The sequence below is a fragment of the Pseudoramibacter porci genome (assembly GCF_009696145.1).
In the GTDB taxonomy this organism is placed as follows: Bacteria; Bacillota; Clostridia; order Eubacteriales; family Eubacteriaceae; genus Pseudoramibacter; species Pseudoramibacter porci.
On sequence record NZ_VUMO01000006.1, the window covers coordinates 1 to 115,343 of the forward strand.

Genomic DNA, 115,343 nt, shown 5'->3' on the forward strand with positions numbered 1-115,343 from the left:
GCTTACTGAATGCATGGCCTGTTTCTATTATTGCTATTTTACCACGGTTGTATGGCAACAGGTGAAAAATGATTGCGATAATAAACAAAGCCTAGAGCGTTTGCCCTAGACTTTGTCTACAGTCTGAAAGGACCATGTTGTAAAACATGGTCCTTTAATATTTTGTAAATTTCCTGCCTTGGCAACTGGTTATTGTTGTGATAGAATAATACGGATAAAAATATTGGAGGTTATGGATTTGGATACTTTTTTGGTTGCATTAATGATTATATCAAGTTTTGTTGTGATCATCAGTGTATTAATGTCACCAGTTAAGACCCAAGGTCTTGGGGCAATTGAGGGCGGCGCCGAAACGTTATTTGGAAAACATAAAGCACGTGGATTTGATGCCTTTCTTGAAAAAGTGACGATCGTTTCCGCAATTGTATTCATGCTATCAGCTTTTATTTACGCTGTTATTGTTGCATAATTATATTTTAAAGATTCCGGGATCTCATTCCGGATTTTTTTGTTTATATGAACGGAGGTTTGCAATTTCATTATGCAGGCAAGTATTTTCGATATGACTTACGATCGTAATACAGAGCAGAACGAACCATTAGCGGCCCGGATGCGTCCAAAAACTCTTGAAGAATTCTGCGGCCAGGAACAAGTGATCGGGCAAGGCAAAATGCTTAATCGATTAATCCGGACGGACCGTTTAACGTCTGCAATTTTTTACGGACCACCCGGGACAGGCAAAACAACGCTAGCTAATATCATTGCAAACCAAACAAAAGCAGATTTTAAAATATTAAATGCTGTAACTTCTGGAAAGAAGGATATTGAAACTGCTATACAACAGGCAAAAAACAATATTGCGTTATATAACCGAAAAACGATATTATTTATTGACGAAATTCACAGATTTAACAAATCTCAGCAGGATGCCTTACTGCCCAGCGTTGAGAAGGGCGAAATTATTTTAATTGGCGCAACTACCGAGAATCCGTATTTTGAAATTAATTCGGCACTGCTTTCAAGATCGACTGTATTCGAATTTTCTCCGTTAACGGAGAAAGACATCCGCCAGATTATTTTGCGGACAATACAAGATAAGGAAAAGGGATTGGGTGCTTTACATGTTCAAATTACGGATGAGGCCCTTAATCATCTCACACTTATGGCGAACGGTGATGTCCGCAAAGCATTAAACGCATTGGAATTGGCAGTTTTAAGTACGAATAAAAATGCAGATGGAACAATAGAGATTAATTTAGATGTTGCTCAGGAATGCATACAGAAAAAAGCGCTGGACTATGATAAAACAGGGGACAATCATTATGATACTATTTCTGCTTTTATCAAAAGTATTCGGGGATCTGATCCTGATGCAGCATTGTTTTGGATGGCCAAAATGCTTAACGCCGGAGAAGATCCTAAATTTATAGCCAGACGAATGATCATTTCGGCTTCAGAAGATATTGGAAATGCAGAGCCTATGGCTTTGGTGGTCGCAGTTTCTGCTGCACAAGCTTTGGAAATGGTCGGCTTGCCTGAAGCAAAAATTAATTTATCTCAGGCCGTTACTTTTTTAGCATCTGCGCCAAAATCCAATGCTTCAAATATCGGGATTCAGCGTGCAAACCATGCCGTTCGGTATGACTCGAACGGACAAGTCCCGGCGCATCTAAAGGATGCGCATTATCAAGGATCTGCTAAATTAAATAGAGGAACGACTTATAAATTTCCACACGATTATCCGAATCATTATGTTCAGCAACAGTATTTGCCGTCAGATCTTTTAGATGCTGAATTTTACTCGCCAACCTCTATTGGTTATGAAAAGAAAATAAAAGAGAGACTTCAAAAATTGAAGGAGTCCAAATAAAGAACAGGAGAAATCATGGAATATCAAATTGACCAAGTGATCCACGGTTTTAAATTATGCCATAAAGAATATTTAAAAGATATTCAAGGGACAGCTTATTATTTTGAATATCAGAAAACGCATACGCCTTTGTTGTACCTATCTAATCAGGACAATAATAAAGTTTTTCATATTGCATTTCGCACACCCTCAAATAATAGCACAGGCGTCGCGCACATTATCGAGCATTCGGTTTTGGATGGTTCACGAAAATATCCGGTTAAAGAACCTTTTGTTGAGCTTGTTAAAGGCTCCGTTAACACATTTTTGAATGCGATGACTTATCCGGATAAAACCGTGTACCCAGTTGCCAGCACGAATGACAAGGATTTTATGAACCTGATAGACGTCTATTTGGATGCAGTTTTTTATCCGAATATCTACAAAAATAAAAAGATATTTGAACAGGAAGGCTGGCACTATCATCTTGAAAATCCAAACGGTACGATGAACTACAATGGCGTTGTTTATAACGAGATGAAAGGCGTTTATTCTAGTCCAGAAGAAATTTTACAAAATGAATTGTTTAAGCAATTGTATCCGGATTCCATTTATGGAAAAGAATCAGGCGGTTTTCCAGATGATATTCCGGATTTATCCTACGATGAATTTTTGAATTTTCATCGCAAATTTTATCATCCTTCCAATGCTTATATTTATTTATACGGCGATGGCGATATTGAAGCACATTTAAAATACCTTGATGAAGCGTATTTATCTGACTTTGATTTTCAGAAAGTTGATTCGCAAATTAAACTACAGCCGTATTTTTCAAAACCCGTTGAATCTTCGTCATATTATCCACTGTCAGGTGAAACACAGTTGAATAACAAGAACTACTTAACGATTGGATGGGTGCTAAAAGATTTGAAGGATGATTGGTTAGCCTTTGATATTTTGACCAATATTTTGTTGGGCGAAAATTCTTATCCGCTTAAAAAGGCTTTACTTGATTTAAATATTTGTGAAGATATCAGCTATTCCTATACGACTTCAGTGCGGCAGCCCTATTTTGCAATCACCCTTAAAAACATGATGGATGAAACGGAAAATATCGATCGTGTACAAGCGACAATTAGTAATGTTTTGTCTCGTCTTGTGGAAAAGGGCATTGATCAAAAAATGCTGGAAGCAGGTATCAATTCAGCAATTTTTGAAATTAAAGAAAAAGATTTCGGTTCATACCCGCCAGGATTAATGTTTGGTTTAGAGTTAATGGATACTTGGCTGTACGATCAAGATCCACTGAGTCACATGCGAATGGACGATGCTATTAAGCACGTTAAGGCAATGGCTGAAAATGGTGGCTTTGAAAGATTAATCGATAAACAGCTGATTCAGAATCATCATTGTGCCGTTGTGACCTTAAAACCCGATCCGGGCTTGGCATCAAAAAACGCGAAGGCATTATCAGAACGGCTGGAAAAATATCAGTCATCGTTATCAGATGATGAAATTGATGGCATCGTTAAAGATACGAAAGAACTATTAGCCTATCAGAATCGTGAAGATACCCCGGAAAATTTAGCGACCATTCCGAAACTCGAATTATCAGACTTAAACGCCAAGGCGCGGGTACCGCAAATTGCGCGTGGGATGATGGATGATTGTTTTGTTTTATGGCACCCGGCACCAACAGATGGCATCGTTCATCTTAAATTTTATTTTGATATTCGTACAGTAGCACAAGAAGATCTGGCGGTTTTGGGCATACTCAACAAGTTGTTGTTTAATGTCCGGACAGATCGGTATGCTGTTGATGAAATGGATCAAATGATTCAAATCCACACAGGCGGGATATCGACAAATCTTGAAGTGTTAGATGACGTTCAGAGCGAAGGCCAATATCAGGCCTATTTATCCATTGGCGGGAAGGCATTGATTGATCAGATAGATCACTTGCTTGAACTGTTGGTTCAAGGGATGACGGCGTCTCACTTTGACGAAAAAGAAATTATCGAAGCGATTTTACAGGAACATCGTACAAAATTTGAAAATCGTTTTTTGACGTCTGGAAACGTGCTGGCTTCACAGCGGCTGCAATCCTATTATTCACAATCGGCGGCGCTGTATCAGCAATTAGGAGGCATTGATTTTGGACGTAATCTGACTGCAATCTGTCAGGATTACGATATAAATTTTGACGATTTATCAAGAAAACTTTTACGTGTATATCGGCAGGTCATTAATCGGAATCATGTTAAATTATCGATAACTTGTGAGCCAGTTAACCAAAATAAAATCTATCATAAAGTTAAAAGATGCCTTCAGTCCATTGATAATAACGAACAGACGCTTTATTCTTATCATTTTGAAACAGAAAAAAAGAATGAAGGGTTTATGACGTCATCAAAGATCAATTATGTTACCAAAGGGTTTAACATCAAGCGATTAGGTTACGATTATAAAGGTAGTCTTTTTGTCCTTAAAACCATTATGGATATGGGATATTTATGGAATCGCGTTCGCGTCAAAGGCGGCGCATATGGAACGGGCTTTTCAGTTTCAAAAGCTGGAGATTTGATTTTTACATCATATCGCGATCCTCATGTCGCAAATACACTTCAGGTTTACGACGAAGCTGGAAAATATGTGAGTGAAATGCAAATCAGTCAGCGGGAATTAGAAAAAGCCATTATCGGTTCAATTTCAACGAAAGATCATCCACTTTCGCTTGCTATGCAGTCATACGTAGCAGATCGACAGTTTTTAACGCGTCAAACGCCAGAGTGGACTCAAATTGAGCGCGATCAAATTCTCAGCACGACGGTGGATGATCTAAGAAAATGTGGTGAAATTATTGATGCTGCGATGCGTCAAAATGCACTTTGCGTCATTGGAAATGAAGAAAAAATTCGTGAAAATCAGGAACGCTTCAATGAACTTACATTTATTCAAAAATAATCGAAATAAAATATTGGTCTCTATTTGCTGTGTGTTTTTGTCAGTCCTATTTTTAGGCAATTCTGTTTTTGCGGCAATGCCTGCATTTAGCAGCGATGAAGCAGTATGCGCTGCTGATGTGAATACAGGTGATGTCATTGTTGAGCAAAATGCGCACCAGAAAATGTACCCTGCAAGTACGACAAAGACCATGACAGCACTTGTGGCCATGCATTACGTACAGAATAAACTTAATCAAAAAGTTACTGTAGGCGATGAAGTGAATGAAATTAGCGGGGATTCTTCGAAAGCCGACATTCGCAAAGGGGACGTTTTGACGTGGCGGCAGTTGCTTTACGCATTGATGTTACCTTCTGGAAATGATGCGGCTATGACAATTGCTGCGAATGTGGGCCGTCTGGATGCGAAAAATTCAAAATTAAGCGCAGATGCAGCGATTAAACGCTTTGTTTCTTTGATGAATAAAGAAGCAAAAACATTAAAACTAGAAAATTCTCATTTTGTGAATCCTCATGGTTATCACGATGATAACCATTATACAACGGCGGCCGATCTCGTCAAAATTGGCACGCAGCTGATGAAGTACAAAGCAATTGATGAAATTGTAAAGCAGCCTGCATACACTTGTCACCTTAAAAGTGGCGATAAAAAATGGATTAATACCAATGCTTTGATAATCAGCACGAAAGATTTACCCTTAGTTACAGGCTCATCACATGATGGAAAAAAATTCAACCCATACGCTACTGGTGTAAAAACAGGACATACAGATAAAGCAGGACATTGCCTGGTATTTTCTTCTAAGTACAAAAATAAATCGTTGGTCGCTGTTATTCTACATTCAGATAACAATATTTGGTCTCAGGCGAACGGCATTATCAATACATTTGATATTGAGTATTCAAAAGTAAACTGGACAAATAAAGATGGCATTTACAAGACGATTCAACTAAAAAATGTCAGATTCGCTAATTCGAAACATTTAACACTATCCTCAAAAAAACAAGCCTCATCCTATATTGATAAAAATCAAAAGGATCAGTATACAACAACCCTTAAACTCAATCAATCGCTGTTTAAAAAGCATGGCAATACCTACAAGTTGCTTCAAACTGTAAAGGTCAATCAAAAGGTGGGGACTTTACTTGTTCAAAATAACAATAAAACGGTAAAACGTATTTCGTTGTACACGACGAAAACAATTCATCGCCGTGGATTTATCGATTATCTGCTTATGATTTTGATTGTATTGATCGTTGGATTTTTTGTTTTTCGGTATTTTCAGGTTAAACAAATTAAGAAGAGAAGAAGAGCAAGGGCAAAAAAGCGAGCGGACAGTATAAAAAACAACAAGAGACAGGTTAAGAGATGAATAACAAAAGGAACCGACCAGAAATCTTAGCACCGGCTGGCAATGAGGCTGAAGTGATTGCCGCTATTCATGCCGGTGCGGATGCCGTCTATTTTGGCGGCCCTTTTTTTAATGCGCGCTTAAGAGCGGAAAATATTGAAATTGATCATTTCAAACACATTGTGAGGCTGTGCCACCAGTATGATGTGAAAGTGTACATTACAGTCAATACCCTCATAAAAGATGGGGAATGGGCCGATCTTGTCCGCTATATTGAATTATTATATCACGCTGGTGTCGATGGTATGATTGTCCAGGATCCTGGTTTGATTTATTGGATCAGAACGAATTATGCGGAGATAAAGCTTCAAACGAGTACGCAGGCTTCTATTGGCGGTTTAGAAGGCGTAAAATTTTTTGAAAATTTGGGATTTTTACGTGTTGTTTTGCCAAGGGAAATGCCTCTAAAAGAGATCAAGCAAATCCGAGAAGCAACTGACATCGAGTTAAAAGTTTTTATTCATGGTGCGCTATGTTATGCACGTTCAGGTCAGTGTTTAATGAGCAGTTTGATCGGCGGACGAAGTGGCAATCGCGGAATGTGTGCGCAGCCATGCAGAAAGAAATATCGTTTGATCAACGACAAAGGCAAGACCATTCATCAAGGCTATTTGCTTTCGATGAAAGATTTAAATACATCACATCACATCAACGCACTTATTGGTGCTGGTATCGATGCATTTAAGATTGAAGGACGGTTAAAGAGCCCTCAGTACGTTTATCAAGTTACACGAATGTACCGTCAGATCGTGGATAATAACGAGCAGTTCATCTCAACCCAAGAGTTAGACACCGTGTTTGGACGAGATTTTACATCTGGCTGGATGTTTAGCGATAAGAATCATTTGAATACAAATGTTCAGAAAAAACGCGGAGCATATCTTGGAAAAATCGAAAGCATTGAGAAGGGATTGATGAAAATTAAGCTGGATGATTCGATTCAACTCAATCGAGGTGATGGGCTTGCTTTTGGGAAAAATGCATACGTTGGGTGCAACTTGACCTCTTTTTCCCAAAAGGAGCGCAATGTGATAATGGAGCGAATCCCTGGCGTAAAAAAAGGTATGCCGGTTTACCGCAATAAGAACATTGAATTGACAGAAAGCTTAACTTTACAAGCAGAAAAGCCGCTTTTGTTTAATAAAATACCCATCAATATCGACTTGTCCTTTTCAGAAAAAACACCAGTTACCGGTCAGGTGAAAAATATGCAAACAGGACAAATCCAGCGTTTTGTCATAAAAGAGGTGCAACCTGCATTAGCACAAAAACATGTTTTGACCGAGGCAATGGTCAAAGAACAGCTTCAAAAATTAGGTGACACGGATTTTTCGCTTTCAAATTTTTCCGTCAGCTTAAATGGTAATTTGTTTTTATCGCGTTCCGATTTAAATCGTATTAGGCGGAAAATTGTTTCAATTATTGATCCACTGATCAATGAAAAAACCGTTAAGAAAAATATGCAACGCCTTTGTTTAGAACTTAAAACGAAACACCATCAAGTCAGCGTTCATCAGATCCCTAAAATATCACTTAGATTGTGGCGCTGTGACCAATACGAAAAATATGCAGATATACCAGTGGATGAATGGGCGATACCTTTGGAAAATTTGTCAGAATTGGCGTATATTCAGGAAATTAGTCTTGAGATTCACAAAAAAGGTCAGAAATTGAGATTGATTTTACCAGAAATTATCAATACACAAAAAGGTATCGCGTTAGATAAAAACTTCGAAATCATTGATCATGGAGAGATTGATGGATATTTAGTACGCAACTACGAGGGGGTAGAGCTCTGCCGTCGTCATGGGACAAAACATTCGATTGAGGCAGATACAAATCTGCAAATTTTTAATGCGATTTCTACTACGGCGTTTAAATCTTGGGGCTGTGACCGCTGCGCAGCATCTTGCGAATTAGACGGCAAATCTCTCCAACAATTGAATGATAAGACCGCTTTGCCATTGACACTTAACGTTTATGGTTTTCAAGAAGTTATGGTATCGGATAATTGCATAATCAATTGTTCAAAAAAGGATTGTACGTCATGCGCTAATAACGGATATTATCAATTAGTCGATGAAAAAGGTGCTTCCTTTCCACTTGTCCTTCAAAATAAAGAAGTTCATATTTTTAATGCAGACAAATTATGCTTGACGCTCAAGGAATTAAAAGACTTGGATTGTGTTGATGTCTATAGGATCAACGTCTTAAATGAAGAGCCAAATGAAATTGCGGCGGCGGTAGCCTTTTACCGACATCCAAGTACAACAACGGATTATTTACAAAATAGTCAATATCGTTTGACGACGGGAAATTTTCACAGGGGAATACAATAGTCGATGAATGAAAAATGTATCAATGTTTTAGAATATCCTAAAATTTTAAATCAGCTGGCGGATTGCTGTGTCACGGAAGCGGGTAAGGCATTTGCTTTACAATTAGAACCGCTGACTCAGTTTGACGACATTACTAAAGCACTTGATGAAACAGAAGAAGCAGTTAATATGTCGCTTAGAAATGGTCGGCCTCCGCTTACCCGAACCAACAACATTTTGCATATACTGCAGTTGGCAGAAATCGGATCTGTATTGGATATGAGCTCACTGCTCGAGATCGCTTCAACACTTCGTCTTACAAAAGATTTGATCGATTATTACGATAAAGATATTGAAAAGCAGAGCCTGCACCAATTAGTGCCATTCTTCGAAGCTCTTGATGATTGCTTAGATTTAGAAAGAGAAATCTCAAAAAAAATTATCGGTCCTAATGAAATGGCCGATAATGCAACACCAAAATTGGCCAGCATTCGTCGCGAAATCATTGCCAAAAACAATCAGATATCTGATAAATTAAACCGCATTGTGACGTCTTCTAGTTATGAAAGCATCTTGCAGGATCGGTTAGTTACGGTTCGGGATAATCGTTATGTTATTCCAGTCAAGCAGGAGTATCGCAATCGCATCCCAGGAATTGTTTTGGACAAATCGTCAACGGGCTCTACCGTTTTCATCGAGCCGCTGTCCGTTATTAATTTAAACAATGATCTTAAATTATTAAGAGCAGAAGAAGAAAAAGAGATCTTTGCGATTTTGGAAAATTTAACGGGAAAAGTTGGTGCCTACCACGCTGTTATTGAACGTGATTTTAATATGATCTCAAGATTAGATTTCACTTTTGCGAAGGCGGGATATGCCTTATCAAGTGGCAGTGTGCGTGTAAAAATTAATCCTGGCGGCGCGATTTCCTTATTCAATGCGAAACATCCTCTTTTAGATCCGAAGAAGGCTGTAGCGAGTGATATTGTATTTCGACCGGATATTAAGGTCGTTGTCATTACTGGCCCCAACACAGGCGGCAAAACGGTTACACTCAAAACGATTGGGTTATTGACACTTATGATCCAATCCGGTCTGTTTGTACCCGTTAAAGAAGGCAGTTCTACTGGTATTTTTCAAAACGTTTTTGCAGATATCGGGGATGAGCAGAGCATTGAACAATCTCTTTCGACTTTTTCAGCACATATGCAAAACATTGTTTATTTTATGGCACAGGCTAAAAAAGGTGATCTTGTTCTTTTTGATGAACTTGGCGCAGGAACGGATCCAACAGAAGGTGCGGCCCTAGCCATTGCTCTGTTGAATGAACTATTTAGGCGAGATATTGTTACAGTCGCAACGACGCATTATTCTGAACTCAAAGAATATGCGTTAACGACGCCGGGAATCATCAATGCATCTGTAGAATTTGATGTTAAAACTTTAAAACCAACATACCGCCTGATTATTGGCATTCCAGGAAAATCTAACGCTTTTGAAATAGCGAAGCGATTGGGATTGAATGATCAGATCATTTCTGAAGCGAGACATTTCATTAATTCGGGTTCCGTTAGATTTGAAAAGACATTAGATCTAATCGATGAAAAGAGAAAAGAAATGGAAGCAGCGCTGCAAAAAGCTGAACAAAAAGAACGGACAGCCGAAGAAAAAATAAGAAGTGCTGAAGAAAAAGCAAGTGATGTATATCAAAAGAGGGACGCAATTATAAGACAGGCCCATCAAGAAGCGGAGTCTATCGTTGAAAGAACAAAAGCTCAGTCTGAATCGATTTATCAGGAAATTCGAGCGATTCAGGAAAACACGATGGCATCGATTGATAATAAGAAATTAGAGTCGCTTCGAAAAGAAATTAATCGTCAGGCTCAGTTATCAAAGAAGCAAATTCAAAAAGATCAGCAGAAAAATTACAAAAAGAAAAAAGCAAATCTTCGAACATTAAGTAAAGGCGATGTTGTTTTTGTTGATAGCTTAAAAAAAGAAGGAGAAATCCTCGAAATAAAACCGGATGAAAAGAAAGCAATGGTTCAAATTGGCCCAATGAAACTCCAGGTTAAAACAAGCCAGCTTTCACAAATTCAACATTATGAGAAGAAAAATGAAAGAAAGCATAAAAAAATTAATTCAGCTGATTGTCATAAGATGAGCAACAGACTAGACCTAAGAGGGATGACGGGAGACGAAGCAAGATATGCTGTTGAGAAATTTCTTTCAGATGCAGTCGTATCGAACACAAATCATTTAACGATTATTCACGGCAAGGGAACTGGTGTCTTACAAAAAGTAGTACAGAATTATCTCAAACACACGTCTATTGTCAAGTCTTTTCGCTTTGGCAATCCTTCGGAAGGGGGAACAGGTGCAACTATTGTTGAGCTAAAATAATAAATATTTAAGCAATCTTTATTAAAATAAAATGCATTAAAGAAAAAAGAGGAGTGTATATGGAAAAACGGGATTTCAATCAAGAAGATGTTGCCAGACGAATTCGCAAATCGGGATTACGTGCGACGTTCCAGCGCACGATATTGCTTAAAATTATTCTTGATTCAAACCGTCATCCCACGGCAGAAATGCTCATGAGAAAAGTTAACGAACAAGGTTTGCATTTATCGATGGGAACCATATACAATACGTTAGACCGTTTTGAAGAGCATGGCTTAATTACACGCGTACATGATGAAAATGATGTAATGAGATACGATGGCAATACGGATTTTCACATTCATTTGGTTGATCACGATCACATTGATGATCTGTTTGATGCGGAATTGGAAAATGTGATTCGGAAAAGATTGTCAAATAAGTTGCCAGATAATATGCAAAATGCGAAAATAGAAGTAACTTTGTATAAATAATTAGAGGAGAAAATATGAGCGAATTAATTCATATTAAAATTGAAATGGAAAATGGTGGTACAATCCGAGCAGAGTTGTATCCGGAAATTGCGCCAGTTACGGTTGAAAATTTCGTAAAATTGGTTAAAGATCAATTTTATGATGGCCTGATTTTCCATCGCGTTATTCCAGGATTTATGATCCAGGGTGGTGACCCAGAGGGAAATGGAATGGGCGGACCGGGATATGGCATTAAAGGCGAGTTTTTATCTAATGGATTTAAAAACGATTTAAAACACACACGCGGCGTGTTATCCATGGCGAGAGCAATGGATCCGAATTCTGCTGGATCGCAATTTTTTATCATGGTTGCCGATGCGCCGCATTTAGATGGCGACTATGCTGGTTTTGGAAAAGTTACTGAGGGAATGGATGTTGTCGATCAGATTGTCTCTGCTGAAAGAGACATGTGGGATAAACCTTTGGAAGATCAAAAAATCGCAACCATTCGAATCGAAGAAGCTGAGTAATTTTAGACCGAAGGATGAAAATCCTTCGGTTTTTTAGTTGAATCGACAGTATATTTTAGATAAAATGAAAATAGTCTAAAAACTATAGAATGTGAGGCAATATCATTGAATCTCTATCATAGAAATTTTTTAACTTTGCGTGATTTTTCACCAGATGAAATTACATTTTTAATTGATTATGCGGCGGCGCTAAAAGAAAAAAAACGGAAGGGCATTCGAGGACATTTATTGGAAGGCAAAAATATTGTCAGTATTTTTGAAAAAACCTCAACTAGAACGCGGTGCTCCTTTGAAGTAGGCGCGTTCGATGAAGGCGCCAATGTGACTTATTTGACCAATAGCCAAATGGGGAAAAAGGAGTCGATTGAAGATACGGCGAAAGTATTAGGACGTTTTTATGACGGCATTGCATTTAGAGGATTCTCACAAGATACAGTTGAAGCATTGGCTGAATTTTCTGGTGTTCCGGTGTGGAACGGTCTGACAGATACATACCATCCAACACAAATTTTAGCGGATATGTTGACAATTAGGGAAAACTTTGGCGAATTATCAGGGAAGAAACTTGTTTTTGTTGGTGATGCTCGAAATAATATGGGAAATTCGCTGATGATTGGCTGTGCAAAATTAGGCATGCACTTTGTAGCTTTAGCCCCTAAAACGCTGTTTCCTGACGAAGAATTAGTTGCTTCCATGGAAAAGGTAGCTGAGGAAACAAAAGGCTCGATCACGCTAACGGATAATATTGATGAGGCTGTTCAAAATGCGGATGTGATTTATACGGACGTATGGGTATCAATGGGTGAAGAAGCGAAAACGGCAGAACGCATTGCTTTATTAAAAGATTACCAAGTTAATGAAGAAATGATCAATAAAACCAATAATCCGAATACGATCTTTCTGCATTGTTTGCCGGCCTTTCACGATTTAAATACGAAGGTTGCTAAAGAAGTTCATGAAAAATATGGCTTGACGGAAATGGAAGTAAGTGATCAGGTTTTCAGAGCACCGTACTCAAAAGTATTTAATGAAGCTGAAAATCGTATGCACGCCATTAAGGCTGTTATGTGTGCGACTTTGGCAGAAAACAAAGTAGACGACAAGGGAAAGCCGATCGTTGAATAGAGAGGAATTGAGATGATATTAAGAGGAATCGTTGAGCTCCAGAATGGAACAGATGTACGTGGTGTTGCGGCTAAAGGTGTTCCGGGAGAAGAAATTAATTTAGACGACAATAAGACGATGAAAATCGTCTATACCTTTGCGGAACGAATTAAAAAACAAACCGGTAAGCAACATATTAAATTAGCAATTGGGAGAGACAGCCGCGTCTCCGGCGAATTTTTGGCACAGGCAGCTTGTGTGGGTGCAGTTTGTTCAGGTGCGGTTGTGTACGACTGTGGATTGGCGACAACGCCCGCAATGTTTATGACGACGGTAGATCCGTATTTAAAATGCGACGGCGCTGTAATGATTACGGCCAGCCATCTGCCAGCAAATCGCAATGGTATTAAATTCTTTACACGGCGCGGCGGAATTGAAAAGAACGAATTGACAAGTTTATTAAAAGAAGCAGAAGAAATAGAAACTTCTTTTTTGGGCGGCAAACGCATTCCATCTGATTTTTTAAAGGCTTATGCGGCAAATATTGTTGGCATTATTCGCTCTGAAACGAAAGAAATCAAACCGCTTGAAGGACTTCACATCGTTGTAGATGCTGGTAATGGCGCTGGTGGTTTTTTCGTTGACGATGTTTTAAAACCATTGGGCGCAGAAACAAAGGGATCTCAATTTTTAAATCCAGACGGTCATTTCCCGAATCATATTCCAAATCCGGAAAATGCAGAAGCAATGGCTTCGGCGGTTAAAATGGTTCATAACAGTCACGCAGATATGGGCATTATCTTTGATACAGATGTGGATCGCAGTGCTATCATCGACGAAAAGGGAGACCCCATTAATCGCAATGCGTTTATTGCTTTTATTTCTAAGATTGTTCTCAAAAAATATCCTAATTCAACGATCGTGACAGACTCAGTTACCTCTACAGGATTGACCAAATTCATTGAGCAACATGGCGGTCACCATCTTCGCTTTAAAAGAGGATATCGAAATGTCATTAACGAAGCCATTCGATTGAATAAGTCCGGTGAACCCGCATATTTGGCTATGGAAACGAGCGGACACGGGGCACTGAAAGACAATTATTTTTTAGATGACGGTGCTTATCTGGCGACACTGGCATTGATCGAACTGTACCACCTGAAAAAAGAAGGCAAAACGCTATCAACTTTTGTCGATGATTTAGAAGAACCAGCGGAATCATTAGAGGTGCGTTATCATATTAACAGTGATCACTTTAGAAAACTTGGAGAGAAGATATTAGAGGACTTTAAGGCTTTCGCTGAAGATCAGGAAGGCTGGACACTGGTTCAGCCCAATTATGAAGGGGTTCGAATCGCATGTGATGCAGACCACGGAAACGGATGGGTTCTGATGCGACTAAGTCTTCATGAGCCTAAGATGCCGACAAATATTGAATCAGATACGATTGGAGGGTGTCAGATTATTTTGGAAAAGGTTGATGCGTTTTTGAAGAAATACAACGAAATAGAAAAATAAAATTTGCTTTCACAAAAAATAATAACGTCAGTAAGTCATTGACCTGCTGACGTTATTTTTATAATAAATAACGATTGATTTAAAAGGCTACAACAATGCCACCTTGGTCAGCATATACTGTTCCAAGGCCGCCTGATTCCAAAATAAGTATATTTTTAAAACGAATTCCCGTTTTCTCCACGGCATCTCTAAGTTTTAACGCTGTTTCTGGCGCGTTAACATGCGTGATAGCGAGATTTTTTGTCTGGGGGCTTTCCGCTTCACTTGCAATAATTTTAGCTAAGGAAAACAAGGCCTTTTTATGCCCACGGCATTTTTCTTTTAATTCAATTTCACCATCAACCCCTTTCATAATAGGGTTGATTTTTAATAATTTACCGACAAGCGCAACAGTATGCTTGATACGTCCATTTTTTACTAAATTATCAAAGGAATTTAAAATAAAGTAAGTTGACATGTGTGTGATATAATCACGGACCATATGAAACAAATCATCGGGCTCAAAGCCACGTTTAAGCATTTCGATAATATAAAGTACTGTTAGATCTTCACCGCTGACGGCAGAGCGCGAGTCAAAAACATATACATTTTCTCCGAATCCTTTTTCTTCTGCCATGGATTTTGCCAGGCAAGCGGAATTATAGGAACCGCTCAGTTTACTAGAAATGGTAACAACAAAATTCACAGCACTTGGATCCATTTCGTCAAAAAAAGATTGGGGCGAAGGACAAGCTGTTTGTACCTTATTTTTTGCCAGATGCATGCGGTCAATTAATTCAGATCGATTGAGACGCTCGTCAACGAGTTCATCGTCGTCGATGTAAATTTTAAAAGGGACGCGTGTCATTGTGATGTGGGGATGATCAGACTGAAGGGCAACTTCGGAACAACTATCCATAATAATCCGAACTGGATAATCAGGCAATGAGTGAGTGACTGTCATAAAAATCTCCTATAGATAATGATGCAATTGTTAAAGGGGACAGTCTTGTTTTAATGGCTGATGTGTGTAGTGGGCGGAGCCATTTACGTAGTCAGAAACAATTTGTCCGTGGCCAATTAATTTATACTTATAAGTGACTAAGCCTTCCAGTCCGACGGGGCCACGAGCGTGTAATTTTCCTGTGGCAATGCCGACTTCTGCTCCAAAACCATATCTAAATCCATCAGCAAAACGCGTTGACGCATTTTGATAGACGCCGGATGAGTCGACTTCTAATAAAAATTTTCGGGCGGTTTCCTCATTTTCAGTAACGATTGCATCCGTGTGTTTGCTGCTATAGTGGTTAATGTGTCGGATAGCTTCGTCGACACTATCAACCATTTTTATTGATACGATGCGATCGAGATATTCAGTATGCCAGTCTGCTTCAGTCGCGGGTTCGCAAGATATAATTTGTTGGATTCGTTCATCTCCGCGAATTGAAATATTCTCTTTCTCAAGAGATTGTTTCAAAGATTGAATGAACGATTTTGGAAGATCGCGGTGCAGCAAAAAAGTTTCGGCGGCATTACAAACGGATACAGACTGTGCTTTAGAATCTACAGCGATGCGAATCGCTTTTTTGAGATCAGCATCTCTATCTATATAAACATGACAAATGCCTTCAGAGTGCCCCATGACAGGAATAGAGGTATGATCCATGATGTATTGAACGAAATGATTAGATCCTCGCGGTATGATTAAATCAATTGTTTCCCGCTGCTTCAGCATTTCATTGACATCGTCGCGAGATTCTAAATTTTGGATCCATCCGGATGGGATACCTGCTTCTTCTGTAGCTTTACGGATCAGCTGATATAAAAATTGATTGGTTTTTAAAGCTTCATGGCCACCTTTAAGCAGGACTGCATTGCCTGATTTTAAACATAAAGAAGAAATTTGGATAAAAGCATCTGGACGAGATTCAAAGATGACGCCAATCACTCCGATGGGACAGGTAACACGGTATAGATCTAACCCGTTGTCTAATTCGGTTGCCATTTGCGTGACACCGACAGGATCAGGCAATGCAATTAAATCTTCAATGCCTTTTATCGCATCCGTAAGCTTTTGAGGACTTAATTTTAAACGTTTGTGCAACGGTGCAGCGAGATGTTCGGCCTCTGCGCGGTCCAAATCTTCTTGATTGACGGCTTGAAGCTGATCAACATTTTCTTTTATATATTTGATGATGTTTTGTAAAGCGCGGTTTCGTGTTTCGACATCGACGGCAGCAAGCGTAAAAGCAGCTTGACTGGCTTTTTTACTTTTTTCCATTATTGAAATTTCATTCATGATAGCTCCCCTTTAATGATGATTAAATATAACTAAACCCGTACATAACAACCATACCGATAACGAGAGCGATAATCAAAATAATTGCTCCGACGCGATGCCAAGGTTTAATGGTTTGATGAACTGGCAGACTACGATCTGTATCGTTTCTTTTTTTCTTTTTTCTATTTTTTGTTTTTGACATTTTTACCTCGAGAACTATTGATTATTTTCTTTTTTCTGTTTCTTTGCCTGTGGCTTCATGTGATCTTTTAAAATAGATTCTCCATTATTATTAAAGTACTCCGGATGTTGCTCACGATATTCGCGGCGCATTTCTTCGATCATTCTCTTTTCTTCTTCGGCAGCTTTACGTTCTTCTTCTATGACTTTTGTATTATAATCTTTTAATAGTTGAGAACCGATGGCTTTTTCGCCAGGCGAAAGGATTGAACCGACGTGTGAGATAAAAATCATGCGATCTTTTTTAGGCCCGCCAAAGTCAGCGGCAAAAATACCTTGGTGAAGTCCAAGAACAAGTGTTCCTTCGTGAACTGTCAAACGCATCGATTGTCCGACCATCGCAGCTTTAATCCCAGGTGTTGACGGTCCAGTGTATTGCATACCGTTGAATCGAGGAAACGCGTGGTCCAAGGCCTTCAAATAATCCTTAATCATATCTTTATTCTTTGGATCCGCGAGAGTGATACCAACGCTGCTTTCTGGTGTTTGCAGTAATACTTCACCGTCACGAATGCGTTCGGATTCGACGTAATCGACAACTTGTGATGTTATATTTGCCATGTCTTCAAATTGTTCTGAAGAAAATTTTATAATTTTCATAAAAACCTCACTAAAAGTACTTGATTTTCTTGTGACCTTATTCTATAATAAACATCGTTGATTTGCAAATCACACATCGGGGTGTGGCTCAGCTTGGTAGAGCGCATGGTTCGGGACCATGAGGCCGGAGGTTCAAATCCTCTCACTCCGACCATTTGATAATTAGCTGCTGAGCATATTAGAAAGCTCAGCAGTTTTTTTGATTTAAAAAGAACAGGAGCAGAGAAATGAAAAGAAGGGCAGTCGTTGGAATTATTGTTATTTTAATTGCAGCGGGCGTTGCAGGCTACGGTTATTGGCGAACGCATCCATCCAGTTTTTCATTCAATTTTTCCGGGACAAAGGGAACCCATTCACCCAGTGTGAAAGTGCCAAGTAATCAATCTGCAAAGAAGGCAACAACTACATCTGACACATCGTCCAGTTCTTTAAACCAAATGAAGGATGACGCAAAAGCATTTTATCAGCTTATCTACAATAAAAACTATGATCAGGCAGAAGCATATATGACATCTGATTTTGCAGAAAGTTTAAAACAGGCGACAGATCAAAATCAAAGTAATGAAGCTTCTGTAGCAAAAGACATTTCATCTTACACAACGGTTGACACCCCTGTTTCGGTGTCAGAACCGATTGTGATTGCTGAGGATTTAGAATATCAGGTGACCCTAAAGTTGTCTGATGATTATGAAGCAAAAGTTGGATTTAGGAAATCTGGAAAGACGTACAAAGTTTTTTCATTTTCTGCCCAAGATCCTAATATGAACAATGGCGGTTATGCAGGGAGCTCGCAGAAAGGGCAATGAACAAAAATAAATTATTACTTGACATCTAATTTAATATTCAGTAGAATCTATATGTAAATTAAAGCAGAGGCAATAAAGCTTCTCACCTTGTGTCACTAAAGGTGAACGGGTTATAATGCAGTAAAGATGCTTTATGTGCAGGTGCTTTAGTTTACCTGCACATTTTTTATTTTATAATATGGGGGTGTATTACAATAGCAAGAGATGTTCAACATGAAATCAATGAAATGATTCGCGATCGTGAAATTAGAGTCATTGATGCTAATGGTGAAATGATTGGAATCATGAAACCGGCCGATGCGCGGAAACTGGCAGAAGAAGCCGGTCTTGACTTAGTTAAAGTATCTCCGCACGCTAAGCCGCCTGTTTGTAAAATTCTGGATTACGGTAAATTCCGATATGAAGAAATCCGTAAACAGAAAGAAGCGAAGAAAAAACAAAAATCGATGACGGTTAAAGAAATTCGAATGTCAGTTCGTGTTGAAGAACATGATATTCAAGTCAAAGCGAGAAATGCTGAAAAATTTCTTCAACAAGGTCACCGTGTTAAATTGACTATTCGATTTAGAGGACGTGAAATGATTTACACCAATCAAGGGCGACAAGTTCTTTTGGATTTTGCAAATCGATTGAAAGATTACGGAACTGTCGCAAAAAGTCCAAAATTAGAAGGTCGAAATATGTCTATCTTTTTGTCCCCAAAAGGCAGTAAAGATAACAAATGAAATTATATATTAAAAAATTAGGAGGACAATCATGCCAAAGATGAAATCACATCGCGGATCTGCGAAACGTTTTAAAGTTAAAAAATCAGGAATTATCAAGAGATCAAAGGCGTATAAAAGCCATATTTTAAATAAAAAATCACCTAAACGTAAAAGAAATCTTAGAAAAGCAGGCTATTTAGTACCAAGCAATGCTAAAAACGTTAAGAAAATGCTGTTAAAGTAAGAATTCATTTTTGATAAACAATTAGGAGGAAAAAATGGCCAGAGTAAAAAAAGGCGTTAATGCTCATAAAAAACATAAAAAAATCTTAAAACTTGCAAAAGGTTATTATGGTGCGAAAAGCAAATTGTACCGTCCGGCGAATGAAGCTGTTATGCGTGCGCTCCGTTCCGCGTACAGCGGACGTAAACAAAAAAAGCGTGATTATCGCAAATTGTGGATTACAAGAATTAATGCAGCTGCACATATGAATGGTTTGAGCTACAGCCGTATGATTCATGGTTTAAAAGTAGCGAACGTCGAAATTGACCGCAAGATTCTTGCAGATCTTGCTATGAACGACGCAGAATCATTTGCGAAATTAGCTGATTTGGCAAAAGAAAACTTATAATTAATTATACTGATTTTCCGAAGGAGTCCAGTGGTTATTCAATCTAAACAAAACCGTAAAATAAAGCAGATTCGAAAACTCTTCACGCATAAGAGAAGAGAGTTAGAAAAATGTTTTGTTTTTGAAGGGAAAAAGCTTTTTGAAGAAGCGCTAAAAAGCGCAGTGCCACTTGAAGGCATACTAGTTGCGCGCCGATTTATGGATGTAAATCGTCACCAACTAGATGCCATTTCATCGGAAGTCTCAATAGAGGTGGTTGAAAACCACATTTATGATCAATTATCACGTCAAAAGAATCCTGAAGGTATTCTTTGTGTTGCGAAATATTTTGATTTCCAAATAGATTTACAACATGCACGTCACCTTTTATTATTAGACGAAATAGCGGATCCGGGAAATTTAGGTACGATTATTCGCACAGCAGATGGCGTTGGCTATGATGGCATCGTTTGTTCAGAAAAAACAGTTGATTTTTATAATGACAAAGTGATACGAGCGACGATGGGATCTTTTTTTCATATTCCAATTTATAAGGCGGATCATTTTGAAGCGTTTCTTCAAGGCTTGAAGCATCAAAATTTCTTTGTTTGCGGAACATCATTAAACGGAAATTCATCTCCGAAATCGCCGATACCACGTCATTCTAAAAGCGCATTAATTTTGGGCAACGAATCCCATGGGATGCGGCCACAGATTGAAACACTCTGTGATTTTTCATGGAAATTACCAATATACGGGAAGGCGGAGTCTCTGAATGTTGCTGTGGCGGCAGGCATTATGATGTACTTGACGGTGATAGGCGATAAGAAGTAAAATAATAATTAATAGCGATGACGAAGCAAATAGCATGAACCACTGTTCTAGAGAGAAGCAATTCACGGCTGGAAAATTGCGGACAAGTTTATGTGAAATTTCACTTTTGAGCTTTTTAGATGAAATTAGTATTCTAAAACGTTTTCTGTTGCGTTAAACAGTTGAGAGATCTTATTGATTTAAGATAAAAAAGGTGGTACCGCGGAAAATTTCGTCCTTGATTTCAAGGACTTTTTTTTATGGTAAAAATTAAGGAGAAAAAAATGAATAGGGATCAGCTTGATCAAATCAAAAACGAATTTAAAGAAAAAATTAGCCATATTGAAAACATAAAAGATTTAGAAGAGCTGCGCGTTCAATTTCTTGGGAAAAAAGGCGTAATTACCCAATTTATGAAAGGAATGGGAAAGCTTTCGAAGGAAGAACGCCCGATTGTTGGTAAAAAAGCTAACGAAGTCAGAAAAGAAATCCAAGATAGTCTGGACCATATTAAGGGTGATATCGAAGCAAAAATATTAGAATCGCGATTGGAACGTGAAAAGATTGATGTAACCTTACCGGGAAAGCCTTGTCAATGTGGGGCGCATCATCCTTTAAATATTGTAACTGAAGAATTGGAAGATATATTTTTGGGAATGGGTTTTTCGATTGTGAGCGGTCCAGAAATAGAATGGGTTAAATATAATTTCGACGATTTAAACATGCCGAAGGATCATTCCTCGAGAGACAAGCAAGAATCTTTCTATTATCAAGATGATATTGTGTTAAGAACGCAAACTTCACCTGTTCAAGTTCGAACAATGCTGTCCCAAAAGCCACCGCTGCGCATTATTTCTCCAGGCCGTGTTTACCGTTCAGATGAAATTGACGCAACGCATTCACCGGTGTTTCATCAGATGGAAGGTTTGGTGATTGACAAGGGAATTGCGATGTCGGATTTAAAAGGTACTATGGATCTTTTTGCTAAGAAACTTTTCGGCAATAAAACGAAAACAAAATTCAGACCACATCAGTTTTATTTTACTGAACCAAGTGCGGAAATGGATGTCACATGTTTTAAATGCGGTGGAGAAGGATGCCCCGTTTGTGATTATTCAGGTTGGGTCGAATTATTAGGCTGTGGTATGGTACATCCGAATGTATTACGTGCTTGTGGTATCGATCCGGAAGAATACAGCGGATTTGCTTTTGGACTTGGGTTAGATCGTATTGCACTAACGAAATATGGCATTTCAGATCTTCGTCTGCTGTTTGAAAATGACGTGCGTTTTCTTTCGCAGTTCAAGTAAAGGAGGAAAAAGATGTTAGCTTCTTTCAATTGGTTAAAAGAGTTTGTGAAAATAGATCAGGATGCGAAAACATTTGGTGATACATTAACAATGGCAGGGACAAAAGTCGAAACGATTACCCCCGTCAATGAGAAAGTCAAGGGCATTGTGACAGGAAAAATCACAAAAATAGAAAATCATCCCAATGCTGATCGATTGCGCGTGTGCACTGTAAAATTTGGCCCAAATAAGGCGCTTCCGATTATTACAAATGCCCAAAACGTATATGAAGGAGCAGTTGTTCCGGTTGCTCTTGACGGTGCAATTATTGATACTGGCACGCAGATCAATGCTTCAGAAATGAGAGGCGTTCGATCTGAAGGGATGATGTGCTCCGTTAAGGAAATGGGATTAGATACTTCTTTATTTAATAAAGACGCAACACAAAATGTCTACATATTCCCAGAAGGAACGGAAAGTGGCCTCGATGTTCGAGAGCTATTTTGGGTTGACGATCAGATCATAGATATTGAATTGACGGCGAATCGGGGAGATTGTCAGTCGATTTACGGAATAGCAAAAGAAGCTTCAGCCGCCTTAGATCAGCCAATCCGGTCTATTGATTTGTACGAATCCGCGGCAAAAGATTCGGAAATAGAAAAATATCTTAAGGTATCAGTTAAAGATCCCAACTGCAAAAGATATACGGCAAAAGTTTTTAAAGTTAATAAAATCGAGCCATCACCAGTATGGATGCAGCGGAAATTATTAAACTCGGGGGTTCGCCCGATCAACAATATTGTCGATGTGACGAACTACGTTATGATCGAATTGGGGCAACCGCTGCACGCATTTGACTACGATCATATCGGGACGAAAGAAATTGTGGTAGATCGCGTCGATGATCCGGCCTTTACAACCCTTGATGGGGAAGAACGGAAAATCGATAATCAAATGATGATGATTACCAATGGTGAAAAACCCATTTCGATTGCTGGCATTATGGGCGGTTTGAATTCTGAGATCACAAATCAGACCCATTACATGGTTTTGGAGTCAGCTTTTTTTGACAAAACAAGCATTCGAACAACATCGAGAAAATTAGGGTTGCGTACAGAAGCATCAGCGCGATATGAAAAAGGTTCGTACGCCGAATTATGTGAAACAGCTTCCTTGCGTGCGGCGTATTTATTGGAAAAAATTGGCGCGTGCACAGCAGTTTCAGGCATGATTGATATTTATCCAAATCCTGAGGAAAACTATCAAATTAAAGTGGATTGTAATTGGATTAACCGATATTTAGGCATTCAGATCAGTGAAGACGAAATTGTTTCGATTCTTAAACGCCTTTTCCTTGGCATTGAGATTTTAGATGATGCGACGCTTTTAATTACCGTTCCGGATGAAAGACAGGATTTGCGAATCCGAGAAGATATTGCTGAAGAAGTCGCGAGAATTTACGGATATGACAAAATACCGAATACGTTAATGAAAGGCAGCACATTAATCGGCCAGAAGACGGCATCTCAGAAATATCAGGAACAGATTGAAAGTTTCTTAATTGGCGCTGGATTTTATCAAACGATGACGACGTCTTTCACTTCACCTAAAATGATTGAAGCTATGCAGCTTGACGGCAGTGAAACTCCGATTAAGATTGTTAATCCATTGGGCGAAGATACGTCCATTATGCGTTTTACTTTGGCTGGCCAGCAATTGGATTTGATTGCGATGAACCACAGTCGCAAGAATCCATCAGGACGCTTCTTTGAAATCGCAGCAACCTATCATGAAAATGCGAATGAAGAAGATTTGCCGATTCAAAAGAACCATTTAGTACTTTCAATGTATAATGATGGAGATTTTTACACCATGAAAGGTGTTTTGGAGGCTTTGCTCCGTAATCAAGATGCGCGTTTTGAAATGGGCGGGCGTGATTTATTCCATCCAGGACGAAAGGCGGTCATCACTATTGATGGCAAACAGATCGGTGATTTTGGGGAAATTCACCCAGTTGTGGCCAAACAATTATCACTTCCTAAACGAGTGTATTTAGCTGAACTGGATTTTGATCAGTTGACAGAATTGAATGCCGATTATACTGTTAAATATAAAAATCTTCCCAAATATCCAGCTTCACAGCGCGATTTGGCTGTTGTTATTGACAAAGACATTCCGGCGATTAAAGTCAGAGATATTATTCACGCACATCGTGGTGATATTATTGAAAGCATTAAACTTTTTGATGTTTATCGGGGAGAACAGATCCCAAAAGATAAGAAGAGCTTAGCTTATTCAATTACCTTCCGTCATTCAGATCGAACCCTAAAAGATAAAGAAATTAACAAAGTAATGGACACGATTGTTTCTGAGCTGCAAACGAAATTAAATGCGCAGTTGAGAGATGAATAATATCGATATTGGATTGTTGGCCATTTCCTGCTTGAAGGGATTTGGCCAACATCGTTTAAGTCGGTTGGTCAAAACAGTAGATAAATATCATCCTCAGCGTTTGTGTTCAACTCAGGATCTAAATTTTTTTGATCTGATTCAAATAGGTATCGAATTCAATCAGTTTTCAGAAATGCTGCCGATTTCTTTTTTTATGGATGGATATCGGAAGGCAGAAGCAATCATTGAGCAGTGTGACAAGGAGAATATCCTCATTGCAACACAATTCTCAAAATCATTTCCAAAACGGCTCAAAATGTCCAATCATTTGAAAGATAACAGTGACGAATGTCCAATCATTTTATATTATTTCGGGGATTTGTCGACTTTGGATCAAAAACAATGCGCTGCTATTATCGGAACACGCCATCCAACGGAATTAGGGTATCAATCAAATGTTATGATTGCAGAAAGGCTTGCAGAAAAAAATGTGACGGTTGTCAGCGGGCTGGCGACGGGGTGCGATCAAGCGGCTCATCTAGGATGTTTGAATGCTGGTGGTAAGACGGCGGCTTTTTTGCCAAGTCCGGTCAGTCAGGTGCTTCCGGTCTCTAACCGAAAACTAGGTGAAAAAATTATAGAAAGTGGGGGATGCCTTCTTTCTGAATACCCGCCTAGTCCGAAGAACTTTTCTGTGCAGAATTATTATTACGTTCAAAGAGATCGACTTCAGGCGATGGCATCGGATGTGGTTATCACTTCGGAATTTAATGAGAATAGCGGAACGGTTCACACATTGCGCTACGCGAAGAAATATCATAGACCCATTTTTGCATTAAAGGATATTGCGAAGTCTGAGCAATTTGCATTGGATTTTCTAAATCAAGAAAAAATTAACATTCGATTATTTGCTGAGACAGATCAGTTAGTGAAAAAATTTGAGAACAAATAAAAAAGCCTTCAAATTTAATGATTTGGAGGCTTTTTATTGTATGGAGAAAACCACGCGTTTGACGCGTGGTTCCGGAAACCTTAAAGGTTTGAACAGAAAAAACCTCCTTAACGTGTTACACTTTGAATGCGGTCTGTCAGCTGCAATCAAAGTAACGAAAAGGAGGGATCATTCATAATGGGAATGAATGATATTAATAGTCTATCGCATTCAAAGTGGAACTGCAAATACCATATCGTGTTTGCACCGAAATATAGACGGCTGGTTTTCTACAAGGAGAAAAAGCGGAGTATTGGCAAGATATTAAGAAAATTATGTGAATGAAAAGGCGTAAAAATAATCAACGCGGAAGTTTGTCCGGATCATATTCATATGCTTGTAGAAATACCACCAAAATATACTGTGTCAAAATTTATGGGATATTTAGAAGGAAAAAGCAGCACAATGTTGTATGAAGCATTTGGAGAATTGAAGTATAAATATCGAAATAGAGAATTCTGGTGTAAAGGGTATTATGTGGATACTGTTGGGAAAAATGAGAAAAGAATCAGTGAATATATATCCAATCAGTTGGAAGAAGATCGATTGGGAGAACAACTGAGAATATCAGGAACAAGTCCATTCAGAAGTAAAAAGTAACAAAAAGGGCAAAGCGACTGACAGATCGTGTTTACACGTTTTACGTGTCCGCTAGGAGCAGAGGGCTTTGCCCGTCGAATGACAACCACGCGTTTGACGCGTGGTTGGTTTTTTAAGTGTAGATCTTACAATCTATTATGCTAATGCTGCAGTAACCATCGCCATCTTGTAAACTTCGTCTTCGGTACAACCTCTGGACAAGTCGTTAATTGGGGCATTTAGGCCTTGAAGCACAGGACCGATGGCTTCAAATCCACCTAAACGTGATGCGATTTTGTATCCCATATTACCTGCTTCGATCAATGGGAAAATAAAGACATTCGCTTGTCCAGCAACTTTTGAGTCCGGACATTTTGTCTTGGCAACTTCAGGAGAAACCGCAGCATCGAATTGAAGTTCTCCGTCGATTGCAACATCTGGTGCCATCTTCTGAGCTTCGATAGTCGCATCGTGTGATAACTGAACGGTGCCGCCCTTTCCAGAACCGTATGTTGAGAATGAGAGGAAGGCAACTTTAGGATCGATACCAAAGATTTTTGCAGTTTTTGCAGATTCAACACCGACTTCGGCTAATTGTTTTGCCGCACTAAGTGTCACGTTTCCTTCTTTATCAACGCGGTCTTTGTAGTCAATATTGATTGCGCAGTCAGAGAAAACAAGGCGTTCTTTTTCATCGTTTCTCATCAGAATAAATGAAGAGCTGACGAGATGAGCGCCAGGTTTAGTTTTGATGAGCTGAAGTGCTGGACGGACAGTATCCGCGGTGGAGTAGGTTGCGCCGCCGAGTAAGCAGTCGGCTTTTCCCATTTTAACGAGCATCGTTCCAAAATAGTTAGTGTGGGACAGTGCTTCTCTAACCTGTTCTTCGGTCATTTTACCTTTACGCAGTTCGAGCATGGCATTGACCATTTCATCCATATCTTCTTTTGGATATGTTGCAGGATCGATGAATTCTGCATCGTTAATGTGATCGTATTCTTCACTGCGAGTTGCTTTGAATACGGACATGGTGTCGCCAAGTAAAATGACTTTTAATGTTTTATCTTTTAATAATTGGTTGGCCGCATGAAGAATTCTCGGATCATCGCCTTCTGGGAAAACAATGGTTTTTGGATTTGCCTTAAGCTGTTCTTTAAAGCCTTCAAAAATTGATGCCATAGGTATAGAACCTCCCTTTAATTTGCAAAATTTTCTTTTTATATTATACCGCACTTTTTATAGATGCGACATTATATTCTTGTCTTATAAGTAAAAAAATAAGAGAAATAGTGTGTACTTATCTGAGCACAGCGAGAGAAATCTTAGCTTTTTTTTAATTAATTTGTAATTTTGGACATAATCCGTTAAACTAAATTCAAATGAATTTTATATTAGAATTAAAGGAGTGTGAAAGGTTGAAACGTTTGATAACGTTCATCCTCTCTGCGGCGATTATCTGTACACCTATTTCTGCCTTGGCAGCGCCGACTCAGCAGGATGTCGAACAATCCAAACAGGAATTGGCTCAAACAACTCAGAAGTTAAAAGATATTCAATCTCAAATCGACAAGGCGAACGAAGAATTAACCATTAACCAGTCGCTTTTGCCTCAGCGTGAAGCCGAATACAAAGCTGCGAAAAAGTTGATGGGTAAGCGAGTTCGCGCGATGTATATGATGGGACAGACATCTGCGCTGGAATATATTTTTTCAGCAAAAAGTTTTTCTCAGATGTTAAGCAATCTGGCCAGTATCCGCTACGTATATGCAAGCGATAATCAAATTGTAGAAAAAGCAGACACTGCAAAAAAAGAACTCGAAGAATCGACTCAATCCATTCAAGAAAATCAGAAAAAGTTGCAGCAGCAGAAAGAAGAAATTACAAAGCTCCAGCAAACGCAGCAGGGAAAACTTGCTGAACAGTTAGCCAAGCTTTCTTCTCAGGCTGGCAGTGCGGGAAGTTTCTCAGTACCGGCAGATGTCAGCTCAATTGCAGCATCCAATTCACCAAAAGTTGAAAAGTTTATCCAGATTATGGTAGCTTTGTGTAATGACAACAGTCATGGCTATTCTCAGGCAAATCGTTGGGGACCGGATTTTGATTGTTCATCATCGATAATTTATTCACTTCGAATGGCTGGTTTTCCGATCAACGCGAATTCAACGCATGATTTAGGTGCCGCGCTAAGAGCGAATGGATGGGTTCTTGTTTCGTCACCGTCGCGGGGAGATATTGAATTGGATCCTTCAAGCCATGTTGAATTGTCTTTGGGAGGTAATAGCTCAGCAGGATTTCATTCAAATCGCGGTCATCCAGAAACAGGAGACCAAACAGGTACAGAAGCAAGTGTCGGGACAAATTGGCGTTCATATCCACAATATTGGCATTACGCTGGCCAATAATGGGCAAGGATGTTAGGTGCAGTATCCAGAGAATTTTATACTCTGAGTACTGCACTTTTTTATTTGGTTCGAAGGGACAGTTTGATATAATATTTTTAATCAGTAAAGCGAGGGATTGTATGAAAGAATACAAAGGAATTATTTTTGATATGGATGGCGTGCTCCTGGATTCAGAACGCCTCTATAAGCAAATTGAAGCAGACATGTATCAGGCAGTTGGCATTCAGCCAACACAAAAAGAGATTGCAAAAAGTATGGGACGCGGCTGTGAAAATTGGTGGCAATACCTGAAGAATGTATATCATTTAGATATTGATCCGGCAGCCCAAGCAGAATATGAAAGCCGACGTTATTTTGAGTTATTAGATGTACCGGAGAAAAGACCAGCTATTTTTCCAGGTGTCCGTGAATGCTTTGCAGCCTGCCATCATGCAGGATTTCATTTATCGATTGCTTCAGGATCAAAACGCTACCTTGTTGATAAAGTGATTGATCTATTAGGGATTAGGCCGTATATTGATGGATTCGTTACATCGGAAGACGTAGAAGTGGGAAAGCCTGAACCGGATATCATGGAAGCGGCCGCATCGGTTATGGGTGTTTCACCTGAGGAGTGTTTGGTAATTGACGATGCAACTAACGGCATCATTGCTGGAAAAAAAGCTGGCGCCGATTCATGGTTGTTCGCCAGTGCAGATGCAGCTTTAGTTGATGCTTCTATAGCGGATGCTGTTGTTCAATCTCATTGGGAAATTATGGATCGCTTATATCTTTCTAAATGAAAAATCCTGAAAAAAATTATCAAATATGCTACACAAAGATAAGTGCGCCTTTTAGAAAACATCCTCATTCAGTTGATGCGCTAAAAATAATCAACAAAGTGTTGACCATTATTCCGTTTGTAATGTATCCGCTTTTGCTTATATTTTTGTGGTCTGAGAAAGACGCAATATTTTGGAAAATTTTACTTTATCCGGCTGTTGGTTTCGTTCTTTTAAGCTTATTTCGGAGGGGTATTAACCGAGCAAGGCCCTATCAGACGTGGGCAATTGATCCTTTAATTGTAAAAAGAAAAAGGGGATGTTCGATGCCGAGTCGACATGTGTTCTCCTCGGTTGTCATTGCGATGGCATTTGTCAAAGTTGTTCCGATTTTAGGAATAATCTTTTTTATTATTAGTTTTTTTACAGGGTTTATTCGAATTGTCGGCGGAGTCCATTACCCGTCGGATGTACTTGTTGGCATTGCGTGTGGTGTTATTGTTGGATTATTCATATAAGAATAGAGAGGAAATTAGGATATGACAGAACAGAAATGGATTAAAATAAAGGACAAACTGCCAGAACAACAGCGGGTTTGTCTAGTAAGCATTATGCATCAATCATCACAGGAAAATTATAAGCATGTTTTAGATCGTGAAGTAGCTTTGGCGGTTTACATTCCACCTTATCAAACCAATGGTGCATTTATTTTTTTGACCCATTCCAATAGTAAAGACATGGATAATGTTATTTTTAACAATGGACAAGTCGTTGAGTCTGATGGTAGCATTTCATCTAAGATTACAGCATGGATGCCTTTACCCGAGCCTGATACAGACGAATGAAAGCAGAACAAGATCGACGAAACAAAAAAATCATTACGCTTTCTGTTCGTGAATTTGTCGAATTTGTTTATCAGCATGGTAGTATTGATACGCGTTTTGGAAGGGCGCGTCGTGCTCAGGAAGGCGCCATCATCCATCGCAAGCTTCAGAAAAGTATGGGCGCCTCTTATCATCCAGAAGTGACGCTTAAATATCAAACCTGCTTTCAAAATCATATTTTTAATTTGTGGGGACGCGCTGATGGAATTGTCTTTCAGAACGGCAAGCCATGTTTGATTGACGAGATTAAAACGACGACTCGTAATGTTATGACAATTTCGGAAGACGATTATCCAGAGTATTTCGCTCAAGTGAGGACTTACGCGTGGATGGTGTGCAGCGAGAATCAATTGGATGAGATTGAAGTACAGCTGACTTTTTACCAAGTTCCAAGCGGCACAATCCGCCAAATAAAAGAAAAAATTTCATTTGAAGGTTTGTGCGAATATGTTAATAAGATGTTTCGTGAATGGAACAAGTGGATTGATTTACAAAGCCAATTGATGCTTTGGCGTAACGACAGTATCCGACGTATGCCCTTTCCGTTTGAAAATTGGCGAAAAGGACAGCATCAAATTGCAAGTGCAGTTTATCGAACGATTGAAGACAAGGGTCTGCTCATTTGTCAGGCACCGACAGGAATCGGAAAAACGATGGGAGTTTTGATTGGAGCGCTGCATGCTTTGGCCCATGAAAATGGCGATCGTATTTTTTATGCGACAGCCAGAACGACCGGAACCGAAGCAATAGAAAATGCATTGATGTGCCTACGAGAAAAAAGTGGTTTATCTATTCGATACGTTACACTCATTGCTAAAGATAAAATTTGCTTAAAAGAGGATAGAAAATGCAATCCCGATGATTGCGAGTACGCTGATCATTTTTTCGATCGTATCAAACCGGCAGTCTATGAATTGTTACAAGCTGAGGAACAATTTAATAGCCGAAATCTTATTGCCGCATCAAAAAAATATTGTTTATGTCCTTTTGAACTTTCGCTGTATTTGGCAAGATGGTGCGACGTCATTATTGGCGATTATAATTATATTTATGATCCGGTCATTAGCTTGCAAAGTCTGTGTGAAAACGAAAATAGAGGCAAGAGCATTTTGCTCGTGGATGAAGCGCATCATCTTGTGGAGCGCGTGCGGGATATGTACAGTAATCGTTTGATCAGTAAACAAAATTTTTTGGAAATCAGAAGAAAAGTCCGCAAAATTAATGGTTTTTTCAAAGCGTTGACAGAGGTTATTGATTACCTCGAACAAGAGCGGGTGATGTTAACCGTTCAAAAGACATCGTGGCATGTTGAAAAACAATTTCCCATTGACTTATATCACCGTTTAAGAAGCGTTGCACAAACAGGTGAGGTGATGATTTCGCAATACGCGCAGCAGGGAAAAGTGATTGATGAAAAGGTATTGGAGTTTTACTTTGAAATTCGTCGAATTCTAGTTCTTCACGATACTTACGGGGAAGAGAGCCGAACGTCATTTGCCCTTTCTGATGATCGCAGCGATATTCACGTTGGGATTCATTGTTTAGATCCGGCATCTGCTATATTTGACAAAGCGCAGATATGTCAATCGGTCATTTATTTTTCAGCTACTTTATCGCCGCTTGTCTATTTCAAACGCTTTTTAGGCGGATCTCAAATGTCGTTGGTCAATTTGGACTCACCTTACGATGCTAACCATTTATTAGTTTTGACAGCAGATCAAATTTCAACGCAATATAAAGATCGGCAGCAGACATTTGAACAGGTTTCTGAAACATTGATCGCTTTTGTTCAAAGCCATGACGGAAATTATTTGTTTTACTTTCCATCTTATGCTTATATGAATTTGATTTATCAAGATTTTATTAAAAAAGTCCAGACAGCTCAGTTTGATATTATCTGCCAAAAACAGGATATGTCTTCAAAAGAAAAAGAAGCATATCTCAATCAATTTCGTAAAGATCAAAATAGGAGTTTGGTAGGATTTGCGATTCTAGGTAGTGCTTTCGGTGAGGGCATAGACTTAGCAGGAGAATCTTTGATTGGTGTTGCCATTATTGGTGTTGGCCTTCCAATGATCAATAGAGAAAATGACATGCTGCGGAATTATTTTCAGAAACTCAATCATCAAGGTTATTGTTATGCTTATATGTATCCCGGGTTTTCTAAAGTTCTTCAAGCGATGGGACGCGTCATCCGCACAGAAACAGATCGCGGCGTTGCACTTTTAATTGACGATCGCTACAAAGAGGAACGATATCAAAAACTTTTTCCTAAATACATCAATGGACCAGAGCGCGTTCAAAATCGTTCACAGCTTGAGCAAAAGCTTCGTACCTTTTGGGAAATGTCTTGAATTATATCGTTGTGTGAAGTTTTGCGCTTTAATGTATTTTATTTATTATATTTGCAAGCAATATCAATGACAGAGATTTTCTTTTATGCTAAAATCAAAAATAGTTTGACGTTGAAAGAAGGGGTATTATTGAATTTTGACGAGATCATTTCGACAATTAATAATTTTGTTTGGGGCCCTGTAATGCTAACTTTGTTAGTTGGGACAGGTGTTTTTTTAACGATTCGATTAAAATTTTTACCGTGGCGTAATTTGGGATTTGCGATCAAATCTGTTTTTTCAAAGCCAGATTATTTAGATGAAACGAAGGGGGATATCACACCTTTTCAATCTTTAATGACAGCATTAGCTGCGACAATTGGGACTGGCAATATTGTCGGTGTTGCAACAGCAATGGTTTTGGGCGGTCCTGGCGCATTGGTTTGGATGTGGATTGCTGCCATTTTTGGATTGTCTACAAAATACAGCGAATCGGTTCTAGCGGTGAAATATCGAATTAAAAAGGCTAATGGACAAATGGCAGGCGGTCCAATGTACGCCTTAGAACAAGGATTTCCACAAAAGCAGATTGGCAAGGTTCTAGCGGTCTTATTTGCATTCTTCGCTTCTTTAGCGTCTTTTGGTATTGGCAACATGACACAATCCAATTCTATTTCTGACGCTTTATTGAGTACATTCCATATTCCAACTTGGATTACTGGCCTTATTATTTTAGTCATGGTTTTTATTGTTCTGGTAGGCGGTATTCAAAGTATTGGACGTGTTTGCGGAACGATCGTGCCGCTTATGGGTGTTTTTTATTTTTTATCAGGTATTATCGTTATTATCATCAACCATGGGAATTTATTGCCGGGCATCGAAAAAATATTCCAAATGGCTTTTTCAACGAAAGCAGCTGCCGGTGGCGCGGGAGGCATGATTATTGCTCAAGCACTCCGATACGGTGTTGCACGAGGCGTTTTTTCAAATGAAGCAGGTTTAGGTTCAGCGCCAATAGCGGCGGCTGCTGCAAAAACAGATCACCCATCACGTCAAGGATATATCAATATGACGGGAACCTTTTTTGATACAATTATTATTTGTTCAGTTACAGGACTTGTTATTGCATCATCCGGGACATTAGGGCAATTGGATGCACAGGGAAATCCACTTACAGGCGTGAGACTCACAATAGCGGCCTTTTCAAGCGCATTAGGGCAATTCGGCGCATTAATTGTTACTATTGGTATTGCACTATTTGCTTTTTCAACCATACTTGGATGGGAATATTATGGAGAAAAATCTTTTGAATATTTAATCGACCATCCAATCGCTACGAAAATTTATCGTATTATTTATTCCCTCATTACTTATGTAGGGGCGACAACGGCGTTGCAGACGATCTGGAATGTCTCTGATACGATGAACGGTTTGATGGCAATTCCAAATTTGATTTGTTTACTGGTATTGTCAGGTGAAGTTGCAGACCAGTGTTTTGATTTTCAGAAAAAATATCGTGCTAAAAAATAAAGTAAAAAACTTGACGATAACCAGTATGTGTGATATCTTTATCACGTTATGAAGCCGCTCACTTATGGTTTAAACAAAAACGTACCTATAGTGGCGAGACTGGTATGAGGAGGAATTTTTCATGTACGCAATTATTAAAACAGGTGGCAAACAATATCGCGTTGCCAAGGATGATGTGATCGAAATCGAAAAGTTGAAGGATGTTTCAGTCAACGATGAAATTTCGTTCGATGATGTATTAGCTGTTGGTGAAGGCGCCGACCTTACTATTGGAACTCCTGTTGTGGAAGGTGCAACTGTAAAAGGCGAAGTGCTTGATCTTTGCAAGAGTCAGAAGGTTATTGTTTATAAGTACAAAGCCAAAAAAGATTATCGCCGCAAACAAGGCCATCGTCAGCCGTTTATGAAAGTTAAAATCACGACGATCGAAAAATAATGATTCAAGTCCGCATCACCTATCGCGATGAAACCATTACACACATTGATGTAACGGGCCATAGTGGATATGAAGATAGTGGAAAGGATATTGTTTGTGCTGGCGTTTCTGTTTTGACGATCGCATTAATCAATGGAATGATCGAAGTTTTGAATTTTCCTGAGAATGAGGTCGTGGAAAAATATGAACCCGGGGAAACGCGTATTTGTGTTCCACAGTTAACAGCTGTAGATGAGATGGAACGGAAAGGCAAATTATTGGTTTTGCTTCAAACTTATCTCATTAATATTCGGCTTATTACAGAAACGTACAGTGATTTTGTTAATATCATCGAAGTTGATGAAACGTGTTAACTCAAGAATTGGAGGTAATGATCATGTTAGAAATGAATTTACAGCTTTTTGCTCATAAAAAAGGAGTTGGGAGTTCAAAGAACGGCCGTGACTCTGAATCAAAACGTTTAGGTGTTAAAAAGGGTGACGGTGCTCATGTTTTAGCTGGCAATATTTTGGTTCGTCAGCGTGGAACAAAAATTCATCCAGGCAAAAATGTTGGAAAAGGCGGAGATGATACGCTTTTTGCCACGATTGACGGCGTTGTCGCATTTGAACGTTTAGGGCGTGATAAGAAACAGTGCTCTGTTTATCCGCGTAATTTAGCTGAATAATTAAATCAAGTGAGAGCTGTCGCAGCGTCCTGCGGCAGCTTTTATTCATATAAAAGAGAAATAGAGATATATACTACTGGGAGTATTCATGATCGATCAAGTTCAAATTTATGTAAAAGGCGGACGAGGCGGTCACGGGGGAATGACCTTTCACCGTGCAAAATATATTCCAAAGGGCGGACCAGATGGCGGAAACGGCGGAAAGGGCGGATCTGTCATCATTCAGGCAAGCTACAGTATGCGCACGCTCGCGCCATTTAAATATAAGAAAAAATTTCAAGCAACTGATGGCGGTGACGGTGCGTCCAGCAAAAGCTCGGGGAAAAATGGCAGCGATGTTATTGTGACAGTACCTGTGGGCACGATTGTTAAAGACCGAACTACGGAAGAAATATTGGCTGATCTCTGTGAAGATGGACAGACTGTTATTGCAGCACAAGGCGGCCGAGGCGGTTTGGGTAATTATAACTTTGCAACTTCGACGCGTCAGTCGCCACGGTTTGCTCAAGGTGGTTCAAAGGGTGAAGAGCGAACATTAGTACTCGAGTTAAAGCTTATTGCGGATGTTGGGCTCCTCGGATTTCCTAATGTTGGAAAATCGACTTTTTTGTCTGTTGTGACGAAGGCCAACCCTAAAATTGGTAATTATCCATTCACGACTATTGATCCAAATCTCGGCGTTGTTGAATGGAAAAATTTTGATTCCTTTGTTGTTGCTGATGTCCCAGGCATTATCGAAGGGGCTAGTGAGGGCGTTGGATTGGGGTTACGCTTTCTGCGTCATATTGAAAGAACTAAATTATTTCTGCACTTTCTGGATGTTTCGGAGACAGCTTTGTTAAGCGGAGAAGATCCCCTTGATTGTTTCGAAAAAATTAATAATGAGTTGGAACAGTATAATCCTAAAATGCTGGATAAGCCACAAATCGTCGTATTGTCTAAATCTGATATGGCAGATCCAGACGTTGTTGAAGAGGTGGCGAAAAAGCTCAAAGAAAAAAAATATCCAGTTTTTCCTATTTCTTCTGCGACGAACAAAGGCATTGACGAATTATTGGGCTATACAATTAACAAGTTAAAAGAAATTCCAGATCAAAAATCTGTAGCATTGAGTCAAGAAGTGGCGTCTGAATCATCGAACCGAGTTTATTCTTTGAAGAGAACGAAACCTCATTTTTCAATTGAAGTGCAACATAGGGGGGCAGAAAAAGTCTATGTTGTGACCGGTGATTTCGATCAGCTTATTCATTCAGTAAATTTCGATGATTTAACGTCGACGCGTTATTTTCAAAAACGATTGAAAGACGCAGGGGTGTTTTCAGCTCTTGAACAGGAAGGCATCCAAGAAGAAGATATCGTTTCAATTGAAGGAATAGAGTTTGAATATTTTATATAGAAATTATGTTAACAAGTAAACAAAGAAATTATTTAAGAAAATTGGCCGTTTCAGAGAATCCTGTCATATACATAGGGAAAGGCGGCATTGACAGAGAAATTACAAATCAGTCTTACAAAGCCATTGTGGCCAGAGAATTGATTAAGGGGAAAGTTCAGCAGAACGCACCGATTGATGCGCGATCCGCTGCTGAAGAACTGGCTTTACATCTGAAAGCAGATGTTGTCACGGTGCTTGGAAATACTTTTGTCTTATTTAAGAGAAATCCTCAGCATATTCGTATCGATTTACCGACAAAGAAAAACGAATTAAAATAAAATGAATGGAAAAATTGGGATCTTTGGAGGGAGTTTTAATCCAATTCATATTGGACACCTTCATTTGGCCGAATCTGCAAGAATTCAATTCGGATTAGAACGGGTGATTTTTATCCCAACGGGAGCTAATCCGTTTAAATTTGAAACCGCGCCGACGAACGATGTATTAGAACGCAAAAATCGTTATAAAATGGTTACACTAGCGATTGCGTCAAATCCTTTTTTTGAAGTTTCACCGATTGAAATCAATCGCACGGGAAAAACTTATACAATTGACACGATCCAAAAAATCAGGGAACAATATCCGGATAAGGAATTGTTCTTTATAGCGGGTGCTGATATTGTTTTTAATATTACCAAATGGCGTAAAATTGATGCATTGTTCAAGCAAACGGCGTTCATTGTAGCGGAGCGTCCGGGATATCCCACTTTTAAATTGAGATGGGCGATATTGAGGCTGCGAAAGCGTTATCGGGCAATGATTTACCCTATGATGTTATCTGGAATGGATATCACTTCAACTGATATTCGAAAAAGAATTCGGGAGGGGAAATCCGTTCGTTATTTAATTCCAGACGATGTCAATGCTTATATTCAGTCAAAAAATTTATACCGTTGAATAGGAAATCATATTGAAAAAAGAAAAGAATCAATTTGAGCAAATCAAGATTGAACTTAAAAAAGTACTAAAACCACATCGATTCAATCACACACTTGGCGTTGTAAAATCGGCGTCAAAATTAGCAAGACAAAATGGTATTGATGTTTGCCAAGCTGAGATGGCCGCGTTATTGCACGATTGTGCAAAGAATTTTTCGAATCATGAAATGCTTCAAATAGCAAAGGATGAAAAAATCGCTTTGGACCCGATCATGATACTTGAACCTCAATTATTACACGGCCCTGTTGGCGCTGTAGTCGCTAAGAAAAAGTATCATGTAAAAGATCCTGAAGTTTTGTCGGCGATTGATTGTCACACAACGGGAAAAAGCAATATGAGTACGCTAGACAAAATTATTTATCTGGCTGATTTTATTGAGCCTGGCAGAGATTATCCTGGTGTAGAGCATTTGAGAAAAACTAGTTATGACAAAGATTTGGATATGGCATGTCGGGAAGCCTTTGATAATACTATTTCATATGTTATGCGTATTGGCGGCTTAATTCATCCTAGGACGATTGAAGCGCGAAATTACATGATCATTGAAGAGAAGTATCAGATAAATAAAGAGTAATGAGGATCAAAATGAGTACAAATAAAATTTTTGAAATAGAACCGATGGAATTTGTTGAATATGTACAAAAATGGATCGACGACCGTTTGGGGATCGATACAAAAGTGATTGATGTTCGGGGACGCTCATCCTTAGCCGACTTTATTGTGATTACCAGTGGCAGTAATGTTCGTCAAGTTAATGCTATTAGTCAGAATATTCAGGACAACGCCTCTAAGATGGGGATAGAGCCTAAAAATGTTGAGGGTGAACGAGAATCACGTTGGATTCTTTTGGATTATTACGATGTTATTATTCATGTTTTCTCTCAGGAAGAACGTGAATTTTACGATTTGGAACGATTATGGCAAGATGATATGCGGCCGTCAAATCAGAAATAAGTAGAAAGGATAGTTTAATGCAGATAGGGATTATAGGGTTACCTAATGTAGGAAAGAGTACAATTTTTAATGCCATTACAAAAGCTGGAGCAGAATCGGCCAATTATCCATTTTGTACCATTGATCCAAATGTTGGGATGGTAGCGGTTCCCGACCCGCGTTTGGATGTGTTGGGGAAAATGTATGACACAAAAAAGATTGTTCCAACCACCATTGAATTTGTTGATATAGCGGGCTTAGTAAAAGGCGCAAGCCGAGGTGAAGGTCTAGGCAATAAGTTTCTTGCGAATATTCGTGAAGTCGATGCGGTTGCTCATGTTGTCCGTTGCTTTGAAAATGAAAATATCGTTCATGTCGAGGGAAAGATTGATCCAGTCGACGATGTGGAAACCATCAATCTTGAATTGATTTTCGCTGATTTGGAAATGATTGAACGAAGAATTGATAAAACAACACGAGCAGCAAAAGGCTCTAAAGAAGCTAAAAAGCAGCTGGAAATTTTGCAACGCGTAAAAGCATCTTTAGAAGCACAAAAAAAACCAGATCCCGCAGATTATTCTGAAGATGAGTGGAAGTGGGTCTCTAGTCTTCAAATGATCTGTACGAAGCCGATTTTCTATGTTGCCAATGTTTCAGAAGATGATTTGTCGGAAGATAACGATTATGTCAAAGCACTTAGAGATTATGTGGCACCAGCGGAAGTTGTTAAAATTTCAGCCAAAATTGAAGAAGAGATCTCAACATTAGAAGATGATGAAAAACAAGAGTTTCTTGACGCTATGGGAATGGATTCGTCAGGTTTAGATCGTGTGATTTCAGTTGCTTATCGTTTATTGGGGTTGATATCATTTTTGACCGCTGGTCCTGATGAATGCCGCGCGTGGACCATTACAAAGGGGACGAAGGCCCCACAGGCAGCTGGAAAAGTTCATACTGATATGGAACGAGGTTTTATTAAAGCGGAAATTACGAGCTATGATGATCTCATCGAAGCGGGAAGCGAAGCAAAAGCAAGAGAATTAGGTTTAACGCGGACAGAAGGTAAAGATTACGTTATGAAAGATGGCGATGTCACTTTCTTTAAATTCAATGTTTGATAAAAAAAGGTTATTTCCGTAGCACACAAGACGGAAATAACCTTTTTTATCTAATTATCTTTTGACATTGCGATTGATTTTTTTATCGTATCTTTTACCGCTTGTGAAACAATTCCTCTAAACCCTTTATTTTCTAATGTTAAAACGCCTTCGATGGTCGTTCCGGAAGGGGAGGTGACCATATCTTTTAGTGCGCCAGGGTGTTGCCCGGAATCTAGAACCATTTTTGCAGAGCCTAAGACCGCTTGAGCAGCAAAGGTATAAGCCTGTTGCCGCGGCATCCCGGCCTGTACCCCGGCATCGGCCATCGCTTCGATAAACATAAATACAAAGGCAGGAGAGGAACCGGAAATGCCCGTTACAGCATCCATTAATTTTTCAGGAATCAATTCAGCTTTCCCGAGACATTTAAATAAAGTTAATACTTCATTTTGATTTTCATTAGAGATGAATTGATTCGGAGTCAAGGCAGACATGCCTTCTCCGACAAGAGCTGGTGTATTGGGCATGACTCGAACAAGAGAGATAGTCTTTCCAAAGAGATCTTCGATTGCAGAAATCTTTTGACCAGCAGCAATTGTGACGATAATTTTAGACGAATCGACGGTATCGCGGATTTCTTTTATGATATTGGGATAAATATTTGGCTTAACCGCTAAAATGATGATATTTGCGTTTTTCACCAAGGACACATTGTCAGTCTCTGGAATAATATTTAATTCATTTACCAGACCAGTTAGTTTTTCCGAGTCAGGATCGAACATACGAACGGATGAAGGGACTACAACTTTTTTATTAATAATGCCCCTTGCTATTGCTGATGCCATATTTCCAGCACCAATAATGCCGACAGGTTGATTAATCATGAAATAACCTCCTTAAGATTTATTAGACCATTATAATCATTTTATGGAAAAGAAAAAATAAAAAAATGATTAATATCTTTTAGATAAGACTTGACATAAAAAAGAACAATGGTAAAATATTTATCGTAGTCTTTTGGAGAAGTATCGAAGAGGTCATAACGAGCCGCACTCGAAATGCGGTTGTCCATTTTTGGGCACGTGGGTTCGAATCCCACCTTCTCCGCCAGTCAAAAACATAATAAATGGGGGTGTAGCTCAGTTGGGAGAGCGCGTGATTCGCATTTACGAGGTCAGGGGTTCGAATCCCCTCATCTCCACCATTTGGCTAAATACCGACGTTTCAAGGCGTCGGTTTTTTTGTTACAACGAGAATGCACGAAAAATGCACGAATTCTGCATATCGCCTTTGCCGACAATACTCAATCCATAATTGCGATAATATGCAATTTTCTGCATATTATGCATTTTTTCTATTCAGTGCGCGGGAATTCACAGAACTAACGGATAATATTTTACAAATTTTTGTACGCAATTTATACTACTTGGCAAGAATTGAATTTTCAATTGTTAATGCAAAAGAAAGCCTTTAGAATATTTATTGTATCGATTGGGAGGCTTTTGAGAGTAAGTAAAAAATAAGCAGAAATGCTATATTAGATTCCGAATGATAAGAAAGTGAGTATTATAAAACGAGAGGGAAAACAAAGCATCTTGATTTTCGAAATATCAAACCAGAAGAGACAGTTCAGGTCGTTGCCATTGAACTTATCTGTTTTTCTAACAGTGAAATTTGCATAGCTTAAGCTGTGCGTGAACAAAGAAATGATATTCATACACACTTTCTTTACCGCGTATAGTAAAGAAGTAACAGAGCAAGTATAGTGTATTTTCAGCTTGCTTTTTTAACAAGACAGATTCTCACAATTTAATCCTAATTTCAGACAAATGGATTATAAATATAACGTAGTTTTAATCAGGATTAGTGAGGTGGAATTTACATATATATGGAAAGTATACGGGAAAAGAAGTATTTTAAACCATTTTATTCTATTACAGCTGATATTATCAATGATCCTAAATTTCAAACATTAAAGCAGCAGCGTCATCATGGAAATGAATTAGGCAGATATGCCCACTGTGTACGGGTTGCTTATTATGCCTACGTCATTGCAAAAAAAATGCATCTCGATAGTTGGTCGACGGCGAGGGGGGCGTTGTTGCACGATTATTATTTTGAAGATTGGCGAACAGTAGAACACAATGAAAGAGGATTCGATCGTATTCGGAATATGCATGCGGTCGTGCACCCGAAACACGCATTAAAAAATGCGGAAAAAGATTATGATCTCAATAAAAAAGAAGCAAATATGATTTTGAGACATATGTTTCCGGTGACGGTTACACCTCCTAAATACGCTGAAAGTTGGATTGTTTCTATAGTTGACAAAGGCGTAGCAACATGTGAATTTGCACACGCTATTAAGATGTCATGGGTACAATTCCGTTCATCACAGATAGCAAATGTATAAATTAATCGAGAAAAGTTATTGCATTTCGAATTTTATTTTGATATACTAAAAAAGTTGAATTTTAGCTAAAGTTCGATCTTAAATATGCGAATGAGAAAGAGGTGAATACGATGAAAGAAGGCATCCACCCAAAATATGGTAAAGCCATTGTAAAATGTGCTTGTGGCAATACTTTTGAAACTGGTTCCACAAAACCGGAACTGCGTGTTGAAATTTGTTCTGCTTGTCATCCATTCTATACGGGTAAACAAAAATTAGTCGATTCTGGCGGGCGAGTGGAAAGATTTAAGAAAAAATACGCTAAGGTATTAAATAACGAAGAAAAATAAGTCGGTAAACCGGCTTATTTTTTTGCTTAATTGCTAAGATGAAAAACGAAACTTATGAACATGCGCTTCGCCGAGGCGCACAGATACTGAAACAGGCCAATATTCCTGAACCGCGCTTTGAAGCAGAATTATTTTTATCTCATGCGTTAAATACGAATCGGCTTCAATTGCTCGTAAATCAAAATACGAAGCTGACTTTGGAACAAAAACAACGTTACGATCAATGTCTCTTTAAGAGAACCCACCATCAGCCTTACGCTCAAATTGTAGGGCATAAGGAATTTATGGGTTTGGATTTTGTTGTCACGCCGGATGTGTTGATTCCACGACCAGACACCGAGAATATTGTTGAAAATGCTTTACAGATTTTAAAAAAGATGCCACAACAGAAACTTCGTGTTTTAGACTTGTGTTGCGGATCCGGAGATATAGGGATTGCCATAGCCTATTATGAAAAAAGAGCAGTTGTGACGGGATCAGATTTGTCGTTCAAAGCCTTAAAAATCGCAAAGGAAAATGCAAGGAAACACCAGATAGATATAAAGTTTGTGCAGAGTGATTTGTTTCAAGAGCTTTCAGATCAGTACAATATGATTGTAACTAATCCGCCATATATTCCAACTGAGGAAATCGATGATTTATCTCAAGATGTTAAAGATTTTGAACCTCAAATGGCTCTGGATGGCGGGAAAACAGGATTGGATTTTTATCGAAGCATTTTTTCGGAAGCGCGCAATTTTTTAATGCCTGGCGGGACAATCATTTGCGAATGCGGATGGAACCAAATACATGACATCACTTTTATTGCAAATACTAATTATTTTAGCGTTCAAAAAGTTATTCGCGATTTATCCGGGTTAGATCGAGGGTTAGTTTGCAAGAGCTTAAGTCATTGAACAAAAATATCAGGTGTGATAAAATATTAAATAATCATTATTAATTTAGAATAAAATAGAAAAAATATTTCTATGATGGAGGTATAACGGATATGATTTCAGCAGGTGAATTTAAAAAAGGCGTTACATTTGTAATGGATGGGCAGGTTTATGTTGTGGTTGAATTTCAACATGTTAAACCTGGTAAGGGTGCTGCCTTTGTCAGAACAAAGATTCGCAATGTTATTTCCGGAGCGGTAACTGAAACAACTTTCTCACCGAACGAAAAATTTGAACGTGCACATATCGATACAAAAGAAATGCAGTATCTTTACGCGGACGGCGACCTGTATTATTTTATGGATCTGGAATCTTACGAACAGATCCCAATTGAATATGACAAGGTCAAGGATGCTTTACAGTATTTAAAAGAAAACGACAACGCTACCATTCGATTCTTTAAAGGCGAACCCTTTGAAGTCAAAGCGCCAAATTTTGTTACATTAAAAGTTACTCAAACAGAACCAGGTTTTAAAGGAGATACTGCTACAGGGGCAAACAAACCGTGTACGGTTGAAACAGGCGCTCAAATTACGGTGCCGCTGTTTGTTAACGAAGGAGATACCATTCGTGTGGACACACGGGCCGGTGAATACATGGAACGTGTTTAATGGTTGACAATACAAAAACAGCGATTGAAAAACTGGCAAAGCGTATAGATGATTTAGAACGTCGGGTTGCTGAGTTGGAAAACGCAGTGGAAACGTGTCATCATGATGAACAAGATGATTATTATGAAGTCACCTGCGCAAATTGCGGACATACCTTCATTGCAAGTTTTGAAGATTTCGCAGAGGATCGCGTTGTATGTCCTCAGTGCGAAAGTAAGTTTTGTTTAGATGATGACACCCTAGAAAAACTCCAGGATCATGACGAACATCATCATTGAAAAGAGGTATGTAGATGGAAGAAAATATTCATACAACTTCAAACGACATATCAAATGAAATGATATGTTCGATTGCAAGCATGGCTGCATTGGGTATTGATGGAATCGAAAAAATGTTTATGCGTATTTCAGATGAAATACTGGATGCCATTTACCCTTCTGCAGTTTCTAAGGGCGTTAAAGTTGTTGAAAAAGAAGATGGCTATCAGATCGATCTTCATGTCATTACAAGCCTTGGTATAAAAATCCCAGAAGTTTGTGAAGAAGTACAGAAAAAGGTTAAAGAGTCAGTTGAGATTATGGCGGGTAAACCGGTTTCACAAGTGAACATTCTGGTTAAAGGCTGCGGAAAATATTAAATAAATAACTTAAGCCGCTGACAAGCGGCTTTTTTAACGGAGAAAAATGAATAAAGAAAAACGAAAATTTGAAAGAGAGCTTGCTTATCGGGCGGTTTTTCAGATTGGATTTGAAGATCGCGGACAATCTGATTTAAAAGCTAAAATAATGGCAACATTAGATAATGGCGCAGGCTTTGCAGATCCAAAAGAAGATTTCCAGGGTGATCAATATACATACGCACATTTACTCGTGGAAACGGTGGTTGCCCATTTAGAAACAATAGATTCTGAAATTAATAAATATCTCCGGGAAGACTGGCATTTTGATCGTATTCCAAGTGCAGAACTTGCAGCCATGCGAATCGGAGCTGCAGAAATGATGTATTTAGGCTTGCCAATCGAAATAGCTGTTAATGAGTCTGTTGAACTTGCTAAAAAATATTGTGACGAAAAATCATATCGATATATCAACGGTATATTAAATAATTTGGGTAAACATCTAATAAATTGAGGTGGAAATGTTTATTGGAATTGATACGAGCAATTATACGACGTCCATAGCGGGAGTGGATGCACGCAACACAATCATTGTTGACAATAGAAAGATTTTGACAGTGAAGAAGGGGCAGAGAGGATTGCGACAGTCCGAAGCTGTTTTTGAACATGTTCGCAATATCCCTGAGTTGACGGCATGTTTTGCGTCAATTCCAGAGATTAGAAAAAAGGTAAAGGCAATAGGTGTATCTGTTTCGCCAAGACCTCAGACGGGATCGTATATGCCAGTGTTCCGTGTCGGATACGCTATTGCTAAATCCTATGCCGATTTACTGCAAGTTCCACTGTATCGTTTTAGTCACCAGGAGGGTCATATTCGAGCGGCTCTAATTGGACATGAAGAGGTTCTTGACCGGATAAATCAGCCTTTTTTAGCAGTTCATTTATCAGGAGGGACTTCTGAAATTGTTATGGTCGATCCACAAGCTCATACCAATCAAATTGTTGGAAAGACATTAGATTTAAATGCTGGACAGTTAATTGATCGCATTGGCGTTGCTATGGGCTGTTCCTTTCCTGCGGGAAAGGCATTAGAAAAGTTGGCATTAATTTCTAAGCGGCATGACATAAAAGTTGCTTCGCGCCTTGAAGGATGTGATTTTCATTTTTCTGGCCAGGAAAATTATATTCACCAATTAATTGATGATGGAGCGGAATATTCAGAAATCGCATACGCTTTGTTTGAATGTATCGGTAGAACGATTGGTCGATCCATTAATTTATTGTGTGAGCAATATAAAGTTCAATTTGCCGTTTTTTCAGGGGGTGTGATGGCAAACAGTATTGTAAAAGAAACGATAAGAAAACGAATGAAACGTCAATACCATGCTGTATTTGCCAAGCCGCAGTATGCAACGGATAATAGTGTTGGCTGTGCCTTTTTGACAAAAGAAAGGTTTAATCAACAGGAGACATTAAATTGATTTGTAGACACTTAAGTGTTACACAGGCAAACCACTTTGTAAAAAGTGTTATTGCGTCAAATAGCCTGCTGAAAAATGTTGAGATAGAAGGCGAAATTTCTAATTTTAAGGCATATTACAGTGGCCATCTGTATTTTTCGTTAAAAGATGAAGAAAGTAAAATTTCTTGTGTTATGTTTTCGTTTCAAGCAGAACAGCTTTCTTTTCTTCCAAACGAGGGGATGCACGTTATCTGCCGCGGTTCTATAGATGTTTATGAAAAAAACGGTCAGTATCAGTTATATGTCAATGCGATGGAACCAGCAGGTGTCGGAGAATTATTTGTATCGCTGCAAAAGTTAAAAAATCAGTTAGATCAGCTGGGCTATTTTGATGCAGAAAGAAAAAAAAGACTGCCGTCAAATATTCATACTGTCGGCGTTGTGACTTCTGGGAAAGGTGCCGCGGTTCATGATATAATTTCAACTATTCAGAGAAGAAATGCCAGTATAAATATTATTTTTTTTCCTGCAAAAGTACAGGGAGAAAATGCAGCAGAGGAAATAGCAGAAGGGATCCGCACTCTTGATCAAAGAAATGATATTGATGTCATTATTGTGGGCAGAGGCGGTGGCTCAATTGAAGATCTTTGGGCATTTAATGAAAGAAAAGTTGCGGATGCAATTTATCACGCGGAAAAGCCCATTGTCTCGGCAGTTGGTCATGAAACGGATATAACCATCGCGGATCTTGTAGCCGATATGCGTGCAGCGACGCCAACAGCTGCTGCTGAATTAGTTGCGACAGATCAAAACTATCAAAGTCATCGGATATTAAAGATAAAAAATGATCTCGGTTATGCTTTTAATCGTAAAATTCAAAATTTACGCAAACAAATACAATATGATCGTCGAATTATTGAAATAAATAATCCGAGAAAAAAAATAAAAGCACAAAATATTCAACTGCATCATTTGTCTCACCAACTTCAATGGTCGATTCAAAAAAAAGTATTGTCAGCGCAGACTCAAATGCAGTTCATTCAGAAACAATTGTATTTACTTAATCCAAATCAAGTGTTAGAACGTGGATATGCGATTGTATTTGCACCAAATAGGGCGGTTGTTGAGACGGCGACTCAAGCGTCTCAATGGAATCAACTAATGATCAAATTTAATGATGGTGAAGTGAAAGTCCTACTCGAAAAAGAAAGCGAGAATAATAATGCCTCGAAAAAAAACATTTGATGAAAAAATATCAAGACTAGAAGAAATTGTGGCAGAAATGAGCAGTGACCAGCTCAGTCTTGAAAAATCCGTTAAACTTTATGAAGAGGGGATGACGCTGTTAAAAAAGTGCGAAGATGATTTGAAGTCAGCAGAGGGAAAAATAGCGTTATTAACAAATAATCAATCAGGTTATTCTGAATTAGAAGAAATAACAGAAAAAGATTTGGAGGAATAAATCCCATGGATCAGGATTTTAAAAATACTTTGGAAATAATGGCAAAGGATGTTGAAGACGACCTACTTTCTTGTTTTGAAAAACCTTTTGACGCGCCTGATATTATTGTTTCTGCTATGAAATATAGTTTATTTGCTGGTGGAAAAAGAATACGCCCCGTGATTATGCGAAAAACATGCGAGTTATTTGGCGGCGATATTGAAGATGTACGGGCTTTATCATGTGCCATTGAAATGATTCATACGTATTCTTTAATTCACGACGATTTACCAGCAATGGATGACGATGATTTGCGACGCGGCCAGCCTTCTAATCATAAAGTGTACGGTGAAGATATCGCAATATTGGCGGGAGATGCACTGCTCAATTATGCGATGGAAACGGCGTTAGTCGGATTGCAAAATCTATCCCCACAACAGAAAAATAATGGGATTCAGGCTTTGAAAATATTAATGCAGGCTGCTGGTGTCGATGGTATGATCGGCGGGCAGGTCGGCGATGTTTTAGCCGAAGAAGATAGTGAAATGAACGCTGAAAAATTAAAATATATTCACTCTCATAAAACTGGAGCGATATTGACAGCTTCATTGCTTTGCGGCGCGGTAATGGCAGATACCGATTCGAATTCATTAAAATGGATAAGACAATACGGTGAAGCGATCGGAACGGCTTTTCAAATTGTTGATGACATCCTAGATGTCACATCAAATACACAGGTGCTTGGAAAACCTGCGGGAAGTGATCTGGAAGAGCATAAAACAACAATGGTCTCGCTTTATGGTTTGAAAAGTGCTCAAGAAAAAGTTGAAGAGTATCATTCTGTCGCAATTCAAGCTTTATCAAATCTGTCAATTGATACTTCATTTTATGTTCAAATGGCAAATTTTGTGTGCAATCGTGTTTACTAAAATAATAGTGAAAGGATTTGACAAAAAAGTACCGAGAATTTTCAATGAGATTATGGTAAATTAATTATAAATAATGCAAAAGAGGTTGGTCAAATGTGTACAATCAATATTTATAATCCTATCAATGTCGATTTGAAATCTCAACAAGCTTTAGCTATTCAAGTAATTGTTAAAGATTTAAAAAGTCAAGGTATTGATATTCATTTGCGGAATTTTTCTGAAGATCAATCTCGATATACAAATGGGCCGGTAGAGCGTGTCCTTTTGACCGATGGGCCAGATGCCTTTCCGGTTACTGTTGTAGACGGCGAAATATTCCAGAAGGATTCCTATCCGGATTATTATGAGTTGTTAAAATGGAGCGGTGTTGACCATACACCTTGATGAACACTTAGACTGCGTTGGATAACGCAGTTTTTTTTATGTCGATTATAAGTTTCATCATGATAAAAAAGATGAAAAATTTTCAAAAAACTGGATGAAAGCCTTTAAAGCTATGCTATAATAGTAATGTAAAATCTTTTGAAAGGATCAAATGAAATACTGTGAAAATTATTCAGGCAAAAGATATTACAGAAAAAGTCGCTAAATTGTGTATTCAAATTAATACGAGATTAACAGACGATATCGATCGTTCTCTTACCGCAGCACAGCAAAAAGAAGCCTATCCTTTGGCAAAAAATATTTTATCAGTGATTAATGAGAATCGGGAGTTGGCAGCAAATAATCGACGTCCCATTTGTCAGGATACGGGTATGGTAATCGCGTTCGTTCAATGCGGTCAAGATGTGCACATTACAGGCGGCAGCCTTGAAAAGGCCATTCAAAACGGTGTAAAGCAAGCGTACTGTCAAGGCTATATGAGAAAGTCGATTGTTTCAGATCCGCTGATTCGAGATGAAAACACAGATGACAACACGCCAGCTGTTATTCATTATCAAATCATAGAAGGAGACAGCCTCAAGATATCAATTATGGCCAAAGGATTTGGCAGTGAAAATACAAGTGCACTAAAAATGCTTAAGCCATCTGATGGTATGGACGGTGCTAATGATTTTATAGTTGAAACGATCCAAAGGGGAGCGCCAAATGCTTGTGCGCCGATTATTGTTGGCGTTGGGATCGGCGGTGATTTTGAAAAAGCAGCAATGATGTCAAAACAAGCATTGTTTATCCCATTGGATCAAAATAGTGAAAAGCCGCATTTACGCTCCATGGAAAAGAACATTATGCGGACTATTAATGAGACAGGAATTGGCCCAATGGGAATGGGAGGATTGACAACGATGCTTGGTATTCATATTCTTGACTACCCAACGCATATTGCGGGATTGCCCGTTGCTGTTAATATTTGCTGCTATGTTGATCGAAGAGGGACGGTGATCTTATAGATGAAAAAAGTCACTACACCGATTACAAATGATAAAATTGAGCAATTAGTTTGCGGTGAACAAGTTTTATTGTCTGGGACAATTTATACAGCGAGAGATGCTGCACACAAACGGATGATAGAAGATCTTTCTCAGCAAAAATCACTTCCTTTTGATATTAAAGACCAAATTATTTTTTATATGGGACCTTGTCCGGCAGCACCCGGAGAAATTATTGGACCAGCAGGGCCGACAACCTCTCACAGAATGGATAAATACACACCTCGGTTGTTGGATTTAGGCTTAAAAGGCATGATTGGAAAGGGAAACCGTACCAAACCTGTGATCGAAAGTATCCAAAATAATAAAGCTATTTATTTTGCTTGTGTAGGAGGAACGGGTACACTTTGTGCAAACCATATTAAATATTCAGAAATTATTGCGTATCCAGAACTGGGAACAGAAGCAATCAGAAAATTGGAAGTTGAGAATTTTCCGATTTTTGTTGCAATAGATGCAAAAGGTAATAATATTTACGATAACGGTCCGAAGTTATTTCGAAAATACTTGATTGACAATTAAACAAATGGAGGAACTCATGAGTAATAGAATGGTAATTTCATCATCAGTTAGAGAAGCGGGCAATGACCCGATTTTTCACATCGCAGAATTGGCGAAGAACAGAATTGCAGAAATCGGGTCTGAACCTGTAATTAATTCGACGATTGGTTCGTTGATGGATGATGACGGTAATTTAGTAGCATTTGATAGTGTATATTCGACATTCCGCAGTTTGAATAATGCCGAAATTGCAGGTTATGCAAGTATTGCGGGTATTCCTGAATTTTTGGAAAATGTTGTTTACGCATGCTTTAAACATCATCAACCCAAAGGGTACATTGAAGCGGTTGCAACACCGGGTGGTACTGGTGCAGTTCGAAATGCGATTGCAAATTACAGTGAATTTGGTGATGAAATTTTAGTTCAGGATTGGCACTGGGCCCCGTATGGAACAATCGCTCAAGAAAATCGAAGAAAGATTACAACTTTTGAACTTTTTGACGAAAATGGAAATTTTAATTTTGAATCATATGAAAATAAAGTTTTAGAACTGCTAGAAAAACAGAAACGTGTTCTAAGTATTTTAAATACACCGGCACATAATCCGACAGGATATAACATTTCTGACGAAGAATGGAAGCAGTTAGTTGAATTTTATACAAAGACGGCAAATGAACATCCGGATTGGCGCATTATTGTTCTTTGTGATATTGCTTATATCGATTTTGCTGGAAAGGGTGAAAGTGCGCGTCAGTTTATGGAAATTCTCTCGGGGATGCCGGAAAATGTTCTAACGCTTTATGCATACTCGGCTTCAAAAGCAATGACGATGTATGGGCTTAGAAATGGCGCACTTTTATGTGTCGCCCCAACCCAGGAAATTGCAAGTGAATTTAAGGCATCTTGTTCTTTCTCAAATCGAGGCACCTGGTCAAACGGGACAAGATCAGCGCAGGCAACACTGGCAAAAATTATTTCGAATGATCAGTTAAGAGAAGCATTTGAAGCTGAACAAGCAGACTGGAGAAATAAGCTTCAGGCGCGTGCTAAAGCCTTTATGGATTCAGCTAGTCAAGTTGGATTAAAGACATGTACTTATCGTGATGGTTTCTTTATTTCAATTCCGTGCGAAAATCGAGAAGCAATTAGAGATTATTTAGCTGAACATGATAATTTCTTTATTGTTGCCTTAAAGAAGGGACTCCGTTTTGCACCGTGTGCGGTTAATGAAGAAAAATGCAGCAAGGCTCCAGCATTAATTAAAAAAGCGATTGATAAATTAGATTAATCTTTTAGCGAGTGGAGAAGTTTTATGAAAGTAAAAATTGTTGACGTTGCAAAAGAGGCGAATGTCTCTGTTGCAACAGTTTCGCGTGTTGTCAATAATATTCCTTTAGTCAATGAGGAAACTCGGGAAAGGGTTTTAAAAGCAATAAAAAAGACGGGATATAAACCAAACGCAATCGCAAGAAGTTTAAAAATTCAAAAAACCAATACTTTGGGGATTATGATCCCGGATATTTTGGATCCTTTTTATACCTGGATTGTCCGAGGCGCAGAAGATGTTTGCGGTATATACAACTACAATATTATTTTAAGTGATACAGATTTCAATCCAGAAAAAGAAAAAAAATCTCTTGATGTCTTAGTTGAAAAACAATGCGATGGTATTATCTATGTCGGGAAAAACCTTACGGACGAAATGAGAGATCGGTTAACTTCCGCTTCATGCGAAGTGGTTTTGGGCTGTGTACCTGATGTGACGGGAAAACTTTCCGGTGTGTTAATTGATAATACCTCTGCAGCTTATGATCTGGCTGTTAAAGTCATTGATGCCGGACACCGCAACAATATTATTTTTAGTGATGAAAATGACAATGGTTATATCGCTGAAAAACGTCTTGAAGGGATTCAGAAAGCTTACAAAGAAAAGGGATTAGAATTTAATCCGGACCAGATCTATCACTGCCTCTCATCTATTTCGGGAGGATACAATCAAATGAAAGATATTTTGGAAAAGGGTGAAGTATCTTTTTCAAATGTATTTTGTTTTAACGATCAAATGGCTCTGGGCGCCATTCGCGCAATTGAAGAAAAAGGTTATAGTGTACCTAGAGACTATTCTGTAGCTGGATTTAATGATTTTTGGATTTCTGAGTGGGTGACCCCCAAAATCACAACTATTTCTCAGCCAATGTATGATATCGGTGCTGTTGCGACACGAATGTTGATTAAAATGTGCGAAAAAGAAGAAACGGAAATGAAGACCTTATACGTTCCTTATGAAGTTAAAGTCCGTGATTCGGTAAAAGGTATCAGCGAATAAATATTCTTAGACAGCAGCAGTGCATTTATGTTGCGTCTGCTGCTGTCTACTGAATTTAATAAAAAAAAGGGAAAAAAGTATTGACATCGCCGAATATTTCACTTATAATAAGTCCTGTTCTGTTACGAAAGTATTCGCAACAAGAATTTGCGGGTGTAGCTCAGTGGTAGAGCCCTGGCCTTCCAAGCCAGTCGCGAGGGTCCGATTCCCTTCACCCGCTCCAGAAAGTCATTATGGTTGAGGCACGAGCGCCAATAGCTCAGTTGGATAGAGCAACGGCCTTCTAAGCCGTGTGCCCGGGGTTCGAATCCCTGTTGGCGCGCCATTTGCTTGTGGTGGATGTAGTTCAGTTGGTAGAGCGCCAGATTGTGGTTCTGGTTGTCGGGGGTTCGAGTCCCTTCATCCACCCCATTTTTTATTTAGGGGTATGGCCAAGTGGTTAAGGCACCAGACTTTGACTCTGGAATTCGCAGGTTCGACTCCTGCTACCCCTGCCATAACGAATATGATCCATTAGCTCAGTTGGTAGAGCATCTGACTTTTAATCAGGGTGTCCGGGGTTCAAATCCCCGATGGATCACCATCGTCAGAATTGCATCAAATCTTTTATTTGGATTTGGTGCTTTATTTTTTTCAAAAGTATTTCAAATCTTTTATAATGTTTAAATTTACGAAATTCAATCTCAAAGCGCTGCAAGGCGCTTTTTTCATGCCAAAACGAAAAAAGCCATTATGGCAAATGCTATTAAGTGGTCACTCAAAAAAGAGCGTAAAAGCGCGGTAGGTCGGTATATAAAGTCATTAATAGAAGGTTCCCGCCAGGTTTTCTTCAAGGAGAATGAGCCCATTCAGAATTTGATCAAAGCCACAACGGCGCAAACCCACGGCACTTTTCAGAACATTACCCAGTCCATGGGCTTTGCGATGAAAGACCCGGCCGGGAAGATGCGTTATCAATCCCTCCGGAACTTTTACACTCAAACGCTGGACAATGCCATGATGGACATTGAATCCGGCGCTTTTTTGTATAACACGGTATTGGAGCGGACGATCAACACCATGACCAATTCGGGACTTCGATACATCGACTACGCCAGCGGGGTGAGCAGCCGGATCGAGGTTGCCATCCGGCGGGCACTGATGACCGGCTACGGGCAGGTGCAGCGGTACATGAGCGACCAGATCGCAGATGAACTCGGCACCGAATACTTTGAAGTCTCCGCCCACAGCGGCGCCAGACCCGAGCACGAAGAATGGCAGGGCGGCGTCTACACCAAAGACGAGCTTTATTCCATCTGCGGCCTGGACGACGCATTGGGCCTTTGCGGGATCAACTGCTATCACTCTTACGATCCATTTTTCCCAGGCATTTCAAAAAGGCGATACACCGATGAACAGCTCGAAGCCCTCAAGGCCGAAGACGCGAAAGAGATTGAATTCAACGGGAAGAAATACAACAAGTATCAAGCCCTGCAAGAGCAACGCAAAATGGAGCGCCAGATGCGCAAGTACCGGCAGGACATTGACCTGCTCAAAAAGGGCGAAGCTGATAGTTATACGATTGAATGTCGCAAAATAAAATATCAGGTAAGATACAGTCAATATAAGGATTTTAGTGAAAGTATGGGATTACCTATGCAACGTGAGAGAATTTATCAAGACGGTTTATCTTTAAAAAGCGTTGCAAATAGGATTAAAGTTGATAAAATAGATACAAAGAAATTAATTCAAAGTGCCGCTGATTCTGGAATAATAAAACTTGAAATCAATGAGAGAAAACAGACAAGACACATAATTGAGAGCGACAATTACATTGAGGGAAGAAGCGGATTATACGGTGATATTAATAAAGCAAAAGAATTATTCAATAGATATTCAATGACAGGTGAAGCAGTAATTTCAAAAAGTGGTGTTTGGCAACATAAAGAAAAAATAAAAGCCGATGAGCCTATAGGTGTTTATATTTCATTAGATGGCAAAAAATCTGAAACTAATTGTGCAACAATCGTTTATTCAAAAACTGGTTCACATATTTTCCCGAGAAGAGGTGAAAAATAATGGATTTGAAAAAGTATGCGGGAAAGAGAGTAAAAATAACTACGAAAAATCCAACAGCAGTGTTTATAGGTCCTTTAGATGATTATATTTGGCCAGAAGATAATGAAAATGGGAAGGAAAGTGTTATTATTGTTTGCGAAGAAGGAAGCTACTTTGCAAAGGGCACATCTGTTGAATTTTACGAATCAGATATCGATAAAATTGAGATTCTTGAGAAGAAGTAAGCATCGCTTAGGCGGTGCTTTTTTAGTGCCTGAAAATAGGAGGAATGATGAACAAGAAAAAAATAATATCATTTGCTTTGGTGGCGGTTTTAGCCGTGTCTTTGTGCGCTTGCCGTCAGGCAAATCGGGCAGATCACAACATCACGCAGGAAGCTGAAAACTTTAATATTTATCGTCGATTAACGGTGATCGACTGCATCACTGGACAGACACTTTATACCGTTGAAGGTAAAATGAACATCAAAGCAGATACTGAGGACCATCAACTTGAAGTCATTGTCGAAACGGGCAAAGGCAAATATAAAAAGCATATATTCGGAATCAGCGACAACATGTCTTATATTGTCGAAGACATCTCAGGGAGTGAAGTCAGTAAGTATCACTACGAAATTAATTTTAATCCGAAGCTGTGGATTCCGTATAAGCCGACCGTGAGTGATTGAGAGGCGTCTATGAAACTATTTTGGACCATCGTCGCGGCGATCCTCGCCGTGAAAGTCATTGAATTTGCTGCGGCGTTCATTGTGGGAATCATCTCAGCTGTCATTGAAGAAATGAAAAGGAGGTAGAAATGAACAGAGGCGAGACGCCGACCTTGACAATTGAAATCGATCAGGATGGCCTGGATCTGACAAAGGCCAAGGCGATCCGCGTGACATTTTTACAAAACAGCACAGAGAAGACGACGAAAGAGCTGGATGCGATCAGCGTCAGAAATGCGAGCACCCTCGCCGTGAAGCTCAGCCAGGCGGAAACCCTCGCTCTTTCAGAAGGAACAGTCTTCATCCAGGCCAAGATTAAGATGGATTCAGACAATGTCTTGGTGACCGATATTGTCAAGCAGAGAATTGACACATATTGATTTTAAAGTTTTTTCGAAATTTTCTTAAAATATTAAAAGTTATGTTATAATTATTAGAAATAAATGTGAAAAAGACTGTAGCAAAGAGGCTGTTTTCTATTAAGAAGGCAGTCTCTTTTTATAGATTGAATAAAGATTATCAAAGCACGTTGTTGATCGAATTATTCCTGTAATGCAGTAGAAATTCTATATTAAAATTGTAAATACAAATACAGGGATGAAATTTTAAGTTGATTATAAAAATTGTGTATCGTATAATTATACCGTTCATTATTGTTTATTAATTAATAGGAAGTGAGGAGTTTCATTTGTTAACTTCAGCTCAAGGATGGGAAATTTTCCATGGCACAGTTTTGACCATTGAAATTGCCTTGGTTGCACTTTTCTTTGGCGTGGTTTTAGGTATCATAGTTGCGTTAGGACGCATTTCCCATAACAAAGTGGCAAGAGCGGTCACGTGGTTTTACGTTTGGTTTTTTCGTGGGACACCATTGCTATTGCAGCTTTTCATGATTTATTTTGCAGTTCCCATTATTTATTTAAATGCAACAGGTAGTACTTTAGTAGTTGATCCGATGCTATGTGCTTTTATTACATTTTCTTTGAATTCGACTGCATACATGGCAGAAATCATCCGGGCCGCGATTGAATCTATCCCAGAAGGCCAAATGGAAGCGGCAAAAGCACTGGGCATGAACTATCATCAAGCAATGCGGAAAATCATCATTCCGCAGACTTTTAAACGACTTGTAGCGCCGTTGGGAAATGAATTAATCATGTTGTTAAAAGATACGTCGTTGGTTTCAACGATTGCTTTGTTCGATGTGTTGAGGACTGTTAAAACAATGGCGACGTCAACAGGAAATTGGGTCTATTATTTATATGCGGCAGCAATCTATTTGTTTCTAACAACAATTTTACAGGTGCTTTTCGACCATCTGGAAAAACGTTTTGGCGCGTATGAAAAGAGGTAAAAGATGGATACAACGAATCAAAGCAATAATAAAACGATGGTCGAAGTTCGTAATATTACGAAATATTTCGGCGATTTAAAAGTTTTAAAAGGGGTCAATTTTAAAGTAAATCGTGGCGAAGTTGTTTGTATTCTCGGTCCGTCTGGATCTGGAAAAAGTACAATGCTGCGTTGTCTGAACCAGCTTGAACGCATTACTGATGGTGAAATATACATCGAGGGAGAATTGATGGACCAACGAAAAAATAATAGAACGGTCAATCACATCGATGCGGGCCGATTGCAGCAATTACGCTGCGATTTGGGGATGGTGTTTCAAAATTTTAATTTGTTTCCACATTTAAATGTTATCGAAAATGTAACGGTTGCGCCGATTACGGTTTTGAAAGCAAATAAACAAGAGATCACAAAACGTGGACTCGAATTATTGGATATGGTTGGTCTAAAAGATCGAGCTTACGAATATCCAATTCGTTTGTCAGGAGGGCAGCAGCAACGCGTTGCCATTGCAAGAGCACTGGCTATGAATCCTAAAATCATGCTGTTTGATGAACCGACTTCTGCCTTGGATCCAGAACTGGTTGGAGATGTTTTGGGAACAATGCGCCAGCTTGCTGACGATGGGATGACAATGATCATTGTGACGCATGAAATTGGTTTTGCGCGCGAAGTAGCAGACCGTGTTATTTTTATGGATAATGGCGTGATCTGTGAGGAAGGTACACCAGAACAGGTGATTGATCATCCGCAAGAAGAAAGAACACAGAGTTTTTTGAAAAAAATTTTGTAAGAATAGCATTAGAATAAATAGAGGCTGTCTTCTTTAAATATATTATTTGGGAGGACGGCCTTTTTAAGTAAGAAAATGAAGAAGACAAATTATCATATTCATACAAACTATTGTGATGGAGAAAATTCAATTGAAGAAATGGTTCAAATGGCCATTGCCAAGGGATTCGACAATATCGGCATCTCAAGTCATGCACCATTGATGTATCAAAATGATTGGACAATGCCCGAAAACGCATTGCCACAATATTTTAATGAATTAAGTCAAGTCTCCCAAAAGTATCAGACGAAAATGAAAGTCTTTAAAGGTTTAGAAATTGATTATTATTTACCAAATCATGATCTCTCACCATTGTGTAAGAGCTGTTTAGACAAGTTGGACTATTGGATAGGCAGCATACATTGCCTTGGCCTGATTGACAACGGAGATGTGTCGTATATTGATGATACAAAAGAAAGCTTACAAAAGGGAATTGATCAAATATATGGAGGAGACATTAAAAAAGCCGTTTGTCAGTATTACACAGGGATAGGAGAAATGGCAGAAAAATTCCACCCTGATATCATAGGGCATATTGATATAATAAAAAAGAACAACGAAGATCATTATTTCTTTGACGATTCTTCAGAATGGTATGAGAACGCCTGGCATAATGCGCTAGATCAAATAAAAAAAGCTGGATCCATATTAGAAATTAATACTGGTGGAGCGTTTCGCTACGGCTTGCGGTGTTTGTATCCGAGCGAAGCAATTTTAAAAGAAGCAATAAAAATGAAAATTCCGCTTACAATTAATACAGATGCACACAGTTTTGAAGCGATAGATTATCTAATTAAGGACGCTCTTTATTACTTATCTCAACATGGCCAAGATACTTTAATGGTATATAACGGAAAGGACTGGGTTTCTCAAAAAATATAAATAGATGTTTATTTTTTCCACATTATGGTTTTTTTTCAAAATAATTAATGGTATACTAATGTCTGAGAAATTTAAACCTTACTCACGATTAGGATTTAGGAGGTTAATTTTATGACTAAATGGGTGTATTTATTTACCGAAGGTAATGCGAACATGCGCGAACTTCTCGGTGGTAAAGGCGCAAACCTTGCTGAAATGACCAATTTAGGGTTACCAGTTCCGCAAGGATTTACGATTACCACAGAAGCATGTACACAGTATTATGAAGATGGTAAACAAATCAATGATGAAATTATCGGACAAATCAAAGATTATATGAAAAAGCTGGAAGAAATTACCGGCAAAAAATTCGGCGATAAAGAAAATCCATTGTTGGTTTCAGTTCGTTCTGGCGCACGAGCATCAATGCCGGGGATGATGGACACAATCTTAAACTTAGGTTTAAATGAAGATGTTGTCGAAGCTATTGCTAAAAAATCAGGAAATCCACGTTGGGCATGGGACTGCTATAGAAGATTTATTCAGATGTTCTCTGACGTGGTTATGGAAGTTGGAAAAAAATACTTCGAAACTCTGATTGATAAAATGAAAGCAGATCGTGGGGTCAAACAAGATATTGATTTGAACGCTGACGATTTGAAGGAACTCGCAAACCAGTTTAAAACTGAATATAAGAACCAGCTTGGACAAGATTTCCCAGAAGATCCTGAAACACAATTAATTGAAGCGGTTAAAGCTGTATTCCGTTCGTGGGATAACCCAAGAGCAAATGTCTACCGTCGCGATAACGACATTCCATATTCCTGGGGAACAGCTGTAAATGTTCAGGAAATGGTCTTTGGTAATATGGGTGAATCTTCTGGTTCAGGTGTCGCCTTTACACGAGATCCTGCAACCGGAGAAAACAAATTTTACGCGGAAGTTCTGATGAACGCACAAGGCGAAGACGTCGTTGCCGGTGTGCGCACACCGATGAAGATTGAAGCGATCAAGGAAAAATTACCAAAAATTTATGATCAGCTGCTTGACATTGCGAATACGCTGGAAAATCATTATCGCGATATGCAGGATATGGAATTTACCATTGAAGAAGGTAAATTATTCATGCTCCAGACGCGTAACGGGAAGAGAACAGCAAAGGCTGCTTTGAAGATTGCCAATGATTTAGTCAAAGAAGGCAAGATCGATAAGAAAAAAGCTGTCCTTGATGTGGAACCGAGAAATTTGGATACACTGCTTCACGGATCATTTGTCAAATCAGAATTAGATAAGGCAGAACAAATTGGAAAAGGCCTTCCGGCTGCACCTGGTGCTGCAAGTGGTAAAATTGTCTTTACAGCTGAAGATGCTAAAGAAGCAGCTGCCGATGGTGAAAAAGTTGTCCTGGTTCGTCTTGAAACTTCACCGGAAGACATTGAAGGAATGAAAGCAGCACAAGGGATTTTGACCGCCCGCGGTGGTATGACTTCACATGCTGCTGTTGTTGCTCGTGGTATGGGCAGCTGCTGTGTTGCTGGATGTTCTGATATCGAAATGGACGAAGCCAATCGTACGTTTAAATTAGGCGGACATACTTACACAGAAGGCGATATTATTTCTTTCGATGGCTCTACAGGAAATATTTACGATGGACCGTTGGATGTTCAAGAAGGCTCTATTGACGACGAAGATTTTGCCACAATTATGAAATGGGCAGATGAATTTAGAACCATGCAAGTCAGAACCAATGCAGATACACCTGAAGATGCAGCAAAAGCTGTTGAATTAGGTGCGGAAGGTATTGGCCTCTGCCGTACTGAACACATGTTCTTCCAAGGCGATCGCATCGATGCCTTTAGAGAAATGATTTGCTCCGATACTGTTGAAGAAAGAGAAGAAGCCTTAGAAAAGATTTTGCCGCTGCAGCAAGGCGACTTTGAAAAATTATTCGAAACCCTGGCCGGACGTCCGGTTACTATTCGTTTCTTAGATCCACCATTGCATGAATTTGTTCCGACAACTGAAGAAGAAATCCAGAAAGTTGCGGATGCAAAAGGTAAATCTGTTGAACAGATTAAAGCAATTATCAGCAGCTTACATGAGTTCAACCCAATGATGGGTCATCGTGGATGCCGTCTGACGGTAACGTATCCTGAAATTGGCGTTATGCAGACAAAAGCTGTCATTCGCGCGGCATTGAATGTTCAGAAGGCTCATCCTGAATGGACAATTGTTCCGGAAATTATGATTCCTTTGGTTGGTGAAATCAAAGAAATGAAATTTGTCAAGGATGTTGTCGTGAAAACAGCGGACGCAGAATTAGAAGCTGTTGGTTCTGACATGCAGTACAAAGTTGGGACAATGATCGAAATTCCGCGTGCCTGCTTAACAGCTGACGAAATTGCAAAAGAAGCGGAATTCTTCTGTTTCGGTACTAATGACTTAACCCAAATGACATTTGGGTTCTCACGTGATGACGCGGGTAAATTCCTTGGTTCATATTATGATAATAAAATATATGAAAATGATCCATTCTCAAGACTCGATCAGGATGGTGTTGGCCAACTTATGAAAATGGCAATTAAAAAAGGTAAAGCAACTCGTGCTGATCTCCATTGCGGCATTTGCGGCGAACATGGTGGCGATCCGACATCTGTTGAATTCTGCAATTCATTAGGTTTGGATTATGTTTCTTGTTCACCGTTTAGAGTTCCAATTGCAAGACTTGCCGCAGCACAAGCAGCAATTAAACAGAATGCGTAATTCTTAAATAGCTAAATTCACGCCAGCAGATTAATCTGCTGGCTTTTTATGTGTGTGAAATATTTTATTGTCGACAAAAGGGCAGGCATATAATAGGTTAGATCCATTCAAACAGAATTAAGACAGAATCGATATAATCGTTCGTAAAATTATTTGAGGTGAATATAATGCGAATATTATTTATAGAAGATGAAACAAAAATAACAGATGCATTAAAAGAATTGTGCCGAATCCAAAGTATAGATTGTGATGTTGCAAATGATGGCGAAGAAGGATTACTTTTTGCATTAAATCCGATATATGATGTTGTTGTTTTAGATATTATGTTGCCGGGGAAAAATGGTTTGGAAATTTTAAAAGAAGTGCGAGATCACGATATTACAACACCCATTTTACTCTTGACCGCGAAAGGAACTGTTGACGATAAGGTAAAAGGACTTGATTTGGGTGCAGACGATTATTTGGTTAAGCCTTTTTCAGCAAAAGAACTTTTTGCGAGAATTCGCGCATTAAGCCGAAGACCGGATAATGAAATTAAAGGGGAATGTATCGATTTTGAAGATGTCTCTTTTAATACAAAGAAGAATACATTGATAACGAAATCCGATGAATATAAATTGTCAGTAAAAGAATCAAAAATATTGGAAATGCTTATCAAACGTCCCAATCAGGTTTTTACGAGAGAACAAATATTAGATCGTGTCTGGGGATTTGATAAAGAGGTTAATGAAAACAATATTGAGATCTATGTCCATAATTTAAGAAAAAAATTAGCCGATACAGATGTAAAGATTGATACCATCCGAGGTGTTGGATATACAATGGGCAAACGTTAATAAAGACCGTGGGAGACGTCAATGTTTAGAGAAATTAAAAAGCAGATCACGCTTTTTAATATATTAATATTAATTGCCTTTTTGGTTTTTTTTATTGCACTTCTTATGTTTATGTGGCGATGGACATACGTGAATTTCAGTGAGCGTTTTTTAGTTCAGACAACTCAAAATATTATCGATAGTGAAAAATATGAGACGAGAAAAAACACGAATTATAATGGTCACGCCAGTAACTATGAATTTATTTTATGGGATGCCGATCACCATACCGAGCATATGAAGGTATTTAATGATTCGCTGATTCTCAGGGGACATGAATTGCTTCAAGATACGAAGTTTAATCAAACATTTCGTACCTTCGAAACGAATCATATCACTTATCGCGTTTATTCAAAACGTTTTAAAAAAGATAATGAGGTAAAAACGTTACAAGTTTTCCAGCAGATCAGTAATGAACAAAATTTTACAAAAACAGTATTTATTATTTTATTGTTTTTTGGGTCAGCAGGGATTCTAATATTGATTCCAATTAGTTATTTTTTAGCTGGGAAATCACTTCAACCTGTCAAAGAATCTTACGAAAATCAGAAAAAGTTTATTGCTGACGCTTCTCATGAATTGCGCACACCCTTAACAGTCATTCAAACGAATGTTGAAGTGTTACGGATGAAAGAGGATGAAATATTATCAGAAAATATCCATTGGCTTAACAATATTTCATCTGAAAGTGAGACCATGTCAAAACTGATTGCGAACTTGTTAACCATCGCACAAGCAGATAATAATCGACTTGTATTTAATAAAAAAGTGTTTGATTTGAGTGCTTTGTGCGCAGAAGTTTATGATTTAATGTTTGATTTTGCAAATCAGCAGGAAATTACTTTAAGGAGCGATATTCAACAAGATATTGAATACAAAGGCGATGAAGATAAACTTAAACAAGCTATCCGAATTTTAGTGGATAATGCCATCAAATATACGATTGCACCAGGGACTGTGACAATCAGATTGACAGCGTCTATGCGTTCCATTCAAATTGCAGTAATAGATACTGGCATTGGCTTGTCAAGCGAAGATAAGAAGAAAATTTTTGAACGTTTTTACCGCGTCGACGATGCCCGACATCGCGAGCAAGGCGGTTTTGGTTTGGGATTAAATATTTGCAATTTAATTGTCAAGCAGCACGGCGGGAAAATAACGATAGATTCTGAATTAGGGAAGGGAAGTACATTTACAATTACGCTTCCAAAATATTCATTATAACGAATGATAGAAAGGCTGTTTTATTCATTATGCTAAATGTTGTTCTTTACGAACCAGAAATTCCGCAGAATACAGGTAATATTGCGAGAACCTGCGCTCTGACAGAAACAAGACTACATCTGATCGAGCCACTGGGTTTTTCAATTAGTGATAAAGCCGTTAAAAGAGCGGGCTTAGATTATTGGAATTTGGTTGATATTTCAGTTTATATTGATTTTGAATCGTTTCTGGAAAAGAATAATTACCCGCAACCATATATTTTAACGACCCACGCGACAAAAAATTATGCAGAGATCAAATTTAAAGATAATGATTTTCTCATGTTCGGAAGGGAAACAGCTGGATTACCGGAAGTAATTCATAAGCGTTTTTCTGACAGAAGGTTTAGAATTCCAATGAGGGATCATCCTGAAGCAAGATCATTGAATCTGGCTAATTCTGTAAATATCGTTTTGTACGAAGCGCTACGGCAAAATCAATTTTTTAATTTGATTTAAGCAAAAAGCTGTTATTGTGATATTTTGCAATAACAGCTTTTTTCAATATGTATTTAATAACTAGTCTACATCAAAAGGAATTGCTTCAAAAACGTCTTCCATATCTTTTCGATCCGCGTAATATATTTTTTTAATTAATGGATTGATAATTAAGTTAATGTACTTAGCATCTGGAGTAGTGGGTTCTGGCTTGGCAGCATAAAGAATATAAATCATTTCATTTCTTGTGGTGTAGCGGACATCTTTAAATAATGTATTGAGTATTTTTTTCTCTTCTTTGGATAAATTTAACATATTGGAAAAATCTCCGAATTTTTATTTTTATAATAATATTTTTTTATCATGCAGGCAAGCTAATAATTTATTTAAATTCTATCTAATTTTATTGCTAAATCTTCCCATTGTTCAGTGAGTTCTGATATTTTTTCTTTTAATTGGGAATAGTCAGCAATTTTTTGATCGGCAGTTTCTTGATTATTATAGAATTGAGGCTGATTCATTTCTAATTCAATTTGTTTGATTTGTTCGGATAAAATATCAATTTGATTTTCAAGTTTTTGTAGTTCTTTTTTCTGATTTCTAATTTGCTTTTGAATGGCGTGCTGATTTTTGTTATCCTGCTGTTTTTCACTATGTATTCGACTAGATTTTTTTTCTTGCATGTGTTGATGTGTTGTACGATACATCAAATAATCGTCGTAATTTCCGGGAAGATCAAAAATATGGCTTGGCGAAATGGATAAAATACGTGTGGCAACTTTGTTGAGAAAATAACGGTCGTGAGAAACAGTAATAATCGTTCCTTCATAATTCATTAAAGCATTTTCGAGTATTTCCTTTGTGTCCATATCAATGTGATTTGTCGGTTCATCTAAGAGCAACAGATTAGCCTGTGAGATCATAAGCATGGCCAAGCGAAGACGCGATTTTTCGCCACCAGATAGTTCAGTTACTGTTTTAAAAACAGCATCGTTTCTAAACATAAATTGTGCTAGAATATTTCGGATTTCACCGTCAGATAGTTTGATATTTACGGTGCGCAGTGCATCAATAAGCGTTTCCGAATGATTAGATAATGTATCATCGGCTTCTTGAGAATAATAGCCGATATGCACATTTTCTCCGAATACAAGTCGGCCAGAGTCAGGTAGTAATTCCCGTTTGATTATTTTAAGAAGTGTTGATTTTCCAGTGCCATTTGGGCCAATAATACCAATGCGGTCGCCTCGAAAAACATCGATATTTAAATCAGAGTACAAAGATAATTGATCAAATGATTTTGATAAATGCTTGATTTTTAACACATCGTCAGATGATCGAACACTGGGAGACAATGAAAAATGAAAATCGAAATTTTCGGAAAAAGAACGCATGTTTGAATAATCATTTTTAATTTTGTCTAATTTTTTTTCGCGACTTTTTGCGCGTTTCGTGTTTTTAGTTGTAAAGTTGCCTCTTAATTTTGAAATGATTGCTTCTTCGCGGTCGATTTCTTTTTGAACTTGCTCGATTTTTTTTTGTTCTGCTTGATCGTGCTTTTTCTTTTTATCAAGGTAAGATGTGTAATTACCTTCAAAATGAATCAGTTTTTCATTTTGAATCTCTGAAATAGATGTGCACACAGAGTCTAAAAGGTATCGGTCATGTGAGATAACGATAAATGCATTGGGATAGTTCTTTAGATAATTTTCTAACCAGTTTAAAGATTGGATATCAAGATAGTTAGTTGGTTCATCTAGAAGCAGAAGGTCAGGTTCTTGTAAGAGTAATGAACCGAGAGCAATTCTTGTTCTTTGTCCGCTGCTGAAAGTATTGATTTTGCGATTTAAATCGTCATCATTAAAACCGAGTCCTGCAACAACACCTCTAATGCGGCTGGGATAGGCATATCCGCCATTATTTTTATAGGTTTCCTGTAATTCTCCCAATTTGATAACTGCAGTTTCTTGTTCTTTACCGTCGACACAGTCAATTGTTTCTTGGAGAATGTGCATTTCCTTTTCTAATTCAATCAATGATTGAAAATACGACAAAAAAACTTCCTGAAGTGTTAAATCGGAATTGAAGATTTGTTCTTGTTTTAAATAGCCGATTTGACTAGAGGTGTGATAATAAATTTTGCCAGAATCGGGCGAAAGTTCATGAGTTATCAACTTAAAAAGAGTGGTTTTACCGGAACCATTTTGTCCAATTAGACCTAGTTTTTGATGTTCTTTTATAGAAAATGTTAAACCATTGAAAATTTGATGTTCACCGTAACCGAAACATATATGATCTGCATTTAATAACATTGTCATCCTCTTTTCTAAATATAGATAAATATGATAGCAGAAAGAAAAGAAAAATTCTATAAGTTACGATTAACCAGTTTGACACAAATAATTACGATGTCTATAATAAAGGGACGAATGAGAACAATTATGGAGGTTCCAATGGAAAGATATAATCACGAAAAGGTTGAAAAAAAATGGCAACAAATTTGGGAGGATACCAACGCTTTTAAAGCAGAAGATAATTTTGACAAACCTAAATTTTATGGATTAGTGGAATTTCCATACCCAAGTGGCGTTGGTTTGCATGTCGGTCATGTTCGCGCGTATACTTCTTTGGAAGTAATTGCTAGAAAACGCAGAATGCAGGGCTATAATGTTTTGTTTCCAATTGGATTTGATGCGTATGGACTGCCTACGGAGAATTACGCGATCAAAACAGGACAACATCCGAGAAAAGTCACTGATCGAAATATAGAGGTCTTTACACAGCAATTGAAATCGATTGGGTATTCATTTGATTGGGATCGCGTGATCGATACGACAGATCCAGACTATTTTAAGTGGACACAGTGGATATTTTTGCAAATGTATAAGCATGGCTTGGCTTATAAAGACCATACTTATGTTAATTTTTGCACGCATTGCAAAGTTGTTTTATCTAATGAAGACTTTAGAGATGGAAAATGCGACCGATGCGGCAGTGACGTTATTCAAATGGAAAAGGATGTATGGTTTTTAAAGATTAGGGATTATGCAGAAAAATTGTTAAAGGGGCTGGATGATGTTGATTATCTGCCGCGCATTAAAACTGAACAGAAAAACTGGATTGGTAAATCCATTGGCGCTGAAATAGATTTTAAAATCAAAGATCATGAAGAAAAATTAAAAGTCTTTACGACACGAGCAGATACTTTGTTTGGCGTGACATTTATGGTTATTGCGCCTGAGCATCCGATTATCGAAAAATTATCTTCAGAAATTCTTAATATGGATGAAATTCTCGATTATAAGAAGGAAGCGCAGCACAAAACAGAATTTGAAAGAGTTCAGTTAGTAAAGGACAAAACAGGTGTAAAAATCAACGGCATCACAGCGATTAATCCTGTTTCTGGTAAAGAAATCCCGATTTTTGTGGCAGATTATGTCATGATGGGATATGGAACTGGTGCAATTATGGCGGTCCCAGCTCATGATACAAGAGACTGGGATTTTGCGAAGAAATTTGATCTTCCTATAATCGAAGTTATTAGTGGCGGAAATGTCCAGGAAGAAGCTTTTACGGACGTGAGTTCAGGCACATTAGTAAACTCAGATTTTTTAAATGGGTTAGAAGTCAAAGAAGCCATTCCAACGATGATCCAGTATTTAGAAGAACATCATATTGGGAAAAAGACCATTAATTATAAGATGAAAAATTGGGCTTTTAACCGACAACGTTATTGGGGTGAACCCATACCAATTGTTTATTGTGAACACTGCGGAACAGTGCCAGTTCCTGAAAAAGATTTGCCGGTTGAACTTCCAAAGGTTACACATTATGAACCAACAGATACAGGCGAGTCACCGTTAGCGGATATTCCAGAATGGGTTAATACAACTTGTCCGGTTTGCGGCGGCCCGGCAAAAAGAGAAACGGATACCATGCCGCAATGGGCGGGATCAAGCTGGTATTTTCTGCGCTACACAGATCCACATAACACCGAAGCTTTAGCTGATATGGATAAAATGAAGTATTGGCTTCCGGTAGATTGGTATAATGGCGGAATGGAACATGTCACGAGACACTTATTGTATTCGCGGTTTTGGCACCAATTCCTTTATGATATTGGCGCTGTTCCAACAAAAGAACCGTATAAAAAGCGTACTGCTCAGGGTTTGATTTTAGGATCAGACGGAGAAAAAATGAGTAAATCAAAGGGGAATGTTGTAAACCCCAATGATATTATCAATGAATACGGTGCAGACGCTTTAAGAACGTACATCATGTTTATTGGGGATTATGAAAAGCCAGCACCTTGGTCAGAAAATGGACTCAAAGGCTGCAATCGATTCTTAGAAAGAGTCTGGAGACTTCAGGATTCAGTGATCGACAAAAATGTTTACAGTGATGCGCTTGAAGGCGATATGCACAAAACGATTAAAAAGGTCAGCGAAGATTATGAAGCGATGAAATATAATACAGCGATTGCTGCGTTAATGTCCCTTCTGAATCGTTTTACTGAAGTCGGAACGGTAACCAAGGCAGAGTTCGGCGACTTTTTAAAATTATTATATCCAGTAGCGCCGCATATGACAGAAGAGCTTTGGGAAATCATAGGTCAACCGGGCATGCTGCATCAGGCATCATGGCCAACTTTTGATGAAGAAAAGACCATAGACAATATCATTGAAATGGCTGTTCAAATCAATGGGAAAGTTAGAGGAAAAATTCAGATTGCCATTGATGCTGATCAAGAAACTGCACATAATATGGCACTTCAGAATGATAATATTAATAAATTCATCCAAAACAAGCAAATTGTAAAAGAAATTTACAGACCAGGGAAGATTTATAACATTGTTGTAAAATAAAACACATAAGCAAAGGGATTATTAGAAAATAATCCCTTTTTATATATAAAAGAAAATGAAAAAAGTTAAAATTTATACAGATGGTGGCTGTCGAGGAAATGGCCAATCCAAAGAAAACGTCGGTGGTATTGGTGGAATATTAATATATGGTGATTACCAAAAAACATTTAAACAAGGTTTTAAGAATACAACGAATAACAAAATGGAATTGTTAGCTGCAATTACAGGCCTCCAAATGTTGAAAGAACCTTGTGAGGTTGCCCTTTATTCTGATTCGGCCTATGTTGTCAATGCATTTAATCAGCATTGGGTCGATGGTTGGGCACAAAAGGGATGGAAAAGAGGAAAAAATTCAGAATTAAAAAATGCCGACCTGTGGAAGACATTGTACAGTTTGGCAAAAATACATCGTGTGTCCTTTATAAAAGTTAAAGGGCATGCAAATGATCATTATAATAATAAAGCAGATCAATTGGTCAACCAAGCGATGGATGAAGTGAATTAATATGATGTAAAAAAATCTTGCACAGGTATATTCCTATAGATTATAATAAATACGGTATTTTATTGTCATGCAGTTGTTTATTAGGAGGTATAAAATATGTCATATGTTGACGAAGTGTATGAACGGGTTGTTAAAAAAAATCCAAGTGAACCAGAATTTCACCAAGCTGTAAAGGAAGTCTTGGAATCTCTTGCTCCTGTAATAGAAAAACATGAAGAAGAATTCAGAAAGGTAGCTTTACTGGAAAGATTGACCGAACCAGAACGTGTTGTTTCTTTCCGTGTACCTTGGACTGATGATCAAGGCCAAGTGCAGGTTAACAAGGGATTCCGTGTTCAATTTAACTCTGCAATTGGGCCGTACAAAGGTGGGTTGCGTTTTCACCCAACAGTCAACCAAGGGATTTTGAAATTCTTAGGATTTGAACAAGTTTTCAAGAATTCACTAACAGGGCTTCCAATTGGCGGTGGTAAAGGTGGTTCTGATTTTGATCCAAAAGGGAAATCAGATGCTGAAGTCATGCGCTTCTGTCAAAGCTTTATGACAGAATTATACAAATATATCGGTGCTGATCAGGATGTGCCGGCTGGAGATATCGGAGTAGGCGGACGTGAAATCGGATTTTTATACGGTCAGTATAAAAGAATTACCGGCCTGTATGAAGGTGTTTTGACAGGAAAAGGTCTGACTTGGGGCGGTTCTCTTGCGAGAACAGAAGCTACCGGATATGGTCTTGTCTATATTGTTGAAGAAATGTTAAAGCATGTGGACAGCAGCTTAGAAGGCAAAACAGTTGTTATTTCCGGTTCTGGTAATGTCGCAATTTACGCAACAGAAAAAGCTCAGCAGTTAGGCGCAAAAGTTGTTGCTTTATGTGATTCGACCGGATATATCTATGATCCAGATGGCATTCAGCTGGATATTGTTAAAGATATCAAAGAAGTACAGCGCGGAAGAATTAAAGAATACGCTGATCAAGTTGCTTCTGCTGAATATCATGAAGGAACAGGCATTTGGAGTATTCCATGTGACATTGCACTGCCGTGTGCAACACAAAACGAATTGGATCTTGACGACGCCAAACAGTTAGTTGCTAATGGTGTTCGTTTAGTTGCTGAGGGTGCAAATATGCCGACAACCATCGAAGCAACGCAGTATCTGCAGGAAAACAGCGTTTTGTTTATGCCTGGTAAGGCAGCAAATGCTGGCGGTGTAGCAACCTCTGCATTAGAAATGACGCAGAACAGCGAACGCTTGAGCTGGTCTTTCGAAGAAGTTGATGCTAAATTAAAGGATATTATGGTCAATATCTACGCGAAGGTGTCGGATGCAGCAAAACGTTATGACCAAGAAGGGAATTTCGTTGTTGGAGCAAATATCGCGGGATTTGAAAAAGTTGTTGATGCTATGATGGCCCAAGGACTTGTTTAATTACAATTGAGGAAATTGATTGTCCTGCTTTCCTTTAATGGAAGAGCAGGACTTTTTTGTATATTATTTATACATAGTTGTACGCATTGAGGTGATTATTATCAAAGCAACCAAAAAACAAATTCAGGCTATGAAAAATTTGTATCAGAAGTCCGATGTTGAAGCACTTGAAAAAATGATCAAGTTACATTGGGAAAAAATAAAAGAAATTGTTAATAGCGACGGTGATTCAACTGAATTGGCGAATAATGTTGTGATGTTATTTCATTTAGTTTTCAATGAACGCATGCACATGCTTTCAACTTTTGATCCCAAAGCCTATGAACGTGCTGTGAATGACGTCCAAGATAAAAAGATTACACAGAGGGATTTTTCAAAGCTTGTATTTAAAAATTTAGATTCTGCAAAACAAAATTTTGCATTTGGACAAACATATAATAGTATGGACCGATTAGTGAGCAATACCATAAAGGATATCAGGGTTTTTATGCATAAATACCCACAATATGAGGAGTCGATCCGGGCGATTTGGCAGTCGGAACATTAAGGAATTAGAAAGGGTAGGATTGAAGATTGGAACAAGAGAAGGGTAATCAGGGCAGAGCAAATTTTTCTAGCCGGATTGGTTACGTAATGGCTGCGGCAGGTTCTGCTGTTGGTTTAGGAAATATTTGGCGTTTCCCATATTTAGCTGCAAAATATGGAGGCGGTACCTTTTTAATTGTATACCTTATCTTAGTGTATACATTTGGATATACCATGATTATGTCAGAAACGACATTGGGAAGAATGACTCATAAAAGTCCTGTCGGGGCGTTCAGATTTTTTGGAGATACATCGGCTCATAAAATTGGTGGATGGATCAATGCCGTCATTCCAATGATAATCGTTTCTTATTATTCAGTTATTGGCGGATGGGTACTTAAGTATTTAGTAGGATACATTTGCGGCGCTACAAAAAAAATGGCTACTGATACATATTTTTCTAATTTCATTAGTCAAAGTGTTCCTACAGAAGTATATTTTCTGATCTTTACTGTTGTAACAATGATCATTATTTTGATTGGTGTTCAAAATGGGGTCGAGCGGATCTCGAAGATAGGGATGCCAATTTTGATTATTTTAGGCGTATTTGTCGCTATTTATTCGATGACTCGTCCAGGAGCTGCTGCTGGAATAAAATACTTTTTTATTCCAAATTTTGATAATTTTTCATGGATGACGGTGGTTGCGGCAATGGGACAAATGTTTTATTCTTTATCTATTGCGATGGGAATCTTGTACACCTATGGTTCCTACATGAAAGAGGACATGGATATTGAAAAAGCAACTTCTCAAGTAGAATTTTTTGATACTGCTGTTGCTGTTCTCGCTGGACTTATGATTATCCCTGCAGTGTTTGCATTTTCGGGCGGAACACCCAAAGCGTTGCAGGTTGGTCCTTCACTTATGTTTGTAACAATTCCTAAAGTTTTCGCCAGTATGGGATTGGGAATGTCGGCAGGTATTGCATTTTTCTTGTTGGTTCTTATTGCAGCCTTGACGAGTGCGATTGCATTGGCTGAATCAGCCGTTTCAACATTTGAAGATGAAGCGGGGATGAGCCGAAAAAAAGCAACAGTGCTAGTCAGTGTTATCATTATTTGTCTAGGAACGTTATCCTCTTTAGGCTACAGTGTTCTAGGCAGTATCAAAATATTGGGAATGGATTTCCTCGATTTCTTTGACTTTATTTCAAATTCTGTGATGATGCCAATAGCTGCAATTGCAACTTGTGTGTTGATTTTACGTTCTGTTACGCTTGAAAGAATTGAGAACGAAATTAAGGTATCTTCTGAATTCAAAAGACAAAAAATATATAATATATTTATTAAATATTTTTGTATTGCTTTTTTAGCCATTATTTTGGTTAGTTCAATTTTAAACGTCTTTGGTATCATTAAAATGTAATTAAAAAACTCTTGCTGTTAGAGAATGTCTAACAACAAGAGTTTTTATTTTTTGGATAAAATGCTTTGTGCGCTATTATAATTTTGTCAGTAATCCCTTATTGATTGCAATAGCACGTTCAACAGTCGCTTTTGCGGGACCGCCGACAATATTTCTTTGACTGACACAGTTATGAAGGTCAATTGCTTCATAAATGGTGTTATCAAAAATAGGATCAATTTTTTGATACTCTTCAAGAGAAAGTTTATCCAAGCTCTTTCCATTTTGGATGCAATAATACACCAATTGTCCGACGATTCCATGTGCGTCTCTAAAAGGAATACCGTGTTTGACAAGCCAGTCTGCTGCATCGGTAGCATTTGCAAAACCGTGGGCGGCAGCATCGTACATCGCGTCTTTATTTACTGTGATGGTTGCAATCATCTTATTAAAAGTTTTTAGACAGATCTCAATTGTATCAAATGCATCGAAAACAGGTTCTTTATCTTCCTGCATATCTTTGTTGTAGGCGAGAGGTAGTCCTTTCATTGTAGACAACAATGAAATTAAATCACCATAAGTCCTTCCGGTTTTACCTCTAACTAATTCAGCAATATCTGGATTTTTTTTCTGAGGCATAATAGAAGAACCGGTCGAAAAGGCATCGTCTAAAGTAATAAAATGAAACTCTGAAGAGCACCATAAAACAATTTCTTCGGAGAAACGGCTGAGATGCATCATTGTAATAGAAACAGCCTCTAAAAAATCTATACAAAAATCGCGATCAGATACAGCATCTAAGCTATTAAGATAAACACTTGAAAAGTTCAGTTCCTTTGCGACGAAATAACGATCGAGCGGGTAGGTTGTCGTTGCAAGTGCACCAGCACCCAATGGAAGGGAATCTGCCATTTCACAGACTTGCCGAAAACGCTTTATATCGCGTTTGAGCATTTCGACATAAGCCATTAATTGGTGAGCAAAGGTAATAGGCTGAGCACGCTGCAAATGTGTGTAACCAGGAACGATCGTTTCAGTGTGTTTAGCAGCTAAGTCAAGAAGCGTTGAAATTAATTCTTTGATGTCATTAATAATTAACAAGCAAATATCTTTTACATACAGATGCATGTCTGTTGCAACTTGGTCATTGCGACTGCGACCAGTATGAAGCTTTTTGCCTACATCGCCAATGCGATCGATTAAAATCGATTCAATGTTCATATGGATATCTTCCATTTGCTCGGAGAATTCGATTTTATTATCCTGAATATCTGATAATATTTGTTTTAACGATTCAACAATTAAATCGGCATCCTCTTGAGGTATAACCTTTTGTTTGCCAAGCATTTTTGCATGGGCGATTGATCCTTTAATATCTTGTTGATAAAGTCGCGCATCAAAAGAAATAGATGAATTAAAATCATCAGTTAATGCATCTGTTTCTTTTTGAAAGCGACCGCTCCATAATTTTTTGGCCATATTATTTTTCCTTATTTTTTGCTTTTTCTTCTGCACTCATACGCATTAAAGCGCGAACGCGAAGCGGCAAACCATACAAATGAATAAATCCTTCTGCGTCTTTGTGATTATACAAATCGCCTGTCGTGAAGCTGGCTATTTCAGCATTATATAAAGAATAAGGTGAAGAGACATAAGTTAAAATCATGTTCCCTTTGAATAATTTTAATTTTACAGTCCCAGTAACGGTTTTTTGCGTTTCGTCGAAAAACTTGGATAAAGCTTCGCGTAATGGGGTAAACCATTTTCCGCCATATACGATTTCAGCAAACTTAACAGCAGCCTCTTCCTTAAAAGCAAATGTTTCTCGATCAAGACACATGTGTTCCAATTCTTCATGGGCACGATATAAAATGGTTCCGCCAGGTGTTTCATATATACCTCTAGATTTCATACCGACCACGCGGTTTTCGATGAGGTCCACAACGCCAATGCCATGTTTTCCTCCTATTTTATTGCAGAACATCAATATCTCTTTAGGCGTCATTTTCTGATCGTTAATGCTTACAGGGACACCTTCTTCAAAATCAATTTTGATTTCTTCGGGTTCGTCAGGTGTTTCGGAGAGTGCATTGGTAACCCGCAAAATGTGTTTATAATTTGGTTCGATTGATGGATCTTCTAGTTCAAGACCTTCATGACTCATGTGCAGAATATTTGTATCACGGCTGTAGCTTTGATCATAACGGGTGTTAACTTTTATGTCGTGTTCAATACAAAAATCCATTAAATCTTCACGACTTTGGAGATCCCATTCACGCCAAGGGGCAATGATCTTAATCTGAGGATCTAGAGCACCGATTCCCAATTCAAAACGAACCTGATCGTTGCCTTTTCCGGTTGCACCGTGACAAATCGCTTCAGCACCTTCTTTGTGTGCGTAGTCGACCAATACTTTAGCAATTAACGGGCGGGCGAGAGAAGTCCCCAATAAATATTTTTTTTCATACACCGCATCAGCTTTCAAAGCTGGCCAGCAGTAATTTTCGACGAATTCATCAGTTACATCGACAATATAGCATTTAGAAGCACCGCTTTTGATTGCTTTTTCTTCGAGACCGTCTGTTTCCTTTCCCTGCCCTACATCGACACAAACACATATAACATCATAGTCATAGGTTTCTTTTAGCCAGGGGACAATTGTCGTTGTATCTAAACCGCCTGAATATGCAAGAATAACTTTTTTATTTGCCATTTATGAACTCCTTATTTTTATATATTGTTTTTCAAAAATCTGACGTGATTGATTATAAGCCAATGAATGAAATAAATCAAGAGTAAATGTAAATATATGCGAAAATAATTTATAAAAATACTTTTCGAACGCTTGATTATTTACATAAATAGCGTTATAATCCTTGTTGTTATTTGTGATAATAATTAATAAAAATGCATTGGCATTAAGGAGTGAATAATTTGATTAAAGCAGCTATTGTTGGCGCAACAGGATACGCAGGTCAAGAATTGGTTCGTTTATTATTACGGCACCCTGACGTGGAATTAGTTTCAATTGGCTCTAGATCTTATGATGGACAACCCATGAAAGATGTATATCCTTTGTACGAGCATATAACGGAAGATATCTGCAAAAATAGAACAGTAGAAGAGTTATCTGAAATATCAGACGTTATCTTTTTAGCACTGCCTCATGGGGTCGCCTCTCAAGAAGTTAATAAGGATATATTAGATAAGTGTAAAATTATTGATTTAGGCGCAGATTTCAGATTAAAGGATCTTGCTATTTACAAGGATTGGTATAAAGTCGATCATGGCGCACAAGACCTGATCGAAGAAGCTGTATATGGTCTTTGTGAGTTACATCGGAAAGAAATAAAAAAAGCTCGTCTAATTGGCAATCCTGGATGTTATACCACTTGTAGTATTTTAAGTTTGGCACCTTTGGTGAAAAATCATTTAATTGAAGAGAATTCAATTATTATTGATGCAAAATCTGGTGTAACAGGAGCGGGACGCAATGGTCAGCTTCCTTACATGTTCTGTGAATGCACAGAGTCTGTAAAACCTTACAAAGTAGGCGCCCACAGGCATACGCCAGAAATCGAACAGGAATTAAGCCTTTTGGGTAACGAAGAAATTAAACTCATCTTTACACCTAATTTAGTACCTATGAATCGTGGCATTTCAGCGAACTGTTATGCAACATTAAATGATGTGGGGAAACAATATACTGAAGAAGACTTGACAACTTTATATCGTGATTTTTACAAAGATGAATATTTTATTCGTATTTTAGAATCGCGGATTCCAGATACGAAATGGGTTAAAGGGTCTAATTATTGTGATCTTGCGGTAAAAGTTGATCAAAGGACAAACCGCGTGATTGTGATTGGGGCAATTGATAATTTGTTTAAAGGAGCGGCAGGTCAGGCAATTCAAAATATGAATATTATGTTTGACCTTCCAGAAAAGACTGGTATTGATTTAATTACAGATTATCCCGTGTGACAAACAAATTGGAGAAAACAATGAAAGAAAAAAAATTTCACGTTATTTCCGGCGGTGTTACGGCTTCAAAGGGGTTTAAAGCCTGTGGAGCAACGACTGGATTAAAACCAAATAATCGGCTAGATATTGCATTAATAGAATCTGAAGTTGAGGCAATTCCCGCAATTGTAACAACTCAGAACGCAGTAAAAGCAGCTCCCGTTCTATGGGATAATCAAATTGTAAAAAAAGATAAACAAAAAATAAAGGCTGTATTGATTAATAGTGGCAACGCAAATGCTTGTACAGGGGAACAAGGTTTATTAGATGTAAAAACAGAAGCCAAATGTGTAAGTCAGTATTTTGATTGTGATCCTGAGCAAATCTTTATTTCCTCCACGGGCGTTATCGGGGTACCTTTACCGATTAAAGAAATCACTGGAACAATTCCTACGTTAGTCAATAATCTCTCTGTTGATGGCCAAAGTGATGCATCTCGTGCAATCTTAACGACGGACCTTGTCCCAAAGACGGTTGCGGTTGAAACAGAAATCGACGGAAAAACTATTCATATTGGTGCAATGGCTAAGGGATCAGGTATGATCTGCCCAAACATGGCAACAATGCTTTCTTTTGTCACAACGGATGCCAATATTGAACAAGCTTGCCTACAGAAAATGTTAAGTATCATTGCAGAAGATACGTATAATATGATGTCTGTCGATGGGGACATGAGTACGAATGATACAGTGTTAGTGCTGGCAAATGGCTTAGCTGGTAATGATAAAATTACAGAATCAAATATCGGCGCTTATACAAAATTCTTTGAAGCTTTGTATTTTGTGAATGAGTCTATTGTTAAGTCTATTGTAAAAGATGGGGAAGGCGCGACAAAATACATTGAAGTTCATGTCGATCACGCAGAATCCAGAGGTGATGCACGAATCTTGGCAAAAGCGGTTGTTAATTCTAATCTTGTTAAGACTGCAATTTTTGGAGAAGATGCGAATTGGGGAAGAGTACTTTCCTCTATCGGAGCAACTGGCGTAAAATTTGCTCCAGAGACTGTGTCGCTGACTTTTTCTAATTCAAAAGGAAGTCTGCTTTTGCTGGATCACGGTAAACCTGTACCATTTGATGAGGAACAAGCAAGCGAATTATTAAAACAAAAAGAAGTTATTATTAATGTTGATATGGGAGAAGGCATTTATAAAGCAACAGCCTGGGGATGTGATCTTTCGTATGATTATGTAAAAATCAATGCTGAATATCGAACTTGATTTGAGATAAGGAGATGGTCAAAATGACTGACATGGATATTTATATAGAAAAGGCAAACACGCTGGTTGAAGCACTGCCGTATATCAAGCAATTTAGAAAAAAAGTTGTTGTTATTAAGTATGGTGGTTCTTTTATGGACGATCAGGGCATTAAGCATTCCATGATGGATGATATTGCGCTTATGAAGTTGGTTGGGATTAGACCTATCCTTGTTCATGGTGGCGGCAAAGACATTTCGAACATGTTAAAAAGGCTGGAGATGCAGTCATCTTTTATTGATGGTTTGCGTGTGACGGACAAAGAAACGGTGGGCATAGCAGAAATGGTGCTGTGCGGAAAAATAAATAAAGAAATTGTACAACTCCTTGAAAATCGAGGTATTAATGCTGTTGGCATTTCAGGTAAGGATAGTGCACTTTTAAAAGTTCATAAAAAAGAATATAAAGATAAAGACCTTGGATTTGTCGGTGAAGTCGATAAAGTTAACGTTAAATTTCTTCAAGATTTAATAAAAAATGATTATATTCCAGTTATTGCACCGATCGGCTGCGACCATAAGAGAGAAACGTACAATATCAATGCTGACCATGTTGCATGTGCAGTAGCTAAAGCAGTTAATGCAGAAAAATTGATTTATTTAACGGATACCGATGGTGTTTACATGGATCCAAAAGATCCGAACTCCATTATTAGAAGATTGAACATCAGTGGTGTTGAAGAATTAATCAGGCAGGGAATAATATCTGGAGGAATGATTCCGAAAGTTGAAAATGCAGTGGATGCAATTCGTTCAGGTGTTCGGTCAACGCATATTTTAGACGGCACGATTGAACATTCCTTATTGTTAGAATTGTTCACAGCTGCTGGCTGCGGAACGATGATAAAAGAAGATTAAAGTTATATACTGGAGAATAGAAATGAACATACAAGAATTTATTAAACGAGGCGATCAGGTCATTATGCCGACCTATAGTCGATTTCCTATTGTTTTTGATTATGGAGATGGATGTATCCTGACAGATATTGAAGGAAAAGAATACATTGATTGTGTAGGTGGCATTGCAGTTAATTGTCTAGGCTACAATCACACCGGACTAAATCATGTGATTGAGGAACAGATCCATAAAATGCTTCATGTATCTAATTTGTATTGGAATGTACCAATGATTACTGCTGCCGAAAAATTGGTCAAGTTATCTGGATTGGATAAAGCATTTTTCTGTAATAGTGGTGCGGAAGCGAATGAAGCCGCAATGAAATTAGCGCGCATATATGCAAAGTTATATAAATCGGAAGATGCCACGGAAATTATTGCAATGCAAGATTCTTTTCATGGAAGAACTTATGCTGCGATTACGGCAACAGGGCAGCCGAAATATCAAAAAAATCTCAGTCCATTGATGCCAGATATTACACATGTAAAGTTTAATGATTTTGAAGCATTAGGAAAAGCAGTTGAAAAACATAATTGTGCGGCTATTCTTTTGGAACCCATTCAAGGTGAAGGGGGCATTTATCCAGCAGAAAAAGAATATCTTAAAAAAGTTAGAAAATTGTGCGATGATCAGAATATTGTTTTGATTTTTGACGAAGTGCAGTGCGGAATCGGCAGAACGGGAAAATTTTTTGCATATCAGCATTATGGTATTAAACCGGATGTCGTTTCCTTTGCAAAAGGAATTGCAGGGGGAGTGCCGATGGGAGGCATTCTGGCATGTGATCGTGTGGCTCAAGTTTTTACACCGGGGACGCACGCATCTACTTTTGGAGCTAATCCGTTAGCGACTTCTGCCGCAAACTATATATTGGATACTGTTGGAAATCCGGAATTTTTACAAGAAGTTTCCGAAAAATCTCAGTATTTTGTTCAAAAACTTTCAAAATTAAAGGAAGTGAACCCGCATATCAAAGATATTCGTGGCAAAGGATTAATGATTGGTGTTGAGATTGATGAAAATATATCAGATGTGATCAATCAATGTATTCAGTCTGGTTTACTTGTTTGCGGGGCGGGGCATTCAACGATTAGATTTGTGCCGCCATTGATCATTAGTAAAGAGGAAATCGATCAAACAGTACAATTATTTGCTAAGAGTCTGTAAATGATTAACACTTCAATTATTAATAATTGTTTTTCTTTTAAGTTCATGGTAATATTATCATGAACTTTTTTTATTGGGGTGATAGACTATGTCGATAATTGATGATATTCGGGAGGCCGAAAGAAAAGCAGATCGAATCAGAAAAGAAGCAAAAGAAAAAGGAAAGGAGATTGTAAAAGAGGCAAAGACGGTAGCAGAAAATAATAAGAAAAAAAGATTGACAGACTATCAGAATGCCTGTGACAAAAAATTAAAAGAGGCCGAAGAAAAACAAGAAGTTTATTTAAAAACGAGATTGAAAGCAGCAGCGGAAAATGATGAAAAATTTTTTAGTAATAATGAAAAACATTTACCAAATGCTGTCCAATATATTTTAGAAAAGGTAAAATCAATATGATTATTCCAATGAGGAAAATGAAATTGATTATTTTCCGAGAGGATAAGGAGACAATACTCAAATCGCTGCAAAAGACAGGAGAGTATATGCCTATTTATTTGGAAGATTCCATAAATACGTCGCCTTCGGAAAATAAACTATCGAATGAGGCCCAGCAGGCTTCTGCGATGTTAAAACTTTCAAATAAATATCACAAAAAATATTATCATAAGTTTTTAGAAGATCAACCGGAAATCAATTACGAGACCTTTCTAATGGAAAATACAAAGGGAAAGGAGATTTGCCAGCAGTTACAAGACTATAATGAACAATATAAAACTTTAGAGCTCGATATTGAAAATTGTTCAAAAGCAGTCGAAGAGTTATTGCCATGGGAAAAAATGGATATCCCGCTTGGTCAAATAGAAAAAAGCAAGTATGTCGAAATGTCCACTGTATTCTTCCCAGAAACTGTAATAGATGATGTAGTTAAGATTGTAGAAGATGCAAACGCTCAAATTCAGTTTTTTGGCAATGAAAAGAAAGAAGTCTCGGCTTTGATCATTCAAACAAAAGAGGAAATGCCTGAACTCCAGTCAAAATTAAAAGAGCTTGGGATGAGAGAAGTTATATTGACGAAGATTTCTTGTTCAGCATCTGAAAAAATTGAAGCGCTGAGAAACAAAATTCAACAAGATCAAAAAGAAATAATAAATATTGAGCAATCTATAAAAAATCTATCTAAAGACGAAAGAGATATTAAATTATTAAACGAACAATACGAAACGAAACAAAGTAGAGAAAATATAAAAACAATAAAAACAAACGAAACGGTTTTGCTGCAAGGCTGGGTATGTGAAGATCGGATTAAAAAAGTTGAAAAAGCGATTGCTAAATCTGTTCAATATTATGATCTCCAATTTGATAAACCTACAGAAGAAGACCAGCCCCCAACAGTGACGCGAAATCCACGCTTTTGGTCTCAATTTGAGACCATTACAGATATGTATTCAAAGCCAAACCCTTCAGAACTAGATCCGGCTTTAGTGGCCGGACCGTGGTATTGGGTTATCTTTGGAATGATGATGGGAGACGTTGGCTATGGCGTATGTATGTTTTTTGTGTTTTATTTTTTTAGAAAATTAAAAAAACCAAAAGGTAATAGTGCAAAGCTTGTCAACACGTTGCTGTATTCGTCTTTTACTACGATTCTTTTTGGTATTTTATTTGGTTCTTATTTTGGGGAAACCTGGCATCCGATTTTGTTTGCACCATTGACGAATCCGATGAAAATGTTGATTTTCACACTGATTGTTGGTGTGCTGCATATTTTTTCAGGGATGTCTATTAAGATTGTAGAGCAATTTAAATCTGGTCATCCATGGGATGCAGTCTTTGATCAAGTAAGCTGGATGGTCTTAATAACAGGATTAGGCCTCTTATTTTTGCAGACAACCCGCCGAGCTGGAGCAATTATGGCAATTATAGGTGCTACAATTATTTTATGTACGGCAGGCAGAGAAAATAAACAGATTGTTAAAAAAATTACGGGAGGTTTATTGGGATTATATAGTATCAGTTCTTATTTAAGCGACATTTTATCTTATTCTAGAATATTGGCATTGAGTTTAGCTACAGGCGTTATTGGGATGGTAATGAATCTTTTAGCACGCATGGTCTCTGTTAATATTTTGGGAATAATCGTCGCATTATTTATTTATCTCATTGGTCATACTTTCAATCTGGCAATGAGCTTGTTGTCTGCATATGTACACGATAGTCGATTGCAGTATATTGAATTTTTTAATAAATTTTATGAAGGCGGTGGCATTCCTTTTAAACCATTGTCTATCAAATCGAAGTACGTTAATGTTAATACAGAAGAAAATAACAAGATAGAGAGGTAGTATTATGACGCAGGGAATTATTATTGCTGCTTTTGGAGCGGCTATTTGTGCACTTTTATCAGGAATTGGATCAGCGGTTGGTGTTCAAATTGCAGGTCAAGCCGCTGCCGGAGTTACCTCAGATCAGCCTGATTTATTTGGGAAAGTGCTTGTTCTTCAAGCTCTGCCAGGAACTCAGGGGATTTATGGGTTTTTAATGGCTGTACTTATTTTAGTACAAACCGGCATGATTTCTGGGGCACCGCACAGTATTTCGATCATGCAAGGGTGGGCTTATTTTGCCGCAGCTCTCCCAATTGCAATTGTCGGTCTCTTGTCCGGAATTGCACAAGGTAAAACTGCAGCAGCAGCGATCCACATGACGGGGAAGGATCCGGATTCTTCGGCAAAAGGCATTACGATGACAGCATTGGTGGAAACTTACGCAATTTTGGCTTTACTGGCTTCAATTTTGATCTTGTTCAGCATTAAATAAATCAAGAAGGGTTATCATGGCGCAAAGTACAATTATCAATAGGATTCTTGATAAAGCAAATGAAGACGCAGCTGAAATAATAAACCGTTCACGGCAAAAGGCAGAAGAGTTAAAAAAGACAATCCAAAAAGAATCTGACGATCAGATCCAACAGATGGAAAAAGATTTTGATCAAAAAATTCAGGACTTTGAAAAAAGAAATGAATTGATTTTTCATTTAGAAGCGCGTAAAAATAGACTTTTTAAGAAGAGAGAATTAATCGATCGCGCTTTTGTTAAGGCAAAGAAGGCAATGGACCAATTGCCGGAAAAAGATTGGTCTGTATTAATTGCTGAAATAGTGGCTTCTTCGTCGAGAAGCGGCAGTGAAACCATTAAAGTCCCTGAAAAAGATTATAAAAAATACCAATCTAGTTTTCTTTCTGCTCTGAATAAAGGGTTGAAATTAAACGGCCTTCCCGGCAAATTAACACTTGACTCGGAACCTGCAGAGTTTGAATCGGGTATCATGTTAGAAGGAGATAATTATGATATCAATGGCGATTTTGATGTTCTGCTTCAACAGGTTCGAGACAAATATGAAAGAGAAGTTGCAGCAATATTATTTGAAGATCAAGATGAGGCGTGACTATGTCTGGAATCAGTTACCCTTTTGCAGTTGGCAGAATCAAAGGTCTAGAAAATAAGCTCATTGATCAAAATGTCTGGCAACGGTTATCTGAGGCAGAAGATGAGCCAGCAATGATAAAAATTTTAAAAGAGAATAGTTACGGTTCTTCGGGAAATGGCAGTCATACTGTAAATGAGATGGTTGCGTCGGAATTGAATGAAGTCAATTTGGATATAAAATCTATTTCACCAGATCCAACGTTGACAAATTTATTTTATTATCCCGAAGATGCGTACAACATTAAAATATTGCTGAAAGGTATCCTAATCAGAAAAGATGCGAAATCACTTTTGCATCCATCCGGTGTTATTGACGTTACCAATTTGATTGATGCGATTTCTGATGAAAATTATAATGATCTTCCTCCAATTATAGGTAAATCGATTAAAGATTCATTGGACTTGGATGATCCATTCGAGATTAGCCAAAAAATTGATAACGCAGTTTTAATAACAATTAGAGACACGTTAATTACACATCACAATATTCTATTAAAACATTATTTTGATATTATTTTTGATAAAATTAATATTTTGGCAATTCTCAGAGGAAATGCTTTGAAGTGGAATCCTGAAAGAATTATTCAATTGCTTTTTGATGGAGGAACATTAGATCCAAAAGATATGTGCAAGGCAATTGGACAAACTGACAAACAGTTATATTCTTATTTAGCGACAGGTCCAAACAGAGCGACATATCGGAAAATATTAGAAGGTTATTCAAAGCAGCATATTATTTCTGAAGTGGAAAGTCAACTAGATGATTTTGCCTTTTCGACTATTCATGAAGAAAAAAATGATTCCTTTGGAATTGGACCGATCATAAACTATTTGTTAGAAAAGAGAAGAGAAGGCGCATCATTGAGAGTGATGGCGGCTCAGAAAAATAATCCTTCAAATCACTTAGAAAAAAAGACTTATAGGGGTGATGTTTGATGAGTCGAAAAGCAAAAATTGCTGTTATTGGCGATAATAATTCCGTTATGATTTTTAAAGTGCTGGGGTTTTATGTATTTCCCATTGAAGAATGTGCTGACATTGGCAAACAAATTAAAGAACTCGAGCATAACAAATTTTCTGTTATTTATATAACTGAAAATATTGCAGCGGGAATAGAATCGATCATTGATGAATATAAAGATAAATCGTTTCCGGCGATCATTCCAATTCCTAATAAGAATGGTTCTTTAGGTATCGGAAAAAAAGGAATAAAAAAGAATGTTGAAAAGGCTGTTGGCGCAGATATCTTTTAGAAAGGAAATGATGTTAAGTTGAATCTTGAACAAAGCGGTACCACTTTTGAACAAACGGGTACAGTTGTAAAAGTTGCAGGTCCATTAATTATTGCTGATCATATGGGCGATGTTCAGATGTATGACGTTGTAAAAATCAGCGATAAACATATTATTGGTGAAGTCATTGAATTACGCGGTGATAAAGCGTCGATTCAAGCTTATGAAGAAACTGCGGGTATTGGTCCGGGAGAACCGGTATACAAGACGGGACAACCACTATCAGTTGAACTTGCCCCAGGATTAATCGAAGGGATATATGATGGTATTCAACGCCCACTAACATCCATTTATAATGCAGCTGGTAACAATATCACAAGAGGAATTGATGTTCCTAAATTAGATCGGGAAAGAAAATGGGTATTTAAGCCCGTCGCACAAGTTGGCGATCAACTAGAACCAGGGGATATTATTGGAGAAGTTGAAGAAACACCTGCGGTTATCCATAAGATTATGATGCCATACAAATATTCTGGAATAGTATCTTGGGTTCATAATGGTGAGGCAACGATAACTGAGCCAATTGCCAAAATCAGAACAGAAGATGGCGAGGAAAAAGATGTGGCAATGTTGCAGGTTTGGCCTGTCCGAATTGGTCGTCCATATCGAAATAAATTAACGCCGAATGAACCGATGATTACCGGACAAAGAGTTATTGATTCTTTATTTCCAATTGCTAAGGGCGGTGTTGCGGCAATTCCGGGGCCATTTGGTTCTGGTAAAACGGTCATTCAACATCAACTGGCAAAATGGTCTGATGCGGATATCATTATTTATATTGGATGCGGAGAGCGAGGTAATGAAATGACTGATGTGCTTCGCGAATTTCCCGAATTAAACGACCCACGTACAGGTATGAGCCTGATGAAAAGAACTGTATTAATAGCTAATACATCAGATATGCCAGTTGCTGCTCGAGAAGCTTCAATATATACGGGCATTACCATTGCAGAGTATTTTCGCGATATGGGCTACAAAGTTGCGATTATGGCAGACTCGACTTCACGTTGGGCTGAAGCACTTCGTGAAATGTCGGGCAGACTTGAAGAAATGCCGGGCGAAGAAGGTTACCCAGCTTATTTGTCGTCACGATTAGCTGAGTTTTATGAACGTGCTGGTGTTGTCAATTGTTTGGGGACAGATCATAGAACAGGCGCAATTTCAGCCATCGGAGCAGTATCACCTCCGGGTGGGGATATTTCTGAACCCGTTTCGCAAGCGACATTGAGAATTGTCAAAGTCTTTTGGGGCTTAAGTGCAGATTTGGCCTATCAGCGTCATTTTCCTGCAATTGATTGGTTGACAAGCTATTCTTTGTACAGCAGTAGATTAGATGATTGGTTTGATCAGAATATAGATCCAAGTTGGTCGAAGTCTGTTCAATCAACAATGAATATTTTGCAGAAAGAATCAGAACTTCAAGAAATTGTTCACTTAGTTGGTGTTGATGCTTTAAGTTATAAAGACCGACTCACGTTAGAATGTGCACGTTCAATTCGCGAAGACTTTTTGCATCAATCGGCTTTTGATGATGTGGACACGTACTCCTCGCCCCAAAAGCAAATTGCAATTTTGAATATGATATTGAGCTGGTACGAAGCTGGAGAGAAATATCTCAATGCCGATGGCTCGTTTGACGCAATCATTCAAATGCCAATTCGAGAAAAAATTGCGAGAATGAAGTATGTTCCTGAAAATAAAAAAGAAAAGGAATATGAAGACATTCGCGTAGCATTGAACGATGCTTTTGAAGCATTGTCAGAAGGACAAGAAACGGATGAATAAAGAATATAAAACGATTAGAGAAGTTGTTGGTCCTTTAATGCTTGTTGATCATGTGGAAAATGTCAAGTATGACGAATTGGTTCAAATTAAACAAGCGAGTGGAGAAGAAAGAGTTGGACATGTTCTGGAAATAGATGGAGACGCAGCATTAGTTCAACTTTTTGAAAGTTCACAGGGACTTAAAATATCAGATTCCAAAGTCATTTTTGAAGGACATGGAATAGAACTAGGCGTTAGCAGGGATATGCTAGGCAGAATTTTTGATGGGATGGGACGTCCGATCGATGACGGGCCACAGATTATTCCTGATGAAAAACTAGATATCAATGGTGCGCCAATTAACCCAGTCGCTAGAAATTACCCGGCTGAATTTATCCAGACAGGTATTTCAGCGATAGATGGCTTGAACACACTTGTACGTGGTCAAAAGCTTCCAGTTTTCTCGGGATCTGGTTTACCTCACGCTCAGTTGGCCGCTCAAATTGCTAGACAGGCGAAAGTTCTAGATGATTCGGAAGATTTTGCAGTTGTTTTTGCTGCTATTGGAACAACTTTTGAAGAAGCAGATTATTTTATCCAGGATTTTCAGAAAACAGGCGCAATTGAACGTGCGGTCTTGTTTATGAACTATGCAAACGACCCAGCAGTAGAAAGAATTGCTACACCAAGAATGGCCATAACGTGTGCAGAATATTTAGCTTTTGAATTAGATATGCACGTCCTCGTTATTATGACGGATATGACTAATTATGCTGAGGCATTGCGAGAAGTGTCAGCTGCGCGTAAAGAAGTTCCTGGAAGACGTGGATATCCTGGATATCTTTATACCGACTTAGCTTCAATATATGAACGTGCAGGCCGTATTTTAGGGAAAAAAGGATCTATTACACAGATACCTATTCTGTCAATGCCAGAAGATGACATAACCCATCCAATTCCTGATTTGACTGGTTACATCACTGAAGGACAGATCATTTTATCCCGAGAACTGAATATGCGCGGAATTGAACCGCCAATTAATGTTTTACCTTCATTGAGTCGATTAAAAGATAAAGGGATCGGAAAAGGCAAAACACGTGAAGATCACGCAGACACAATGAATCAACTGTTTTCGGCTTATGCAAGAGGAAAAGAAGCAAAAGAATTAGCTGTTATTCTAGGAGATGCAGCATTATCTGATATGGATAAACTTTATGCGAAATTTGCTGATCAATTCGAAGAAGTATATGTTTCTCAAGGATACGATACAAATCGAGATATTCAAGAGACTTTAGATATTGGATGGAAACTTCTATCCATTTTACCAAAGGCGGAATTAAAACGAATAAAACTCGATTATATTGACAAATATTATCCTGATGACAATAAACAATCATATATTGACGGAGAATAATTATGTGCGCACAAATTAAGCCTACGCGAATGGAACTAACACGTCTAAAAGGTAGGCTGCAAACAGCGGAGCGCGGCCATAAATTGTTAAAGGACAAAAGAGATGAAATGGTCCGCAGATTTATGATCTATATCAAAAAAAATAAAGCCTTAAGGGACGAAATTGAAGACAAATTAACAGAAGCGTTGCAACAATTTTCGGTTGCTGAAAGTAGAATGGGTGAAGATTTAATAACTGAAGCTCTCTTGTGCCCTGTAAAATCAACTAACGTTACTGTAGATAAGGCAAATATTATGAGCGTCGATGTTCCTAAACTAAAGTATGAAGAATCTGAGAAAACGACGCAATTGCCATATGGTTTTTCTTTTACGTCCGGGGAACTTGATCAATCTGTTTTGGACATTGCAGAGTTAATGCCTTTGCTTATTGAATTAGCAGAGGTTGAAAAGACTTGCAATTTGTTGGCTGATGAAATTGAAAAGACACGAAGACGTGTTAATGCGTTGGAGCATGTTATGATTCCAGAGACGAAGAAAGATATCAAATATATCATGATGCGTCTGGAAGAAAATGAACGTGGCACAACGACAAGATTGATGAAAGTAAAAGACATGATGCTAAAAAATGAATAATAAAACAATAAGCGGTCAGTAAAGGGCTGCTTATTATTTTTATTTAGAAGAACGATAATAAATAATAAAGACATGCAATATTACACATATATTCTCACTTGCTCCGACGGAACATTTTATACTGGTTATACTAATAATTTAGAAAAAAGAATTAACACGCATAACAGAGGAAGGGGAAGTAAGTATACGAGGAGCCGTCGGCCAGTTCAATTATCATATTATAAAGTATTTGAAACGAAACACGACGCGATGAGCTGGGAGGCAATTATAAAAAATCAGATGAACCATAATCAAAAGCAAGAATTAATTGAAAAAAATAAAGTAGATTATTATAATGAAACTAATCATCAATAATTAAGGAGAAAAGATATGGCAGATATTCCAAAGCCGAATTTTAAAGTGGATCTTAATCCACTTAGTTCTGTGAAGAAAGTAATAGGTATTGTAAGTGGCAAAGGCGGTGTGGGAAAATCTACTGTTACGTCTGAGATTGCCGTTGCACTAAATAGAATCGGAAAAAAGGTTGGTATTATGGATGCTGATATCACGGGTCCTTCTATTCCAAAGGCATTTGGCATAACGGATAAAGCGAGAGGGTCTGAAGAGTATTTTTATCCTGTAGCAACGCAACAGGGAATCGACATTATTTCGATGAATCTGCTTTTGGAAAATGAAACTGATCCGGTTATTTGGAGAGGTCCTGTTATTGCAGGTGCAGTCAAACAATTTTGGACTGATGTCGTTTGGGGAGATAAAGACTATTTATTAATAGATATGCCTCCGGGAACAGGCGATGTTCCTTTAACAATATTTCAGTCTTTGCCTATTGACGGAATTATCATCGTTACTTCACCTCAGGATTTGGTATCAATGGTCGTAGAAAAAGCTTTAAATATGGCAAAAATGATGAATGTTGATGTTTTAGGTGTGATTGAAAATTATAGTTATTTGCAATGTCCTCATTGTGGAGAAAAAATATCAGTATTTGGCGAAAGTAATATCAAAGAAATTTCAAAAGAAAAAAATATTAATCTCTTGGGACAGCTTCCAATGAATCCAGAAATTGCAAAGTTAATGGATCAAGGAAAAATAGAAGAAATTGAAAATACCAATCAGTTAGATAAAGTGCTCGATACGCTTAATTGTCTGTAATAGTGCGTTTCAGTATTATTTTTCAATAGGCTTATTTGATTTTATTCAAATAGGCCTTTTATTTTTTTAAGATTTTCATTTTTCAAAAATAGAATGATTTTTCTGCACGATTATATTATTTCTTTACGCAATTTATTAATTATAAACAAAATTAAAACGGTACTTTTAGCAATTAATCAAAAAATAAATTTTAAATTTCTGTTTTCTCAGTTTAGCAGTGCAAATCACTTTTTTCAATTCGTTGACCTAGGTCGCATAGCTTTGTTAATCTAAAACCAAGATATTTCATGTTCTTAGGTAGTCCAACAACAGTAGAAAGGAGATCCAATGCATCTAGGAAAAAAGAAAGCATTTATTTTCATTGCTATTGCATGCGTTTGCGCAGGTGTTTTTTTTGCTTTAAAAACTAGTAATAACACTGTGAAAATTTCTTACGATCCAAATGATGGATCCTCAAAAACAACAACTAAGACAGTTTACTCAAAACAGGGACAAACGGTTCAAGATCTATTGAAGAATAACGGTTATTCAGTTGATAAAGATCTTTACTATTATTCAACGAGTCTTGCAGATCAAGCTTCAAAAATCCATAACGTTCGAATCGTGAAAAAGGCAAATGGTGTCATTACAATCGGGGATAAAAAAATAAGATATAGCTCGGTTCAAAAAACAATATCAGATTTATTAGACGAGAAAAATATAAAAATTAATAAAGATGATATTGTAACACCAGGCACATCCACTTTACTGACATCGAAAATAAAAAACATTAATGTTGTCCGTGTTACTAAAGCACAGGTTGCTTCTAGTGAAGACATTCCTTATCAAACAGAGGTCGTAGCAGACAGCAATGTTACCCAAGGGAGTTCAAAAGTCGAGCAGTCTGGGCAAAATGGACAAAAGACAGTGGTTTCAGAAGCCGTCTATCATAATGGTGTTTTGGTTTCTGAAAAAGTCAAAAGCACGTCTGTAAAGACAGAGCCAGTAAAAATGAAAGTCTCCTTGAATCCTTCAGATATTGCGGCAAATACGTCATCGAGGGGAAGTACGAGTTCTATATCTTCCGTGGATTCATCTAACGCTTCATCGACATCATCCAGTCAAGCATCGACTTCTACTGATTCCGCCGGAAAATCTACTGCTGCAACTATCGGAGACAACACATCTAAATCAAAAGGTGTGGCAGAAATAAAAGACGATAGCAAATCAGCAACAGTGAAAGATACAACTCAGAAGTCTGAAACGAGTACGAAAGCACCAGATTCTTCGAATACATCAAATAATCAGGCTGCCTCAAGTGCTTCAGAATCATCTAATAATGCATCAATGACAGAGACCTCAAAAAAATCAGATGAGAATTCAAATACTTCAGAAAAGAGCGATTCCAGTACAATAACCAAAACATCAACTGTAAATATTCCTTTCAAAACCTGTAATGTATATGTTTCGAATTTAGCAAAAGGAACTACACAGATTACGACTCAGGGGGTTAACGGTGAAAAAACAGTTACAACTGAAATGACTTATAAAGATGGTAATTTAGTTTCACAGAAAGAAATTTCTTCAACGATTACTAAACAACCCGTTACACAAGTTGTTGCAGTTGGAACAAAAGAAGAACAAACAACGACTCAATCTACTGACAGCAATCAGTCAGGGACGACTGCAACAAGTGCATCTACGTCAAGTTCATCTGCATCAGCCCCGTCATCTTCGAGTGGCAATACACAGAGTAGTTTAAGCCAATATGTATCCCAGACAAAAAATGTAACGTACAATCATAAAACAGAAAATATAAGTGCATCTGATTTTGATTTCTTATGTGCTGTGGTGTCTCAGGAAGACAATTCTGGGTATGAAGGTGCGTTGGCCGTTATTTCGTGCATTATGAATCGTGCAGATTCTGGAAAGTGGGGAGGAAGTACAGCGGTTTCAGTCGTAAAGGCAGAAGGGCAATTTTCTGCATATGGGGATGGCAATTACACAAAATACTTAAACGGCAAATCTTCGGCAGCTGTTCAAGCAGCAGTCAAGGATTGCGTTTATGGCGGAGTGAGAAATCATTCTTATTATTCTTTCCAAGCGAAAGCGAAAACAACGAAATCTGTAAAAATCGGCGGCAACTATTATCAATAAAGAAAGGTGAGAAATCGTGATAGAGAATCAAAGAGTTAAAAATTATAAGAAGTGGTGGGGGATAGGCTTACTCGCTGTGTTGATTTCTTTAGTATTTCAATGGCCTTCTTTTGCCGCTGCAAGTGTAGAATTAAATGACGGGAGGACATTTGTTGCACAAATTTGGTCCAGTGATCAGAGAAAGGTATTGACGAATCAAAATGGAACCCTAAGCTTTGAGGACAATGCAAACGCAACGAATCAAGCGTGGACTTTTATTTATGACGATACGAAAAATATTTATTCAATCGTTTCAAAATCAAACGCTTATGTTTTAACGGTCGGTTCAGATATTGATGGCGCGAAAGTGTCCTCGGCTGCATCTAAACAGTCGTACGGACAAATGTGGAATCTATTTTTAGAAGATAATAATATGTTTTCACTTAGACCTTCCAGCTCGCTCGCCAAAGTATTAACCATTGATAACAATAACGTATTGATTAAAACAAGTCAGAAAACGAGTCAACAAAAATTTAAAATCAGCATCTTGTCAAATGAACAAATTTCCGCATTAAAATCGATTTCTGATACATCAACGATTTCATCTAAAACGGACACGGCATCAGATATCACAACCACTAAAAGTGAAACAACAGAAAAAAATGATGCGAATTCTGCTTCAACAACAAATAACACAAATAAGGCTACTGTAGAACAATCATCAGATACTACAAAAACGACGGGGGCTTCTTCCGCTTCGAGTGAAAAAACTGATGCATCAGCAGTAAGTGGCAATACAACATCTTCATTTAATTCGACAACAGAAACGAAAAAAATAACAAACGTCGATCTGGGCGATTCTTTCACGGCAAGGATAAAACATAAGGCGAGCGGAAAATCTGTAGCTGTTGGGGATTCAGATAATGTTGTCTTGCAGTCTGTCAATAATTACAAAGAACAGGGTTGGCAGTTTAAGAAAAATTCTGACGGATCATATACGATTTATGCTTTGTCGAATACTTCAAAGGTATTAGATATAAGTGGTGCATCTGATCAGAATGGAGCAAATATTCAGATTTATAGTTCGAATAGTTCAAATGCTCAAAAATTCTATATTAGAGAAACATCTTCTGGATCTGGTGTTTATTATCTCCAGCCCGAATGCAGTCAAACGCGTGTGATGGATTTATCAGGTAATAATACAGCTGATAATGCTAATATCCAGTTATATAGTAATAACAATTCAGCTGCACAACAATTTATTATTGAAAAAGCCGATGCTTCTGGTTTTACAACAAAACCCGTAGTAAATAAAAGACAGCAAGTGATTGACATCGCGCGGTCTCAAATCGGGACGAGAGAAGGTAGAAATAATTACACGAAATATGGCGTATGGTATGGAAATTATGTACATTCTAGCGTTTATCAACATGCTGCATGGTGTGCCATGTTCGTGTCCTGGTGTGGCAATCAAGCTGGACTTTCCAGTGATGTTTTTTACTATCATGCTTACTGTCCAGCCGGTGTAAGCTGGTATCAGAATAAAGGCAAATGGCAATGGAAAGGTTACGTTCCAAAGATGGGTGACATTGTTTATTACGATTGGAACGGCGATCGTGTTGTCGATCATGTCGGTTTTGTTGAATCCTACAGTAATGGTAATATTACAACAATTGAAGGCAATTATAGTGATCAAGTGAAACGTCGAACGATTAACTATAAGTCCAGTTCCATTTTTGGATATGCGACACCAAATTATTAATATTTCATTTATAATATATAATACATAACCCTCAAGCAGGAAATATAAACCTACTTGAGGGTTTTATTTGTCTTTGAGAAAGTAGGTGGAATTTTTTGTATCAACTACTTAGACGTCTGTTGTTTTTAGAATGATGATGAGTTTTTAATAGGCTCAATTTGTAAAATGTGATAAAATAAAAATATAAAGGAGCGTTTAATAAATGGCAAATGATGAAAAAAAACCGATAGAAGTTAATATCGCAGGAACAATTCTTCAAGTTAAAAACGATAATAATGAATTAGAAATACAAAAAGCAACGGATTTAGCTAATCGTGAACTTGAAAAAATTCGGAAGAGTAATCCCAATATTAATCGCATTTATCTAATGGTGATGGGATGTATGAATTTAGCTGATATGTATTGTCAAAGTGAAAATAACAACCAAGTGCTTGCTAAAAAAATTCGAGAATTAACAGATGACAACGATACTTTTGATCAAAAAGCTAAAGACAAAGATATTAAAATTGAGCAGCTCAATCAAAAAATTGATGAATTGCTCACCGCTCAGAATTCCTTAAAAGATCAACTGAATCAGAAGAATGATTTATTAAATCAATACCGGGATCATATTAAACAAATAAAAGATGAAAATGATGCAAATCGGAAATCGATTCTGAATTTACAAAATAAATTATTTGAAAGTCAAATTGAATTGAATAAATCACAGGACGATTTGGAATCATAAAATAAGGAGAAAAACATGAAAAAAATTAATTGGTTATTTGTTTTAGTTGATAAGGGAAAACCAACACAAAGATGGTTGATTAAAATCCGTTCTATTCAACAACTTATTGCTTACTACAATGAGATTTCGGATGCAAAACAGCAAAAATCCGATTTAGATATTCAAAAGCATAATAAAATAAGCGATAAAAAAATAGATATCCAGCAGGCATCACAGCACACTAATGATATCAATTTGGATGAACAAATGAAGGCTCTTGCTTCGAATAAACAACTTTATATTGATAGTGATGGAAAATGGACAACAGAGCCGCAGACTGAGGATAATTTTTTATACCGCAAGTACCCAGCGTTTCCAAATTTTACAAAGAAAGATATCTCAATTAAATCATTTAATGATGGTGTACATTCATATGCGAAGATTGGAGATCTGGAAGTTCGAGAAGGCGATAAAATAAAATGGGATACGTATGAAGAGGCATACGAGGCTTGCATGAAAATTATCGGTTCCAATGCAGATAAGGATAAAGATTAGGAGAGATATAAAGGCCAGCCCAAACAATTGCGTATAACGTCGGTTATACGCAATTGTTTGGCGGAATAATGACAAACACTACATAATTGCTATTAATAAAAGCCCACATTTTGTGGGCTTTTGTATTATTATGGTATTCTCTAAAAAATTGAATTGAAAAAATTGTATAAAGAGTTTCTTGAATTGCCGCTATTGGAATTTCTATCTTCTTCGTTTTGTTGATTATTGTCGAGCGAAGATGTATTTTCTGAAGAACTGTTATTACTCTGATTTTTCTTTAAAGTATTAGCGACGGAGATGGCTTTATTTGACGGCACTGCAAATCCAAGACCTTCCGCATTGGTATCAGATGATGATTTCGATTCAACGATGCCGATTAATTCACCATATTTGTTAAATAAACCACCACCTGAATTTCCAGGACTAACTTGCGCAGATGTTTGGACTAAACTCATTTTTCTTCCGTCAATGGTAATGTCTCGCGCAGTTGCTGAGACGATGCCTTCCGTGACAGTCCCCGATAATGTACCCAAAGGATTTCCAATTGCGACTGCCTTTTCACCAGTGGTTAATTTGTTGGAATCGCCAATTACTGCAGCTGTTAAATTACTTGCATTAATTTTGATTAGTGCAATGTCCGATGATGCATCTGTACCAATAACTGTAGCATTGTATGATTTGTTATCTGAGGTTGTTACTTTGATCGTAGATGCATCAGACACAACATGTTCACAAGTTACAATATAACCGTCTGAAGAAATGATGACACCTGATCCGGCGCCTTGAGTAACATAGTCTCCATAAAACGCAGATGTCGTTTTAGATTCTGTTGTAATAGACACAACGGATGGACTGGCTTTTTTGGCAATTTCCTCTGTTGTTAATTCACTTTCTGATGATGATGTTGATGTCGTTGTGACATGGCTGGCAGCTTTATAAACAAATGAGGAATTCTGATTTGATGAAATGGCTTGATATAGATAATTTCCACCAAGTCCGCCTAAAAAACCTACAATCAAACAAATTAAAACAAGAAGTTTTGGTTTAAAAGACCGTTTAGGTTTTGGCTTGATATTATTTGGAGAATTACTAAAGTCATATTGGTAATCATAATCGTTATTTTGATTGTTATTGTAGTAATTTTGATCATTCATAAAATTGTTATCTTTCATGTTGAAATACACTAAGAATTATGCGTTCTTATTTCTCCTTTCAATTTTCATTTTATGTTATAAAAAAAAGCTTTAAAATAAATAGAAATTAAGTTGTTTTTATTTTTAGTTTATCATTGACACATTTTTTGCGTATAATATTATTATCACGAAATTATGAAAGGACTTTGAAGTTTGGAAGATAATAATATATTAAATGACTATTGCAACTACCTACTGTCCGTAAAAGGATATTCTAAAAATACAGTGCGTTCTTATAAAAATGATTTGAAACAATTTTTTCATTTTATTCTCGTACGTTTTGAAAAAATAAAACAAGATGACCCATTAGATGCAACTTTGCTTCATCTTGTATCCCCTACGCTACTGTCAGAAGTTCAGTTAGTCGATATCTACGCTTTTTTATCGTATAGTGCTGCTGAACGCAGTAATGGCGACACTACGCGGAAACGTAAAACGGCGGCTATTCGTTCTTTTTATCATTTTAAAATTAATATTATGCAGGAAAAAATTATTGACCCGACACAAAATTTAGAAGTGCCAAAGGCTAAAAAAAGAGATCCAATTTATCTTACTTTAGACGAAGCATTAAGTCTATTGAATGCTGTTGACGGGCGAAACAAAGAAAGAGATTTAGCGATCATTACCCTATTCTTAAATTGCGGACTGCGCTTGTCGGAATTGACGAATTTACGTGTACAGGATATTCAAGATGAGACCTTACATGTTGTCGGAAAAGGAAATAAAGAAAGAGATATCATGATGAACGATGCCTGCATCAATGCAATAAAAGATTATCTACCTGTTAGAGAACAACAATTAAAAAAGGCTGAAGAAAAGATTAATGCTGCTCAAGAAAATGAACATAATGAATGTAGGGATAAAAACAATTTAAAAAAAGAAGATCATCTGTTTTTAAGCAGCCGTGGAAAGGGCATTTCAAATCGAATGGTTGAGACAATGGTCAATAAAAATATTCAAAAAGCAGGCTTAGATTCAAATAAATTCACTGTTCACAAACTACGGCACACTGCAGCAACATTAATGTATAAATATGGTCAAATTGATATTCGAACACTACAAAAGGTTTTAGGACATGAGAATGTTTCAACGACAGAAATCTATACCCATATTGAAGATGATGATGTCAGAAATGCTGTGTATCAAAATCCGTTATCATCATATTTTGAAAAATATGATCATTCTTAAAGAACCGTAAGATATTAGCGTGATTTTATGGTAAAATACATTGTAAAAATGAACACATAACATATAGGAGCTTCAATTGAACGATAAAGAAAAAGAAAGTAATTTTATTTTTAGTTATATTGATAAAGATTTAGAAGACGGGATCTATGCTAACAATCGTGTTCATACTCGTTTTCCACCTGAACCAAATGGATATCTTCATATTGGTCATGCTAAATCATCATTGTTAAATTATCGAACAGCATTAAAATATCACGGAACCTTTAATCTCCGATTTGATGATACAAATCCGGAAAAAGAAGATATGGAATATGTCAATGCCATCAAAAGAGATTTGAAGTGGCTTGGTATTGAATGGGGCGAAAATGAATTCTTTGCATCATCTTATTTTCCGAAGATGATTGAATTTGCAAAGGAATATATTGAAAAAGGTGTTGCTTACGTCGATGATCAAGATATGGAGACCATTAAACAAACGCGAGGAACACTGACTTCTCCTGGTGTTGAAAGTCCATATCGAAATCGCAGTGTAGAAGAAAACATGCAGCTTTTCCAAGATATGATCGATGGAAAAGTTGCTGAAGGTGAAAAGGTCTTACGTGCTAAAATTGACATGGCTAATCCAAATATGAATATGCGCGATCCTATCATTTATAGAGTGCGTCATTTGGTACATCCAAGTTTGAATAAAGAGTGGCATGTTTATCCAATGTATGATTTTGCACATCCTGTTGAAGATGCGATTGAAGGGATTACGCATTCCCTATGCACCCTTGAATTTGAAGATCATCGACCGCTATACAATTGGTTCTTAGAAAATTTAGATGAGTTTCAAAACGAACCACCTCGTCAGATTGAATTTGCCAAGCTTAATTTGAGCAAGACAATTATGGGTAAACGATATATAAAAAAATTGGTTGACGAAGGGGTTATTGACGGATGGGATGATCCTAGATTAGCAACTATTTCTGGTCTAAGGCGTCGTGGCTATACTCCGGAAGCTATTCAAAATTTCTGTGAAGAAATTGGCGTTGCCAAGGCAAATTCAACAGTGGACACCGCTATGCTTGAACATTTTATTCGTGATGATCTGAAAACAAAAGCACCCCGTTATAATTGCGTTATTCATCCACTTAAGGTGACGATTACAAATTGGCCGGAAGATAAAGTTGAATGGTTAACTATTGAAACCAATCAAGACGTCGAAGAGATGGGAACACACAAAGTTCCATTTACGCGCGAACTTTACGTCGAACAATCTGATTTCATGAAGGAACCGATAAAAAAATACTTCAGACTTTATCCTGGTAACGAAGTTCGTTTCCGTGGTGCATATTTTATTACCTGCCAAGACTATGTTGAAGATGAAGAAGGAAATGTTGTTGAACTCAAATGTACTTACGATCCCGAAACAAAATGCGGCACGGGCTTTAAAGGTAGAAAGGTTAAGGGAACCATTCACTGGGTATCTGCTACAGAAGGAAAACCTGTAGAAATCCACATGTTCGATTCCCTGCTTAAAGATGATTCTCGCTATACCCTTGACAATATCGTTGAAAAGGTAAATCAGAATTCACTCGAAATATGCCATGGTTATGCAGAACCGGAAGCTTTAAAAATGAAACCTTTCGAGAAAGCGCAATTCGTCCGAAATGGGTATTTCTCGGTCGATCCAAAATACTCTAAACCAGAGCACCCTGTATTCAACCAAGTTGTTCCATTGAAAAGCAAATGGCGTCCGCCTAAGAAAAATAAATAGGAGAAAAAGATATAATGATCTGGTCTACAAAAGAGACGCTGGACCGTGAAGAAATTCGACTAATTCAAACAAAAAAATTAAAACAGACTGTCCAGTACGCTTATCAGAATGTCCCATTTTATCAAGAAAAATTTAAAGAAGCAGGAATCGTTCCAGAAGATATCCAAACACTAGAGGATCTTTCGAAAATTCCTTTCACGACAAAAGATGATTTTCGCAACCACTACCCTTTTGGATTATTTGCAGTCCCAAAGGAAAAAATCATTCGATATCACGCTTCATCTGGTACAACAGGAAATCCAACTGTTGTTGGTTATACAAAGCACGACATGAAAGTCTGGAAAGAATGTATCGCCAGAATTGTTTCAATGGCTGGTGTTACCTATCATGATACAGCTCAAATTGCTTTTGGTTATGGGCTGTTTACAGGCGCATTAGGGCTACATCAAGGATTAGAAAAAGTTGGTGCTGCTGTTGTTCCAATGTCTAGCGGAAATTCAAAAAAGCAAATTAAAATCATGAAAGACTGGGGTGTTACAGCGCTCATTGCTACCCCATCTTACGCTTTGCATTTATCAGAAGTTGCTCAGTCGTTAGGTCTTGACCCGGTAACTGACTTGAAGGTCAAGTATGGTGTCTTAGGTAGTGAACCTTCTACAGAAGCGATGCGGACAAAACTCAATGAAAATTGGGGAATGCATGCGTACGAAAATTATGGCATGTCAGAATTAGGTGGACCGGGTGTATCTGGAGAATGTCCAGCGCTTCACGGCATGCATATTAATGAAGATTATTTTATTTGTGAAATCATTGATCCAACAACTGGAGAGGTTTTGCCGGAAGGTGAAACGGGTGAATTAGTTGTGACTCCCCTATTCCGCCAAGCTACACCGGTACTGAGGTATCGAACGAAAGACATAACGAGTTTAGACTCTTCACCATGCGATTGTGGCCGCACTACGATGCGCATGTCGAAGATTACAGGCCGCACTGATGATATGTTGATTATTAGCGGCGTTAACGTCTTTCCATCTCAGATTGAAGAAGTATTATTGTCAACGGAAGGTATTGGCAGTAATTATTTAATTACGGTAAGCAAAAAAGGTTATCTTGATAAAATGGATATTGATGTTGAAGTTACAGATTCTTCTCTTCTGGATTCCGCATCAAGCTTAGATAATTTGTTAAAGATTGTGCAAGAAAGGTTGCACACCGTTCTTGGGATTCATCCGACAATTCATCTTGTTGAACCACTCAGTATGGAAGCTTCAAAGGGAAAAGCTGTCCGTGTTATTGATAAAAGAAAAGAATGAGGGTGAGCAATATGATTTCAATGGTAAAACAAATATCAGTCTTCATCGAAAATAAAGTAGGTCATTTGGCAGCGGCTACAGACATATTGGCTAAAAATGATATTAATATTCTCGCGTTATTTGTATATGACTCGCAGGAATATGCGATTTTAAGATTAATTGTCGATAAGCCTTATGAAACAGTTGAATTATTTAGGGAAAATGGAAAGGTGGTTCGCATTAAAGATGTCATGGTCATTGAACCTGTTAATGAACCAGGTATGATGAACAAAATATTCCACTTATTAGCGACCAACAATATTAATGTTGATTATGCCTATCCTTATGCCAAAACAGGTGCTCCCTATATGCTTGTTTTAGCGACATCCGATCAAGAGAAAGCGTATGATCTTATTAGTCATAGTGAATATGTCATAAATCAATAAAATATTTGTTCTGATAAATTAAGCCCTTGTCGAGGAATTTTTCTTCTACAAGGGCTTTCTTTTAAATATTCAGTTGTAAATTTTCTCTATGAATCTGCCAAAGTAAATCGTCTCCGAACTCTCGATGAGCAAATGTTTCAAAGGATTTCAGAACAATTGTCGGCTTAATGGTTTTCTGATTTTGATAATTGAGGCAAAGAGAAAACTGTAAACTATTATGATCCTTCTGGGAGATAGAAAATTGTTCAATAAAAGGCCGGGCATCAATTGATTGAAGTTTTCCCCTTTTATTTCTTTTCTCCACTAAAATTTCATTTTGATTTAAGAAATTTTGAATGTCAGCCATTAATTGTTTATCGGGTTTTCGATCCAAAATTTTTATTCGATACATCGAACGCTTTATCGAAGCAGATAATGAACCAATTTTTCCACTTACTAATTTCGCGTCTAAAATATTCAAACCATTCGGCAGAGATTCGTTGACCGCGGAGATAAATGCTTCAGAATTCATCTTTTTTGTTAATCGGAGATCTGCATATTCAGAAGATGAGGTCATACCGACAGAAAGAGCTAAAGCAAAAGCAAGCTTTGGGTGTGCATGGAATCCATTGGAATATGCAACTGGAATTTCTGCTCTTCTAAATGCACGTTGAAATGTAGCTTGTTGGTCTAAATGAGAAAGAAACCTTAACGATGAAGTTCGCTCAAATTTAAAACGCATAGTTATGATTGGTATTTGATCACTCATGAGTGGCATCTCCATTTTGAATCAAATTGCATGATCCCACAGTTTGCGCAGCCTTCTCTACAATATGGTGTCGATGAAGCAGCTTGAGCTCTTTTTAAATCTTTAATTAAAAACGACTTACTTACGCCCATATCTATAAAGTCCCAAGGAAATGTCTCATCTAAATTTCGATGACGATTTGCGTAAAATGCTGGATCCATATTAGACTCATTAAAAGCCTTTTCCCAAGCATCCTGTTTAAAACATTCATGCCAACCGTCAAATTTACAGCCCAATTCCCAAGCACGATGTAAGACTTTACTTAGACGTCGGTCACCTCTTGCCAAAACAGCTTCGTAAAAGCTTAATATAGGCTCAGACCAATTATATTTGATACGATTATTAGTCAATTTTTGTTTTAAATACGTTTGTTTTGTTTTAAATTGTTCGATAGAATTCTGTCCAAACCATTGAAAAGGCGTAAATGGTTTCGGGACAAAACCAGACGTGCTGACTGTTACCTGACATCTTTTTCTACGATTATCATCATGGTTATTTTCATAACATGCAACAACTTTTTCAGCTAGATCAGCAATGCCTTCAACGTCTTCTATTGTTTCAGTTGGAAGCCCTAGCATGAAATACAGTTTAATACGATTCCAACCCCGATCGAAAAAGCTAGCGGCCGTGTCCATTAAATTCTCTTCTGTGACATTTTTATTAATCACGTCTCGTAAACGCTGCGTTCCAGCTTCAGGTGCAAAAGTCAATCCAGTTTTTCGCGCTGTCTGTAATTGCTCCAATACCTCTGCTGAAACAGAGTCAAGACGAAGTGAAGGTAAAGAAACCGTAATGTGGTCATTCTTATATTTTTTTACCAAATCTTCAGCCAATTCCTCAATGTGCGGATAATCACTCGTACTTAAGGATAAAAGTGTTATCTCATCGTAGCCAGTTGAATCTAATAATGTTTGAATACCATTTTCAATACAGTCGACACGTTTATCCCTTATCGGCCTATAAATCATACCCGCCTGACAAAAACGGCATCCTCTTCCACAACCTCGAAAAATTTCATAGGGAATACGATCTTGTACACTTTCATGATAAGGCATCACTAATTCTTTAGGATAATAAACATGGTTAAGATCTCTGATGAATTGTTTTTTAATGACTTTAGGAATATTGGGAATTACTGGATGAAAATCAGATAGCGTACCATCATCAAAATACGAAGCTTCATATAGCGAAGGAACGTAGATGCTTTCGTAAGTTTGGGCAATATGGATGAGCCAATCCCGCTTAGAAAATTTTTTTGATTGCTTCTTACACTTTTCGTAATCTTTTAATATTTGTAATAATAGTTCTTCCCCCTCTCCGATTAAAAAACAATCGAAGAAAGCGGCCAGAGGCTCAGGATTACACACGCAGGGTCCACCACCGATTACAATTGGGTCGTCATCACTCCGGTTCGACGCGAGAACAGGAAGACCAGCGAGATCCAACATATTCAACACATTGGTGTAGGACATTTCATATTGGAGTGTGAATCCGATAAAATCAAATGTTTTTATCGGATCCATTGATTCAAGCGCATAAAGCGGGATATGGTTTTCGCGCAATTGAGTTTCCATATCGAGCCATGGTGCAAAAACGCGTTCACAGTAGAATTCAGGAACGGAATTGATTAAACTATAAAGAATTTTCATGCCAAGGTGAGACATACCAATTTCGTATGTATCAGGAAATGCAAACGCAAAACGAACCGAAATTTGATTTAAATCCTTATGAATTGAATTAATTTCATTTCCCTGATATGTAATTGGTTTTTTCACCCGTGGTAGAATGTAGTTTTCGATAAACGCTTTATTATTTGTCATCCGTAATATTATTTATTAAAAGAAGAATAATATTCTTCAAGATCATCTCTTGACAGAGTTTCCATCAAATAATTAGCAAATTCGTCGCCTGTACCGCCATCAGAACGTCCAGTTAAGACAACCTTCTTTTCGAATTCTGAACAGATTTGCAAAGCTTTTGAAAGTTTTTCAGCTTGTTCTGTATAACCAATATAATTAAGTAACATACCAGCCGCTTTAATAATTGAGCTTGGATCTGCATACTGAGCACGTCCTTCGTCAACCATTCGCGGTGCAGACCCATGAATGGCTTCGAACATAGCATGTTTTTTTCCTATATTTGCAGATCCCGCAGTTCCAACACCACCCTGCAACTCGGCAGCTTCATCTGTAATGATATCGCCATATAAATTTGGCAGCACGACAACTTTAAATTGTTGTCTACGCTTCGGATCAACCAATTTAGCCGTCATAATATCGATATACCAATCGTCCATTTCTACATCTGGATATTCTTTTGCAATTTCTTTGGCAGTATCTAAAAACTTGCCATCTGTTGTCTTTATAACATTCGCTTTGGTAACAACAGTTACTTTTTTCTTTCCTGATTTCTGTGCATAATCAAATGCTGCACGAATAATTCGTTCGCTTCCTGGCTGAGTTGTTACTGTGAAATCAATTGCCAAATCATCATTAACATTGACACCTTCTGATCCTACTGCGTATCCACCTTCAGTATTTTCACGGAAAAATGTCCAATCCACACCTTCTTCAGGAATTTTTACCGGTCGTAAATTTGCAAATAGATCCAGTTCTTTTCGCATTGCAACATTAGCTGATTCGATATTCGGCCATTTGTCCCCTTTTCTAGGTGTAGTAGTTGGTCCTTTTAAAATTACATCGCATTGCTTTAATTCTGCCAATACGTCATCAGGTATAGCCCTGTGGCAAGCAGCGCGATTTTCTATTGTTAACCCGTCAATATTTCTAATTGTTACACGATTTGACTCAATATCGTCTTCCAATAAAAATTCTAGAACACGTTGGGCTTCTTTTGTGATAAATGGGCCAATGCCATCGCCGCCAACTACTCCAATTTCAATATGATCTTTTTTAGAATAATCAATAAAATCACCTTCTGATTTCATCGTATCTATTCTTGCAAGTTGTTCTTCAATTATTTTATTAAATTTGTCTTGTGCAGCTCTGAGTTTTTCTTGACTAATCATCATTCTTGTCTCCTTATCGAATTTAAATATCTACACATTAATTTGTTAAAGTTAATTGTACCATAGGTTTAAAAAAATATGTAGAAAATAAAATTGAAAACAAGCAAAAAAATTCCACTTACTGATTTTCAGTAAGTGGAATTTGAAAAAGAAGTAAAAACTAATGATTATTTTTCGTTTCTTTTTACATAACCTTTGTAGCGTTCTTCAGCTTCCTGTTGTGTTTGTTCGTAAAGTTTGTCTGCAATTTCTGGGAATCCGCGACGGAGAGAATTGTAGCGGACTTCAGACATAATGAAATCTTGGAACTTACTAAAGTCAGGTTCTTTACTATCAAGTGAGAACGGATGTTCTGCTTCAGGATTGAAGTGATAGAGATCCCAATAGCCGCATTCTACAGCAAGCTTTTCGTGAGTTGGCGTCTTGCCCATACCACCTTTAATTCCGTGATTGATGCATGGCGCATAACCAATGATCAAAGAAGGTCCTTTATAGGCTTCAGCTTCTTTCAAGACTTTAATGAACTGATTCTTATCAGCACCGATGGCAACTTGAGCAACATAAACGTATCCGTAAGTCGCAGCCATCATGCCTAAATCTTTTTTCTTAACTCTTTCGCCTGCAGCGGCAAATTCTGCAATTGCAGCAGTAGGTGTAGATTTAGATGCTTGACCACCAGTATTGGAATAAACTTCTGTATCCAAAACAAAAACATTGATATCTTCTTTGGATGCCAACACATGGTCTAATCCGCCGTATCCAATATCGTATGCCCAGCCGTCACCACCAATGATCCAAATGGACTTCTTAACGAAGTGATCACTGTTGTCTTTAACAAATTTAATTTTATCAGCTAATTCTGCAGGTGCTTCGAATTTATCTAAAGCTGCCTTAAGAGCAGGTGTAGCTGCTTTTGAGGCATCACCATCATCTTTACCTGCAATCCAAGCATCAATAGCTTCCGCTAAATCAGAAGGTGCAACTTCTTTAATAGCTAATAAGTAATCAGCAATTGTATTTCTAATGGCTTTTGTACCTTGCAACATACCGTAACCAAATTCGGCGTTATCTTCAAACAAAGAGTTCGCAAATGTTGGCCCCTGTCCCTGAGCATTGGTGCAATATGGAGAAGCTGGTGCAGATGCGCCCCAGATTGATGAACAACCTGTTGCGTTAGCAATCATCATTCTATCACCATAAAGCTGAGTGATAGTTTTGATGTATGGTGTTTCACCACATCCTGCGCAAGCGCCAGAGAATTCAAGTAATGGCTGACAGAACTGGCTGCCTTTAACGGAATATTTGTCCATTCTGTCATCTTTGACAGGAACAGTAACTGCATAATCCCAATTTTCCACCTGATCCATTTCTTCGTGGATTGGAACCATACTTAATGCCTTTTCTTTTGCAATACATGCATCGACACAGTTTCCACATCCGGTACAATCCATAACATCAACTTGAATTCTGAACTGGAGATCAGAGAGCTGTTTACCAATCGCTTTCTTTGTTTCGAAGCCAGCTGGTGCCTTTGCTTTTTCATCTTCAGTTACAAGAACCGGACGAATTGCTGCGTGTGGGCAGACAAATGAGCACTGGTTACACTGAATACATTTCGAAATATCCCATTTCGGAACATTAACAGCAATACCGCGTTTTTCGAATGCAGATGTACCAGCCATCCATGTGCCGTCTTCATAGCCTTCAAATGCAGATACTGGAATAGTATCGCCTTCGAAACGACCAATTGGTCTGACAATATCGTGTACGAACTTAGGATCTGTATCTGGTTTAGCAGCTTCATCCTGAGCATTTGCCCAATCTGCCGGAACATCAAATTTCTTTAAGATGTCTGGGTCAACCCCTGCATCAACAGCCTGATAGTTCATCTGAACAATCTTGTCGCCTTTATGACCATATGTCTTCTTAATAGAAGCTTTCGAGTATTTTACTGCATCTTCGATTGGAATAATATCAGCTAATTTGAAGAAAGCAGCCTGCATGATCATGTTTGTACGACGACCTAAACCAATACTTTCTGCAGCTTTCGTTGCGTTAATCGTATAGAACTGAATGTCGTTCTGTGCAATGTAACGTTTCATTGAAGCTGGGAATTCTTCATTGATTTCTTCAGGTGTCCAAACAGTATTCAGCAGGAAGACACCGCCTTTTTTCAGCCCCTTCAGCAAATCGTACTGATGCACGTATGATTCTGTTGAACATGAAATGAAATCGGCTTGATTAATCAAATAAGGTGATTTGATTGGCTTTTTACCAAATCTTAAGTGTGAACATGTGATCCCACCAGATTTTTTCGAATCGTAATCAAAGTAACCCTGAGCATAAAGATCAGTATTGTCGCCGATGATCTTGATGGCAGATTTGTTTGCTCCAACAGTACCGTCAGAACCAAGACCCCAGAATTTACAACTTGTAGTACCTTCTGGAATGGTGTTGATTTCTTCTTCGACTTCCAGATTGCGATGGGTTAAGTCATCAACGATCGCGAGAGTAAACTGATCTTTCGGATCAGCTTTTTCCATATTATCAAATACAGCCTTGATATCACTTGATGTCGTATCTTTTGATCCTAGACCATATACGCAACCGAGAATCTTAGGTGCATTTTCTTCCCCATAGAATGCAGTGCAAACATCCTGATAAAGCGGGTTGCCAAGTGCGCCTGGTTCTTTTGTTCTATCCATAACAGTAATAACTTTTGCTGTTTTTGGAATAGCTTTCATTAAGTAATCTTTCGCAAATGGTCTATAAAGATGGACTTTTACAACACCAACTTTTTTACCTTTGGCCGCCAGATAATCGATAGTTTCTTCGATTGTATCTGTGATCGAACCCATTGCAACAATAATATGTTCAGCATTGGGATCACCATAATAATTGAATAAGTGATATTCACGACCAGTAACTTTTGAAATTTTCTGTAAGTAATCTTCAACAATTTCAGGAACTGCATCGTAGAATTTATTCGCAGCTTCTTTTGCCTGGAAGAAAACATCTCCGTTTTGTGCAGTGCCTCTGGTTACTGGATGTTCTGGATTTAATGCTCTGTTACGGAATTCCTGAACAGCGTCCCAATCCACTAAATCTTTAAAGACATCATAATCCATCACTTCTACTTTTTGAATTTCGTGTGAAGTTCTGAAACCATCAAAGAAGTGTAAGAAAGGAATTCTTGATTTTATTGCAGCTAAGTGTGCGACGCCACCGATATCCATAACTTCCTGGACAGATCCTGAAGCTAAAAGTGCAAAACCGGTTTGACGGCATGCCATGACGTCCCCTTGATCGCCGAAAATACACAACGAATGTGCTGCTAACGTACGGGCTGAGACATGGAAAACCCCTGGCAACAATTCACCAGCAATTTTATACATGTTTGGAATCATCAAGAGCAAACCTTGAGAAGCAGTAAAAGTAGTCGTTAGAGCTCCAGCTTGAAGAGATCCATGAACAGTACCAGCCGCGCCGCCTTCAGATTCCATTTCTGATACTTTAACGGTTTCATCAAAAATGTTCTTTCTTCCAGCAGCAGCCCATGCATCAACATGTTCAGCCATTGGAGAAGAAGGTGTGATTGGGAAAATCCCAGCGACTTCGGTAAAAGCGTAAGCAACGTGTGCCGCAGCTTCATTACCATCCATCGTCATCATTTTTTTGGACATATTTTCCTCCTCTTGAAAATTAAAAATAAACATTAAAAACACTATCTAAAGCATCTTTATTACAAATAATTATATCATAATAGCAAAAAATATACAGTTTAAATTAAAGATATTTTTTTGATATGTCTCTTTGCAAAGAATGTATATAAAATGATGGATAATAGCAAAAATTTACCTTTAGTTCGATTTAATTTGTAAAGCCTCTGAATTATCCTAACTCAATTCAAACAGCTCGCCATTGACGCTATTATTATTTATTGTAATGATGCCATAAGAGGGGTTCTCACTATACCGCCCCCCCATAAGAGAACCAGGATTCATTAATAAAATTCCGTTTTTCTTCTCTAACAATTTGTGATGTGTGTGGCCAAATAAAACAACATTTGCTTTTTTAAGAGAAGCTTCATAAAATAATGCGTCTAAATCATTTTTGACATTAAATAAATGTCCATGTGTTGCATATACAATTTTATTATCAAAAGAAATTTTTGCGTAATTTAATCCATCAGAGCTGCCTTGGTCGCAATTTCCTTTTACTGAATAAATTGTTCGATTAAACCACACATGAATTTTTTTAGCATCTCGAACATAATCTCCTAAATGAAAGATTGCATCAACACCTAATTGATCGAGTTTGCAGACAGCATCTTGCAAATTTGTTAAATTACCATGGCTATCAGAAATTACCCCTATTTTAACCAAATCATCTCTCCTAAATATTATTTATGAATTGATTTTAGATCGTATCTTTTGACAGGCCTTTTTAATGGCAATTGCACGGTGAGAAATTTCATTTTTTTCTTCTAAACTCATCTGAGCATATGTTAAGCCTGATTTATTTTCAATAAATAACGGATCATATCCGAAACCATCATGTCCCGTTAATTCTGTTGCAATTTTACCATGTACAACGCTCCTGCATGTCCATTCTTCATTATCAGGAAAAATAAGCGCAATGCTACAGATGAATTCCGCGTCTCGTTCGGATAACGGAACATTTTTCATCGCATTTAATAATTTTTTGTTATTATCCAGATAAGTAACATTTAATCCAGCATATCGAGCCGAAAAAATACCCGGCTCACCATCCAGCGCATCTACGCAAAGCCCCGAATCATCTGCCAATAATATTGTGTGGTTTATGTCTTTGACGTATGGTTTAATTGCGCGAACTTTTATCAGTGCATTTTCTTCAAAAGTTGTTCCATCTTCAATGATGTCCACGTCAATTCCAGCTTCCCCCATTGTCATTATTTCAAAAGAAGAACCTAAGACATCTTTTATTTCTTTTACTTTGTTGTTGTTGCTTGTCGCAACGATAATTTTATAATTATTCATTATTTAATTCCTAACGCACTTTTTTGATCCGCTATCAAAGAATTTATTCCTTTTTTTGCTAGAAATAGAAACTTTTCTAGTTCATCTTGCGAAAATGGTCTTTGTTCACCAGTTCCTTGAATCTCAATAAATTCATTATTATCTGTCATGACGACATTCATATCGACTATGGCCTGTGAATCTTCGTCATAACATAGATCGAGAATTGGCACATCCTTGAATAGGCCAACGGAAATCGAGGCGACAAAACAATTAATTGGATTTTCTGAAATGATTTCCTTATTAAGTAACCATTGTATTGCATCGTACAAGGCAACAAAAGCGCCAGTAATTGAAGCCGTCCGTGTTCCTCCATCAGCCTGCAAGACATCACAGTCAATCTTGATTGTACGCTCGCCAAGCTTGCTCAGATCTAATGTTGAGCGTAAACTCCTCCCAATCAGCCTTTGAATTTCTACAGATCGGCTATCCGTTTTCCCGTTTCTGTCTCTTTTTTTTCTAGTTTTTGTTGAACTGGGAAGCATATTATACTCTGCCGTAATCCATCCACGTTCTTCACCGCGCATAAATGATGGCACTGTTTCATCGATCATTGCTGTACACAAAACTGCTGTTTCACCTGTTTTAATTAAAACAGAGCCCTGTGCATATTTTGTAAAATGTCTAATAATCTGAACAGGTCGCCCCTGATCACAGGAACGACCGTCTTTTCTAATAAATGCTTGATTCATATGATTAATTTATTTTTTTCGCTACAACTTCTCTGATAATTTTATTGGCTAATTGTGGATTTGCTTTTCCTTTTGTTGCTTTCATAACCTGTCCAGTTAAAAAGCCATATGCCTTTTTGTTTCCTGAAGAAATATCAGAAACAGATTTTGGATTGTCCTCAACAATTTTTTCGATAATTGTCTGAAGCTCTCCTTCATCTTGCATTTGTGCCCAATTATTTCTTTCAACAATTTCTTTTGGAGAGCCATCTTCTGTAAACATTTTTTCCATAACAAACTTGGCTATCTTCCCAGATATCATTCCATTTTGAATCAAGTCAATTAATTCAGCTAGATCGCTCGGGACAAATGGAATTGTAGAAATAGATAATTCTTTTTCCTTTAAGTGAGCTGGAATATCAACCATTAACCAGTTTGCAATTTGTTTTGGATGGTTAGAGATTTTCACAGTTTCTTCAAAGAATTGGGCCATTTCTTTAGAAGAAGTGATTAAATCTGCATCGTATTCCGGTAAATCATATTCCGCCATATATCTGGCTTTTTTAGCTTCTGGAAGTTCAGGCAATTCTGATTTAGCTTTTTTTATTTCTTCATCCGTTATGGTAATAGGTACTAGATCTGGTTCGGGAAAATAACGATAATCTTGTGCATCTTCCTTAGAACGCATTGCGGAACTAATTCCTTTAACATCATCCCATTTTCTCGTTTCTTGAATAATGGGATGTCCTTTTTTTAATTCGATAATTTGACGTTTACTTTCGTACTTGATCGCTCTTTCTAAAGCTCTAAATGAATTCAAATTCTTCATTTCTGTACGTGTTCCCAGTTTTTCAGTACCTTTTTCACGTACGGATACGTTAACGTCAAAACGAATTGAGCCTTCTTCCATTTTGCAGTCAGAGACTCCAGTATATTCCAAAGTATTTCTTATCTTTTCTGCAAAAATTCTTGCTTCCTCTGGGCCTCTAATATCAGGCTCTGAAACAATTTCTATTAGTGGCACACCGCAACGATTTACATCTACTAAAGTACCATCTGTCGATTCGTGGAGCAGTTTCCCGGCATCTTCTTCAATATGAATACGTGTAATACCAATCGGTTTTGTTTGGCCATTTACATTGATATCAACGGTTCCACCCAAACACAATGGGCGATCGAATTGAGAGGTTTGATATGCCTTAGGAAGATCTGGGTAAAAATAATTTTTTCTGTCCATTTTGCTGAAATTTGCAATTTTACAATTTAATGCTAGTCCAGCTCTTACGGCATAACGAACAACATCTCTATTTAATACAGGCAATACACCAGGCATTCCCAGACAAATAGGGCAAGTATGTGTATTTTCCGGATCTCCAAATTTGGTAGGACAAGAACAGAAAATTTTTGTATTAGTTAAAAGTTCGGCATGAATTTCCATACCGACGACGATTTCATATTCCATTTATGTTTCTCCTCTTATAGGCTCGGCTGGTTTTTTCTAAAATTGAATGATTGTTCTAAAGCCCATGCAGCTTGAAGAATTTTTTCTTCGCCCAATGCTGGACCTACTATTTGAATGCCAATCGGCAAACCTTTTTGATCAAGTTTCGTTGGAATAGAAACTGCCGGAATACCTGCGATATTTATCGGAACAGTAAAAGTGTCTGACATGTACATTTGCAATGGATCATCAACCTTTTCTCCAATTTTAAATGCAGTGGTTGCAGACGTTGGCGTCATAAGAACATCACATTGTTCGAAAATTTTATTGTATTCATTAATAATAACTGTCCGAACTTGCATGCCTTTTTTATAATACGCATCATAATAACCCGAACTCAAAGCATAAGTTCCAAGCATTATTCTTCGTTTTACCTCTGATCCGAAGCCCTCGGATCTTGTTTTATAATACATGTCGATATAATCGGTGTATTCCTTTGCTCTGTAACCGTAGCGAACACCATCATATCTAGCAAGATTTGAACTAGCCTCTGCACACGCAACAATATAATAAGCCGCCAAAGCCTGCTTAAAATATCTAAAGTCTACTTCAACAATTTCGGCCCCAGCATCTTTAAAAGCTGCAATTGATTCGTCCATTGCAGTTTTAACTTCTTCCTGTACACCTTCGGTATTAAAGTTCTTTAGAATACCAACTTTCAGCCCCTTTGCTCCACGCTTTAAATTAACGGTATAGTCTTTTTTGGATATATTTAATGAAGTGGAGTCTTTCGCATCATGACCGGCAATTGCGTTAAGAACGATAGCTGCATCTTCTACGTCTTTAGTAAAAGTTCCGATCTGATCCAGCGAAGAAGCAAATGCAATTAAACCATAACGCGATACCAATCCATAAGTTGGTTTTAAGCCAACAACACCGCACAAAGACGCAGGCTGGCGTATGGACCCACCCGTATCACTTCCGAGAGCGTAAGCTGCCATATCCGCAGCTACTGCAACCGCAGAGCCACCTGATGAACCACCGGGCACCGTAGAAAGATCCCAAGGATTTTTCGTCGTCTTAAAGGCTGAGTTTTCTGTAGATGAACCCATCGCGAATTCATCCATATTGACCTTTCCAAGCATAATACTGTCTAAATTTTGTAAGCGTTCATATACGTCAGCGCTATATGGAGGAACAAAATTGTATAGCATTTTCGATGCAGCTGTTGTTTTGATATCTTTCGTACAGATATTATCTTTTAATGCGTACGGAATGCCGGATAATATACTTGATTCAGTTTTTCCCTCACTATCAATTTTTTTGGCATGCTCTTTTGCGTCGTCTAAGCATTTTAATAAGAAAGCGTCGACTTTCGGATCAACCTTTTCAATGCGGTCTGCATATGAAGCAACCAATTCTTCAGAGGAAAATTCTCCTTTAGATAATGCTTCCTTTGTTTCATGTATTGTAAGTCTATTAATATTCATTATATCTCCTTAATCTAATACACGCGGCACTTTAAAACACCCATTTTCTTGATCTGGTGCGTTTGCAAGTGCAACTTGGTTGCTTAGTGGTGTGCCAACAACATCATCTCGAAATACATTACTTACTTGGAGAATATGTTCTGTTGGTTCAATATTAGACGTATCTACTTCATTCAAAGTCGCAACATAATCTAATACCGATCCCAATTCTTTTGCCATTTTTTTTGTTTCTTCTTCGTTGAAACGAAGTCTCGCTAGTTTTGAAACATAGGTTACTTCTTCGTTTGAAATACTCATCATAACTCCTAATTAATATTTAAATATAATACATTATAAATAAAAGAAACTACATTTTCAACAAACGGTTAACATGTCGTGCCATTAACTTTTGGTTGTAAATTGTCTTATGAATTCTTCTTCTGTAATAATTGGAATATTTAATTCCTTTGCTTTTTTATTTTTTCCACTTTTGCTATTTATATCGTTATTAATTAAATAATCTGTTTTCGCAGAAACACTACCCGTTACATGTCCATTTTGACTGATAATATAATTTTTTAGAGCATCTCGATTTTTGTAATGATTGAGTGATCCTGTGATAACAAAAGTTAGCTGAGCACACATTTGTTGCGAATTCGTATCAATTTGATTATCTTGTACCGTTAGTTGCTGAAGTAATAAATTTAATTCACTCGAGTTGTTTTCATACCATGCAATAATAGAAGCAGACATTTTTTCACCAATTCCATCAATGCACGAAAAATTTTTTTTATTTTTAGAAAAATATAAAAATTGTTTAAAGCCGATAGACTGAATAATTTTTCTTGCTGCATCGACACCAATCATAGGAATGCCTAGTGCAAATAACAGTTTCTCCGCATTAACATGTCTGCTGTTTTCAATTGCTTGCAATAAATTCTCTGTTGATTTTTCACCAAAACCTTCTAATTCTTTTATTTGAGTTTCATGGCTTTTTAACAAGTAAATATCAGAAAAATTTTTTATGTATCCTTGATTCATAAATTTGTTTAAAGTTTGAAGAGATAAACCGTTAATATCCATTCCGTATTTACTAACAAATCGTTCATATTTTTTGAGATGTTTTGCAGCACAATCGATATTTGTACAATGTAGTGTTTCTGCACCCGAAGATGATATTTCTATTTTTGTTTCATGATGACAGACAGGACACTCTTTAGGAATAGAAAATATTCCCATTGGTTTGGCTGAAATAATTTTAGGAATGATCTTATTCGCTTTAATGACTGTGACTTCTGTTCCACGTCCACCGATTCCCAAGCGTTTGCACTCACTGATATTATGAAGTGTTGCTCTCTTTACCGTGGTCCCTTCAAGATCAATGGGATCAAATATGGCGATGGGCGTAATTGTCGAAGCCGCACACGACCATTCTATTGTTTCAAGCTTTGTTGTTTTTGATGTATCTTGCCATTTATACGCAAGACCAGCGCGCTTTTCATGGTGACCGGTAGCACCGCCATTTCGTGCATACTCAGTATCATCAAAAACCATCACCAAACCATCTACAGGATAATCTAATTGATCGCTTGCAACTCTTTTACTCCATCGTGTGATTCCTTCTTCAATCCTCTCTGGATGTAATTTTTCCGCTTCAACTGGATGAAATCCTAACTTTTTTAATAATTTCATCCGTTCGCCCCAAGATACTATCTTTTCATCTGTGTGTACTAATGTAAATGGAATCCACTGAATATTACGCCGTTTTACTTCGTCAATATCTTTTAGACTCAATGATCCTGATGCAAGATTTCTTGGGTTAGCGTAATCATTATTGGATGAAAGACAAAAATTTTCAAAATCAGAATATTTGATAATTGCTTCACCTCTAATAACCAGATGACTTTTTAATTGAATTGTACGAGGAATGCCGTGAATCGCTTTTGCCAGTGACGTGATGTTTGTGCCAATTATTCCATTCCCTCGCGTAACTAAAGAGATTAATTCTCCTTGATCATAAGTTGCAACCAGCGTTAAACCATCAAGTTTCCAAGATAACCAAACATCTCTACCACAGGCCCATTTTACCAAATCATTAACATTTTTTGTCTTTGCTAATGATAACGCCGGATATTCGTGCAGCACTTTATCACCGTCGTTATCTTGTAGGGTTCCAACAGTTTGAGTGGGGCTATTGTCTAATACATAACCTGTTTGTCTCTCTAATTTACTTAATTGATCAAATAATTTGTCCCATTCATAGTTGGACATCAATTCCTCTCTGCCATTATAGTAGGCTTCAGAGGCATCGTTTAATTTTTTGACCAGTGATTCTATTAATGCTTTATTATCTAATGATATTGAATCCATATTTTACTCGTTTACTAATTGCACATAGGAAGGTGCAAGTTTTTTTATTCCTACTCCTGGAAAAGCAACTGAAATTTGATTCTTTTGAACATCAATAATCGTTCCAACGCCAAATTTCTTGTGTTTAACGCGGTCTGCCAATTGAAAATTGTTTTCAGATTTAGGTGTGAAAGTCTCCGATTTTTTGACCTTTGCGTATTTCAGACTTTGATTAAATGTGCGATGTTTAAATTTTGGAGAGGACACATTATTATGCACGTGTACATTCGAACTTGCATAACCTCTTTCCTGAAAATCAATATTTTCTTTTGGAAGTTCTTCAATAAATCGAGAAGGAATTTCTGGCTGCG

General features: G+C 37.8%; 111 protein-coding genes, 8 tRNA genes, 1 pseudogene and 1 other annotated feature (1 of these 121 running past the window's edge). Of the genes and pseudogenes, 97 read left to right on the forward strand and 23 right to left on the reverse strand.

The genetic code is table 11. The features are described from left to right. The first annotated feature begins 232 nt into the window (after positions 1-232). The 10 genes from secG (at position 233) to FYJ52_RS05480 (ending at position 14,549) form a co-directional block, all read left to right on the forward strand. Positions 233-469, forward strand: a complete 237-nt coding sequence (gene secG, locus FYJ52_RS05435) for a preprotein translocase subunit SecG (RefSeq protein WP_205960775.1) — start codon at positions 233-235, stop codon at positions 467-469. 72 nt (positions 470-541) lie between these two features. Next, entirely contained in the window at positions 542-1,870 is a 1,329-nt protein-coding gene (locus FYJ52_RS05440) for a replication-associated recombination protein A (protein ID WP_154576223.1), read from the forward strand. 15 nt (positions 1,871-1,885) lie between these two features. Continuing rightward, positions 1,886-4,813 (forward strand): insulinase family protein, encoded by a 2,928-nt coding sequence (locus tag FYJ52_RS05445; protein WP_154576224.1) that lies wholly within the window; start codon positions 1,886-1,888, stop codon positions 4,811-4,813. Continuing rightward, positions 4,788-6,185 (forward strand): D-alanyl-D-alanine carboxypeptidase family protein, encoded by a 1,398-nt coding sequence (locus FYJ52_RS05450; protein ID WP_205960776.1) that lies wholly within the window; start codon positions 4,788-4,790, stop codon positions 6,183-6,185. The genes FYJ52_RS05445 and FYJ52_RS05450 overlap by 26 nt, the downstream gene beginning before the upstream one ends. Then, complete coding sequence (locus FYJ52_RS05455; RefSeq protein WP_154576226.1) at positions 6,182-8,563, forward strand: U32 family peptidase; 2,382 nt, start codon at positions 6,182-6,184, stop codon at positions 8,561-8,563. The genes FYJ52_RS05450 and FYJ52_RS05455 overlap by 4 nt, the downstream gene beginning before the upstream one ends. Positions 8,564-8,566: 3 nt before the next feature. Next, a complete protein-coding gene (locus FYJ52_RS05460) occupies positions 8,567-10,945 on the forward strand; it encodes an endonuclease MutS2 (RefSeq protein WP_154576227.1) in 2,379 nt (792 codons plus the stop codon). Between the two features lie 59 nt (positions 10,946-11,004). Continuing rightward, positions 11,005-11,418 (forward strand): Fur family transcriptional regulator, encoded by a 414-nt coding sequence (locus tag FYJ52_RS05465; RefSeq protein ID WP_154576228.1) that lies wholly within the window; start codon positions 11,005-11,007, stop codon positions 11,416-11,418. A gap of 14 nt (positions 11,419-11,432) precedes the next feature. Beyond that, entirely contained in the window at positions 11,433-11,927 is a 495-nt protein-coding gene (locus tag FYJ52_RS05470) for a peptidylprolyl isomerase (RefSeq protein ID WP_154576229.1), read from the forward strand. Positions 11,928-12,026: 99 nt separating this feature from the next. Then, positions 12,027-13,052: an ornithine carbamoyltransferase gene (gene argF, locus FYJ52_RS05475; protein WP_328598772.1), complete on the forward strand. Its 1,026-nt coding sequence runs from the start codon at positions 12,027-12,029 to the stop codon at positions 13,050-13,052. A gap of 12 nt (positions 13,053-13,064) precedes the next feature. After that, entirely contained in the window at positions 13,065-14,549 is a 1,485-nt protein-coding gene (locus tag FYJ52_RS05480; protein WP_154576231.1) for a phosphohexomutase domain-containing protein, read from the forward strand. Positions 14,550-14,628: 79 nt separating this feature from the next. Here the strand turns inward: FYJ52_RS05480 and FYJ52_RS05485 are convergent, their stop codons facing one another. From FYJ52_RS05485 to FYJ52_RS05500, 4 genes are read right to left on the reverse strand one after another with little or no spacing between them, the layout of a single operon-like run. Next, positions 14,629-15,492, reverse strand: a complete 864-nt coding sequence (locus FYJ52_RS05485; RefSeq protein ID WP_154576232.1) for a DegV family protein — start codon at positions 15,490-15,492, stop codon at positions 14,629-14,631. A gap of 30 nt (positions 15,493-15,522) precedes the next feature. Continuing rightward, positions 15,523-16,818: a glutamate-5-semialdehyde dehydrogenase gene (locus FYJ52_RS05490; protein ID WP_328598773.1), complete on the reverse strand. Its 1,296-nt coding sequence runs from the start codon at positions 16,816-16,818 to the stop codon at positions 15,523-15,525. A gap of 31 nt (positions 16,819-16,849) precedes the next feature. After that, a complete protein-coding gene (locus FYJ52_RS05495) occupies positions 16,850-17,011 on the reverse strand; it encodes a hypothetical protein (RefSeq protein ID WP_154576234.1) in 162 nt (53 codons plus the stop codon). A 14-nt stretch (positions 17,012-17,025) separates the two neighbouring features. After that, complete coding sequence (locus FYJ52_RS05500) at positions 17,026-17,649, reverse strand: YjbQ family protein (RefSeq protein ID WP_154576235.1); 624 nt, start codon at positions 17,647-17,649, stop codon at positions 17,026-17,028. A gap of 77 nt (positions 17,650-17,726) precedes the next feature. Here FYJ52_RS05500 and FYJ52_RS05505 point away from each other — a divergent pair. From FYJ52_RS05505 to tnpA, 10 genes and pseudogenes are all read left to right on the forward strand, one after another. Further along, positions 17,727-17,803, forward strand: a tRNA-Pro gene (locus tag FYJ52_RS05505). Positions 17,804-17,876: 73 nt separating this feature from the next. Beyond that, positions 17,877-18,455, forward strand: a complete 579-nt coding sequence (locus tag FYJ52_RS05510; RefSeq protein ID WP_154576236.1) for a hypothetical protein — start codon at positions 17,877-17,879, stop codon at positions 18,453-18,455. Positions 18,456-18,628: 173 nt separating this feature from the next. Beyond that, positions 18,629-19,180 (forward strand): translation initiation factor IF-3, encoded by a 552-nt coding sequence (gene infC / locus FYJ52_RS05515; protein WP_456238973.1) that lies wholly within the window; start codon positions 18,629-18,631, stop codon positions 19,178-19,180. Between the two features lie 31 nt (positions 19,181-19,211). Continuing rightward, entirely contained in the window at positions 19,212-19,406 is a 195-nt protein-coding gene (gene rpmI, locus FYJ52_RS05520) for a 50S ribosomal protein L35 (protein WP_154576238.1), read from the forward strand. Between the two features lie 34 nt (positions 19,407-19,440). Next, positions 19,441-19,794 (forward strand): 50S ribosomal protein L20, encoded by a 354-nt coding sequence (gene rplT, locus FYJ52_RS05525; RefSeq protein ID WP_154576239.1) that lies wholly within the window; start codon positions 19,441-19,443, stop codon positions 19,792-19,794. 30 nt (positions 19,795-19,824) lie between these two features. After that, the gene (locus tag FYJ52_RS05530) at positions 19,825-20,607 is read left to right on the forward strand and encodes a TrmH family RNA methyltransferase (protein WP_154576240.1); all 783 of its coding nucleotides are present in this window, start codon (positions 19,825-19,827) and stop codon (positions 20,605-20,607) included. A gap of 8 nt (positions 20,608-20,615) precedes the next feature. Further along, positions 20,616-20,829 (forward strand) — a binding site (T-box leader). A 41-nt stretch (positions 20,830-20,870) separates the two neighbouring features. Next, complete coding sequence (gene pheS / locus FYJ52_RS05535) at positions 20,871-21,896, forward strand: phenylalanine--tRNA ligase subunit alpha (RefSeq protein ID WP_154576241.1); 1,026 nt, start codon at positions 20,871-20,873, stop codon at positions 21,894-21,896. A gap of 12 nt (positions 21,897-21,908) precedes the next feature. Beyond that, positions 21,909-24,287, forward strand: coding sequence for a phenylalanine--tRNA ligase subunit beta (gene pheT, locus FYJ52_RS05540; protein ID WP_154576242.1), 2,379 nt, complete (start codon positions 21,909-21,911; stop codon positions 24,285-24,287). Further along, positions 24,280-25,218: a DNA-processing protein DprA gene (locus tag FYJ52_RS05545; RefSeq protein WP_154576243.1), complete on the forward strand. Its 939-nt coding sequence runs from the start codon at positions 24,280-24,282 to the stop codon at positions 25,216-25,218. The genes pheT and FYJ52_RS05545 overlap by 8 nt, the downstream gene beginning before the upstream one ends. Before the next feature lie 183 nt (positions 25,219-25,401). After that, positions 25,402-25,857, forward strand: a pseudogene (gene tnpA / locus FYJ52_RS05550) (IS200/IS605 family transposase). A gap of 135 nt (positions 25,858-25,992) precedes the next feature. Here the strand turns inward: tnpA and pta are convergent. Then, positions 25,993-27,015, reverse strand: a complete 1,023-nt coding sequence (gene pta / locus FYJ52_RS05555) for a phosphate acetyltransferase (RefSeq protein WP_154576244.1) — start codon at positions 27,013-27,015, stop codon at positions 25,993-25,995. A gap of 236 nt (positions 27,016-27,251) precedes the next feature. On the opposite strand from pta, the gene FYJ52_RS05560 reads away from it, so the two are divergent. The 15 genes from FYJ52_RS05560 (at position 27,252) to ychF (ending at position 39,274) form a co-directional block, all read left to right on the forward strand. Beyond that, entirely contained in the window at positions 27,252-28,238 is a 987-nt protein-coding gene (locus FYJ52_RS05560; protein WP_205960778.1) for a PcsB-like coiled-coil domain-containing protein, read from the forward strand. A gap of 119 nt (positions 28,239-28,357) precedes the next feature. Then, a complete protein-coding gene (locus FYJ52_RS05565) occupies positions 28,358-29,020 on the forward strand; it encodes an HAD family hydrolase (protein ID WP_205960779.1) in 663 nt (220 codons plus the stop codon). Further along, on the forward strand, positions 29,017-29,517 hold the full coding sequence (locus FYJ52_RS05570; protein ID WP_154576247.1) for a phosphatase PAP2 family protein: 501 nt from the start codon (positions 29,017-29,019) through the stop codon (positions 29,515-29,517). Before FYJ52_RS05565 ends, FYJ52_RS05570 begins: the two co-directional genes overlap by 4 nt. A gap of 21 nt (positions 29,518-29,538) precedes the next feature. Next, the gene (locus FYJ52_RS05575; RefSeq protein WP_154576248.1) at positions 29,539-29,844 is read left to right on the forward strand and encodes a DUF551 domain-containing protein; all 306 of its coding nucleotides are present in this window, start codon (positions 29,539-29,541) and stop codon (positions 29,842-29,844) included. Then, positions 29,841-32,237: an ATP-dependent DNA helicase gene (locus FYJ52_RS05580; protein WP_154576249.1), complete on the forward strand. Its 2,397-nt coding sequence runs from the start codon at positions 29,841-29,843 to the stop codon at positions 32,235-32,237. Before FYJ52_RS05575 ends, FYJ52_RS05580 begins: the two co-directional genes overlap by 4 nt. A 129-nt stretch (positions 32,238-32,366) precedes the next feature. Further along, the gene (locus FYJ52_RS05585; RefSeq protein ID WP_456238974.1) at positions 32,367-33,746 is read left to right on the forward strand and encodes an alanine/glycine:cation symporter family protein; all 1,380 of its coding nucleotides are present in this window, start codon (positions 32,367-32,369) and stop codon (positions 33,744-33,746) included. 121 nt (positions 33,747-33,867) lie between these two features. Continuing rightward, complete coding sequence (gene rplU / locus FYJ52_RS05590; RefSeq protein ID WP_154576250.1) at positions 33,868-34,182, forward strand: 50S ribosomal protein L21; 315 nt, start codon at positions 33,868-33,870, stop codon at positions 34,180-34,182. Further along, a complete protein-coding gene (locus FYJ52_RS05595; RefSeq protein ID WP_154576251.1) occupies positions 34,182-34,535 on the forward strand; it encodes a ribosomal-processing cysteine protease Prp in 354 nt (117 codons plus the stop codon). The genes rplU and FYJ52_RS05595 overlap by 1 nt, the downstream gene beginning before the upstream one ends. 23 nt (positions 34,536-34,558) lie before the next feature. Next, positions 34,559-34,849 (forward strand): 50S ribosomal protein L27, encoded by a 291-nt coding sequence (gene rpmA / locus FYJ52_RS05600; RefSeq protein WP_154576252.1) that lies wholly within the window; start codon positions 34,559-34,561, stop codon positions 34,847-34,849. A gap of 88 nt (positions 34,850-34,937) precedes the next feature. Continuing rightward, a complete protein-coding gene (obgE, locus tag FYJ52_RS05605; protein WP_154576253.1) occupies positions 34,938-36,245 on the forward strand; it encodes a GTPase ObgE in 1,308 nt (435 codons plus the stop codon). A gap of 5 nt (positions 36,246-36,250) precedes the next feature. Beyond that, positions 36,251-36,562, forward strand: a complete 312-nt coding sequence (locus FYJ52_RS05610) for a YhbY family RNA-binding protein (RefSeq protein ID WP_154576254.1) — start codon at positions 36,251-36,253, stop codon at positions 36,560-36,562. Position 36,563: 1 nt separating this feature from the next. Beyond that, positions 36,564-37,181: a nicotinate-nucleotide adenylyltransferase gene (nadD, locus tag FYJ52_RS05615; protein WP_154576255.1), complete on the forward strand. Its 618-nt coding sequence runs from the start codon at positions 36,564-36,566 to the stop codon at positions 37,179-37,181. A gap of 13 nt (positions 37,182-37,194) precedes the next feature. Then, complete coding sequence (gene yqeK / locus FYJ52_RS05620; protein WP_154576256.1) at positions 37,195-37,797, forward strand: bis(5'-nucleosyl)-tetraphosphatase (symmetrical) YqeK; 603 nt, start codon at positions 37,195-37,197, stop codon at positions 37,795-37,797. An 11-nt stretch (positions 37,798-37,808) separates the two neighbouring features. Then, a complete protein-coding gene (gene rsfS / locus FYJ52_RS05625; protein WP_235901547.1) occupies positions 37,809-38,177 on the forward strand; it encodes a ribosome silencing factor in 369 nt (122 codons plus the stop codon). A gap of 17 nt (positions 38,178-38,194) precedes the next feature. Beyond that, a complete protein-coding gene (gene ychF / locus FYJ52_RS05630) occupies positions 38,195-39,274 on the forward strand; it encodes a redox-regulated ATPase YchF (RefSeq protein ID WP_154576257.1) in 1,080 nt (359 codons plus the stop codon). A gap of 50 nt (positions 39,275-39,324) precedes the next feature. On the opposite strand, the gene proC is transcribed toward ychF, so the two are convergent. Continuing rightward, on the reverse strand, positions 39,325-40,137 hold the full coding sequence (gene proC, locus FYJ52_RS05635) for a pyrroline-5-carboxylate reductase (protein WP_328598774.1): 813 nt from the start codon (positions 40,135-40,137) through the stop codon (positions 39,325-39,327). A gap of 138 nt (positions 40,138-40,275) precedes the next feature. Here proC and FYJ52_RS05640 point away from each other — a divergent pair. From FYJ52_RS05640 to trmL, 34 genes are all read left to right on the forward strand, one after another. Continuing rightward, positions 40,276-40,366 (forward strand) — tRNA-Ser (locus tag FYJ52_RS05640). Positions 40,367-40,384: 18 nt separating this feature from the next. After that, positions 40,385-40,460: transfer RNA gene (locus tag FYJ52_RS05645), tRNA-Ala, on the forward strand. A 684-nt stretch (positions 40,461-41,144) separates the two neighbouring features. Continuing rightward, positions 41,145-41,669: an HD domain-containing protein gene (locus FYJ52_RS05650; RefSeq protein WP_154576259.1), complete on the forward strand. Its 525-nt coding sequence runs from the start codon at positions 41,145-41,147 to the stop codon at positions 41,667-41,669. Between the two features lie 110 nt (positions 41,670-41,779). After that, a complete protein-coding gene (gene rpmE, locus FYJ52_RS05655; protein WP_154576260.1) occupies positions 41,780-41,998 on the forward strand; it encodes a 50S ribosomal protein L31 in 219 nt (72 codons plus the stop codon). A gap of 38 nt (positions 41,999-42,036) precedes the next feature. After that, entirely contained in the window at positions 42,037-42,894 is an 858-nt protein-coding gene (gene prmC, locus FYJ52_RS05660; protein ID WP_154576261.1) for a peptide chain release factor N(5)-glutamine methyltransferase, read from the forward strand. 92 nt (positions 42,895-42,986) lie between these two features. Then, a complete protein-coding gene (gene efp, locus FYJ52_RS05665; protein ID WP_154576262.1) occupies positions 42,987-43,544 on the forward strand; it encodes an elongation factor P in 558 nt (185 codons plus the stop codon). Further along, positions 43,544-43,822 (forward strand): hypothetical protein, encoded by a 279-nt coding sequence (locus FYJ52_RS05670; RefSeq protein ID WP_154576263.1) that lies wholly within the window; start codon positions 43,544-43,546, stop codon positions 43,820-43,822. Before efp ends, FYJ52_RS05670 begins: the two co-directional genes overlap by 1 nt. 14 nt (positions 43,823-43,836) lie before the next feature. Beyond that, positions 43,837-44,181 (forward strand): Asp23/Gls24 family envelope stress response protein, encoded by a 345-nt coding sequence (locus FYJ52_RS05675; RefSeq protein WP_154576264.1) that lies wholly within the window; start codon positions 43,837-43,839, stop codon positions 44,179-44,181. A 46-nt stretch (positions 44,182-44,227) separates the two neighbouring features. Beyond that, positions 44,228-44,674, forward strand: a complete 447-nt coding sequence (gene nusB / locus FYJ52_RS05680) for a transcription antitermination factor NusB (RefSeq protein WP_154576265.1) — start codon at positions 44,228-44,230, stop codon at positions 44,672-44,674. A 7-nt stretch (positions 44,675-44,681) separates the two neighbouring features. Then, positions 44,682-45,641, forward strand: coding sequence for a Kae1-like domain-containing protein (locus FYJ52_RS05685; RefSeq protein ID WP_154576266.1), 960 nt, complete (start codon positions 44,682-44,684; stop codon positions 45,639-45,641). Further along, positions 45,638-46,867, forward strand: coding sequence for an exodeoxyribonuclease VII large subunit (gene xseA, locus FYJ52_RS05690; protein WP_154576267.1), 1,230 nt, complete (start codon positions 45,638-45,640; stop codon positions 46,865-46,867). Before FYJ52_RS05685 ends, xseA begins: the two co-directional genes overlap by 4 nt. Further along, positions 46,845-47,084: an exodeoxyribonuclease VII small subunit gene (xseB, locus tag FYJ52_RS05695; protein ID WP_154576268.1), complete on the forward strand. Its 240-nt coding sequence runs from the start codon at positions 46,845-46,847 to the stop codon at positions 47,082-47,084. The genes xseA and xseB overlap by 23 nt, the downstream gene beginning before the upstream one ends. Before the next feature lie 5 nt (positions 47,085-47,089). After that, a complete protein-coding gene (locus tag FYJ52_RS05700; RefSeq protein WP_154576269.1) occupies positions 47,090-47,992 on the forward strand; it encodes a polyprenyl synthetase family protein in 903 nt (300 codons plus the stop codon). 93 nt (positions 47,993-48,085) lie between these two features. Next, a complete protein-coding gene (locus FYJ52_RS05705; protein WP_154576270.1) occupies positions 48,086-48,376 on the forward strand; it encodes an arsenic metallochaperone ArsD family protein in 291 nt (96 codons plus the stop codon). Between the two features lie 161 nt (positions 48,377-48,537). Continuing rightward, a complete protein-coding gene (locus tag FYJ52_RS05710) occupies positions 48,538-49,383 on the forward strand; it encodes a fumarate hydratase (RefSeq protein WP_328598769.1) in 846 nt (281 codons plus the stop codon). Continuing rightward, positions 49,384-49,944, forward strand: a complete 561-nt coding sequence (locus tag FYJ52_RS05715; protein ID WP_154576271.1) for a Fe-S-containing hydro-lyase — start codon at positions 49,384-49,386, stop codon at positions 49,942-49,944. Between the two features lie 16 nt (positions 49,945-49,960). Then, on the forward strand, positions 49,961-51,211 hold the full coding sequence (locus FYJ52_RS05720; protein ID WP_235901548.1) for a pyridoxal phosphate-dependent aminotransferase: 1,251 nt from the start codon (positions 49,961-49,963) through the stop codon (positions 51,209-51,211). Between the two features lie 24 nt (positions 51,212-51,235). After that, entirely contained in the window at positions 51,236-52,249 is a 1,014-nt protein-coding gene (locus FYJ52_RS05725) for a LacI family DNA-binding transcriptional regulator (RefSeq protein WP_154576272.1), read from the forward strand. A 149-nt stretch (positions 52,250-52,398) separates the two neighbouring features. Beyond that, positions 52,399-52,472 (forward strand) — tRNA-Gly (locus FYJ52_RS05730). 25 nt (positions 52,473-52,497) lie between these two features. Continuing rightward, positions 52,498-52,574 (forward strand) — tRNA-Arg (locus FYJ52_RS05735). A 10-nt stretch (positions 52,575-52,584) separates the two neighbouring features. Beyond that, positions 52,585-52,660, forward strand: a tRNA-His gene (locus FYJ52_RS05740). 10 nt (positions 52,661-52,670) lie between these two features. Next, positions 52,671-52,746: transfer RNA gene (locus FYJ52_RS05745), tRNA-Gln, on the forward strand. A 10-nt stretch (positions 52,747-52,756) separates the two neighbouring features. Beyond that, positions 52,757-52,832, forward strand: a tRNA-Lys gene (locus FYJ52_RS05750). A 92-nt stretch (positions 52,833-52,924) separates the two neighbouring features. Then, complete coding sequence (locus FYJ52_RS10305) at positions 52,925-54,307, forward strand: phage minor capsid protein (protein ID WP_328598775.1); 1,383 nt, start codon at positions 52,925-52,927, stop codon at positions 54,305-54,307. Continuing rightward, the gene (locus FYJ52_RS05760) at positions 54,307-54,531 is read left to right on the forward strand and encodes a hypothetical protein (protein WP_154576274.1); all 225 of its coding nucleotides are present in this window, start codon (positions 54,307-54,309) and stop codon (positions 54,529-54,531) included. Before FYJ52_RS10305 ends, FYJ52_RS05760 begins: the two co-directional genes overlap by 1 nt. 47 nt (positions 54,532-54,578) lie before the next feature. Next, complete coding sequence (locus tag FYJ52_RS05765) at positions 54,579-54,974, forward strand: beta-sandwich lipoprotein (RefSeq protein WP_154576275.1); 396 nt, start codon at positions 54,579-54,581, stop codon at positions 54,972-54,974. A gap of 128 nt (positions 54,975-55,102) precedes the next feature. Continuing rightward, a complete protein-coding gene (locus FYJ52_RS05770) occupies positions 55,103-55,393 on the forward strand; it encodes a hypothetical protein (RefSeq protein WP_154576276.1) in 291 nt (96 codons plus the stop codon). A 308-nt stretch (positions 55,394-55,701) separates the two neighbouring features. After that, entirely contained in the window at positions 55,702-56,367 is a 666-nt protein-coding gene (locus tag FYJ52_RS05775; protein ID WP_154576277.1) for an amino acid ABC transporter permease, read from the forward strand. Between the two features lie 36 nt (positions 56,368-56,403). Further along, the gene (locus FYJ52_RS05780) at positions 56,404-57,156 is read left to right on the forward strand and encodes an amino acid ABC transporter ATP-binding protein (protein WP_154576352.1); all 753 of its coding nucleotides are present in this window, start codon (positions 56,404-56,406) and stop codon (positions 57,154-57,156) included. Between the two features lie 75 nt (positions 57,157-57,231). Beyond that, entirely contained in the window at positions 57,232-58,077 is an 846-nt protein-coding gene (locus tag FYJ52_RS05785) for a histidinol-phosphatase (protein WP_154576278.1), read from the forward strand. 111 nt (positions 58,078-58,188) lie between these two features. Next, positions 58,189-60,819, forward strand: a complete 2,631-nt coding sequence (gene ppdK / locus FYJ52_RS05790) for a pyruvate, phosphate dikinase (RefSeq protein ID WP_154576279.1) — start codon at positions 58,189-58,191, stop codon at positions 60,817-60,819. A gap of 167 nt (positions 60,820-60,986) precedes the next feature. Continuing rightward, positions 60,987-61,655, forward strand: coding sequence for a response regulator transcription factor (locus tag FYJ52_RS05795; protein ID WP_154576280.1), 669 nt, complete (start codon positions 60,987-60,989; stop codon positions 61,653-61,655). Positions 61,656-61,676: 21 nt separating this feature from the next. After that, on the forward strand, positions 61,677-62,918 hold the full coding sequence (locus FYJ52_RS05800) for a sensor histidine kinase (RefSeq protein WP_154576281.1): 1,242 nt from the start codon (positions 61,677-61,679) through the stop codon (positions 62,916-62,918). A 29-nt stretch (positions 62,919-62,947) separates the two neighbouring features. Then, positions 62,948-63,415, forward strand: coding sequence for a tRNA (uridine(34)/cytosine(34)/5-carboxymethylaminomethyluridine(34)-2'-O)-methyltransferase TrmL (trmL, locus tag FYJ52_RS05805; protein ID WP_154576282.1), 468 nt, complete (start codon positions 62,948-62,950; stop codon positions 63,413-63,415). A gap of 60 nt (positions 63,416-63,475) precedes the next feature. Here the strand turns inward: trmL and FYJ52_RS05810 are convergent, their stop codons facing one another. Further along, positions 63,476-63,709 (reverse strand): hypothetical protein, encoded by a 234-nt coding sequence (locus tag FYJ52_RS05810; RefSeq protein ID WP_154576283.1) that lies wholly within the window; start codon positions 63,707-63,709, stop codon positions 63,476-63,478. A gap of 71 nt (positions 63,710-63,780) precedes the next feature. Next, the gene (gene abc-f, locus FYJ52_RS05815) at positions 63,781-65,706 is read right to left on the reverse strand and encodes a ribosomal protection-like ABC-F family protein (RefSeq protein WP_205960781.1); all 1,926 of its coding nucleotides are present in this window, start codon (positions 65,704-65,706) and stop codon (positions 63,781-63,783) included. Between the two features lie 141 nt (positions 65,707-65,847). On the opposite strand from abc-f, the gene leuS reads away from it, so the two are divergent. The 5 genes from leuS (at position 65,848) to FYJ52_RS05840 (ending at position 72,145) form a co-directional block, all read left to right on the forward strand. Then, positions 65,848-68,259, forward strand: a complete 2,412-nt coding sequence (gene leuS, locus FYJ52_RS05820) for a leucine--tRNA ligase (protein WP_154576285.1) — start codon at positions 65,848-65,850, stop codon at positions 68,257-68,259. Positions 68,260-68,314: 55 nt separating this feature from the next. Next, positions 68,315-68,764: a ribonuclease HI gene (rnhA, locus tag FYJ52_RS05825; protein WP_154576286.1), complete on the forward strand. Its 450-nt coding sequence runs from the start codon at positions 68,315-68,317 to the stop codon at positions 68,762-68,764. Positions 68,765-68,860: 96 nt separating this feature from the next. After that, on the forward strand, positions 68,861-70,195 hold the full coding sequence (gene gdhA, locus FYJ52_RS05830; protein ID WP_154576287.1) for an NADP-specific glutamate dehydrogenase: 1,335 nt from the start codon (positions 68,861-68,863) through the stop codon (positions 70,193-70,195). 19 nt (positions 70,196-70,214) lie between these two features. After that, positions 70,215-70,742, forward strand: coding sequence for a hypothetical protein (locus tag FYJ52_RS05835; RefSeq protein ID WP_154576288.1), 528 nt, complete (start codon positions 70,215-70,217; stop codon positions 70,740-70,742). 26 nt (positions 70,743-70,768) lie between these two features. After that, positions 70,769-72,145, forward strand: coding sequence for a sodium-dependent transporter (locus tag FYJ52_RS05840; protein WP_268892581.1), 1,377 nt, complete (start codon positions 70,769-70,771; stop codon positions 72,143-72,145). Positions 72,146-72,220: 75 nt separating this feature from the next. On the opposite strand, the gene argH is transcribed toward FYJ52_RS05840, so the two are convergent. Beyond that, positions 72,221-73,603: an argininosuccinate lyase gene (gene argH / locus FYJ52_RS05845; RefSeq protein WP_154576289.1), complete on the reverse strand. Its 1,383-nt coding sequence runs from the start codon at positions 73,601-73,603 to the stop codon at positions 72,221-72,223. Position 73,604: 1 nt separating this feature from the next. Further along, entirely contained in the window at positions 73,605-74,837 is a 1,233-nt protein-coding gene (locus FYJ52_RS05850; RefSeq protein ID WP_154576290.1) for an argininosuccinate synthase, read from the reverse strand. A gap of 221 nt (positions 74,838-75,058) precedes the next feature. On the opposite strand from FYJ52_RS05850, the gene argC reads away from it, so the two are divergent. The 19 genes from argC (at position 75,059) to FYJ52_RS05945 (ending at position 94,289) form a co-directional block, all read left to right on the forward strand. Then, positions 75,059-76,108: an N-acetyl-gamma-glutamyl-phosphate reductase gene (argC, locus tag FYJ52_RS05855; RefSeq protein ID WP_154576291.1), complete on the forward strand. Its 1,050-nt coding sequence runs from the start codon at positions 75,059-75,061 to the stop codon at positions 76,106-76,108. Positions 76,109-76,128: 20 nt separating this feature from the next. Further along, positions 76,129-77,367 (forward strand): bifunctional glutamate N-acetyltransferase/amino-acid acetyltransferase ArgJ, encoded by a 1,239-nt coding sequence (gene argJ / locus FYJ52_RS05860; RefSeq protein ID WP_154576292.1) that lies wholly within the window; start codon positions 76,129-76,131, stop codon positions 77,365-77,367. A 23-nt stretch (positions 77,368-77,390) separates the two neighbouring features. Beyond that, the gene (argB, locus tag FYJ52_RS05865; RefSeq protein WP_154576293.1) at positions 77,391-78,263 is read left to right on the forward strand and encodes an acetylglutamate kinase; all 873 of its coding nucleotides are present in this window, start codon (positions 77,391-77,393) and stop codon (positions 78,261-78,263) included. 22 nt (positions 78,264-78,285) lie between these two features. Beyond that, a complete protein-coding gene (locus FYJ52_RS05870) occupies positions 78,286-79,470 on the forward strand; it encodes an aspartate aminotransferase family protein (RefSeq protein ID WP_154576294.1) in 1,185 nt (394 codons plus the stop codon). 88 nt (positions 79,471-79,558) lie between these two features. Next, positions 79,559-79,867: a hypothetical protein gene (locus FYJ52_RS05875; protein ID WP_154576295.1), complete on the forward strand. Its 309-nt coding sequence runs from the start codon at positions 79,559-79,561 to the stop codon at positions 79,865-79,867. Positions 79,868-79,884: 17 nt separating this feature from the next. Further along, complete coding sequence (locus FYJ52_RS05880; RefSeq protein WP_235901550.1) at positions 79,885-81,753, forward strand: V-type ATP synthase subunit I; 1,869 nt, start codon at positions 79,885-79,887, stop codon at positions 81,751-81,753. Between the two features lie 4 nt (positions 81,754-81,757). Then, positions 81,758-82,228 (forward strand): V-type ATP synthase subunit K, encoded by a 471-nt coding sequence (locus tag FYJ52_RS05885; RefSeq protein ID WP_154576297.1) that lies wholly within the window; start codon positions 81,758-81,760, stop codon positions 82,226-82,228. A 16-nt stretch (positions 82,229-82,244) separates the two neighbouring features. After that, the gene (locus tag FYJ52_RS05890; protein WP_154576298.1) at positions 82,245-82,856 is read left to right on the forward strand and encodes a V-type ATP synthase subunit E; all 612 of its coding nucleotides are present in this window, start codon (positions 82,245-82,247) and stop codon (positions 82,854-82,856) included. A gap of 2 nt (positions 82,857-82,858) precedes the next feature. Beyond that, positions 82,859-83,833 carry a V-type ATPase subunit gene (locus FYJ52_RS05895; protein WP_154576299.1) on the forward strand — a complete coding sequence of 325 codons (975 nt, stop codon included), beginning with the start codon at positions 82,859-82,861 and terminating at the stop codon, positions 83,831-83,833. Beyond that, positions 83,833-84,150, forward strand: a complete 318-nt coding sequence (locus FYJ52_RS05900; RefSeq protein WP_154576300.1) for a V-type ATP synthase subunit F — start codon at positions 83,833-83,835, stop codon at positions 84,148-84,150. Before FYJ52_RS05895 ends, FYJ52_RS05900 begins: the two co-directional genes overlap by 1 nt. Positions 84,151-84,168: 18 nt before the next feature. Beyond that, positions 84,169-85,974: a V-type ATP synthase subunit A gene (locus FYJ52_RS05905; RefSeq protein ID WP_154576301.1), complete on the forward strand. Its 1,806-nt coding sequence runs from the start codon at positions 84,169-84,171 to the stop codon at positions 85,972-85,974. Next, positions 85,967-87,367: a V-type ATP synthase subunit B gene (locus FYJ52_RS05910; RefSeq protein WP_154576302.1), complete on the forward strand. Its 1,401-nt coding sequence runs from the start codon at positions 85,967-85,969 to the stop codon at positions 87,365-87,367. Before FYJ52_RS05905 ends, FYJ52_RS05910 begins: the two co-directional genes overlap by 8 nt. After that, positions 87,367-87,999, forward strand: coding sequence for a V-type ATP synthase subunit D (locus tag FYJ52_RS05915; protein ID WP_328598776.1), 633 nt, complete (start codon positions 87,367-87,369; stop codon positions 87,997-87,999). Before FYJ52_RS05910 ends, FYJ52_RS05915 begins: the two co-directional genes overlap by 1 nt. A gap of 72 nt (positions 88,000-88,071) precedes the next feature. After that, positions 88,072-88,353: a GIY-YIG nuclease family protein gene (locus FYJ52_RS05920; protein ID WP_154576304.1), complete on the forward strand. Its 282-nt coding sequence runs from the start codon at positions 88,072-88,074 to the stop codon at positions 88,351-88,353. A 15-nt stretch (positions 88,354-88,368) separates the two neighbouring features. After that, complete coding sequence (locus FYJ52_RS05925) at positions 88,369-89,151, forward strand: Mrp/NBP35 family ATP-binding protein (protein ID WP_154576305.1); 783 nt, start codon at positions 88,369-88,371, stop codon at positions 89,149-89,151. Between the two features lie 327 nt (positions 89,152-89,478). Beyond that, the gene (locus tag FYJ52_RS05930) at positions 89,479-91,287 is read left to right on the forward strand and encodes a G5 domain-containing protein (protein WP_154576306.1); all 1,809 of its coding nucleotides are present in this window, start codon (positions 89,479-89,481) and stop codon (positions 91,285-91,287) included. A gap of 16 nt (positions 91,288-91,303) precedes the next feature. Continuing rightward, positions 91,304-93,028: an RICIN domain-containing protein gene (locus FYJ52_RS05935; protein WP_154576307.1), complete on the forward strand. Its 1,725-nt coding sequence runs from the start codon at positions 91,304-91,306 to the stop codon at positions 93,026-93,028. Positions 93,029-93,230: 202 nt separating this feature from the next. After that, the gene (zapA, locus tag FYJ52_RS05940) at positions 93,231-93,755 is read left to right on the forward strand and encodes a cell division protein ZapA (RefSeq protein ID WP_154576308.1); all 525 of its coding nucleotides are present in this window, start codon (positions 93,231-93,233) and stop codon (positions 93,753-93,755) included. 15 nt (positions 93,756-93,770) lie between these two features. Beyond that, positions 93,771-94,289, forward strand: a complete 519-nt coding sequence (locus tag FYJ52_RS05945) for a hypothetical protein (protein ID WP_154576309.1) — start codon at positions 93,771-93,773, stop codon at positions 94,287-94,289. Between the two features lie 140 nt (positions 94,290-94,429). Here FYJ52_RS05945 and FYJ52_RS05950 read toward each other — a convergent pair whose 3' ends face one another. Next, positions 94,430-95,443 carry a S1C family serine protease gene (locus FYJ52_RS05950; RefSeq protein WP_154576310.1) on the reverse strand — a complete coding sequence of 338 codons (1,014 nt, stop codon included), beginning with the start codon at positions 95,441-95,443 and terminating at the stop codon, positions 94,430-94,432. Positions 95,444-95,635: 192 nt separating this feature from the next. Between FYJ52_RS05950 and FYJ52_RS05955 the strand changes: the two genes are divergently transcribed. From FYJ52_RS05955 to FYJ52_RS05970, 4 genes are all read left to right on the forward strand, one after another. Continuing rightward, entirely contained in the window at positions 95,636-96,670 is a 1,035-nt protein-coding gene (locus FYJ52_RS05955) for a tyrosine-type recombinase/integrase (RefSeq protein WP_154576311.1), read from the forward strand. Positions 96,671-96,746: 76 nt separating this feature from the next. Then, positions 96,747-98,429 (forward strand): glutamine--tRNA ligase/YqeY domain fusion protein, encoded by a 1,683-nt coding sequence (locus FYJ52_RS05960; RefSeq protein ID WP_154576312.1) that lies wholly within the window; start codon positions 96,747-96,749, stop codon positions 98,427-98,429. 14 nt (positions 98,430-98,443) lie between these two features. After that, positions 98,444-99,742 carry a phenylacetate--CoA ligase family protein gene (locus FYJ52_RS05965; RefSeq protein ID WP_154576313.1) on the forward strand — a complete coding sequence of 433 codons (1,299 nt, stop codon included), beginning with the start codon at positions 98,444-98,446 and terminating at the stop codon, positions 99,740-99,742. A gap of 11 nt (positions 99,743-99,753) precedes the next feature. Next, the gene (locus FYJ52_RS05970) at positions 99,754-100,167 is read left to right on the forward strand and encodes an amino acid-binding protein (protein ID WP_154576314.1); all 414 of its coding nucleotides are present in this window, start codon (positions 99,754-99,756) and stop codon (positions 100,165-100,167) included. Between the two features lie 61 nt (positions 100,168-100,228). Here FYJ52_RS05970 and FYJ52_RS05975 read toward each other — a convergent pair whose 3' ends face one another. The 12 genes from FYJ52_RS05975 to FYJ52_RS06030 form a co-directional block, all read right to left on the reverse strand. Further along, positions 100,229-100,915, reverse strand: coding sequence for a TIGR03936 family radical SAM-associated protein (locus FYJ52_RS05975; RefSeq protein ID WP_205960782.1), 687 nt, complete (start codon positions 100,913-100,915; stop codon positions 100,229-100,231). Beyond that, entirely contained in the window at positions 100,912-102,774 is a 1,863-nt protein-coding gene (locus tag FYJ52_RS05980; protein ID WP_154576316.1) for a TIGR03960 family B12-binding radical SAM protein, read from the reverse strand. The genes FYJ52_RS05975 and FYJ52_RS05980 overlap by 4 nt, the downstream gene beginning before the upstream one ends. An 8-nt stretch (positions 102,775-102,782) precedes the next feature. Continuing rightward, positions 102,783-103,985: an isocitrate/isopropylmalate family dehydrogenase gene (locus FYJ52_RS05985; RefSeq protein WP_408003702.1), complete on the reverse strand. Its 1,203-nt coding sequence runs from the start codon at positions 103,983-103,985 to the stop codon at positions 102,783-102,785. 164 nt (positions 103,986-104,149) lie between these two features. Beyond that, positions 104,150-107,665, reverse strand: a complete 3,516-nt coding sequence (gene nifJ / locus FYJ52_RS05990) for a pyruvate:ferredoxin (flavodoxin) oxidoreductase (protein WP_154576317.1) — start codon at positions 107,663-107,665, stop codon at positions 104,150-104,152. Between the two features lie 213 nt (positions 107,666-107,878). Beyond that, positions 107,879-108,367 carry a metallophosphoesterase family protein gene (locus FYJ52_RS05995; protein WP_154576318.1) on the reverse strand — a complete coding sequence of 163 codons (489 nt, stop codon included), beginning with the start codon at positions 108,365-108,367 and terminating at the stop codon, positions 107,879-107,881. A 21-nt stretch (positions 108,368-108,388) separates the two neighbouring features. Then, positions 108,389-109,003 carry an RdgB/HAM1 family non-canonical purine NTP pyrophosphatase gene (rdgB, locus tag FYJ52_RS06000; RefSeq protein WP_154576319.1) on the reverse strand — a complete coding sequence of 205 codons (615 nt, stop codon included), beginning with the start codon at positions 109,001-109,003 and terminating at the stop codon, positions 108,389-108,391. Beyond that, positions 109,003-109,719 carry a ribonuclease PH gene (gene rph, locus FYJ52_RS06005; protein ID WP_328598777.1) on the reverse strand — a complete coding sequence of 239 codons (717 nt, stop codon included), beginning with the start codon at positions 109,717-109,719 and terminating at the stop codon, positions 109,003-109,005. The genes rdgB and rph overlap by 1 nt, the downstream gene beginning before the upstream one ends. A 19-nt stretch (positions 109,720-109,738) precedes the next feature. Next, entirely contained in the window at positions 109,739-111,175 is a 1,437-nt protein-coding gene (gene gatB / locus FYJ52_RS06010) for an Asp-tRNA(Asn)/Glu-tRNA(Gln) amidotransferase subunit GatB (protein WP_154576321.1), read from the reverse strand. A 14-nt stretch (positions 111,176-111,189) separates the two neighbouring features. Then, complete coding sequence (gene gatA / locus FYJ52_RS06015) at positions 111,190-112,644, reverse strand: Asp-tRNA(Asn)/Glu-tRNA(Gln) amidotransferase subunit GatA (RefSeq protein ID WP_154576322.1); 1,455 nt, start codon at positions 112,642-112,644, stop codon at positions 111,190-111,192. A 9-nt stretch (positions 112,645-112,653) separates the two neighbouring features. Beyond that, the gene (gene gatC, locus FYJ52_RS06020) at positions 112,654-112,941 is read right to left on the reverse strand and encodes an Asp-tRNA(Asn)/Glu-tRNA(Gln) amidotransferase subunit GatC (RefSeq protein WP_154576323.1); all 288 of its coding nucleotides are present in this window, start codon (positions 112,939-112,941) and stop codon (positions 112,654-112,656) included. A gap of 84 nt (positions 112,942-113,025) precedes the next feature. Then, complete coding sequence (gene ligA, locus FYJ52_RS06025) at positions 113,026-114,993, reverse strand: NAD-dependent DNA ligase LigA (RefSeq protein WP_154576324.1); 1,968 nt, start codon at positions 114,991-114,993, stop codon at positions 113,026-113,028. 3 nt (positions 114,994-114,996) lie between these two features. Next, positions 114,997-115,343: the end of an ATP-dependent helicase gene (locus FYJ52_RS06030; RefSeq protein ID WP_154576325.1), read on the reverse strand. Its footprint extends 1,870 nt past the window's final position; 347 of the gene's 2,217 nt are visible here — the last part of the coding sequence; its start codon lies off the right edge, out of view — the gene reads right to left on this strand; its stop codon occupies positions 114,997-114,999.

Bases quoted from the DNA above. Each gene is read 5' to 3' on its own strand.
- rdgB (WP_154576319.1), bottom strand. From the start codon at position 109,003: ATGAATAATTATAAAATTATCGTTGCGACAAGCAACAACAACAAAGTA.
- FYJ52_RS05510 (WP_154576236.1), top strand. From the start codon at position 17,877: ATGAAAAGAAGGGCAGTCGTTGGAATTATTGTTATTTTAATTGCAGCG.
- FYJ52_RS05880 (WP_235901550.1), top strand. From the start codon at position 79,885: ATGAAATTGATTATTTTCCGAGAGGATAAGGAGACAATACTCAAATCG.
- FYJ52_RS05770 (WP_154576276.1), top strand. From the start codon at position 55,103: ATGAACAGAGGCGAGACGCCGACCTTGACAATTGAAATCGATCAGGAT.
- FYJ52_RS05725 (WP_154576272.1), top strand. From the start codon at position 51,236: ATGAAAGTAAAAATTGTTGACGTTGCAAAAGAGGCGAATGTCTCTGTT.
- ppdK (WP_154576279.1), top strand. From the start codon at position 58,189: ATGACTAAATGGGTGTATTTATTTACCGAAGGTAATGCGAACATGCGC.
- FYJ52_RS05765 (WP_154576275.1), top strand. From the start codon at position 54,579: ATGAACAAGAAAAAAATAATATCATTTGCTTTGGTGGCGGTTTTAGCC.
- nadD (WP_154576255.1), top strand. From the start codon at position 36,564: ATGAATGGAAAAATTGGGATCTTTGGAGGGAGTTTTAATCCAATTCAT.
- FYJ52_RS05500 (WP_154576235.1), bottom strand. From the start codon at position 17,649: ATGAAAATTATAAAATTTTCTTCAGAACAATTTGAAGACATGGCAAAT.
- FYJ52_RS05945 (WP_154576309.1), top strand. From the start codon at position 93,771: ATGAAAAAAATTAATTGGTTATTTGTTTTAGTTGATAAGGGAAAACCA.
- FYJ52_RS05800 (WP_154576281.1), top strand. From the start codon at position 61,677: ATGTTTAGAGAAATTAAAAAGCAGATCACGCTTTTTAATATATTAATA.
- pheS (WP_154576241.1), top strand. From the start codon at position 20,871: ATGAATAGGGATCAGCTTGATCAAATCAAAAACGAATTTAAAGAAAAA.
- pheT (WP_154576242.1), top strand. From the start codon at position 21,909: ATGTTAGCTTCTTTCAATTGGTTAAAAGAGTTTGTGAAAATAGATCAG.
- FYJ52_RS05480 (WP_154576231.1), top strand. From the start codon at position 13,065: ATGATATTAAGAGGAATCGTTGAGCTCCAGAATGGAACAGATGTACGT.
- ligA (WP_154576324.1), bottom strand. From the start codon at position 114,993: ATGGATTCAATATCATTAGATAATAAAGCATTAATAGAATCACTGGTC.
- argH (WP_154576289.1), bottom strand. From the start codon at position 73,603: ATGGCCAAAAAATTATGGAGCGGTCGCTTTCAAAAAGAAACAGATGCA.
- FYJ52_RS05455 (WP_154576226.1), top strand. From the start codon at position 6,182: ATGAATAACAAAAGGAACCGACCAGAAATCTTAGCACCGGCTGGCAAT.
- rpmE (WP_154576260.1), top strand. From the start codon at position 41,780: ATGAAAGAAGGCATCCACCCAAAATATGGTAAAGCCATTGTAAAATGT.
- FYJ52_RS05975 (WP_205960782.1), bottom strand. From the start codon at position 100,915: ATGAGTGATCAAATACCAATCATAACTATGCGTTTTAAATTTGAGCGA.
- FYJ52_RS05965 (WP_154576313.1), top strand. From the start codon at position 98,444: ATGATCTGGTCTACAAAAGAGACGCTGGACCGTGAAGAAATTCGACTA.
- FYJ52_RS05670 (WP_154576263.1), top strand. From the start codon at position 43,544: ATGGTTGACAATACAAAAACAGCGATTGAAAAACTGGCAAAGCGTATA.
- FYJ52_RS05920 (WP_154576304.1), top strand. From the start codon at position 88,072: ATGCAATATTACACATATATTCTCACTTGCTCCGACGGAACATTTTAT.
- argB (WP_154576293.1), top strand. From the start codon at position 77,391: ATGACTGACATGGATATTTATATAGAAAAGGCAAACACGCTGGTTGAA.
- FYJ52_RS05895 (WP_154576299.1), top strand. From the start codon at position 82,859: ATGTCTGGAATCAGTTACCCTTTTGCAGTTGGCAGAATCAAAGGTCTA.
- FYJ52_RS05570 (WP_154576247.1), top strand. From the start codon at position 29,017: ATGAAAAATCCTGAAAAAAATTATCAAATATGCTACACAAAGATAAGT.
- FYJ52_RS05985 (WP_408003702.1), bottom strand. From the start codon at position 103,985: ATGATGATTAGTCAAGAAAAACTCAGAGCTGCACAAGACAAATTTAAT.
- rnhA (WP_154576286.1), top strand. From the start codon at position 68,315: ATGAAAAAAGTTAAAATTTATACAGATGGTGGCTGTCGAGGAAATGGC.
- FYJ52_RS05850 (WP_154576290.1), bottom strand. From the start codon at position 74,837: ATGGCAAATAAAAAAGTTATTCTTGCATATTCAGGCGGTTTAGATACA.
- FYJ52_RS05705 (WP_154576270.1), top strand. From the start codon at position 48,086: ATGTGTACAATCAATATTTATAATCCTATCAATGTCGATTTGAAATCT.
- FYJ52_RS05950 (WP_154576310.1), bottom strand. From the start codon at position 95,443: ATGAATGATCAAAATTACTACAATAACAATCAAAATAACGATTATGAT.
- FYJ52_RS05795 (WP_154576280.1), top strand. From the start codon at position 60,987: ATGCGAATATTATTTATAGAAGATGAAACAAAAATAACAGATGCATTA.
- abc-f (WP_205960781.1), bottom strand. From the start codon at position 65,706: ATGTTATTAAATGCAGATCATATATGTTTCGGTTACGGTGAACATCAA.
- rplT (WP_154576239.1), top strand. From the start codon at position 19,441: ATGGCCAGAGTAAAAAAAGGCGTTAATGCTCATAAAAAACATAAAAAA.
- gatC (WP_154576323.1), bottom strand. From the start codon at position 112,941: ATGAGTATTTCAAACGAAGAAGTAACCTATGTTTCAAAACTAGCGAGA.
- FYJ52_RS05545 (WP_154576243.1), top strand. From the start codon at position 24,280: ATGAATAATATCGATATTGGATTGTTGGCCATTTCCTGCTTGAAGGGA.
- FYJ52_RS05780 (WP_154576352.1), top strand. From the start codon at position 56,404: ATGGTCGAAGTTCGTAATATTACGAAATATTTCGGCGATTTAAAAGTT.
- FYJ52_RS05650 (WP_154576259.1), top strand. From the start codon at position 41,145: ATGGAAAGTATACGGGAAAAGAAGTATTTTAAACCATTTTATTCTATT.
- nifJ (WP_154576317.1), bottom strand. From the start codon at position 107,665: ATGTCCAAAAAAATGATGACGATGGATGGTAATGAAGCTGCGGCACAC.
- rsfS (WP_235901547.1), top strand. From the start codon at position 37,809: ATGAGTACAAATAAAATTTTTGAAATAGAACCGATGGAATTTGTTGAA.
- rpmA (WP_154576252.1), top strand. From the start codon at position 34,559: ATGTTAGAAATGAATTTACAGCTTTTTGCTCATAAAAAAGGAGTTGGG.
- FYJ52_RS05450 (WP_205960776.1), top strand. From the start codon at position 4,788: ATGAACTTACATTTATTCAAAAATAATCGAAATAAAATATTGGTCTCT.
- FYJ52_RS05760 (WP_154576274.1), top strand. From the start codon at position 54,307: ATGGATTTGAAAAAGTATGCGGGAAAGAGAGTAAAAATAACTACGAAA.
- ychF (WP_154576257.1), top strand. From the start codon at position 38,195: ATGCAGATAGGGATTATAGGGTTACCTAATGTAGGAAAGAGTACAATT.
- efp (WP_154576262.1), top strand. From the start codon at position 42,987: ATGATTTCAGCAGGTGAATTTAAAAAAGGCGTTACATTTGTAATGGAT.
- obgE (WP_154576253.1), top strand. From the start codon at position 34,938: ATGATCGATCAAGTTCAAATTTATGTAAAAGGCGGACGAGGCGGTCAC.
- FYJ52_RS05885 (WP_154576297.1), top strand. From the start codon at position 81,758: ATGACGCAGGGAATTATTATTGCTGCTTTTGGAGCGGCTATTTGTGCA.
- gatB (WP_154576321.1), bottom strand. From the start codon at position 111,175: ATGGAATATGAAATCGTCGTCGGTATGGAAATTCATGCCGAACTTTTA.
- trmL (WP_154576282.1), top strand. From the start codon at position 62,948: ATGCTAAATGTTGTTCTTTACGAACCAGAAATTCCGCAGAATACAGGT.
- FYJ52_RS05890 (WP_154576298.1), top strand. From the start codon at position 82,245: ATGGCGCAAAGTACAATTATCAATAGGATTCTTGATAAAGCAAATGAA.
- gdhA (WP_154576287.1), top strand. From the start codon at position 68,861: ATGTCATATGTTGACGAAGTGTATGAACGGGTTGTTAAAAAAAATCCA.
- pta (WP_154576244.1), bottom strand. From the start codon at position 27,015: ATGGCATCAATTTTTGAAGGCTTTAAAGAACAGCTTAAGGCAAATCCA.
- FYJ52_RS05460 (WP_154576227.1), top strand. From the start codon at position 8,567: ATGAATGAAAAATGTATCAATGTTTTAGAATATCCTAAAATTTTAAAT.
- FYJ52_RS05970 (WP_154576314.1), top strand. From the start codon at position 99,754: ATGATTTCAATGGTAAAACAAATATCAGTCTTCATCGAAAATAAAGTA.
- FYJ52_RS05470 (WP_154576229.1), top strand. From the start codon at position 11,433: ATGAGCGAATTAATTCATATTAAAATTGAAATGGAAAATGGTGGTACA.
- FYJ52_RS05445 (WP_154576224.1), top strand. From the start codon at position 1,886: ATGGAATATCAAATTGACCAAGTGATCCACGGTTTTAAATTATGCCAT.
- FYJ52_RS05720 (WP_235901548.1), top strand. From the start codon at position 49,961: ATGAGTAATAGAATGGTAATTTCATCATCAGTTAGAGAAGCGGGCAAT.
- FYJ52_RS05715 (WP_154576271.1), top strand. From the start codon at position 49,384: ATGAAAAAAGTCACTACACCGATTACAAATGATAAAATTGAGCAATTA.
- prmC (WP_154576261.1), top strand. From the start codon at position 42,037: ATGAAAAACGAAACTTATGAACATGCGCTTCGCCGAGGCGCACAGATA.
- FYJ52_RS05910 (WP_154576302.1), top strand. From the start codon at position 85,967: ATGAATAAAGAATATAAAACGATTAGAGAAGTTGTTGGTCCTTTAATG.
- secG (WP_205960775.1), top strand. From the start codon at position 233: ATGGATTTGGATACTTTTTTGGTTGCATTAATGATTATATCAAGTTTT.
- FYJ52_RS05675 (WP_154576264.1), top strand. From the start codon at position 43,837: ATGGAAGAAAATATTCATACAACTTCAAACGACATATCAAATGAAATG.
- FYJ52_RS05595 (WP_154576251.1), top strand. From the start codon at position 34,182: ATGATTCAAGTCCGCATCACCTATCGCGATGAAACCATTACACACATT.
- FYJ52_RS05495 (WP_154576234.1), bottom strand. From the start codon at position 17,011: ATGTCAAAAACAAAAAATAGAAAAAAGAAAAAAAGAAACGATACAGAT.
- FYJ52_RS05785 (WP_154576278.1), top strand. From the start codon at position 57,232: ATGAAGAAGACAAATTATCATATTCATACAAACTATTGTGATGGAGAA.
- FYJ52_RS05575 (WP_154576248.1), top strand. From the start codon at position 29,539: ATGACAGAACAGAAATGGATTAAAATAAAGGACAAACTGCCAGAACAA.
- FYJ52_RS05925 (WP_154576305.1), top strand. From the start codon at position 88,369: ATGGCAGATATTCCAAAGCCGAATTTTAAAGTGGATCTTAATCCACTT.
- xseB (WP_154576268.1), top strand. From the start codon at position 46,845: ATGCCTCGAAAAAAAACATTTGATGAAAAAATATCAAGACTAGAAGAA.
- gatA (WP_154576322.1), bottom strand. From the start codon at position 112,644: ATGAATATTAATAGACTTACAATACATGAAACAAAGGAAGCATTATCT.
- rplU (WP_154576250.1), top strand. From the start codon at position 33,868: ATGTACGCAATTATTAAAACAGGTGGCAAACAATATCGCGTTGCCAAG.
- zapA (WP_154576308.1), top strand. From the start codon at position 93,231: ATGGCAAATGATGAAAAAAAACCGATAGAAGTTAATATCGCAGGAACA.
- FYJ52_RS05870 (WP_154576294.1), top strand. From the start codon at position 78,286: ATGAACATACAAGAATTTATTAAACGAGGCGATCAGGTCATTATGCCG.
- rpmI (WP_154576238.1), top strand. From the start codon at position 19,212: ATGCCAAAGATGAAATCACATCGCGGATCTGCGAAACGTTTTAAAGTT.
- FYJ52_RS05610 (WP_154576254.1), top strand. From the start codon at position 36,251: ATGTTAACAAGTAAACAAAGAAATTATTTAAGAAAATTGGCCGTTTCA.
- FYJ52_RS05465 (WP_154576228.1), top strand. From the start codon at position 11,005: ATGGAAAAACGGGATTTCAATCAAGAAGATGTTGCCAGACGAATTCGC.
- FYJ52_RS05900 (WP_154576300.1), top strand. From the start codon at position 83,833: ATGAGTCGAAAAGCAAAAATTGCTGTTATTGGCGATAATAATTCCGTT.
- FYJ52_RS05700 (WP_154576269.1), top strand. From the start codon at position 47,090: ATGGATCAGGATTTTAAAAATACTTTGGAAATAATGGCAAAGGATGTT.
- FYJ52_RS05580 (WP_154576249.1), top strand. From the start codon at position 29,841: ATGAAAGCAGAACAAGATCGACGAAACAAAAAAATCATTACGCTTTCT.
- nusB (WP_154576265.1), top strand. From the start codon at position 44,228: ATGAATAAAGAAAAACGAAAATTTGAAAGAGAGCTTGCTTATCGGGCG.
- argJ (WP_154576292.1), top strand. From the start codon at position 76,129: ATGAAAGAAAAAAAATTTCACGTTATTTCCGGCGGTGTTACGGCTTCA.
- FYJ52_RS05565 (WP_205960779.1), top strand. From the start codon at position 28,358: ATGAAAGAATACAAAGGAATTATTTTTGATATGGATGGCGTGCTCCTG.
- FYJ52_RS05930 (WP_154576306.1), top strand. From the start codon at position 89,479: ATGCATCTAGGAAAAAAGAAAGCATTTATTTTCATTGCTATTGCATGC.
- FYJ52_RS05685 (WP_154576266.1), top strand. From the start codon at position 44,682: ATGTTTATTGGAATTGATACGAGCAATTATACGACGTCCATAGCGGGA.
- FYJ52_RS05810 (WP_154576283.1), bottom strand. From the start codon at position 63,709: ATGTTAAATTTATCCAAAGAAGAGAAAAAAATACTCAATACATTATTT.
- leuS (WP_154576285.1), top strand. From the start codon at position 65,848: ATGGAAAGATATAATCACGAAAAGGTTGAAAAAAAATGGCAACAAATT.
- FYJ52_RS05440 (WP_154576223.1), top strand. From the start codon at position 542: ATGCAGGCAAGTATTTTCGATATGACTTACGATCGTAATACAGAGCAG.
- FYJ52_RS05875 (WP_154576295.1), top strand. From the start codon at position 79,559: ATGTCGATAATTGATGATATTCGGGAGGCCGAAAGAAAAGCAGATCGA.
- FYJ52_RS05485 (WP_154576232.1), bottom strand. From the start codon at position 15,492: ATGACAGTCACTCACTCATTGCCTGATTATCCAGTTCGGATTATTATG.
- FYJ52_RS05980 (WP_154576316.1), bottom strand. From the start codon at position 102,774: ATGACAAATAATAAAGCGTTTATCGAAAACTACATTCTACCACGGGTG.